Here is a 112,483-nt window from a genome sequence, read left to right on the forward strand (position 1 = left end):
TCGGCCAGACGCATGTTTTCGACAACACCGTCATAATCGGCTTCGGTCAGGAAGCCCTTCAGCGGGTTGAAACCGCCATTCAGCAGCAGCTCGAGGTCGCAAATCTGACGGGGCGTCAAGTCATGCGACGTCAGCGATGCTGCTTCCAGCTTCAGTTTCTGGGAAGACTCGTGCGAGACATAAAGCTCGGGGATAGGGGCCATATCCATGGACGTACTCTCAATTTGATTTCGGCAATGCCGGACTTGGACGCTGCCTAGACCCGCAAGGGGCAAGTATTCAAGCGTTTCGGCAGGATTGCGGCGAAAAAGGATGCATTCGGGGGAGTCTTGCGGTCGGGCAGACACAAACATGTCGGCTTGCGCGAGTTCTGGACGGTCATCCGCGCAAATGCCGGTTTAGCGGAACAAGCGTTTCGGCAACGCGCCACAGCTGCCTGTGGATAAGAAAAAAGCTCCTGCGTTTGCGGCGCCGGAGCTTCCTGATTGGTTCAGATCGATCAGACCTTGACGATGTCGCCCTCGGGCTGGAGTTCGCCGAGGTAACGCTCTGCATCGAGCGCGGCCATGCAGCCCATGCCGGCCGAGGTGACGGCCTGACGGTAGGTGTGATCGGTCAGGTCGCCAGCAGCGAAGACGCCCGGAATGGCGGTGCGGGTCGAGCCAGCTTCAACTTTGACATAGCCGCCGTTGTGCAGCTCCAGCTGGTCTTTCACCAGTTCGCTGGCAGGGGCGTGGCCGATCGCGATGAAGACGCCTGCGGCTTCGATATCGGTAATCTCGCCGGTCTGGACGTTCTTGGCTTTGACGCCGGTGACGCCCTTCGGTTCGTGATCGCCGACCACTTCGTGAATTTCGTGGTTCCAGAGAACCTCGACCTTCGGGTGGTTGAACAGGCGGTCCTGAAGGATCTTTTCGGCGCGCAGGCTGTCGCGGCGGTGGATCAGCGTGACCTTGGTCGCGAAGTTGGTGAGGTAGAGCGCCTCTTCGACAGCCGTGTTGCCGCCGCCGACAACGACGATTTCCTTGCCGCGATAGAAGAAGCCGTCACAGGTCGCACATGCCGAAACGCCGAAGCCCTTGAAGGCTTCCTCGGTTTCCATGCCGAGCCACTTTGCGCGGGCGCCGGTTGCGAGCACAACGGTATCAGCGGTGTAAACGGTGCCGCTATCGCCCTTGGCAACGAACGGGCGCTGCTGGAGGTCGAGATCGACGATCAGGTCGGTGATGATCTCGGTGCCCATGGCGCGCGCGTGCTCTTCCATGTTCATCATCAGCTGCGGGCCTTGGATTTCTTTCTCGCCCGGCCAGTTCTCGACTTCGGTCGTGGTGGTCAGCTGACCGCCCGGTTCCATACCCTGCACGAGGATCGGGTTGAGCATCGCGCGGCTGGCATAAACGGCGGCAGTGTAGCCGGCAGGGCCGGAGCCGATGATGAGCAGCTTGGTGTGGCGGGTGTCGGACATGTCAGCCTCTTTCCTTTGCGGTTCCTACCCGATATAGACCCGCGGCCTGCGTTCGAAAAGGGCGTGCGGCAAGCAATACATCCTGAAAAACAAATATATACTCTTGCGTAAGGATGTTGCGCAAGTTTGAAATATTGTTGCGCATTGATGCGGTACTGGGTAATCTCTGCGCAATAACCTAAGAGGAATAAAATGCCGGGCAGCAAACTCGACGAAATCGATCGTATGATTCTGGCAGAACTGCAGGCGGACGGTCGCATGACCAACGTCGAGCTGGCCAAACGTGTCGGCATTTCCGCCCCTCCGTGCCTGCGCCGCGTGCGTACGCTGGAAGAGCAGGGCTACATTCGCGGTTATCACGCAGACGTCGACAGCCGCGAGCTGGGCTTTGAAGTCCAGGTCTTCGCGATGGTCGGTCTTTATAAGCAGGCCGAAGCTGATCTGTCCGCGTTCGAAGCGCTCTGCCGTGGTTGGCCGCTGGTCCGTGAATGCCACATGCTGAACGGTGAAGTGGACTTCATCCTCAAGTGCGTCGCGCCCGATCTACGCACGTTCCAGAGCTTCCTGACCAACGATCTTCTGACTGCTGACAACGTCTCGCAGGTCAAAACCTCGCTGGTGATCCGCGGTGCCAAGGACGAGCCGGGTGTGCCGTTCGAAGTGCTCGAAGAACGCCTCGCGCGCGAAGCCTGATTTTTCGGAAGTTTTACAGAAAAGACGACCCCGACGTCGTTGCGCGAGAGGCTTGTGCGCTGCGGGGTCGTCTGTCTGTTGAGTGATCCGACCTCTGGCCGGGAAAGCGGGCGAGCGATACGCCCTGAACTTGAGCCAGCGTGTGCCAGAATGTGGCAGAGGTTGTCAAACTTTTTGCATCATTGTGCTTCAATCGGCGACACACCGTAAGGTCGCACCGATCATTGTTGCCGGAGAACTTTCAATCGCCCTCGCAGTCGCGCTTCCTGTCTCCCGAATCGAAAAATGGCGGCCCATCGGACCGCCAGTACTCTCGAGAACAACAGGGGAGGAGAGTAGTCTTAGGCCGCAGCCTTTGCCTTGACCGGAGCCGAGGCAGCCTTGCGGCGAACAATCAGGTCATCGCGACGGGCGCCGCGTTCCCACGGGAGCGATACTTCTTCAGTTTCAGCAGCAGCAATGATGGTCTTGAGCCAGCGCAGTTTGGTCATGTCCGTTATCCCTTCTGTTCCTTGCCCGTCGGGGCGTTGAAGTCAGTTATCAGGGTTAACAGGGGCAGCACTAAGGCAGGTCTGTGCCGCAATTTTGAAATTTTTAGCGGGCGTGAAATTGATTGGTCGCTTGCCGCTATGCCTTTGTTTTCTTGGAAAATCCGCAAGCGGCGGAAACAATCGCGCACAACCTATTGGGATTGTTTTGCCGTAATTGTGGCGGGTTTCTGGCGGAAGCGTTCTAATTCAGAGGCGGATCGCCGCGATGAGGCGTCCGTAGTCCGCTTCCTTGCGATGGGTCGTGCGGCGGAAGCTGTAGAAACGGTTCACGTCGGAATAGGTGCAATGGCCTGTCCACTCGGCATCGCCAATACCCGCTTCGCGTAGTTTATGGAGGCCGAACAGCGGCAGATTGAACAGGTAGCGATCCCCTTCGCCATTCGCAAAGAACTGCGCGTATTCATCGTCTTCGACAAGAAACGCATCAAGGAATTCGGGGCCGACTTCGTAGACGCGTTGGCTGATGGTCGGGCCGATAATCGCGACGGTGTTCTTGCGATCTGCGCCAATGGCCTCCATGGCCTCAAGCGTGTTTTCAAGCACGCCGGCAAGCGCACCTTTCCACCCAGCATGAGCCGCGCCGACAACGCCCGCGTTGTGGTCGGCGAAAAGCACGGGCTGGCAATCGGCGGTCAGGATCGAGAGCGCGAGGCCGGGAACGTTCGTGACCATCGCATCGGCATCGGGGCGAGGCTCCGACGCATCGGTGATCGTCAGGACATCGGCCGAGTGGATCTGATGCACGCCGACGAGCGCGTTTTCGTCCACGTCCATCGCCTCGGCGACGCGGTTGCGATTCATCGTCACCGCTTCGCGCATGTCGGACGAGCCGTAACCGCAGTTCAGCCCTTCGAAGATGCCAGAGGACGCCCCACCTTTGCGGCCGAAAAAGCCATGCTTCAGCGTGCCAAGCGAACGGTGAGTGATGATGTCCAGAGTCATGCTTCCAAGCCTGCAGGAGGTGTGCCGTTTGCGGGGTAGAGCCCGATTACTTTAAACAGGTCGCCCATTTCTGCGGGGTGGGTCAAGCGGCGATGGGCTGCGATGTGCGATTCCAGTGCGTTACCGCTTAGTCTGGAGGCAAGTGCCCGCGCGCGGTCCGTAATCCCGAGCCGTTCGAGGAAAACGCCCTGCGGCGTCACCCGCGTGAACTTGGCCGGTGCGGAATTCATCGCGATCGCTTCGAAATCGACGTGGCAGGTAAGGTCGGCGCTACCGGGCTCTAAGAGCGGATCGGTGCGTTCGTGGCCTTTTAGAGCCTGCAACGTATCGCCGAGCGACCGCCAATCACCATAGTCGATGAACAACGCCATGCCGCCGTGGGTGTCGATGCGCTCTCCGATCTGCGACGTGATCGCGGGCAGGGCAGAGCAGACCTCGACCAGATCGCCGTCTTGGGTGTCGTCCAGCCGATGCTCCAGCATTTCGAGCGGGGCTGCGGTCGAAAGGCCGAACGTCAGCGCGTCGTTTTCGACGCCGATCACACGCTCGCGCCACGCCTCGCCGTCTCGGACGAATTGACGGACGGGGAGGGCGTCGAAGAACTCGTTCGCAACAACGAACAGCGGCCCCTCAGGCAGGTCCGCAACTAGGTCGTGGAAAGCTTTCACGGGAACCCGCTCGGCCTGCGCCTTGCGCAGCACTGGCGACGCTTCGACCAGATGAACGTCCAGCGCATCGTGAAAGCCGGGCACACCTTTGGTCGCGCGCAAGATGTCCGCCATCAGCGTCCCGCGACCGGGGCCAAGCTCGGCAAGAATGCCTTTGGGCTGTCCCTGATGTATCCAAGCCTGCGCGATGCAAAGGCCAATGACCTCACCGAACATCTGCGAAATCTCGGGCGCAGTGATGAAGTCGCCCCGCTGCCCGAACGGATCGCGGGTCGCGTAATAGCCGTGCTCGGGGTGCAAAAGCGCCTCGCGCATGTAGTCGGCGAGGGTCAGCGGGCCCGTACGAGCGATACGGGCCGTCAGGATGTCCGTCAGCGCCGTCATGCGCGCTTCCGTGCCCAGATGACGAGGCCGACGCCGATGATAATCATGGGAAGCGACAGGAATTGCCCCATCGTCAGGCCGTAGCCGCCGATGTGATAGGCGAGGCCCAGCGGGTTGCCCGGTGTCTGGAACTGCGCGTCGGGTTGGCGGAAGAATTCGACGATGAAACGGGAGATGCCGTAGCCCGCAAAGAATACGCCCGTAATGAGCCACGGGGCCTTTAGCGCGCCGCGGCGAAACGCGAGGTAAAGCAGCACACCGCCGAGGATCAGCCCCTCCATCGCGGCTTCATAAAGCTGCGAGGGGTGGCGGGCGCAGACGGGCAGGAGGCACGATTGCGCCGCTTCTCCGGGGAAAACCACAGCCCACGGCACATCAGTGACGCGGCCCCAAAGCTCTGCATTCACAAAGTTCGCGATACGGCCCAGCAGCAGGCCGAACGGCGTACCGAGCGCCATGCTGTCCGCGACGGAGCCGAGCCGCAGACCCTTGACCCGCGAATAGATCAGCACTGCGAGGATCACGCCGAGGAAACCGCCGTGGAAAGACATGCCGCCCTGCCAGACCATCATGATCTCTGCGGGGTTCGCGAGGTAATAATCCAGCCGATAGAACAGGATATACCCGAAACGGCCGCCCAAGATGACGCCGACGATGATCCACGTCATCAGGTCTTCGAGCGTCCGCTTGTCCATCGGAGGTGTGTCATTGTGCCAGAGCGCGGGCTTCGACAGTGCGCGGCGAACGGTCAGCCAGCCAAGCCCGATACCGACGATATAGGCCAGAGCATACCAGCGCAGGGCAAACTCGTTGCCAAAGAGGTTGATCGAGAAAACCTCGGGCGAAAGATCGGGAAAGGGGATCGCTGCAATCATGACCGAGTGATGATGCGCCGCGCGCAAGGTGTCAACGGCTGACGGGGTTGTCACGCACGCCTTGGCAGCCCATATAAAGCCCGAGCAATGCCGGAGTGACACATGCAGACGCGTAACAAGATCCTTGATGATTTTTCCCAGCTGATGACCAATGCCATGGGCGTGGCCCAGGGTGCCAAGGACGAAGCGAACAACGCTATGAAGTCCATGCTGGACCGCTGGCTGGCCGAGCGTGATTTCGTGACCCGCGAAGAGTTCGACGCCGTTCGCCTGATGGCCCAGAAGGCCCGCGAAGAGAACGAAGCGCTCAAGGCGCGGCTCGACGCACTGGAAAACAAGTAAGACATCGGGGCGCCATCGGGCGCCCTTTTGTTGTCCGCAAAGGGATGGTGCGGATGACACAAGCAGGGATGCAGCGCGTGACGTCGGGATGCCATTGAGCGTGACCGCCCTATAGTCCATCCAAGTCCGGCATTTTACGGACGAATTGATTGGGGATGGCAATGCCAGCGACTACGGCGCACAAATCTGTGCTGCGCTATTTTTATCTTGCTTTTATCGTCACTGCTATCGGTCTGGTGCTGAGCACCTTTGTCGGCTGGAGCATGCACGGCACCGTCAAGGGCCTCTTGAACGTGCTGTTCATCACCGCCGTCCTCTCGGTGCTGGAAATTTCGCTTTCGTTCGACAACGCCATCGTCAACGCCAATAAACTACGGGAAATGACGCCTGTCTGGCAGCATCGCTTCCTGACTTGGGGCATTCTGATCGCCGTCTTCGGGATGCGGATCGTGTTCCCCGTTCTGGTCGTTGCGATTGCTGCCAAGGTGGGGCCGCTACAGGCGGTCAATCTGGCTTTGTCGCATCCGCACGAATACGCCGAGATCATGGAAGGCGCCCGCGTGCCGATCAGCGCGTTCGGCGGCACGTTCCTGTTGATGGTCGCGCTGTCCTACTTCTTTGACCCCGATAAAGAGGTCCACTGGCTCCCCGGTGTCGAGCGTCTGATGTCCAAGGTTGGCGGCGCGAAGTTCCTCGTTGTGACCATCGTTCTGGGCACGATCACCTTTGTCTCCAGTCTGTTCGACCCGCTGATGAGCTCGATGTTCCTGCGCTCCGCGATCTGGGGGCTGCTGACGTTCCTGCTCGTTGAGGTGCTGAGCGATTACCTCGATACCGGCACGAGCGGCGTAGCTGCCTCGGGTGGTCTTGGCGCGTTTCTGTACCTCGAAGTGCTGGACGCTTCGTTCAGCTTTGACGGTGTGATCGGCGCGTTTGCCCTGACACAGAACCTGTTCATCATCGCGATCGGCCTCGGCATTGGCGCGATGTACGTGCGTTCGATGACCGTGATGCTGGTCGAAAAGGGGACGCTGAACGAATACCGCTACCTCGAGAACGGAGCCTTCTGGTCGATCCTCGTGCTTGCGATTATCATGTTCGTGCAAGTCACCCACCATGTTCCCGAAGCTCTCACCGGCCTCATCGGGGGCGTTCTGATCGGAGCCTCGTTCTTTGCATCCGTCCGACACAACCGCATCCATGGAAGCTGATCGCGAAGTCGATGCGATCGGCCTGCTGTGTCCGCTGCCCGTGCTGAAAGCCCGCAAGGTGCTGGAAGCGATGGAAGCGGGGCAGGTACTGCGCCTGTTGGCGTCGGACAAAATGGCGGCAGTGGACCTGCCGCTGTTCTGCCGCGAAGCGGGGCATGAATTTCTGGGCACTACCGACATCGACGGCGGCATGACCTACCTGATCCGCAGGGGCTAGGTTTTCAGATCGTCTTGCGTGTTGAAGTTGCGGAAGACTTCTCCATCGAACCGGACTTCCTGCGCGCCGACCTGCTTTGCCCATCCCATCACACGCCGCTCGCCGCTTTCAAGATACGCACGCAAATGTGGCGCAAGGCTCGTCGGCCAGAGGCCCACCGTGGGATGCGCCCGCCATTCGCCGTCCACCAGCGAGGCTGCATAGGAGGGGGCATTCAGCCGCTCTACCAGATCGGGCGGCAGGCATACCGTATCACCGGCGACGACCAGCACTTCGTTGCCCTCGGCCCATTCCAGTGCCGTCAGAACCCCCGACAACGGCCCGCAATCCGGCAAGCTATCCGTAATCAGCGCTCCATACCGAGCATACCGCGCCGGATCGCCGCCCGCGTTGATCGCGATATCTCCGACCTGACCCGCAAACCCTTCCAGCACATGTTCGATCAGCGGACGCCCGCGCCAGTGCATCAATGGCTTGTCGCCGCCTCCCATACGCGTGGCCTTACCGCCTGCGAGGATGACTGCCGGTGGTTTGTGCATAGCTCGCCTTTCCTTTTCCTGCGCATCCTGCAATCCTGCGCGAACCGTCACAAGAGGAAGCCATGCTCGGCTATATCATCGCGACCAAAACGCAGACCGCCAACACCACTCTGACCGAGGTGTCCCGCCGCTTGCTAGCAGAGGGCGTCACGCTGGTCGGAGCCTGCCAGATCAACGACGATCCGCAGGACGGCTCGCCCTATCATATGGACCTGCACCTCATCCCCGACGGCGATATCATCCGCATTAGCCAGAACCTCGGCCCGCTCTCTTCAGGCTGCCGACTGGATGGCGCGGCGTTGGAACAGGCCGCAGGCAAGGTGCAGTCAAAGTTGGCGGGCGATCCGCAAATGCTGCTCGCAAACAAGTTCGGCAAACAGGAAGCCGAAGGGCGCGGTTTCCGTCCTGTGGTGGGTGAGGCGCTTGCCGCCGGCATCCCTTGTCTGCTGGCCGTGCGCGACGAAACTGTCCCCGCCTTCATCGAGTTCACCGAAGGCATGGGGGAGGAGCTTCCTAACAATGTCGATGCCGTGATGGCGTGGGCCAAACAGACGTTGCTGGAGACAGCATAAAGGGGCCCGAAGGCCCCTTTTTCAATTCGCTTGCTGCTCGTCTGCGATCCGCTTGAGCGTTCGGCGTTTCGACGAGAACGAGAAGATCAGCACACCTACCGTCACAATCGCGATCATGATGGTCGAGAGCGCGTTGATCTGCGGTTTCACACCGCGCCGCACTTCCGAGAAAATCTCGATCGGGAGGGTCGTCGCACCGGGACCGGTGGTGAAGGACGCAATTACGAGGTCATCGAGCGACAGCGTGAACGCAAGCAACCAGCCTGAGATCACGGCAGGCGCGATGTTCGGCAGCGTCACATTGATGAACGTGTCGAATGCCGACGCGCCAAGGTCCGACGCGGCCTCTTCCAGCGACTGATCGAAGGTCAGCAGGCGGGACGAGACAACCACCGATACGTAGCACATCGCGAAGGTCGTATGCGCCAGCACAATAGTCAGCATTCCCATCTGGTTGAACATCGCCTTGAACAGCAACAGCAGCGACAGGCCGAGGATCACGTCCGGCATCACCAGCGGCGCGTAGGTCATGCCCGAGAACAGCGTGCGTCCATAGAACTTGCCGCCGCGCACGAGCACATAGGCCGTGATCGTGCCGAGAACCGTGGATAGCGTTGCCGTGGCGAAGGCCACCCGCAACGTTACCCACGCGGCGTCGAGGAACTTTTCGTCGTGGAACAGCTCGCCGTACCATTTGGTCGAAAAGCCGCCCCAGATCGCCACGTTGCGGCCACCGTTGAACGAGAAGATCACGAGGATGATCATTGGGATGTAGAGGAACGCGAAACCCAGCGTCAGCGACGTGAGGTTGAACCAGCTCATCTTTTTCATTGGTCAGCCTCCGCCTGTTTTTGCTGGTTGCGCTGGAACAGCACAATCGGGACCACGAGGATCAGCAGCAGGATCACCGCCACCGCAGAGGCCACCGGCCAGTCGCGGTTGGAGAAGAACTCTTCATACAGGATCTTGCCGATCATCAGCGTGTCCGAACCGCCAAGCAGCGACGGGATCACGAATTCACCGAGCACAGGAATGAACACGAGGAAACAGCCCGCGATGATACCCGGCATCGAAAGGGGCAGGGTGACGAGCCAGAAGCCTTGTGTGCGGGTGCAGCCAAGGTCTTCGGCCGCTTCGAGCAGCGACACGTCCAGCTTTTCCAGCGTCGCATAGATCGGCAGGATCATGAACGGCAGGTAGGTGTAGACGATACCGACATAGACCGCGAAATTCGTGTTCAGCATGGTCAGCGGGTCGTCAATGATGCCGAGCCATAGCAGGAAGCTGTTCAGGAAGCCCTCGCGGCCTAGAATGCCCATCCACGCGTAGACGCGGATCAGGAACGATGTCCAGAACGGCAGGATGACCAGCATCATCAGGGTCGGGCGCCATTCCTCGGACGCTTTTGCCATGCCGTATGCAATCGGAAAGGCAACAAGCAGCGTGATCGCGGTCGAGATGATCGCGATTTTGGCCGAGGACAGATAGGCGGTGTAATAGAGTGGGTCACTGGCAAGGAATTCGAAATTCTCGAAGTCCAGATCGCCGAAGAACGACTTGAGGCCGGTCCATCCTTCGGACAGTTCGAGCGTCGGCGTGTAGGGCGGGATCGCAATGGCGGGGTCCGACAGCGAGATCTTCACCACGATGATGAAGGGCACGAGGAAGAACACCAGCAGCCACAGGTACGGCACGGCGATCACGGCGAGGCGGCGGTTGATGCGGTAGGCCGTAACGAACACGGCAAAGGCAATCAGCAGGCCGCCGGTAAAGTGGCTGCCATCCGCTTGGTTCAGCCAGATTAATGCGATGCCAGCTACTGCGAGCAGGGCGGCAAGGACCAGATCGGCCTTACTGGCGTATGCCGACTCCAGAGTTTGGGAAAAGCGCATACCGCCCCCTTACTCGGTCAGCACAACGCCGGCGGTGTCGGTCCACGACAGCCAGACATTGTCTTCCCAAGTGAAGTCGCGGCGCGACAGGCGGCGGCTGTTGGTCATCGAGGCTTCGACCTTCTGACCGTTGCCCAACGTGACGAAGTAGCTCGACAGGTGGCCGAGGTAGCCGATGTCGAGGATCGTGCCATGCGCATGGTTCGCGCGGTCGGCCATCGGTTCAGAAGTCACAGCGATTTTTTCGGGGCGGATGGCGTAGGACACGCGCTGGCCGTCAGTGATGTGTTTGTCCGTCTTGGCATGGATCGGCGCGGCACCTTCGGCGTAGTGGATTTCGATCCCGCCATCGACGACCTTCGCGTTGCCTTCGATGATATTCACGTCACCGATGAAGTCCGCAACGTAAACGCTGTTGGGCTCTTCATAGATGCCGGAGGGCGTGTCGACCTGAATGAGCTTGCCGTTGTCCATAACCGCGATGCGGCTGGCGACGGTCATCGCTTCTTCCTGGTCGTGGGTCACGATGACGAAGGTCGTGCCGGTCTTTTCCTGAATGTCCATCAGTTCGAACTGCGTGTCGTTGCGCAGCTTTTTATCAAGCGCGCCAAGCGGTTCGTCGAGCAGCAGGAGCTTGGGTGCCTTGGCGAGCGAGCGGGCGAGGGCGACGCGCTGGCGCTGGCCGCCAGAAATCTGGTGGGGTTTGCGCTTGGCAAACTTCTCAAGCCGCGTGAGACGGAGCATCTCTGCAACGCGGTCCTTGATCTGGTCTTTGGGCATGTCGGAGCGGCGCAGACCGAAAGCGATGTTGTCGAACACGCTCAGGTGCGGGAACAGCGCGTAGCTCTGGAACATCATGTTCACGGGGCGCTTGTTCGGGGGAACTTTCACAATATCCTGTCCGCCAAGAAGGATCTGGCCTTCGCTCGGCATCTCGAAACCTGCGAGCATCCGCATCAGCGTGGTCTTGCCGCAGCCCGACGGGCCGAGGAGGGCAAAGAATTCCTTGGCGTAGATGTCGAGGGTCAGGTTGTCGATCGCGGTGAAATCGCCAAACCGCTTGGTCACGTTCTTGAACTGGATCAGCGGCTTTTCGTTGGGGTCATTCCACGGGGCAAAGACTACCGGCGTTTTGGAAAGTTCGGCCATAATTCCGAAATGCTCCTTGTAAAATAGGACCCCGCGCCCGTGTTTCAGGGCGCGGGGCAACAGGCATCAAATTAGATGCCCGATTTGATCTTGGTCCACAGACGGGTCAGCGTACGCTGCGAGCGCGCATCCCACGGGGTCGTGGTGTAGAGGCTTTCGAGCGTGGCTTCGTCCGGATAGATCGCGGTGTCGCCGATGACGTCTTCGATCAGGTACTCTTGCGAAGCGAGGTTGCCGTTCGCGTAGTAAACGTAGTTCGAAGCCGCAGCCATGTTCTCTGCGTCCATGATGAAGTTCAAGAACGCGTGCGCACCTTCGGGGTTCGGCGCGTCAGCCGGAATGGCCATCATGTCGAACCACATCATCGCGCCTTCGGCCGGAGCGTTGTAGGCGATCTCGACGCCGTTGTCGGCTTCCCAAGCACGGTCACGCGCCTGAAGGATGTCGCCCGACCAACCCAGAGCAACGCAGATTTCGCCGTTGGCGAGCGCGTTGATGTATTCCGAGCTGTTGAACTTCTGGATGTAGGGACGAACAGCCATGATGACTTCTTCGGCCTTCGCCAGCGATTCCTCGTCGTGGCCATCGGGGTCCATGCCTGCGTAGGCGAGCGCTGCCGGAATGACTTCGACCGGAGCGTCGAGCAGCTGGATGCCACACTCGGACAGCTTTTCTGCGTTTGCCGGATCGAAGATCAGCGACAGGCTGTCGAGCGGAGCGTCCTCGCCGAGGATTTCCTGAACCTTGGCGACGTTCACGCCGATACCGGTGGTGCCCCACATGTAGTTGATGGCGTATTCGTTGCCGGGGTCATACTCGGCGGTGCGGTCCTTGATCAGGTCCCACAGGTTTTCAGCATTCGGCAGCTTCGAGTAGTCGAGCGGCTGGAACGCGCCCGCAGCGATCTGGCGCTGAAGGAAGGTGCCGGTCGGAACAACAACGTCATAGCCCGAACCGCCCGAAAGCATCTTGGTTTCCAGAACTTCGTTCGAGTCGAATACGTCGTAGACCAGTTCGTAGCCGGTGTCTGCTTCGAATTTGTCCAGCAGTTCTTCGTCGATGTAGTCGGACCAGTTGTAGACGTGGACTTCTTCGGCAGCGGCGACCGAGCCGAAGGCCATCAGTGCCGCGATCGGCAGCAGCGTCTTTTTCATATTTGATCTCCCATGTTGTACTGTCGGTCACGTTACCGAATTTTGAATTTGATCAAAGTACAGTGCGTCGTGACCGTAGTTATTGGCAGTGCCACTTTGCATCCCGCCACGGTAGCGACGAAAAAACAAGCATTGTTGTAGGTCAGTTTTGCATTATCGACAGCAGATGGCGCGAATTTAAGCGTATTGTTAAGCATGTTTCCGACAAGCGGGTGCCGCGAACGATCTAATTCGGTGCGATTGAAAATCCATCGCCGCGTCCGCTGAAAGGTGCGATCCGGCCCCGCGATTCCCGTGCGGATGCGCTGACCTCCGACAGCAATTTGATCAAAATGCTTGACAGTGGTAGCGCGTAAAATATCCTCGCCACAAAGGACACCGGCCCACTAGCCGCGGACAGTCCGCCCTATTCCGCCCTTTGCAGGAGCAGCTATGAACCTCATCAGCACGCAAACCCCGACCGCCGAACTTCAGGCGCTGGACGCCGCACACCACATGCACCCCTTCACCGACGCCGAAGGGCTGGAGGCCAAGGGCGCGCGGGTCATCACCCGCGCCGAAGGTGTCTGGCTTCAGGACAGCGAAGGGCACCGCATCCTCGACGGTATGGCTGGCCTCTGGTGCATGAACATCGGCTACGGTCGGGACTCGCTGGCCGAAGTCGCTGCGCGCCAGATGAAAGAACTGCCGTACTACAACACCTTCTTCCAGACGACCCACGTACCGGTCATCGCGCTGTCGGCCAAGCTGGCCGAGCTGGCTCCGGGTGATCTGAATAACGTGTTCTTTGCCTCGTCAGGTTCGGAAGCCAACGACACCAACCTGCGCCTCGTGCGCCGCTACTGGCAGTGCAAAGGCCAGCCCGAGCGCCGCATCGTGATCGGCCGCAAGAACGGCTACCACGGCTCGACCATGGCTGGTGCGAGCCTTGGCGGCATGGGCGGTATGCACGTCCACGGCGGCGGCATCATCGACGGTATCGAACACATCAACCAGCCGAACTGGTGGTCCGATGGCGGTGACATGTCGCCCGAAGACTTCGGCCTCGCGCGTGCCAAGGAACTGGAGGACAAGATCCTCGAAGTCGGTCCTGAAAACGTTGCAGCCTTTATCGGTGAGCCGGTGCAGGGCGCTGGCGGCGTGATCGTTGCGCCTGACACCTACTGGCCCGAAATCCAGCGCATTGTCGACAAGTACGGCATCCTGCTGATCGCCGACGAAGTTATCTGCGGCTTTGGCCGTACCGGTGAATGGTTCGGCTCGACTACCGTTGGCATCAAGCCCGACATCATGACCATCGCGAAGGGTCTTTCCTCGGGTTACATCCCGATCGGTGGCTCGATCGTGTCTGACGAGATCGCTCAGACCGTTGGCGCGCAGGGCGATTTCAACCACGGCTACACCTACTCGGGTCACCCCGTCGCGGCGGCTGTTGCGCTGGAAAACCTGCGTATCATGGAAGAGGAAAACCTCGTCAGCTACGTGAAGAACGATATCGGGCCGTACCTTGCCGAGAAGTGGCACAGCCTCGCGGATCACCCGATGGTCGGCGAGACCAAGATCGTCGGCCTGATGGCCAGCCTCGCGCTGACCCCGAACAAGGAAACCCGCGCTTCGTTTGCCAGCGACGAAGGCACCATCGGCTTCATGACCCGCGAGCGTTGCTTTGCCAACGACCTGATCATGCGCCACGTCGGTGACCGCATGATCATCGCTCCGCCGCTTGTCATCACTCGCGAAGAGGTCGACGAACTGATCGTTCGCGCCCGCAAGTCGCTGGATGAAGCCTACGAGCAGGTGAAAGAGCAGGGCCTCTTCGTGGCGAAGTGATGGATTTCCTGACAGCAAACGACAAGCTCGGCGAATATCCGTCGAGCTGGTACGCCGCCACGGCAAAGCCTCTGCCCCCTCAGCCCGCGCTGCGGGGGCATGTGCATTGCGAAGTCTGCGTAGTGGGCGGCGGCTTCACGGGTCTCTCGACCGCGCTGCATCTGGCTGAACGCGGCTACAAGGTGGCCTTGGTCGAAGCGCAGCGTGTGGGCTTCGGTGCTTCGGGCCGCAACGGCGGTCAGGTGGCACAGGACCAGCGGCTTGATCAGGAAGAGCTGGAAAAGATGATGGGCAAGGACATTGCCCGCCAGCTCTGGGCCTTGGGGCAGGAGAGCGCGCAGCTTGTCCGCGACCTCGATGCGAAATGGGACTGCGGTGCCGGCTGGGTACCGGGGATCATCCACGCGGACCACAAGGAGCGGTTCGTCGGGCATTCCCACGCCTATGCCGAGAAGCTGAACCGCGAATACGATTACGATCTGATCCGTCCGCTGGACCGAGAGGAAATCCGCGAACTGGTGGCGTCCGACGCCTACCACGGCGGCACGCTCGACATGGGCGGCGGTCACATCCATCCGCTCCGCTTTGCGCTGGGCCTTGCGCGCGCTTGCCAGCAGGGCGGCGTGACGATCTACGAACAGACGCGTGTGGTCGACATCGTGGACGACAGCCCTGCGCAGGTCATCTGTGAGCACGGCACCGTCGAAGCAGACTATGTCGTCATGGGGTGCAACGGCTATCTGGGCAAGATGAACGGCCACGTTGCGGCCCGCGTCATGCCGATCAACAACTTCATCGTCGCGACTGAGCCGCTGGACGATCCCGATGCGGTGCTCAGAAACAACCACGCTGTTGCAGACAGCAAGTTCGTCATCAACTATTTCCGCCTGTCCGAGGACAACCGGATGCTGTTCGGCGGGGCCGAGAGCTACGGCTACAAATTCCCGTCCGACATCGCGGCGCTCGTTCGCAAACCGATGGCCGAGATTTTCCCGCAGCTTGCCAATGCCCGCATCGACTACGCTTGGGGCGGCACGCTCGGTATCACGATGAACCGCATGCCGCATTTCGAACGGCTCTCGGGCAATGTGCTCAGCCTGTCGGGGTATTCGGGCCACGGTGTCGCGATGGCAACCTTGGCTGGCAAACTCGCTGCCGAAGCCATCGCGGGGCAGGCTGAACGGTTCGACCTCATGGCTTCTGTTCCGACGCCGCGTTTCCCGGGTGGCGCCGCGCTGCGCTGGCCGCTGCTCGTGCTTGCGATGGTGTGGTTCAGTATGCGGGACAAGCTTTGATCCGTCCCGCCGTATCGTCGGACGTCGCCGCGATCACCGCCATCGCGTCGGCATCTTTCGCGCACTACGTTTCCCGCATCGGGCAGCCGCCCGCGCCGATGATTGCTGACTATGCTGCGTTGGTGAACGCGTGCAGCGCCTATGTGTTCGAGGATGAAGCGATCCTCGGCTACCTCGTTCTGGAGCCGTTGCAAGACGCCATGCTGCTCGACATCGTAGCTGTCTTCCCCGATGCGCAGGGGCGCGGGGTGGGGAAGGCGTTGATGGTCTCTGCCGAAAAGCAAACGCGCGCGGCGGGATTGAGCACGATCCGCCTCTACACCAACGCGCTGATGCACGAGAATGTCGGCCTCTATGCCAAGATCGGATATGCCGAAACGGGCCGGAAGACCGAAAACGGTTTCGACCGCATCTACATGGAAAAGCGGCTTTAGCTCATCGACGAGCGAATCTGATCAAAGCCCTGCGCGATGTCCGCATAAATCGCAGCGCCGACACCCGTCGCGTCCTTGCGGCGGAGCGCTGCAATCGCGTCCGCGTGTTTATCGTCCAGCGTTGCCGTCCCGAACCGTCCGCCCATCACCCGCAGGCTCGGCCCCATGCGCAGCCAGAGCGTATCGGCCAGCGCGACCGTGGTGCGCGCTTCGGATGCGGCGTAGAGCGTCGCGTGGAAACGGTAGTTCTGGATCAGGTAACTGCGCACGTCACCGCGGTCGATGGCGCGGTTGACCTCTTGGTCGACGGCTTCGAGTTCCAGAATAGCCTCCGGCTTGATCTTTTCCGCAGCCCAGATAGCCAGTTGCGGCTCTAGCGCGAGGCGCGCGAACGCAAGTTCTTCGACATCGTCGGCGCGCAAGACAGGCACGCAAACGCGGCGGTTGCCGAGGAATTCAAGCGCGTTTTCAGCAGTCAACCGGCGGATCGCTTCACGCACCGGCGTCATGCCCGCGTCAAGTTCCTGCACCAGACCTTGGATCGTCACCGCTTGTCCCGGTTCCAGTTCGCCGCACAGGATCATCTCGCGCAGGCGGCGATAGACCAATTCGTGAGCGGGGACCTTCGGGCTTTGGGCGTCGTCCAAACTGCGATCCTTTCGGAGGTGTTTCACGCGATAGTGGCGCACCCGAACGAAATGATCAAATTCGTTTTGTCAGGCGAGGGAGCCTTCACCGAATTTCAGGATAACAGGGACGATCAGGTCCTCTTCGTCGTCGAGGTGCCGCTGGATCAAACGGTCGAGGCGGCCAAGATCGGAGTGGAACGTTCCGGCCGCATTGCGCAGCACAATCGGGTCATCCAGCTTTTGCAGCGTATTGTTGGCGGAGTCGACAAAACCCGCCAGCAGACCGTCGAGCGATTTGTGGTCGCCGTCCAGCAGCTCGAACCCGTGCTCCAACCGCTCGTCCATCTGCGACAGGCGGGGGAAGTAGTGCATGTCCTCGATCTGGTGGTGCCCATGCAGGTTGTTCACGAACATCGAGCCATAGCGCGAAATCCGGCCCGCGAATGTCTGCGCAGACCCGCCATCAAGCAGGCTCTCTGTCTCGCCATTCATAGCCGTGAGCAGACGGCGGAACTCCATATGCTTGGACAGCCAGAATTCGACGAGGCCGCGAAAGTTCGGGTCCTGCTCCCACGCTTCACGCGGAAAATCGGCTAGCAGAACGCGAAGCGCCTCCGGCAGGCCGTCTCTGTTTTCGAGCGAAAGGTCCATTAGTAGTCCCGTTCATAGTAAATACCGATCGAGGTCTCGCCGTCCGATCCGAAGGAGCCCTTGGCCGTGATGTCGTTGGTGACATCGAGGTTCAGGTTGATTTCGGAGGTGCCGTCGGCGCTGACCGTGACGTCGGTATAAACATTCTCGCTCAGGTATTTACCAGCCCGAACGGCAGCGTTGCCCGCGTCGTCGGTGGTGATATCGAGGTCATCGAGACCCGCGTTGATGCGGAAATCGTTGATGAAGCCGCCGTCGCCGCGACCGGCGAGCGTGCCGACAGCAGCGGCAAGCTGGACAGCTTGCAGCGGACTGATGGACGACAGGTCACGCCCGAAGATGAGCTGCGAGAGCACTTCGTCCTGCGGCAGTTCGGGCGAGCTTTCGAAGGTGACCGAAGGATCGCTGACAGGGCCAGCAATGATGATGCTCACATCGGTGCCCGTTTCCGCCTCGGTCTGTGCAACCAGTCGGATGTAGGGGTCGAAATCGCCTTGCAGCGTGATGATGCCCTCGGACAGATCGAACCGCTGCTGGAGGATATCGAGGCGACCACGGATCAGGCTGAACTGGCCCGACGGGATGACCTGATTGGTCGTGCCGCTGATCTGGACGCTCCCGCCAAGCTCGGCATCGAGGCCGCGACCACGGATAAATACGCGCGACGGCGCATTGATCGTCAGGTTCAGCGGATAGGCCACGCTGGTGCCGCCGCTCGTAGTGCCGCTGCTGGATGCATTGGCAGCGCCGGCGCGGCTGAGCGTGGCGCTCACATCGGCGGGGGTGTTCAGGTGGATCACCTCCGGCAGGGAGCCGAGGCTACCCACAGTGGAGGAGGGGACGCGCACTTCGGTCCGGCCAAGATTAACGACACCACCGATAACAGCGCCGCCCGTGAGGCCGCCGTTCAGGGTGACTTGGCCCGACGCGGTGGTCTCGTAAAGCAGCGGGTCACGCAGGACGATCTCTTGAAGACCGATGTTGAGGTTGGCGGGGTAGTTGCCCGACAGACCGACACGGCCGCCCACACTGATCTGCCCGCCCTGACCGGACTGGCCGGTCAGCGTGATATCAGCCGAGCCGCCGCCGAGCGTGACGCGGGCGTCGATGCTGTTGATCGACTGCCCCAGCGTCGGTGCAGAGATCGCAGCACCCGTCGTGGTGATCGTGCCGCTGACCGAATTCAGCGCGGCAGGGCCGTTGATGCGCAGGTTGAAGTTCGCAAGACCGCTCAGACGGCGCGGTTCAAGCAGGCCATTGATAAGGCCAAGCGGGGCGCTGCCGTCAACATTGAGGTTCAGGTTGCCGCTTGTCGAAGCCGTTCCCGCGATGTCGGCTTGCGTGCCGCCGGGGCCGGTCGCCGAAACGTCGATGGTCCAGTTGTCGCCTTGCTGGCGGGCGGAGCCGTTCGCCGTGAGCGGGCCACGGAATTCGGGCGTGAACATGCCGATGTCCGCCAGACGAAGCTGGAAGTCAGCCGCAGACTGGCCGTCGGTGTTGTCCAGATCGCCGGTCAGCGAGATGTTCGGGAAGCTCAGATCAAGGCCGCGCACGCCGAACTGGTTGCCTTCGCGGGTGATCTGGCCAGACATGCGGCCTGTGCCGACGAGCAGCTGGTCGACCTGCGCATTGCCGATGCCGAGGCCATTGGCGGTCGACGTCAGATCAATCACGAATTCGGACGCATCGCGGGTCGCCTGACCGTCGATGCGGGCGTCCAGCGCGCCACTCAGCGACTGGCCGGTGAGGCCCGCGAACTGGCTGAGGTCGGTGAGGTGCAGGTCGCCTTTGACCGTGCCGAGGCCCTCTTGGGGCAGGGACAGGGTGACGGTGATCAGATCCTCAGCACGCGCAATCGATGCGTCACCGCTCACACGCCCTTCGGCGTCGAGGCTACCGCGCGCGTTGATCGCAAGCCGGTCGCTCGCACCTGGGAAGACGTTTTCGGCGTCCGTCTCGACATCGACAGCCGCCGTCAGGATCGCGTCGGTGTAGCTCAGATCGCCCGTCAGCAGCGTTTCGGGCGTTTCGATGCGCAGGCCCTCGACGCGGGTGCCTTCTTCGTCGCGGATCAGGCGCACGTTGACCGTGCCGTCACCCGCGATCAGGTTGTCCACTTGTTCGATCCCGACGGTGAGGTCGGTGGTCGCGGCATCCACGGTGATGTCGGCAGCGCTCGACAGAATGTCGATGGTGCCTGCGACCTTCATATCCGCAGAACCGCCGAGGCCCGGCAGGTTGGCGAGCGTTGCGAAACGCCCCAGACCTTGGACCGAAAGGGTCAGATCGGGGGTCACGCGGACTTCGTTTTCGAGCGTTTCGATCGTCGCGGTCAGGTCGCCGTCGACGCCCGAACCGTTCAGAGTGAACTTGCGCACGTTGATAGGCTGGCCTTCGGCATAGTCGATGCCAAGCTCACCGCTCAGGCGGGTACCGAGCGCTTGCGCGGTACCGACATCGTCGAGTTCGATGCCATTGGCGGCGTAGTTCAGATCGACCGTCACGGAGCCGTCTTCACGGCTGATCGTACCGCCGCCGGAAAGCTCCAGTTCGGGCAGCGCCAATCCGGGGCGGCGGAAGCCGTTGGCGCGGATGTTGGCCGTCCACGCTTCGCCCGCGTTCTGGTCGAAGCTGATGTCAAGGATCGCGTTGTCGACCTCGGTCTGCGGACCGGAGATCGGCAGGATGACGGGGGTGCCGTCGGGGCTTTGCATCGTGCCGCTCAGACGGAAGCGTTCGGGCCAGCCGTCAGCACCGATTGCAAGGTCGCCGGTCAGGTCGAGCGATTGCGCATCAAGGTTCAGGTCGGACAGGATCACGCGGCCATCGGGGTCTTTGCGGCCCTCCGCGATCAGTTCGATGTTCTCGCCAAAGAAATCGCGATATTGCGGCATGAACAGCGCGGTCACGTCACCGCCGACATCCAGACGGAAGGTCTGCGTTGCGGCCTCGGTGCTGCCTTCGGCGGGTTGTTCGGTTGCCAGAACAACGTCACCAGACAGGCGTTCGACGCCGTCGGTGGCGATAGTCAGGTTCGCGGCGTAATCCGAAATCGGGCCGGAGCCTTGCAGTTCAAGCAGGACCGCTGGCTCACCGGGCAGGCCGATGGTCGTTGCGGCCAGACCTTCGGGGCCTTCTTCGAGGCGCATGGTCAGATCAAGTTCGCGGGTCGTGTTGGAATACGCGGCGTCGATCAGGAATTCGCCCTGTTTATCATCGGTCCGGCTTGCCGCGAAATTGGCGGAACCTTCACCGCCCGCAAGGCTGGCTTGACCCGAGATATTCATCTGCACGGCTTCGCCCAGCAGCGTCTCGCCGAGGTCCAGTTCGCCAATTTCGAACTGGTCGACTTTGATCGAAACGGGGAGTTCCGGTAGCGCAAAGGGCTGCGCGGTCGGCTCTGGCGGAGCGGCTTCGGTCTGAGGGGCGCGAATGACTTCGATCCGTCCTGCGGTCAGTTCGGAAATGTCGATCTCGCCGCCCAAGAGGGCGGAGCGGTCCCAGTCCAGAACCAGATCCTGCGCGTCGAGCCAGATGCCTTCGTCATCGCCGATGGTGAGGCGGTCGATGGTCGCGCGGGAGCTTAGCGCCCCTTCGAAGCCGTAAATCTGGACCGAACGGCCCGCGCTCGAAAGCTGATCCTGAATGAAACCTGCGATCAGGCCGCGGTCGGCGGTTTGTTGTTCTTCGTCCTGCGCCCATGCGGTGACGGGCAAGCAGGCGACTGCTGTGATAAGTATTTTACGCATTAGAATGCCTGCCCGATACCAATATAGACGTCCACGTTTTTGCCTGCGTTCTCGCCCGAGGCGGAGGTCGCAACGTCGAGCCTGATCGGGCCGATGCCGGTGTTGTAACGAAGGCCGAGCCCCGCACCCGCGTGGTCGTCGCCGTCCTGAAGCGGGATTTCACTGCCGCCGACGTAGCCGTAGTCGTAGAAGCCCACGACGCCGATGCTGTCGGTCACGTCGAAACGCGCTTCGAGCGAGGCAACCGCTAGGCTGAGACCGCCAGAGTAGACTCCAGGGGAGTATTCGTAGCCGAGCGACTGGTAGCTCTGGCCGCGCACGGTGCCGCCGCCGCCCGAGTAGAACAGGAAGTCGGCAGGGGCCTGATCGGCATCGACGCCAAGAACGCTGCCAACCTGTCCACGCGCGGCGAGAGTAAAGCGGTCACCTTCGCCGAAGCTGCGATAGACGCGGCCATCGAAATAGACGCGGCCGCCGGTGCCGGCGTTATCGATACCGATGAAGGGCGTCAGTTCGAGGTTGCCGTACCAGCCGTCCTTGGGGTTCAGCGCGTTGTCGCGGTAATCGACCTCTCCGGTGAGCGGGATCGTTGCTAGCACGTACTCACGGTAGCCGAAGTCATCGTCCGTTTTCGCGGCAATGAAACCGAGACCGCCTGTGATCGTGGTGTAGTCGCCGATCTGACGGTCCACGGTGATAGAGCCGGTCAGCTGATCGAGGAAATAGGTCGGCTCGTCCTTGCGTTCGAGGCCGAGTTTCACCGTCGCGGTGGTATCGATGGCGAACGGGCGGGGATATTTGAACAGCAGGTTCAGCGCATAATCGACGCCGCCGGTATCACCCGCGATGCCCGAAATCTCGCCGTCGAGGCGCAGGCTCTCCGCGCCGCCGAACACATTGCGGTTCAGCCAGTAGGCGGTCAACGACAGTCCATCGGTCGAGGATACCTCCGCACCCGCGCCCACGCGGTAGCGGGGCATCTCGGCGACTTCCATTGTGATCGGTAGGGTGTTGTTCGGGCCGATGGTGTCGCTTTCAACCATGGCCACAGACGAAAACGCACCGGTTTTGCGGAGACGCTCGGCAACTTGGTCCAGCTTTTCAGGCGAATAGATTGCGCCGGTCGGCATTCCGGCGATACGCAGGATTTTCTGCGTCTGGACCATTTCGTTGCCTTCGACCGCCAACGGGCCAAAGGTCAGTTGCGGGCCGGAGCCGATAACGACGACGGCGTCGAGTTCGTTGTCCTGATGGCGGGCGGTGATGCGCTGGCTGTCGACTTCGGCCTTGGCGTAGCCTTCTTCGCGCCACGCGTTGATTCCGGTGCTGACAGCAGAACGGATCGCATCGACGCGGGCGACCTCGCCGCTGCGGAATTCTTCGGGCAGCTCGGTGTCTTGGGGGACGGGCGCGACTTCTGCGCGGCCAAAGTCGAAACGCGGGCCTGCGGTAACGGTCATGATGACGTCGCTGATGTCGGAGGGGCCACCGAGCGGCGCAATCGTTGACGCCTCACGGCCATCGATCTGAATGGAAATCGTCGGGCCGTAGTAGCCTTCGGAATAAAGTCCGGTCAGCAGACGTTCGTAGTCCGCACGGGCCGCAGCGACGACGTCCTGCGTGGTCGCACCGCCTTCGTCCAGAATGCTTTTCACGAGCGAAGCGCTATCAAGTGTTTGTTGAAGATCGTCCTCGTCGACACGGATTTCGAGGTTTTGCGCAACACCCGCGGTGCCCACGCCGACTGCAAGCAGCCCGACTACCAGTTTCTTCACAATGCCCCCGTCACCAATTCATGCGTCGTAGAAATAAAATTCGAGTCACCATAGCGTATGGCCTATCCGGATGACATGGCCACTACATACCACGCGGGTTCCCGCCTATCCCATCACATGTAGCTGATCCGCGAGCGGGCAGCTTCAAGACAGAGCGCATTGATACGGACAGCGGGGATTGGTATCCAATGCGTCCGGAGGCCGATATGACCCAATCCCCCCGCCGAAAATCCATCGGCTCCCAGCGAAATCCTGAAACAATCGCGGCGGTGCGTGCAGCGGCCGAGGCGGTCCTCGAACAGAAGGGACTGGCGGGTTTCACCATCGAGGCCGTCGCCAAAGAGGCGCGGGCCGGCAAGCCGACGATCTATCGCGGATGGGGCGGACGGGCAGGGTTGCTGCTCGACATCTACCAGTCGCGGAAACCTGCGGACCTGCACCCAGATACGGGTTCGGTTCGGTCGGATATCGCGGCGTTCCTCGTCAATCTGATGGACAGCTGGGAAGGCACCAGCGCGGGGCCGATCTTCCGCTCTATCGTGGTCGAGGCACAGCAGACGGCAGCTTCCCGCAACGCGCTCGACGGCTATTTCGTCGAGGTGATCGCAGAGACCGAGGCGATGTTATCGCGTGGCGCGGCGAGCGGCGAAATTTGCAAGGACGCCAACCTCCCGCAAGCGGCAGAGATGCTGCTGTCGATCACCGTGCAGCGTTTGCTGTCAGGGCGGAGCCTCGGGGTCAAGGACGCGGGTCTGATGGCCGACATGATCCTCAGCGGCATCGCGCCTCAGACGAACGGATCGTCTTCGTAGCCCACGCCCGCAAGGTAGAGCCCCTCAGGCGGGCAAACGGGGCCGCAAGCCGAACGCTCTTTGGCTTCGAGCGCTTCGGTCACGTCGTCGGGCGTCCAGCTGCCTGCGCCGACGCGCTCCAATGTGCCAACGAAAGACCGCACCTGATTGTGCAGGAACGACCGCGCACGGACGTGGAAACGGAATTCCTGCGCGTCGGGGCGTTCGATCTCCTGGACCCGCAGTTCATCCAGCGTCCGCACAGGGCTGTCGGCCTGACATATCGACGAGCGGAACGTGGTGAAGTCGTGCCGACCGAGCAGCCTGTTCGCACCTTCCTGCATCGCACCGCCGTCGAGCGGGTTTTTCACCTGCCAGACAAGACCGCCCTCATGGACCAGCGGCGCGCGACGAACCACCAGACGGAACAGGTAGCGCCGTTCGTTGGCCGAGAACCGTGCGTGCCAGTCATCTGCCACTCGGGCGGCTCTGACGATGGCAACGGGCTGCGGTTTGAGGTGGTAGTTCAACGCTTCCGACAGGCGGAAGGGGTCCCATTCACGCTCCATATCGCAATGCGCAACCTGATGCGTGGCGTGAACGCCCGCGTCAGTACGGCCAGCGGCGGCGATGGTGTGGGCGCGAGGCTCCAGTTTCGCCAGCGCAGCCTCGATCGCGCCCTGAACGGAGGGCTGGTCGGCCTGCCTCTGCCATCCGGCAAAGGGCGCACCATGATATTCGACCTGAAGAGCATAACGGGGCATGTCAGCCCGATAAGCCGATGCGGCACGGATTTCAATGCCGCGCGCACCCTACAAATGGCAGGTGTTCCGACCTATCTATCAGGCAAGGCCGAAACGGAGAGACCATTGCCGCTCAATAGCATTGTGAACGGGATCACCCGCACGATTGAAACCGCGACCGATGTGGTGACCTCGCCGTTTTCCGAACCCGTGATCCGTCTGGGCGTCACCGGCCTCAGCCGTGCGGGTAAGACTGTGTTCATCACCTCGCTGGTCGCCAATCTGATGGACCGCGGACGGATGCCGCAGTTCGTGCCCGCCGCGAACGGCGCGATCCTGTCCGCCTATTTGCAGCCGCAGCCCGACGACACCGTTCCGCGCTTTCCGTTCGAGGACCACCTCTCCAAAGTCACGTCGAAAACGCCATCGTGGCCCGAGGGGACGCGCCGCACGTCCGAACTACGGCTCTCGCTGCGTGTCCGTTCGTCTGGACTGCTGGCAGGTGTCAGTGGTCCGCGCACCATCCACCTCGATATCGTTGATTATCCGGGGGAATGGCTGCTCGATCTGGCGCTTCTCGACAAAACCTATGCGCAGTGGAGCGCCGAAACGCTCGACCGCATGAACTATCGCAAATCGGCTGACGGCTTCCGCAATACGCTCGATCAGTTCGATGCCACGGCAGAGTTCCAAGAGACCGCGCTGGGCGCACTTTCGGCGTCGTTTGCCGATTATCTGGAGGCCGCGCGGCAGGAGGGCTATTCCGACCTTACCCCCGGTCGGTTCCTGCTGCCTGGTGACCTCGAAGGCTCGCCTGTGCTGACCTTTGCGCCTTTGCCCGATGACGCGCCGCAGGGACGGGGAACGTATTGGCGTGAATGCGAGCGCCGTTTCGAGGCGTACAAAAAGCAGGTCGTCAAACCGTTTTTCCAAGAGCATTTCGCCCGTATCGACAGGCAGATCGTTCTCGTTGACGTGCTGGGTGCGATCCACAACGGTCCGCGCGCTGTGGAGGATCTGCGAACTGCGATGGCGGATATCCTGTCGGCGTTCCGTCCGGGTCGAAACGCGTGGCTGTCGCGTATCCTCGGCGGGAAACGGGTCGAAAAGATCCTGTTCGCCGCGACCAAGGCCGATCACCTCCACCATTCCCAGCACGCCAAGCTGACTGCGATTACCGCCGCGCTTTTGCGTGATGCCAAAGACCGCGCCGATTTTGCAGGGGCCGAGACCCAAGCCATGTCCATCGCCGCCCTGCGCGCCACGACCGAGGACACGGTCGACCACAAAGGCACCGAGCTTGATGTCGTCCGAGGTACGCTTGAAAACGGGCGGCAGGCGGCGTTCTATCCGGGCGCTTTGCCGGATGATCCCGCGCACCTAATGGGGCCGGCCCGCGACCGCGCCGAGCAGTGGCTCGACGAGGACTACGGCATCATGAATTTCTCGCCCGCGCCGCTGACGCTTAAAGCCGGTGACGGCCCGCCGCACATCCGGCTCGACCGCGCTGCCCAATTTCTGTTCGGAGACCGCCTGTGACCCGCAAAGGCCCGATCCTCATCGACCTCGAACCCGACCAGACGCCGAACCCCGCAGAGGCGCCGCCGATCCTTGATGACGACGTGCCGCCGCAAGGCGCGGCGATGCAGCAGCTCGCAGCTCTCTCGGTGCGGCGGCGTTCGCCGCTGTTGAAGTGGTTCTTCGGTCTGCTGGCGTCGCTGATCGGCTTCATCATTTCGCTTGCTGCGTGGGACTACGTGACGGGTCTGCTGGACCGCTCTCCCGTGTTGGGTCTGATCGCAACGGTGCTGATCGGAGCGGTGTTGCTGCTGCTCGCGCTTCTTGCGCTCAAGGAAATCTGGGCGCTTTCGCGGATGAAGCGGCTTGATCGTGTACATCAGGCAGCGATGGACGCGGCGGCCTCTCACGACCTGAAGGCGGCAAAGGACGTGGTCGCGCAGGTCGAGGCGCTCTATGCGCACCGCGCTGACATGAAGTGGGGGCTGCAAACCCTGAAAGAGCGCAAGGACGAGGTGCTCGACGCCGATGGGTTGCTCGGTTTGGCGGAGACATCGCTGCTGTTGCCGCTCGACCAACGCGCGCGGGCCGAAGTCGAAGCGGCCTCGCGTCAGGTCGCGACAGTCACGGCCATCGTGCCGCTGGCATTGGCAGACGTGTTCACGGCGCTGAGCGCGAACCTGCGGATGATACGCCGGATTGCAGAGATATACGGCGGCCGTTCGGGCACGCTGGGATCATGGCGTCTGACACGCTCGGTCCTGTCGCACTTGGTCGCAACTGGCGCTGTGGCGGTGGGTGATGACCTGATCGGCACCGTGGCCGGAGGCGGCGCGCCGACCAAAGTCCCCCGCCGTTTTGGCGAGGGTGTGGTGAACGGCGCATTGACGGCGCGAGTTGGCCTTGCCGCTCTGGAGGTCTGCCGTCCGCTGCCCTACGTCATAGCGCAGAAGCCAACCGTTTCCGGATTGGTCGGGCGGTCGCTCACGGGCCTCTTCGGTAGGAATTCGGCATCATAGATACCGATGCCTCCGGCGGAGGTATTTTTATCAGAATGAAGTCAGTAGAAGCTCTGCGGATCAATGTCGATCGCAAGCCGGACGTTGTTCGGGAGCTTCAGGTGCGACGTCCACTGGGTAAGCGCCTGCTGGAGCGGCGCGGCTTTTTCGGCCTTTACCAATAGTCTGACCCTGTTGCGGCCACGGATGCGCGCGATGGGCGCGGGGGCGGGGCCGAAGACCTGCGCGCCGATGCGGCGAAGTGGTTCGGCGTTGCGGGCGAGGTGGTTTCCGAGGTCGAAAATCTCGGCCAGTTCGGGGCCGGAGATCACGATGCCCGCCATGCGGCCATAGGGCGGCACGCCAGCGGCGCGGCGCTCTGCTGCTTCGGCTTCCCAGAACTGTTCTTCGTCGCCCGAGAGGATCGCGCGGATGACGTGGTGTTCGGGCTGGTATGTCTGGAGGAGGGCCGTGCCCGCCTTGGCGGCGCGGCCCGCACGGCCTGCGACCTGACGCATTAGTTGGAACGTTCGTTCTGCCGCGCGCAGGTCGGAGCCCTGCAGGCCGAGGTCCGCGTCGATCACGCCAACGAGGGTCAGCAGCGGGAAGTTATGGCCTTTCGCGACGAGCTGCGTGCCGATGATGATGTCGGCCTCGCCGCTGGCGATCTCTTCGATCTTTTCTTTCAGCGCGCGGGCGGAGCCGAAGAGGTCGGACGAGAGGACGGCGACGCGGGCCTCGGGGAAGAGTTCGGTGACTTCCTCGGCCATACGCTCGACGCCAGGGCCGACGGGGTTCAGTTTTCCCTCGGCTTGGCAAGAGGGGCAGGTGTCCGGCATCGGTTTGGTTTCGCCGCATTGGTGGCACATCAGGCGCTTGAGGAAGCGGTGTTCGACCATCCGCGCGTCGCAGTGATCGCAGGCGATCTGGTGGCCGCAAGCGCGGCAGATCGTGAGCGGGGCGTAGCCTCGGCGGTTCAGGAAGACGAGCGATTGCTCCCCTTTTTCAATGCGTTCCGTGATCGCCGTTCGCAGCGAATTCGAGATCCAGCGGCCGGACGGCACCTGTTCGTTGCGCATGTCGATGGCGTTCATCTCTGGCATGACGGACTCGCCAAAGCGGGAGGTCAGGGTGATCCGCTTGTACTTCCCGAGGTCCGCATTGGCCCAGCTTTCGAGGCTCGGCGTCGCGGAGGCGAGGATGATCTGCGCGTCGTTCAGGCTGGCGCGGAGCACGGCCATATCGCGGGCGTTATAGAGGACGCCGTCGTCCTGTTTGTAGGAGGTGTCGTGTTCCTCATCCACGACGATCAGGCCGAGGTCGCGGTAGGGCAGGAACAGCGCGGACCGTGCGCCGACGACGAGTTGCGCATCGCCTTGGCCGACCATTTTCCAGCAGCGGCGACGCTCTGTCATCGTGACGCCCGAGTGCCACTCGGCGGGTTTCATGCCGAAGCGGGCCTCAACGCGGGTGATGAATTCGGAGGTCAGCGCGATTTCTGGCAGCAGGACCAGTGCTTGGCGGCCTTGGCGCAGACATTCGGCCACGGCTTCGAGGTAGACCTCGGTCTTGCCCGAGCCGGTCACCCCCTTCAGCAGCGTGCAGCCGTAGCGCTGGGATCTGACGCCTTCGCGCAGTTCGGCTGCGGCGGTCGCTTGGTCCTCGCTCAGGTCTTTGCCGCCGAAATCGGGGTCGAGCGGCGGGTAGGCGGTGTCGCGCGGGGCGTCCTCTTCGCTTACCGCGCCCAGCTTGACGAGGCCCTTGACCACAGAGGTTCCGCAGCCCGCCATCTCGGCCAGTTCCTTGAGCGTAAACGAGGCGCCGCCGTAGTCCCGCAGCACGTCAATCACGCGAGAGCGGGCGTCGGTCAGCTTGTTCGGGATCGCACCACCCATACGGTACACTTTGCGCATGGACGGCGCATCACCAAGGCCGGGTGCGCGTGTGCCCAAGCGCAGCATCGCGTTCATCGGGGTGAGGGTGTAGCTGCCCACGCGGATCAGGAATTCGCGCAGTTCGTCCCGCATCGGGGCGACGTCGAGGACGCGGTTGATGGGGCGGCATTTGTTGATGTCGAAGTCGCCGCGGCCACGTCCCCAGACAACGCCGAGGATCTTGCGCGGGCCGAGCGGCACGTCGACGAATGCACCGGTCCAGCAGCCTCCGGCGGGGGCTTTATAGTCCAGCATTCGGTCCAACTGCGTCGTCAGGACCGAAACCAATTCGCCTTCTTCGAAGTAATCCGCCACGCTTTCCACGTTCTCCGCTCGCCTGCGACATGAGTAATCACTGACGGCGAAAAGGAAAAGGCGGACTCGCGGGTTCGTGTCAGTTCACGCGCTTTTCGAGGTGACCGATCACGAATAGGACGACCACCACAATGAACGTCGCCATCGCGGCGAGTGGGATCTGACCCGTGCCGCAGGCAAGGCCGATCGCGCCGGAAAGCCATAGTGACGCGCCCGTGGTGATGTTCTGGACCTTGCCGCCGGAGGTGAAAATGATGCCCGCCGCAAGAAACGCAACGCCCGAGGTCACGGCTTCGATCAGACGGAGCGGGTCGAGTTGCACATCGGCATTGGAAAAGCTCATCGTCGCAAGCTCTTGCGACACGAGGATAAACAGACAGGCTGCCAGCGCCACCAACATGTTCGTGCGCAATCCCGCAGGTTTGCCTTTGCGTTCGCGCTCAAGGCCGATGATTGAACCTAAGGTAAGAGCGGCGATCAGCCTGATGGCGGCGATCTGGGCGGGGACTTCGGGGAAGGTGTTGCTGAGTTCGTCGATGATGGCCTGAAACATTACCGTCCCGCTGATTTGGTCGTGAATTCAACGTGAACGAGCGGCGCGGGGTTCCGTGTCATCTGCGTTGCACTATTGCAGAGTGTGAATTGCGCGCGGGACCTTCCCCTTGCGCCAATAGTTGGAATTAACCATACATAAAGCAGTGGTTGTGTAATATCGGGTTAGAATATGGAAGAGGCTCAGATGAGCGGCAGGCCGCAAATCGACTCTCGTACGCGCGAAATGATCCTCACGGATCCCGGCGTTGTGCTGGATGACAAGGATCTCATGCAGGCTCTGGTAGCCGGCAACGAGCGTGCGATGGGGAATAACATCGTGGATCTGCGCGGCATCGCTATGTCGCGTCTGGAAACACGTCTGGACCGCCTCGAAGAAACCCACCGCAACGTTATTGCCGCTGCGTACGACAATCTTGCGGGCACCAACCAGATCCATCGCGCCACGCTGCGCGTTCTGGAAGCAAACACGTTCGAAGAATTCATTGCCGAACTGAGCGGTGAAATCCCCGAAATCCTGCGCCTCTGCGCGATGCGCCTCGTGCTTGAAAGCGGGGCGGAGGAAAACGATCCGGCCGTTCAGCGCCTCGACAGCACTTTGCGTATCGTTGCTGCCGGTTTCGTCGACGACTATCTGACCCGCGGTCGCCAATCGCCGATCCGTTATGTCACGCTCCGTCAGGTCGTGCCGCAGGCGGAGGGCATCTACGGCGACAAAGCTGCCGACATCCGCTCGGAGGCTTGTCTGCGTCTTGATCTGGGGCAGGGGCGTTTGCCGGCGATGCTCGCGATGGGCGCCGAAGATCCGCACCAGTTCACCCCGCAGCAAGGCACCGATTTGCTTGCCTTCTTCGGCGGTGTTTTCGAACGCGCCATGCGGCGCTGGCTGGATTGATCTCGCCCGCGCTGACAGACGCTTTGGGCCGCTGGCTCGACCACACCAGAGCAATTGACGGCGCGGCGGACAACACCGTCAAAGCCTACCAGACAGATGTGCTGGCTTTTCTGGCTTTCATTTCCGAACATCATGGCGGGGCAGAGGGGCTGGGCCCCCTCTCGAAATTGACAATTTCCGACATGCGGGCGTGGATGGCGCACGAGCGGTCGCGCGGTGTCGCGGCCCGTTCGCTCGCGCGGATGCTTTCAGCGGTGAAATCGTTCTACAAATGGCTCGCCGCCCGTGAAGGGTTCGATGCGAGCGCCGTACTCATGGCCCGTGCGCCCAAATACCAGAAGAAGCTTCCGAGGCCGCTGGCCGAAGAGGCGGCGGCGAAGCTACTTGATACGATCGAACTCCAGCACGAAACGCCGTGGGTCGCGGCTCGCGATGTGGCGGTGATCACGCTGCTCTACGGATGCGGCTTGCGGATATCCGAGGCGCTGGGCTTGGCCGGAGAAGATGCGCCATTGCCCGAGGTCCTGCGGATTGTCGGGAAGGGCGGGAAAGAGCGGATCGTGCCTGTGATCCACAGGGCGCGGGACGCTGTTCGCCTCTATACCGAGCTTTGTCCGTATGAACTGGAAGCGGGCAAACCGCTATTCCGCGGTGTCCGCGGCGGCGCGTTGCAACCTGCCATCGTGCAAAAGGTCATGGCGCGCACCCGCATGCAGCTTGGCCTGCCTGCGACGGCGACGCCGCACGCGCTGCGCCACTCCTTCGCGACGCATCTCCTGAATGCCGGAGGCGATCTGCGCGCCATCCAGGAACTGCTCGGCCACGCCTCGCTCAACACAACGCAGGTTTACACGGCCGTCGATACAGCGCGGCTGATGGAAGTGTACCAACGCGCGCATCCTCGCGCTAACGAGAGCGAGAAGAATTGAAACCTTGTGTCAAAAGACCGTTTCGTCCATGAGGACCGGATGACACTGACACACAAAGCTCTTGGCGTTCACCTTCTGACTGCAACCGGATCGGTTTTCGCAATGCTGTCCATGCTGGCGGCGGTGGAAAACCAGTGGAGCCTCATGTTCCTCTGGCTCGTGGTTGCGTTCTTCGTGGACGGGATCGATGGTCCGCTTGCGCGCAAGTACGACGTGAAAAAGAACGCACCAGTTTATGACGGTGTGCTGCTCGATCTCATCATCGACTACCTGACTTATGTGTTTGTGCCGGCTTACGCCCTTTTCAAACATCCCGAGCTTCTGCCGGGTTGGGCTGGCTGGTTCGCAATCCTCGTCATCACCTTTACGTCGGCGCTCTATTTCGCTGATACGCGAATGAAAACAAAGGACTATTCATTCAGCGGCTTCCCCGGTTGCTGGAATATGTTCGTCCTCGTGGTGTTCGCGGTGAAGCCCGATTACTGGGTCATTCTCGCGCTCGTCGCACTGCTGTCGGTGTCGATGTTCTTGCCGATCAAGTTCGTCCACCCGACCCGCACGGCGCGCTGGCGCAAGGTCACGTTGCCGATGGCGATCCTCTGGACAGTCTTTGCGGGCTGGGCGGCTTGGGTCGATTTCCACCCGCAGAGCTGGGCGCACTACGGGCTGGTCATCACTTCGATCTACCTTGTCGCGGCTGGCGCGCTCCAGCAGATTATCTACGGAAAAGAAGGTTAAAGCTTCTTGCGCATGAGGCGATGCGGGATGCCCGCGTCGTCGAATTCCGGCCCTTCGGCCTTGAACCCCAGCTTTTCGTAGAACGGGATCGCGTAGACCTGCGCATCAAGGCGCGCTTCGCTCTTACCCAGTTCCATCGCGCGGTCGAGCATCGCTTGCACCAGCGCACGGCCAAGGCCGGTCCCGCGTGCATCCTTCGACACTGCGATGCGTTGCAGCTTGGCGTAGCCCTTGTCCATCAGCCGTGCGGTGCCCATCGGCTGCCCGTCGATCCGCGCGATAAAGTGGACGCATTCGTCCTCGTGCTCGTCGATCTCCAGATCGAGCGGGACGTTCTGTTCATCGACGAAAACCTGCGTGCGGATGTCATAGCAGAGCTGGCGTTCGTCGGCGGTGGCGATGCGGATATCGGTCATGGCGGAGGTCCTTCTTAACTTGCTCCGACCCTGATCCTGCGCGTCTGCGATGACAAGGTGCCCGAATGCAAAAAGGCCCCTGCGCTATAGCAGGGGCCTTTCTTTTGGTTGTGTCGCGGGCGATCAGCCGAGTGCGGCGTCACAGCGGGCGCAAACGCCCTCGTGCTTGTGGGTGCCGACGTCGGGCAGGATCTTCCAGCAGCGCTGGCACTTCTCGCCCTCGGCCTTTTCGAACACTACAGCCACGCCTTCCACTTCGCCCATGCGGTAAGCCTCAGCGGGGGCAGCGTCGTTGGTCAGCTCGATGCCCGAGGTGATGCAGAGATCCTCGAAGGTGACGGTCTTGAGCGCTGCGAGCGTACCCGCATCCTCGACGTGCACCACAGGAGCCGCTTCGAGCGAGGCGCCGATGACCTTGTCACGGCGCTGCACTTCGAGAGCAGCGGTCACAACGCGGCGCACCTTGCGGATGGCGGCCCACTTGGCGGCCAGTTCGGGATCGAGCCACTCCGACGGGGTGTCGAAGAAGTCGACGAGGTGAACCGAAGCGCCTTCGTCCTTGTGCCGCTCGAGCCAGACCTCTTCCATCGTAAAGGCGAGGATCGGAGCGAGCCACGTGGTCAAACGCTTGAACAGGATGTCCAGAACGGTGCGCGACGCACGGCGCTGGAGCGTGTCGCCATCGCAATACAGCGCATCCTTGCGGATATCGAAGTAGAACGCGGACAGATCGACCGTTGCAAAGTTGAATAGCGCCTGGAACACGCCCTGGAAGTCGTAGGCGGAATAACCTTCGCGCACGACCTTATCCAGCTCGGCCAGGCGGTGCAGAACCCAGCGTTCCAGTTCCGGCATATCCGCCGGCGCAACGCGGTCGGCTTCGGTGAAGTCGTTCAGCGAACCGAGCATGAAGCGCATGGTGTTGCGCAGACGGCGGTAGCTGTCGGCAACGCCCTTGATGATCTTGTCACCGATGCGCTGGTCGGCGGTGTAGTCGGTCTGGGCGACCCACAGACGCAGGATGTCGGCACCGTATTGGTCGATGACTTCCTGCGGAACGATGGTGTTGCCGAGCGACTTAGACATCTTCATGCCCTTTTCGTCGAGCGTGAAGCCGTGGGTCAGCACGCCCTTGTACGGCGCGCGGCCTTTGGTGCCACAGGCTTGGAGCATCGACGAGTGGAACCAACCGCGGTGCTGGTCGGTGCCTTCGAGGTACAGATCGGCGATGCCGTCAGCGGCGCCGTCGGGACGGTCGCGCAGAACGAAGGAGTGGGTCGAGCCGGAGTCGAACCACACGTCCAGAACGTCGAACACCTGATTGTAGTCCTCGGGGTTCGCGTCGCTGCCGAAGACCTTTTCCTTGAAGCCTTCGGTGTACCAGACGTCAGCGCCTTCGGCCTCGAACGCTTCGCAGATGCGGGCATTGATGGCCTCATTACGCAGCAGGAAGTCCGGATCGGTTGGCAGGGTGTCTTTCTTGACGAAGCAGGTGAGCGGTACGCCCCACGCACGCTGGCGCGAGAGAACCCAGTCAGGGCGCGCTTCGATCATCGAATAGATACGGTTGCGACCGGTTTGCGGGGTCCACTTGACCAGTTTGTCGATGGAAGTCAGCGCGCGTTCGCGGATCGTCTTGCCGTAGGTGTCCTGACCGTCGTTGACGTCCTTGTCGATCGCCGCGAACCACTGCGGGGTGTTGCGGTAGATGACCGGAGCTTTCGAACGCCACGAGTGCGGGTAGGAGTGCTTGAGCTTAGCTTTGCCGAACAGCGCTTTGGTGTAGGCCATCTGCTTGATGTTGGCGACGTTTGCCGGACCTTCTTTGCCGTCGGGCAGGATGATGTGCATCCCTGCGAAGATCGGCAGGTCTTTGCGGTAGCTCGAGTCCTCGGTGACGTTGTAGGTCATCGGCAGGCCGAACTTCAGGCCAAGCTGGTAGTCGTCGTCACCGTGCGACGGCGCGGTGTGGACAAAGCCCGTACCCGCTTCTTCGGTAACGTGATCACCCGGAAGCATCGGAACATCGTAGTCCCACTCGCCGTTGGCGTCTTCGGCACCGCGATAGGGGTGTGCGAGGACCATACCTTCGAGGGCATCGGCAGCCACATCGGCAACCTTTTCGAACGCAGTGACGCGAACGCCCTGCATCACGCTTTCGGCCAGCGAATTGGCGAGCAGAACGACCTCACCGACGGTCGCAGCCGAGTGCTCGTGCACTTCGGTCACTTTGTAGAGGCCGTATTCGATGGTCGGACCGAACGCGACGGCGCGGTTCTGCGGGATGGTCCACGGGGTGGTGGTCCAGATCACGACGCTGAAGTCCTCGCTCGAGATCTTCTCGCCGCCCGAAACCGGCTTGAAGCGCACCCAGACCTGATGGCTGGTGTGGTCGTGGTATTCGACCTCGGCTTCGGCCAGAGCTGTTTTCTCGACAGGCGACCACATGACCGGCTTCGAGCCCTGATAGAGCGTGCCGTTCATGAGGAACTTCATGAATTCTTCAGCGATCACGCGCTCGGCGTGGAAGTCCATCGTCAGGTACGGCTGCGGCCAGTTGCCGGTGATGCCGATGCGCTTGAACTCTTCGCGCTGGATGTCGACCCAGCCCTCGGCGAACTTGCGGCATTCCTGACGGAAGTCGACGACGTTCACTTCGTCCTTGTTCTTGCCCTCGGCGCGGTACTTTTCTTCAATCTTCCATTCGATCGGAAGACCGTGGCAGTCCCAACCCGGAACATAGCGCGCGTCTTTGCCGAGCATCTGCTGCGAGCGGACGATGAAGTCTTTCAGAACCTTGTTCAGCGCGTGGCCGATGTGCAGGTGGCCGTTGGCGTAGGGAGGGCCGTCGTGCAGGATGAACGGCGTGCGGCCTTCTTTTTCACGCAGGCGATCGTAGATGCCGATCTCGGCCCAGCGGGCCAGCCATTCGGGTTCGCGCTGCGGAAGGCCTGCGCGCATCGGGAAATCGGTTTCCGGCAGGTTCAGGGTGTCTTTGTAGTCGACTGCTGTGGTGTCAGCACACATGTCAGGGGGATCCTTGGATAGGCTGTGTCACTTCAAATACGGTGGGGCGGCGCGGTATGCATACGCCATTGGCCCGGCGGCTCAATCTCAGAGCGCCGGGTTAATAATTCGAATAATGAAGTGCGCCACGTAGAACATGCCCGCGTATATAGGCGGCAATAAACCAAGGGTAAACCCGCATCAGAGGGCAACTTTCAAAAAGCCATCGGGGTAGGTTGGCGCGCGCGAGGTTGGCTCGGATGACGCGTTGCGCAAATGAGCAGACATGAGGCGCACCGCACCGCCGCTCAAAATTCTAGGCAGACTGCGGGAAAAGGCGTATCGGCAAAGCATGGCACGCATTGTTCCGCTCTCCGAAGCACATCACCTTCCTCTTTGGCGCCAACCCCGTTCGCTCCTGTTTCTCATGGCTATGGCCATGCCTGTGGCGTTCAACGTGTGGTCCGCGCTTCTTAATAACTTTGTCATCGAAGCTGCCGATTTTCACGGCGAGGATATCGGCCTGCTGCACACGGTCCGAGAGATCCCCGGCTTCCTCGCAATCGGCGTGATCCTCGTTCTGTGGGTCGTGCGCGAACAGAAGCTGGCGTTGTTTTCGCTGATGCTGCTCGGCATCGCGACGGGCGTGACGGCTTGGTTCCCGACGCTCGGGGGCATCCTGATCATCACTCTGCTGTCCTCGATCGGGTTCCATTACTACGAAACCGTCAACCAGTCGCTCCAGCTTCAATGGATCGAAAAGGAGAGGGCGCCCCAGACCATCGGCTGGCTGCTCGCGGCGGGGTCGGGGGCAACGCTGGTCGCTTACGGCTTGCTTGTCCTGACGTGGAAGACTTTCGATCTGTCCTACAACTTCGTCTATATGATCGGGGGCGGCTTCACGTTCATCGTGGCGTTGATCGCGCTCTTTGCCTATCCGCAGTTCGAAGCGCCGCATCCGCAAAACAAATCGTTCGTCCTGCGCCGCCGCTACGGCCTCTATTATGCGCTGCAATTCATGGCGGGCGCGCGCCGTCAGATCTTTGTCGTTTTCGCGGGCTTCATGATGGTTGAGCGCTTCGGCTTCGAAGTGCACGAAGTGACGGGTCTGTTCCTCATCAACCTCGTCGCCAACATGATCATCGCGCCGCAGATCGGCCGCCTTGTCCACCGTTGGGGCGAGCGCCGTGCGCTGCTGATCGAATACGCGGGTCTCGTTATCGTCTTCTCGCTCTATGGCGGGGTCTACTGGTTCGGCTGGGGCGTCGTGCTGGCCTCGGCGCTCTATGTCGTCGACCACATGTTCTTTGCGATGTCGCTGGCGCTGAAGACCTACTTCCAGAAAATCGCCGATCCCAAGGACATTGCGCCCACCGCAGCGGTCGCTTTCACGATCAACCACATCGCGGCCGTGTTCCTGCCTGTATTGCTCGGCCTGTTGTGGATGTCGTCGCCGATGTGGGTATTCCTGCTTGCGGCGGGGATGGCTGGTACTTCCTTCTGTCTGGCGCTTCTGATACCTCGCCATCCAGAACCGGGGCATGAAACCGTGTTTACCCGACCGATTGCCGCCCCCGCTGAATAAAGAGCCTGCCATGTCCGACGAAATGACCTACTCCGCCATCGCAGTCTGCTCCTCGTTGGAGCAGGCCGAAGCCCTCGCAGCTTCCTGCGATAACCTGTTCCCCGAACCGACAGGTGTCGGCTCGTTCGAGATCGAGGATGGATCGGGTCTGTTCGAGGTCGCGTGCTACTTCACCGAAGAGCCCGACCGCGCCGGACTGTCGCTGCTGGCGACGATGTACGGCTCCAAGGACTTCGTCGTCTCCGAAGTTCCGCAGATCGACTGGGTTGCCCATGTGCGCCGCGAACTTGCGCCGGTCGAGGCTGGCCGCTTCTTTGTCTACGGTAGCCACGACGCCGACAAACTGCCCGAGGGCCGCATCGGTCTGCTGATCGAGGCCGCAATGGCATTCGGCACCGGCCACCACGGCACCACGCTTGGCTGTCTGCGCGCGCTGAACCGTCTGGTGGAGGAGGGCGTGAAGCCTGAACGCGTGATCGACGTCGGTTGCGGCACCGCCGTTCTGGCAATGGGTGCCGCCCGCGTCTGGCCCGAAGCCGCAACGCTCGCATCCGACATCGATCAGGTCGCTGTCGACGTGGCAGAGGCGAACCTTGCCGCAAACGGCATGTCGGGCGCGATTTTCTGCCTCGAAGCGGCAGGCTTCAACGCCAAGGAAATCGAACAGGCTGCGCCGTTCGATCTGATCTTTGCGAATATTCTGAAGGGGCCGCTGGTCGCTCTGTCCCCCGACATGGCCAAGCACATCGCCGCTGGCGGCCATGCAATCCTGTCGGGCATCCTGAACGAGCAGGCCGATGCTGTGCTTGCGACTTATCTGGACAACGGTTTTGCCCTGAAAGAACGCGAAGTGATCGGCGATTGGACCACGCTCACCCTGACGCACGGCTAAGTCGTCAGATCCGAGCTCTCGAAATCAAAAAGGCCGCCTCATCGAGGCGGCCTGTGTGTTTCCAGAGGTCCTCGGGGATCAGAAGCGGGCGCGCGCTTCGAGCTTAGCGATGTCTGCACGAACAAGGCCGATATCGTCCAGCTCGCGGTCTGTCAGCTTACGCAGCTGCTTGGCCGTAGTTTTCGCATTATAAGCGAACTCGATACGGTCGAGCAGGTCGTAGAAGAAGCCGGTGACCAGGTAGGTCAGGCGCGGGCTGACGGCGCGGGTGTTGTCGATAGTAACCATGAGGCACTCCAAGAAGTCTGCTGCATCGCAGCGCTATGTGTTGTTCATGTCGCCCAATTAGTCAGCAGTTTGAAAACGCGAAAGAGTGCGTTTTGCATGACTGATATGCGACTTGCGCATGGCGAAAAATCGACGATTTGCCTTGTAAAAACGGCCTATCGCGTCGCGATTGGTCAAATGGCGACAAATGTCGTTTTTGGATTTCGGAGGGTCGCCGCCAAATCCGAAATCGCGGATTCTGCGGCGCAGCATCACGGCGATTTCAAAACGAACTTGGTTTATGTTCGCGTTTTGTGCTAGTGAGGCTCAACAACAATAATTTTCAGAGGCAGACCATGCGCGTCATCGGTATCGACCCCGGTTTGCGAAATATGGGCTGGGGCATCATCGAATCGGTCGGTTCGCGACTCACCCATGTGGCGAACGGCACCTGCAAATCGGATGGCAAAGCGGACCTGTCGGAACGCCTTCTGTCGCTCTACGACCAGCTCAACGACGTTTTCCAGACCTACCAACCCGACGCCGCTGCCGTCGAACAGACCTTCGTCAACAAAGACGCCGTCGCGACCCTGAAACTGGGGCAGGCGAGGGGCATCGCGCTGCTCGTTCCAGCGCAGGCGGGTTTGCGGGTAGGGGAGTATCTGCCCAACGCAGTGAAGAAAGCTGTGGTGGGCGTAGGCCATGCCGACAAAAAACAGATCGGCCATATGGTCGGTGTCTACCTGCCTGGCGTCAAAGTCCACGGACCCGATGCTGCCGACGCGCTCGCCATCGCGATCTGCCACGCCCACCACTGTCAATCCGCGAACCATCTGTCGCGCGCAGTCATGAAGGCAGGCGCATGATCGGGAAAATCTCTGGCATCGTTGACTACAAAGGCCTCGACCACGTTCTCATCGACGTGCGCGGCGTGGGCTATGTCGTTTACTGCTCCGACCGCGTCATGGCGGCTCTTCCGCCGATCGGAGAGGCAACGGCTCTCTATACAGATATGCTCGTGCGCGAGGATCTGCTGCAACTCTTCGGCTTCACGACCCTCGTGGAAAAAGAATGGCATCGCCTGCTGACGGGTGTGCAGGGCATCGGCCCGAAGGCATCGCTCGCGATCCTCGGCACCCTCGGTCCCGAAGGCGTCAGCCGCGCCATTGCGCTCGGCGACTGGTCCGCGATTGCCAAAGCCAAAGGCGTCGGCCCCAAAACCGCGCAGCGCGTGACGATGGAGCTGAAGAACAAAGCGCCCACCGTCATGGCCATGACCGGCGCAGAGGCGACCGTGAATGACAATGTGATCGAGCCAGACACGCCCGCCAAGCCGCGCAAACGTGCCGCTCCGCCCAAACAGTCCGCCGCCCAGCCCGAAGCCCTCTCGGCTCTGGCCAACCTCGGCTATCAACCGTCCGAAGCTGCGGGCGCCGTCGCTCAGGCCTTGGCCGATGATCCGGACCTTGATACCGGTGCCCTGATCAAGACAGCGCTCAAGCTGCTCGCACCGAAAGGCTAACGGATGGAACGGCAGGAAGACCTCAATCCCGAGCGCAAGCCCGAGGACCGCGACCGCGCTTTGCGTCCGCAGGGTCTCGAAGAGTTCATCGGTCAGGCCGAAGCCCGCGCTAACCTCCGCGTTTTCATCGAATCCGCCAAACGCCGCGGCGAGGCGATGGACCACACCCTGTTCCACGGTCCTCCCGGTCTGGGGAAAACGACCCTCGCACAGATCATGGCCCGTGAACTCGGCGTCAATTTCCGCATGACATCCGGCCCCGTGCTGGCCAAAGCGGGCGACCTCGCGGCGATCCTGACGAACCTCGAAGCGCGCGATGTCCTCTTCATCGACGAAATCCACCGCATGAACCCTGCGGTCGAAGAAGTGCTCTATCCCGCGATGGAAGACTACGAACTCGACCTCGTGATAGGTGAGGGCCCCGCCGCGCGAACCGTTCGCATCGAACTCCAGCCCTTCACGCTGGTCGGCGCGACAACCCGCCTCGGCCTGCTGACCACGCCCCTGCGTGACCGTTTCGGCATCCCGACCCGCCTACAGTTCTATAACGTCGACGAGCTGCACCAGATCGTGCAGCGTGGTGCCCGCCTCATGGGCGCTCCTGCCGACGACGACGGTGCCCGCGAGATCGCGACCCGCGCACGCGGCACGCCCCGTATCGCAGGCCGCCTGCTGCGCCGCGTCGTGGACTTCGCCATCGTCGAAGGCGACGGCCGCGTGACCCAAGCGCTCGCCGACCGCGCCCTGACACGTCTCGACGTCGATCACCTCGGCCTCGATGGTGCCGATCGCCGCTACCTCAGGCTCATCGCCGAAAGTTATGGCGGCGGCCCCGTCGGGATCGAAACCCTCTCCGCCGCGCTCAGCGAAAGCCGCGACGCGCTCGAAGAAGTCATCGAACCCTACCTCCTCCAGCAGGGCCTCATCCAGCGAACCCCCCGCGGACGTATGCTTACTCGCGCCAGCTGGCGGCACCTCGGCCTCGAAGCGCCGAAATCGGAAAGTGATCTCTTCGGCTGACCTGCCTTTGTGCCTCAAATATCCCGGGGGTGAATTGGCGAAGCCAAGAGGGGGCAGCGCCCCCGCCGCGCCATTGAACTGAAACCAACCTCGGGTTAATTGCGATCCCATGACGCCAGAAGATATTACCGCACTGTTCACCCGCAAAGACGGCTCCTACCTCTGCGCCCGCTGGGGCAGGCCGATTGTGCCTGTCGTTTTCGGGGTCGAGGATGAAACGCTCCAGACCGTGAAAGGCGCGATCGAAGCTATCGTTGCGTTGGCCGGCCACAATATGGACGAGACCGATACGGAGCTCGGTGCCAACCTCATGGTATTCTTCTGCCGCGAGTGGAGCGAGCTTGAGGGCGTGCCGAACCTTGGCCAACTGATCGACGGGCTGCCGAACCTCGTGCAGCGCCTCGATGCTGCGGGTGCCAACCAGTACCGGACTTTCCGTTTCGACGAGCAGGGCGCGATCAAGCTATGCATCGTGTTCGTGCGCATGGACGCGGAACTGACCAAACAGCCCGCTGAAACGATCGCTCTCGCGCAGGCGGCCCAGTTGATGCTGACGTGGTCGGATCAGGCATTTGTGGATCGCTCCCCGCTGGCATTGGCCAACGGCAACGCCGTCCTCCGTCCCGAAATCGGCGCGGTCATTCAGGCCGCCTACGATCAGGTAATGCCGGTGAGCGCGCAGGACAGCAGTCACGCCCTGCGGCTATACGCCCGCACGCTGGCCTGAGTGCTGGACGCAGCGCGGAGGGCACCCTAACGTGCCGGCAATTCTGGAGGCCCGATGATCCACTCGTTCAACTGCCGCGTTTACTACGAAGACACCGACCTAGCCGGTATCGTCTATTATGCGAACTACCTGCGGTTCATCGAGCGGGCCCGCTCCGAATGGGTACGTGCGCGCGGTGTTGACCAGCGTGCGCTGAAAGAGACCGAGGGCGTGGTTTTCGCCGTCCGCCGCGTTGAAGCCGACTACCTTCAGCCCGCCAAATTCGACGACGAACTCACTGTGCTGACCGAGGTTGAAAACATCGGCGGCGCGAGCATGACGCTGAAGCAATCTGTAACACGGGATGGTGTGATCCTGTTTACTGCGGTGGTGACGCTTGTCGCAATCAACGCAAACGGGGCACCGGTCCGACTGCCCGCAATTCTGCGCAAGCCTTTGCACTGATTGAATAAACGGCGTGTCGAAGTGCCTTTCGTGCCCTCCGCAACATCACCCTGATTGGCCGCTTTTTGCTCACGCGGAACCGTGATGCAGGATATCTAGCCTTGGTTCTGCAATTCCTGTATTTGTTGGTAAAAATGCGGCCAAAGTGAGCCGCCCGAAACGAGCAGGCAGATGGAAGCAGCAACCGATTATACGATGTGGGCACTCTTTGCCCGCGCGACTCTTCTTGTAAAACTCGTGATGATCCTTTTGGTCATGGCATCCATTTGGTGCTGGGCCGTCATCGTCGACAAGATCCGCCAATACCGCAAAGCCCGCGCAGAAGCCGCCGAGTTCGATCGTGCGTTCTGGTCGGGTGAACCCCTCAACGAACTCTACGACCAGATCGGCAACAATCCCGAAGGTCCTGCACAGCGCATCTTCGTGGCAGGTATGCTCGAATGGCAGCGCAGCATCCGTGATGACGGACGTTTTATCGCCAACGCGCAGGCCCGTATCGACCGTTCCATGGACGTTGCGATCGCGAAAGAGGCCGCGAACCTTCAGAAAGGTCTGCCGGTTCTGGCGACCGTCGGTTCGACCGCGCCGTTCGTTGGTCTTTTCGGTACCGTCTGGGGTATCATGAACTCCTTCATCGAGATTGCCGAAGCGCAGAACACCAACCTCGCCGTCGTTGCGCCAGGTATTTCCGAAGCGCTGCTCGCGACCGGTCTGGGCCTTCTGGCTGCGATCCCTGCGGTTATCTTCTACAACAAACTCTCGAACGACAGCGATCATATCATCGCGGGTTACGAGGCGTTTGCCGACGAATTCTCGACCATCCTCGGTCGCCAGCTGGATAGCTGATCATGGGTGCCGGTGTCATGAACAAGGGCGGAGGAGGCGGAAGCCGCCGTCGCCGTCGCCGCACTTCGGGTGGCAGCAAGGCCATGGCCGAAATCAACATCACGCCGTTCGTGGACGTGATGCTGGTTCTGCTCATCATCTTCATGGTGGCTGCGCCGCTCATGACGGTGGGCGTGCCTGTCGAACTACCCAAAACCCAAGCCAGCGCGCTGCCGACCGATGAGGAAGAGCCGCTGACCGTCACCATCACCGCCGAAGGTGTGCTGCTGATCCAGAATACCGAAACGGAAGAGGGTGAACTGGTTGCCAAACTGCAAGCCATCGCCGCAGAGCGTTCTTCGGACCGCATCTATCTGCGTGCGGACGGCAGCAACGCTTGGAATAACGTGGCCGAGGTTATGGGCCTTCTGAACGCTGGTGGTTTCTCCAACATCGGTCTTGTGACCGATGTCGCATCCCCCGCGGGGACGGACGGGTAAGCCGTGGACTTCCGTCGTTACAGCGCCGGTACTTACGTTTCAGCAGCAGGGCACTCGGCTTTGCTGTTCTGGCTCCTATTCGGCTGGGGCCTGAACAACGAGCCGATGGATTTCGACATCACCGAAGTGTCTGTCGTGTCAGGGGCGGAGTATGACGCGATCGTCGCCGCTTCGACTCCGCAGGCGACCACGGAAGAGCCTGCGCCGATGGCTCCGCCGATTGTTGATGACACGCTGCCCGAGCCGACACCCGCCGAGGAAGCGCCACAACAGTCGCAGCCCGACGTGCCTGCCGCGCCGGTTGAGGAAACTCCGCCGCCAGAGCCGCCGAGCCGCCCCGAGCCGCCCGCCCAGATTGCCGAGGACGTGCCTGTTCTGCCCGCACCGCCAGCGCCGCCTGCGGCTGCGCCTGATTTGCCGCCGTCGGACCGTCCGGTTCCGCGTCCGGCTGAGCGTGTCGCGAGCGAGGCCACGCCGCCTCCGCCGCCCGAGGCCGAGATTGCGCCTGATGCCCAGCAGGAAGTCGCAGAGGATGCCGAGGTCGTTCTGCCCGAGCCGGTAGAGGAAGAGCAGAGCGCCGCTGCGCCCGAGGAGTCGACGACCGAGATCGTGACCGAAGCGGAAACGCCTGCGGGTGCAGTCCAGAGCTCGCCGCGTCCGCCGTCGCGCCCGAACCGTCCGACGCCTCAGCCGGTCCAGACCGCAGAGACGGAGCCGGAAGAAGAACCCGAACCTACGCCGCAGCAGACCGAAGACGAAGCTGCCGCCTTGGCCGCCGCGCTTGCCGCTGCCAGTACGCCGACCGAAACGACGGCTCCCGCTGGTCCGCCGCTCACGGGCGGCGAGCAGGAAGCGTTCCGTCTGTCGGTCCAGAGCTGCTGGAACGTGGACACGGGTGCCGAATGGGCGAACGTGGTTGTTACAGTCGGTTTCAGTCTGTCACGCGAAGGGCAGGTCATCGGCGAGATCGAGATGCTGAACTCGTCGGGCGGCACCTCCGCGCAAGCCAACACCGCGTTTCAGGCTGCACGCCGCGCTGTGCTGCGTTGCCAGTCGAGCGGTTACAACCTTCCGGCGGAAAAATACGATAGCTGGAAAGAGGTTGAGATCACCTTTGACCCCTCGCAGATGGTGTACCGATGATGCGCGGGGTCGTGGTCGCAGTGGTTGTGGTTCTGGCAGCGGCGGTCACCGCCGCTCCCCAAAGCCGCGCGCGACCGGTGCCGAACGAGAAAGTGCTTTGCCTGAATACGCATCATTCTGACGATAGCGTTATTCGCAAAGATAACGTCTTGCGCTGTCAGTCCGTGGATGCGGTTCTATCTACAGCGCAAAAGAAATTTCAGACGGAGGAGTGGATGAAGATCGACGCAGCCAAGGACGGGGCAAACTGATGCCAGCGTTTTGCTGCACGAGAACTACGCAAACGCAGCCTACAGATATGCTAGGCGCGTCAGCGAATTCCCGTTCGACATCCGTTCGTTTTGTCCATTTAAACGAGGAAGCCCATGTTTAAACGACTGTTGGCCCTGCTCTGCGCAATCGTGCTGGCCGGCCCTGTGATGGCCCAGACGCCGCTGCGCCTGACGATTACCGATGGTGTGATCGAGCCGCTGCCGTTCGCCGCCCCCACCTTCACCGCCGAAGTCGGCGGATCGGAGCAGATGGCCGCCGACATCACGCGCGTCATGTCCGAGGATCTGGTCAACACCGGTCTGTTCCGCCAGATCCCGTCGACCGCCTTCATCAGCCAGCACACCTTTGGCGTTGCGCCGTCCTTCTCTGACTGGCGCGCTGTGAATGCGCAGGCGCTGGTTTCGGGCGCCGTGTCGGTCCAAGGCGATCAGGTTGTCGTCAAGTTCCGCCTCTATGACGTGTTCTCGGGTAACGAGCTTGGCGAAGGTCAGCAGCTTGTCGCATCGACGAACGGCTGGCGCCGCCTCGCGCACAAGGTTGCCGATCAGGTCTACAGCCGCATCACGGGTGAGGCCGGCTACTTTGACAGCCGCATCATCTATGTCGCTGAGAGCGGTCCGAAGGATAAGCGCCGCAAAGTCATCTCGATCATGGACTACGACGGCAACCCGAGCAGCGTCACCCAGCTGACCACTGGCAGCTCGCTGGTGCTCGCGCCGCGTTTCTCGCCGACCGGCGACCGCGTTCTGTACACCGACTACGTATCGGGCAGCCCGCGCATCAACATGATCAACGTGGCTAACCCTGCACCGATCCAGATCCAGACCGCACCGGGCAACATGGCGTTCACCCCGCGTTTCTCGCGCGATGGCTCGAAGGTGATTTACTCGCTGGAAACCGGCGGTAACACCGACATCTGGATCACCGATATCGCCAGCGGCCAGCACACCCGCCTGACCAACGCCCCGTCGATCGAAACCGCACCGTCGCTGTCGCCGGATGGCTCGCGCATCGTGTTCGAAAGCGACCGTTCGGGCTCGCAGCAGCTTTACGTCATGCCGATCACCGGCGGTGAGCCGCAGCGTATTTCCTTCGGCGAAGGCCGCTACGGTACGCCGGTCTGGTCGCCGCGCGGTGACCTGATTGCCTTCACCAAGCAGAACGCGGGCGCTTTCCACATCGGCCGCATGCGCACCGATGGTAGCGACGAACGTCTGCTATCGTCTGCGTCGGGCAGCTTCCTTGATGAAGGTCCGACCTGGGCGCCGAACGGCCGCGTGATCATGTTCTTCCGCGAACGCCTTGGCACTGACGGTGGCCCGTCGCTCTACACGGTAGACGTGTCGGGCCGGAACCTGCGCCAGATCCCGACCAACGGCTTTGCATCGGACCCGTCGTGGGGGCCGCTCCGCAATTAACCCCCTTCGGTATGGGAGATTCCCAAGTGGCGTCTCCCATGCTACCTTGAAATAAAACGAGCATTCGAATTTACAGGAATCCCACCATGCGTAGCACCCTGACCAAAGCGGCTCTCGCCGTCCTCGTCCTTGGCACCGCCGCTTGTACCAACCCCAACCGTTTCGGCGCGAATAGCAACAGCGTCGACCTGAACGCGAACGGCGCCTACGGCGCTGGTGCGAACGGCATGGCTGCCGATCCGTCGAGCCCTGCCTACTTCCAGCAGACCATCGGCGACCGCGTTCTGTTCAACGTCGACCAGTCGACCCTGACGCCCGCTGCGATGCAGACCCTCGACGGTCAGGTCCAGTGGCTGATGACCAACCTCGACTACACCGCAGTGATCGAAGGCCACGCCGACGAACAGGGCACCCGCGAGTACAACCTTGCTCTGGGCGCACGCCGTGCGAACGCCGTCTACGAATACCTTGTCAGCAAAGGCATTCCGGCATCGCGCATCCGCACCGTTTCGTATGGCAAAGAGCGTCCGGCTGCGACCTGCGCGAACGAAAGCTGCTACACGCAGAACCGCCGCGCCGTCACCGTGATCAACATCGCGGCGCTGAGCTAAGCTAAAACGAAGGGGAGAGAGCCATGATCCGCAAGTCTATCGTTGCGCTCGCGCTATCTGTCGCTCTGCCGTGTGCCGCTTTGGCGCAGGACGGATCACTTGCTGACGTGCGTCAGCAGCTCACGACCCTTTACGTCGACGTGCAGTCGCTCAAAGCGGAGATGACAACGACCGGTGAACTGACCATGGGCACCGTCGGAAACACTCCGCTTGAGCGTCTGGACTCGATTTCGGCGCAGCTTCAGGTTCTGACGTCCAAGACCGAAGAGCTGGAGTTCCGCATCAATCGCATCGTGCAGGATGGCACCAACCGCATCGGCGACCTCGAATTCCGCCTGTGTGAGCTGGAAGAAAGCTGTGACATCTCGACCCTCGGTGACACCCCGTCGCTGGGCGGGAACATCGGAGCGGGCAGCCAGCCCGTCGCGCAGGAGCCGATCGACATCTCGCCGCAGCCCGAAATGGCGATGAGCGAGCAGTCCGATTTCGACAACGCGGTGGCCGCGATGGAAGAGGGTGACTTCGACGGTGCAGCCCAGATGTTCGAGAGCTTCACGAACACCTATCCCGGCAGCACCCTGTCGCAGCAGGCCCACTACTTCCGCGGCGAAAGCTACGAGTCGCTCGGTCGTCTGACCGATGCGGCGCGTGCCTACCTCGATGCCTATTCCACCGACCAGAACGGTGTGATGGCTGCTGACGCGATGTTCAAACTCGGCATGTCGCTGGGCGCGATCGGTCAGGTGCAGGACGCTTGCGTCACGCTCCAGCAGGTCGGACTGAAGTTCCCCGGTAGCGAGGCGGTCTTGGACGCCGAAGCCGCGATGCAGAACCTGTCGTGCCAGTAACGCCTCAGCGCGAATTGGACGACATCTTACATAAGTTGGAACAGCGGGCCGGAGACGGCCCGTTTGCTATTGCGGTCTCCGGCGGCGGGGACTCGATGGCATTGCTCGACATGGCTATCCGCTTAGCGCCGGATCGCGTGAAGGCAGTGACGGTCGATCACGGCCTGCGCGCCGAAGCTGCGGGGGAGGCGGAAGCGGTCGCGGCCTTTTGCGCCGAGCATGGCGTGCCGCATACGGTGCTTCACTGGAAAGGCGCCGCAGCCGAAGGCAACCTGATGGAGGCAGCGCGGCACGCCCGCTACCAGCTGATTGCCGACTGGGCCAAAGGGCAGGGGATCGACACCGTCCTCTTGGGACACACCAAGGATGACCAGTCCGAAACGTTCCTCATGCAGCTGACCCGAGGCGCGGGCGTCGACGGTCTATCAGCGATGTCCGACGCGTTCGATGTGGGCGGGGCAAAGTTCATCCGCCCGCTGCTTAGTGTCACCCGTCAGGAGCTACGCCACTATCTGACCGACCGAAACATCGCTTGGGCCGACGATCCGACCAACGACAATCCTAAATACGCGCGCGTCCGTTTCCGTCAGGCGATGCCCACCCTTGCGGACCTTGGGCTGACCCATGACGCGCTGGCCAAAACCGTGGCCGCCATGCAGTCGGGCAAAGACGCGCTGGACCACTATGCGGCAATCGAGGCCGCGCGGCTTGTCACCATCGTTGATGGCGACGTGGTCATTCCGCAGCACATCCAGCCCGCCATCCCTGCGGACATCGAACGGCGTATCTGGCTCGCGATACTGATGTGGATCGGTGGCGGCACTCATACGCCGCGCCAAAGCGCTCTTGATGAACTTGCCGCAGCTATTGCCGATGGGCGCGGGCACACGGTCAACGGTTGCCAGATCACCATCAAATACGGCGCCGTCAGGGTCACGCGCGAACTGAGCGCGATCAGCGGAAAAAGAATCGCTTCTACCGAAACCTGGGATCGTAGGTGGCGCCTGAATGGTCCCCACGAAGCCGGATTGGAGATTGCGCCGCTCGGTGAACAGGGTCTGCGCGATTGCCCCGATTGGCGCGAAACCCGTCAACCAAGGCACACTCTGATCGCTTCGCCTGCGGTTTGGCGGCAAGAACGGCTTGTTTCCGCGCCTTTGGCAGGATTTTCGAACGATTGGGAAGCGCAGATTGTCACGCCTTTCACTGTGGGGAAGAAGGTCCATTGAACCTCCCCGCACGATCCCTATTTTAAGACGGAAGCATGCCGTGCGTATAAGCGGCACGAAGTCAAAGGAGTTCCCCCTTGGGTAACGCAAGAAACATCGTCTTCTGGCTCGTCCTCTTTGTGTTGGTCGTGTCACTGTTCAACGTCATCTCTTCGCCGCCGTCGTCGCTTCAGTCGACCTCGCGCAGCTACTCGGAATTCATCGAGGCTGTTGAGAATGACCAAGTGGCCAGCGTCGAGCTGGACGGTGAGCGCGTCACCTATGTCGGAACCGACGACCGCACCTATTCGACGGTCAAACCCGAAGACGCATCGGTCACCGATATCCTGATCGCGAACGACGTTCCGGTTTCGGCTGATCCGCAAGAGCAGTCGATCTTCCAAGCGATTCTCGTGAGCCTGCTGCCGTTCCTGCTGCTGATCGGTGTCTGGATCTACTTCATGAACCGTATGCAAGGCGGCGGTCGTGGCGGCGCGATGGGCTTTGGCAAATCGAAGGCCAAGATGCTGACCGAAAAGCATGGCCGCGTGACCTTTGACGACGTTGCCGGTATCGACGAAGCCAAGGAAGAGCTCGAAGAGATCGTAGAATTCCTGCGCAACCCGCAGAAGTTCTCGCGCCTCGGCGGCAAGATCCCCAAAGGTGCGCTGCTCGTAGGCCCTCCGGGTACCGGTAAGACCCTGCTTGCCCGCGCAATCGCTGGCGAGGCTGGCGTGCCGTTCTTCACCATTTCCGGTTCGGACTTCGTCGAAATGTTTGTCGGTGTGGGTGCGTCCCGCGTCCGCGATATGTTCGAACAGGCCAAAAAGAACGCGCCGTGTATCGTCTTCATCGACGAAATCGACGCAGTGGGTCGTCACCGTGGTGCAGGTTATGGCGGCGGTAATGACGAACGCGAACAAACCCTCAACCAGCTTCTGGTCGAGATGGACGGTTTCGAAGCGAATGAAGGCGTTATCATCGTTGCTGCGACCAACCGCCGTGACGTGCTCGACCCCGCACTGCTGCGTCCGGGCCGTTTCGACCGTCAGGTCACCGTTCCGAACCCCGACATCAAAGGCCGCGAGAAAATCCTTGCTGTTCACGCTCGCAAGACCCCGCTGGGCAAAGACGTCGACCTGCGCATCATCGCGCGCGGCACGCCGGGTTTCTCGGGTGCTGACCTGATGAACCTCGTGAACGAAGCTGCCCTGATGGCTGCCCGCGTTGGCCGCAGCTTTGTCACCATGGTCGATTTCGAGAACGCCAAAGACAAGGTCATGATGGGTGCGGAGCGTCGCTCGATGGTTCTGACGCAGGACCAGAAAGAAAAGACCGCATACCACGAAGCAGGCCACGCCGTTGTCGGTCTGACCCTGCCGAAGTGCGACCCTGTCTATAAAGCCACCATCATTCCGCGCGGTGGTGCACTGGGTATGGTTGTCTCGCTGCCGGAAATGGATCGCCTGAACTGGCACAAATCGGAATGTCACCAGAAGCTGGCGATGACGATGGCTGGTAAGGCGGCCGAAATCATCAAATACGGTGAGGATGAAGTGTCCAACGGTCCGGCTGGCGACATCCAGCAGGCATCGCAACTGGCGCGCGCCATGGTACTGCGTTGGGGTATGTCAGACAAGGTCGGCAACCTCGACTACTCGGAAGCCCACGAAGGTTACTCGGGTAACACGGCCGGCTTCTCGGTTTCGGCTCGTACCAAAGAGCTGATCGAGGAAGAGGTCCGCGACTTCATCCAGCACGGCTATGAAGAAGCCTACCGCATCCTGACCGAAAAGAAGGATGAGTGGGAGCGTCTGGCTCAAGGTCTGCTCGAGTACGAGACCCTGACCGGTGAAGAGATCAAGCGCGTCATGAAAGGTGAGCCGCCGCAAGGAAACGGCGACGATCAGGACAAGGACGACAGCGGTTCGGTCCACGCGATGCCGAAGACACGCAAGGCCAAGAAGCCAAGCGATGACAACGGCCTCGAACCGGAGCCGACGGCTTGACCCCGACGATGAAAAACGACTGGCGCCCCGAAACCTACACAAGGTTTCGGGGCGTTCGTTTAAGGCCAGCTCTCGATCTGCTGGCGCAGATTGGCGAGTTGCCCGATGGGGACGTGATCGACCTTGGGTGCGGAGATGGCGCGGTGGCAGAGGCGCTCGCCCTGCGGTTTGCCGACAAGGCAATCAAGGGCGTCGATAGCAGCCCTGTGATGCTGGCCAAGGCGTCCGAAACGCGCTCCTACGATGACCTTATTCACGCGGACATCGTACACTGGGAGCCTGCGGACACGCCCGCAGTCATCTTTTCGAACGCTGCACTCAATTGGGTTGCCGACCACAAGCAGATGATGCCGCGCATCGCTGCGTTCCTGCCGCAGGGCGGAGTGCTCGCCGTACAGATGCCGGGACAACACGATGTGCCGTCCCACGCGCTGGCCCGCAAGATCGCCAAGCGCATGTTCCCCGACCGCTATCCGTGGCCCGATCCCGCTGCGCACGTTCTGGACCCCGCGGACTACCTCGACCTTTTGGAGCCGCTCGGCACTGTCGAGGCGTGGGAGACGACGTATATCCAGACGCTCTCCGCTGACGATGGTAGCCATCCGGTTCGACGTTTTACCGAAGCGACCTACCTCCGTCCTATCCTCGACGTGCTCACCGATGAGGAGACCGACAGCTATATTTCCGAGTACGAAGCCGAACTTGGCAAGGCATATCCCGTCAGCTACCAAGGCGTGTGCCGCCTGCCATTCCGGCGCGTATTCTTTGTATTGACGAAAGACTGATGCCCGCACTCGTTCCGACCGACTATTACGGCAAAATCACCTGGCTGGGTTTCATGCCCGTCATGTCCGACCGCACCATCACCTCTGAAGGGGTGACCGAGATGCCGCTGGACCTCAACGGTTTTGAAAAAGACGCCCACTATGGCCGCACACGCCCGTCGTGCAGTCGCGTGACGCTCCAGCACCCCAAGAACACCGAGATCGCGAATGTGCGCCAGCTGTCGATCCTGTCGGCCGAAGAGATGGCCGCCATCGCGCTGAAGCTGGATCTGGAAGAGCTCAATCCGCTCTGGTTGGGTGCGACCGTTGTCGTGTCTGGTATCCCCGATTTCACCCATATCCCCCCGTCGAGCCGCCTTCAGGCGCCGAACGGCACAACGCTAATTGTCGATATGGTGAACCAGCCGTGCAACATCGTTTCCATGACGATCGAGCAGGACAAACCCGGTCACGGCAAGAAATTCCGGCAGGCTGCCCAAGGCCGCCGCGGAGTGACTGCGTGGGTCGAACGCGAAGGCGGGTTGAAGATCGGTGACCTCCTGCGGCTCCATGTTCCGCAGCAGCGTGCGTGGTCGCCCGACTAAAACGCGAGTTTCCTATACGAAAATAACGGACCTGCCTTGGCCGATTCCACGCCTGAAAACGTCGGAAATCGCGCTCGTTCCTTATTTCGTTGAAGCTAGGAGTGTGGCAACTCAACGCCGCAGCAGCAGAGTGTGCGCCTGCCGCTGCCACCAACTGACCAGAACGAAGAGGACCCGATGAGCGCGAAAGTAATCGACGGCAAAGCGTTTGCGGCAAACGTCCGCGAAAAGGTTGCGGGCCATGTGACCCGCCTCAAGGAAGAGAACGGCATCACGCCCGGTCTCGCGGTTGTTCTGGTCGGTGAAGACCCCGCGTCGCAGGTCTACGTCCGCATGAAGGGCAAGCAGACGGTCGAAGTCGGAATGAACTCCTACGAACACAAGCTCGACGCCGACACCTCGGAAGAGGCGCTGCTCGCGCTGATCGACCAGTTGAACAACGATCCGGCTGTTCACGGCATCCTCGTCCAGCTTCCGCTGCCGTCGCATCTGAACTCCGACCTCGTGATCAACTCGATCTCGCCTGCGAAGGACGTGGACGGCTTCCACACCTCGAACGTGGGTCTGCTTGGCACCGGTCAGAAGTCGATGGTGCCCTGCACGCCGCTCGGCTGCCTGATGATGCTCCGCGACCACCACGGCTCGCTTTCGGGCATGAACGCCGTTGTCATTGGCCGCTCGAACATCGTGGGCAAACCCATGGCGCAACTGCTGCTGAACGACAGCTGCACCGTCACCATCGCGCATAGCCGCACCAAGAACATTCAGGACGTGGTCAAGCAGGCGGACATCGTTGTCGCCGCTGTCGGCCGCCCCGAAATGGTCACCGGCGCGTGGATCAAGGACGGCGCGACCGTCATCGACGTGGGCATCAACCGCATTGAGCGCGACGGCAAGACCAAGCTGGTCGGTGACTGCGAGTATGATTCCTGCGCCGAAGTGGCTGGCGCGATTACACCTGTTCCAGGCGGTGTCGGTCCGATGACCATCGCCTGTCTGCTCGCGAACACCGTGACGGCCTGCTGCCGCGCAAACAATCTGGCAGAGCCTGAAGGGCTTACGGCCTGATCTGGTAGGACATTCTGGCCAAAACCGGGCCTTCGGGCCCGTTTTTCATTTTGTCGCTACGTATCCCTTGCCGCGACCCAATGTCATGTGTGCAAAGTGAATCACATTTAGCGTAAAAAATTTGCATCGTTCCAAAGTGCGCCTGGTAACCTGTCTTTTGTGCAATATTGCCGACTTTACCCAGTGAATCGCAGTTTTCGTGCATTTGAGCAAAGCATCGGGGGATACCTTGCCAAGTTATCGCGAGGCGCCATTGCCATCTTTTCTTCCGCGCGTGCGGATCGCAGCAATTATGAGTGTAATTGTCGGCTGGACCGCGCCGTTCAACACTATTTGGATCCAGCCTGTTGCGCTGCGGCTGTTGTTCTGGGCGTGCATCTGTTTCGGCGCGATCTTTGTTGTTCAGGGCATCCGCATGGTCGTTGTCCGCGTCGTGCCAGACTGGATGCGGTACAAGGTCGACATCCTGTCGATGTTCCTGATGACCTTCATCGCCGCACCCGCCATCTATTTCGGATTGAAAATTGTGGGCGCACCGGAGGCTTTGCGCCCAGATCTACTGGTCCTGTGGCTCGACATCTTTGTGGTTTGCGTAGCAATTGCGCTGATCCGCACCGTTGTTCTTCGCCAGCGTTGGCAGCCTGTGCCCGTGGTTACCATCGCGGCGAATGTGGCTCAGGAATTCGCAGCGCCGGTGAAAGTGCAGATGCTGGAGCGTCTTGAGGGTGTCGAGGATGCCAGCAAGATCATTCGCCTCAATAGCGACAACCACTACGTCGTTGTGACCATCGTGGGGGAGGAGCAGCAGCGCGTTCTTATGCGCCTCGGCGATGCGGTGAAGGAAATGACGGGCGTCGACGGAATTCAGGTCCACCGTTCGCACTGGGTCGCCCGCGCCGCGATCGAGCGCACTGGCCGCGAGGATGCTCGCGATTACGTCTGGCTGACCGATGGCTCGCAGGTGCCTGTCTCCAAGAGCGGCAAGGAAAGCCTGCGCGAGGCGGGGATTACCTTCGACGCGCAGCCTTCAACGGCACAGCAAGGCATCGCGGCCCAGTAAGCACGGCAATCGCGGCCGCGCTGAACATCTGCACAAGCGGCGCGCGGTTGGCGAACATGCCGCCTGTGTATGTACCGAAAGCGGGCATGATCAGGCGGTTTTCGTCATAGACAAACGCAGGGCGTGACTGTCCGGAGATGCTGTGTTTCGGGTGGTAGTGGCCCGAAACCTCGGCCACCGCGCCGTCCTCGGCGATGTGGCGGAAAACCAGCGGTCCGACCTTGTATTCAGCGAGGTAGTCACCGCCAAGCTCGACCGGCCCCGCATCATGGTTGCCCGCGATCCAGATCCACTCGCGACCGGCCTGCATCCGCGTGAGCCAAAGGCGTTCGTTGTCGGGCATCGCCTCGATCGCTTCGACGTCATCGAAGCTGTCACCAAGGCAGACGACACACGCCGGATCGTAAAGCTGGATATCATCGTCGAGCCGCGCGAGCGTATCGCGGGTCTCGTAGGGCGGTAGCATCCCGCAGCCCTTGCGTGCAAACCGTTCGGCTTTGCACAGGTGCAGGTCCGACACGACGAGGGTCCGCGTCTCCGCAAGCCACAGCGCACCCGATGGCAGGGCGGTCAGATGGATACCGGCGAGAGTGAAGGCGTGAGTGGTCATGCCGGTTTTCTTGAGCCTTTCCCGCAAATGGTCAAGTGCACGGAAGCGTCAGAACGGGCGAAGGTGGCAGGGGATGCGGATCGGATCGGCCTGCTTGGGCTTTTTGCCGATGAGGCCGAAAAGAGCCTCCAGCATCGCCGGCACGTCCTGTTCGACCATCCCGACATTGCCGGGAAGGTAGGAGCCGAAGGGGTCCCAGTCGAAACAGCCGTAGCGAACTTGGGCAGCCGCATCGCCAAGGCCACTGTGCCACCGCACCACACCTTCGAGCGAAATGGTGGAGTTCACGAAAATCCCCATCGGCCCGTCGGGGTGCAGATCGGCGAGCCGTCCGGCGGCGCTGTTGGCCGAATAGCCTGCGGCCATGACGTGATTGTCGGGGACTTCGATGCCGCGTTCGTTGTGAGCGCGGAAAAACCCGTCGAGACGCGCGGCGGTGTTGTTATCCGAAAGGCGACCACCGACGAAACGCAGCGGGCCTTCCCAACTCAGTTCGGCCTTGCAGCGATCCAGAATGAGGTTCGTAAGCGCATGGGCGGCGTTGCCGTTGTCCGAAATAACCGAGGGCGCATCGTGGCCGGGCAGGTCTAGGTTCAGCGACTGCACTCCGTTGGCCGCACATAGCGCGGTAATACGGTCGGGGTCGGTCGCACCGGTCGAGATCAGGCAATCCACTTGATAGGACAGCAGCTCGCGCGCGGCCTCGACTTCGAGGTCGGGGTCACGCTGCGTGCAGGTGATGACGGGAAACATGTTGTTGGCGCGGGCGAGGGCTTCGAACTGTTCGGCAATCGCTCCGAAAAAGCGGTTGTCGTACTTGGGCATGATCATCCCGACGATGTTCGAGCGGTCCTTGCGCAGGGCGCTCGCCTGCATGTTCACCGCGTAGCCCTGTTCCTCGGCCACCTTGAGGATTCGTTGCGCAAGTTTCTCGCTGATTCGACGCTTCTTCCACGATCCGTTGATCACCGAACTGACCGCCGTGGGCGAAGTTTCGGCGATTTTCGCAAGATCGTAGATCGTTGGCCTCTTTGAAGAATTCGTCTCGTTCAACGCCTTACACGCCCTGTCCAATGTAAGTTTTTACAACCCCATGTTGACAGGATGCGCAAGCGGTGGCAATCATGCTCCATCGGTTGAGCAAATGTTGGAGCAAATGCACAATCGGTGTAGCAGCCCGAGGAGGGGCGAGGGAGGACATCGCTGATACCGGAAGTCGTGTGCGCGGCTTTCCTGTTGCGCGGCCCACAGTTGTGGCGCCGGTCCCCCTTCGTTTGGCCGCAAAAACGGGCATCAAAAAACCGGAGGAGATTGGAATGAAATTCCGTAAGACATCGCTGGCCGCAGCTTCGACCGTCGTCGCTGCACTTTTCACCACCGCCGCCGCGGCTGAGACCGTTGCGTTCCTGATGCCCGACCAGGCATCGACCCGCTATGAGCAGCACGACTATCCCGGCTTTCAGGCCGCTATGGACGAGCTGTGCGCCGACTGCACCGTGATCTACCAGAACGCTAACGGCGACGTTGCTCTCCAGCAGCAGCAGTTCAACTCGGTCATCGCGCAGGGCGCGAGCGTCATCGTCCTCGACCCCGTCGACTCGTCGGCTGCTGCGGCTTTGGTTCAGATCGCACACTCGCAGGACGTCAAAGTCGTGGCCTATGACCGCCCGATCCCGGACGTTCCGGCTGACTTCTACGTCTCGTTCGACAACGAAGGCATCGGCCGTGCTATCGCCCAGTCGCTCGTTGACCACCTCGAAGACATGGGTGTCGAAGAAGGCGCCGGCGTTCTCCAGATCAACGGCTCGCCGACCGACGCAGCTGCCGGCCTGATCCGCGACGGTATCGACTCGGCTCTGGACAACTCGATCTACGTGACCCTGTCCGAGTTCGACACTCCGGATTGGGCTCCGCCGAAGGCACAGGAATGGGCTGCTGGTCAGATCACCCGTTTCGGTGCTGACATCAAAGGCATCGTTGCTGCAAACGACGGCACCGGTGGCGGCGCGATCGCTGCTCTGAAAGCTGCCGGTGTTGACCCGCTTCCGCCGGTCACCGGTAACGACGCAACCATCGCTGCTCTTCAGCTGATCATCGCTGGCGACCAGTACAACACCATCTCGAAGCCGTCGGAAATCGTTGCCGAAGCTGCCGCACACGTTGCCATGCAGCTGATCAACGGTGAGACCCCTGAAGCGACCTCGACCCTGTACGACACGCCTTCGCAGCTGTTCGTTCCGGCCGTTGTCACTCAGGAAAACATCAAGGCCGAAATCTTCGACAAGGGCATCCAGACTGCTGAAGAAGTCTGCACCGGCGAATACGCTGACGCCTGCGCCGAACTGGGTATCGAGTAATCCAACGGCGGGGGCGGCGTTCAGTCGCCCCCAATGCCATTTTTAAGGGGAGGGGAGCCAATGACGGCTGATAAAGGCGAGCTTATTCTCAAGCTTCGTGGAGTTTCGAAACAGTTCGGAGCGGTGACTGCGCTCAAGGACATCGAACTGGACGTACACGCCGGAGAGGTTGTTGCTCTGGTCGGTGACAACGGCGCGGGCAAATCCACGCTGATCAAGGTTCTGGCGGGTGTTCACCAGCCGACCGAAGGCACGATCGAATGGTGCGGCAAGCCCGTGTCGCTCGACAGTCCGGGTACGGCGCTGGAGCTTGGCATCGCGACCGTATTCCAGGATCTCGCGCTCTGCGAAAACCTCGACGTTGTGTCGAACCTCTTCCTCGGTCATGAAATCAACCCGTGGCAGCTGGACGAAGTGCAAATGGAGGTCCGTGCATGGACGCTTCTGCGCGAGCTGGCCGCCCGTATCCCGTCGGTCCGCGAACCCATCGCTTCGCTCTCGGGCGGTCAGCGCCAGACGGTCGCGATTGCGCGTTCTCTGCTGCTCGACCCCAAAATCATCATGCTCGACGAGCCGACCGCTGCGCTGGGTGTTGCCCAGACCGCCGAGGTTCTCAACCTCATCGAGCGCGTCCGTGACCGTGGTCACGGCGTCATCCTGATTTCGCACAACATGGAGGATGTTCGTGCGGTGGCCGACCGTATCGTCGTGCTGCGTCTGGGACAGAACAACGGTGTCTTCACCAACGAGACCTCCCATCAGGAACTGGTCGCCGCGATCACCGGCGCGTCCGAAAATTCCGTGTCACGCCGTATGGCCCGCAAACAGGAGGAAGCGGTATGACCAATATTTCCGATCAACTCGACCGCGAAGACAGCCGCGTCCGCCACGACCAAGGCATCGGCGGTGCCGTGCGTGCATTCCTTGACCGCGTGAAATCCGGCGACCTCGGTATGCTGCCGGTCTTCATCGGCCTTCTGCTGATTTCGGTCGTGTTCAGCTCCCTGAACCCCGTATTCTTGGCACCCAATAACCTTGTGAACCTGCTGTTCGATGCGGCCGCTATCGGTCTGATTTCGCTGGGTGTTGTCTGCGTTCTGCTGCTGGGCGAGATTGACCTGTCCATCGGTTCGATGAGCGGTCTGGCCTCTGCGCTGATCGGCGTGCTTTGGGTGAATGCAGGTCTTCCGTGGCCGTTCGCTGTTGTGCTTGCAGTGCTCGCCGGTGCCGCAGTCGGTCTGCTCTATGGCTTCCTGCGCAACAAGTTCGAGATGCCCTCGTTCGTTGCGACCCTCGCCGGTCTGCTCGCGCTGCTCGGCCTCCAGCTTTACCTCTTGGGTTCGACGGGTTCGATCAACCTGCCGTACACCTCGACCCTCGTGAAGTTCGGCCAGATCATGATCATGCCCGCTTGGCTGAGCTACATCTGCGCGCTGCTGCCGGGTGCGGTCATCGTCTACACCGGCATGAACACCAACAACCGTCGCCGCGCTGCCAACCTGTCGAGCCCGGGTATGTCGGTGGTCTTTGCGAAGGCGATCATCATCACCGTCGCGCTGGTCTTCTGCGTCTACTACCTCGAACTTGGCCGCGGTGTGCCGTGGATGTTCGCTGTCTTTACCGTCTTCGTGATCGCTCTCGAATACGCACTGCGCCGTACCAAATGGGGCCGCTCGATGTTCGCCGTCGGTGGTAACGCCGAAGCTGCCCGCCGCTCGGGTATCAACGTTCGCGGCATCCGTATGTCGGCCTTCATGATCTGTTCGGCCTTCGCCTCGCTCGGCGGTGTGTTTGCGGCCTCGCGTCTTGCCTCCGCCAGCCAGCAGGCCGGTACGGGTGACGTGAACCTCAACGCGATTGCTGCGGCTGTGATCGGTGGCACCTCGCTCTTCGGTGGTCGCGGTTCGGCTTGGTCCGCGCTACTCGGTGTGATCGTGATCCAGGCAATTTCGAACGGTCTGACCCTTCTGAACCTCAGCTCTTCGCTGCGCTACATGATCACAGGTGCCGTTCTGGCCATCGCCGTGATCGTTGACTCTCTTGCTCGTCGCTCTCGCGCCAGCCACGGTCGTGCGTGATCGAAAGGACCAATCATGCTCATGAAAGATAAAACCGCCGCCATTACCGGAGCCGCCTCTGGCATCGGTCTGGCCTGTGCCAAGAAGCTGCTCGAAGAAGGTGCCAAGGTCGTTCTGATCGACCGCGATGCCGAAAAGCTCGAAAAGCTCTGCGGCGAGCTCGGCGAGAATGCCAAGCCGATGGTCCTCGATCTGTTCGACGGTGCTGCGGTGTCCGGCATGATGCCGAAGATCGAAGAACTGGTCGGCCCGCTCGATATCTTCCACGCCAACGCCGGTGCATACATCGGCGGGGCGGCGGCCGAGGGCGATCCCGACGCTTGGGACCGTATGCTGAACCTCAACATCAACGCGGCCTTCCGCTGTGTGAATGCGGTTCTGCCCAAGATGATCGAACGCAAAACTGGCGACGTGATTTTCACGTCGTCGGTGGCGGGCGTCGTCCCCGTCGTGTGGGAGCCGATCTACACCGCATCGAAATTCGCGGTTCAGGCGTTCATGCACGCGACGCGCCGTCAGGTTTCCGAACACGGCATCCGTATGGGTGCCGTCCTCCCAGGGCCAGTCGTCACAGCACTGCTGGATGACTGGCCCAAAGCGAAAATGGACGAAGCTCTGGCCAACGGCTCGCTGATGCAGCCTGTCGAAGTGGCCGAAGCCGTTCTGTTCATGCTCAGCCGTCCGCGCAATGTGGTGATCCGTGACCTCGTGATCCTGCCCAACAGCGTCGACCTCTAAGGCCCGCGAAGGAGAAAACCATGACTGGAGGAGAGGGCGGCTACGTCGTCGGTGTCGATGTCGGCACCGGTAGCGCACGGGCCGGTATCTTTACGCTCGCGGGGGAAATGGTCGGCACCGACAAGTGCGCGATCACGCTCTACCGCGATCCGGGTTCGATCGTCGAACAGTCGAGCGACGAAATCTGGCAGGCCGTCGTCAAATCGGTGCGCGGCGCAGTCGCAGCCGCCAAGGTCGATCCGGCGGACATCAAGGGCATCGGTTTCGACGCTACCTGTTCGCTGGTGGTGCTGGGCGAGAACGGTCAGTCCATGCCCGTCGGTGATCCGGCCAAACCCGAGCGCAACATCATCGTCTGGATGGACCACCGCGCGCTCGAACAGGCCGAACGGATCAACGCCAAGGGACACCGCGTTCTCGACTACGTCGGGGGACGCATCTCGCCCGAGATGGAAACGCCCAAACTGCTGTGGCTCAAGGAAAATCGTCCCGAGATCTTCGCCACCGCCTGGCAGTTCATGGACCTCACGGACTTCCTGACATGGCGGGCCACGGGGGACGTGTCGCGGTCTGTCTGCACGGTGACGTGCAAGTGGACCTACATGGCGCACGAGGATGCGTGGGATGCGAGCTACTTCAACTCTGTCGGTTTGGAAGAACTGACCGAGGACGGGTTCAAGCGTATCGGCGACACCGTTGTGCCTGCCGGTCAGGCACTGGGGCAGGGGCTTGATGCGCGCGCTGCCGAAGAGCTGGGGTTAGTCGTTGGTACGCCCGTTGGCGCAGGACTGATCGACGCCCATGCGGGCGGGATCGGCACCGTTGGCGCGGCCGGTGGTGGCGGGGCAGAGGCGAACCTCGCCTATGTGTTCGGCACCTCGTCCTGCACCATGACCTCGACCGCAGAGCCTGTCTTCGTGCCGGGTGTCTGGGGGCCGTACTATTCGGCGATGGTGCCGGGTCTGTGGCTGAACGAAGGTGGCCAGTCCGCTGCGGGCGCTGCCATTGATCATCTGCTGGAGCATCATCCCGCGACCGCCGAAGCGCGGGAACTGGCGGCTGCTGACGGCAAGTCCTTGCCCGAGTGGTTGGCGGACCGCGCGGCCGCATCGCTTAAATCGGGTGGTCATGCCGCCGACCTCGCAAGCGGTCTGCATGTGGTGCCCGAGTTCCTCGGTAACCGTGCGCCCTATGCCGATCCGCATACCCGTGCGGTGATCGCAGGCCTCGGAATGGAGCGGGACGTGGATAGCCTCGTTTCCCTCTATATCGCGGGTCTTTGCGGTATCGGTTACGGCCTTCGCCAGATCGTCGAAGCGCAGGATCGCGCTGGTGCAAGCATCGACAGCATCGTCATCAGTGGCGGCGCAGGTCGGAGCGAGATGATCCGCCAACTCCTCGCCGATGCAACGGGTAAGGAAATTGCGGTGCCTGCTGTGGACGAACCTGTTCTCCTCGGTTCGGCTATCCTCGGCGCTGTGGCGGCAGGCATTCATGCGGACATTCCCTCGGCGATGACCGCGATGTCGCATTTCGCCAATCGCTATGCCGCCGAGGCAGAGGCGCGCGAAGTGCACGAGAGCCGTTTCCGCACGTTCGAGCAGTTGCAAGCTGTTGCCCGCGCGGCGGCTATTCGTTGAAACCTTGGCTGGAGGGGCGCTGCCCCTCTGGCCTGCGGCCATTCACCCCGAGGTATTTGGGTCAGAATGAAGAGCCGCTTGCGCGAGCGTAAATGCTATCGCACAAGGGCTTATGGTCTTTCGCAGTTATATGTCGGATGCGCTAGAAGAAGCGCGGCTTGCCGGAGCGCGCGGCGAGGTGCCCGTGGGCGCCGTTGTCGTAGCGCCTGACGGCAGCGTCGTTGCGCGTGCGGGGAACCGGACGCGCGAGTTGTCGGACCCGACGGCCCATGCGGAGACGTTGGCCATCAGGGCGGCCTGCGCTGCCGCGGGTTCCGAGCGGCTTACTGGCTATGATCTTTACGTGACGCTTGAGCCGTGTCCGATGTGCGCCGCGGTCATATCATTTGCACGGATCGGGCGGCTGTATTACGGGGCATCCGATCCGAAGTCGGGCGGCGTGGCGCAAGGTCCGCGTGTTTTTTCCCACTCGCAGTGCCACCACGTTCCCGAGGTTTATGACGGGATCGCAGCACCCGAGGCGGAACGGATGCTGCGGGAATTCTTTGCCAGCCGCCGTTAGAGCGTGATGGTTTCCATCACGTCGGGCGAGAGGACATCGACGTTCGGAAGTGCTTCGATCAGTTCGGTCGGCTCCTGAGCCAGCAGCGGGAAGGTGCGGTAGTGGCAGGGGATCACGGTTTTGAAATCGAAGAACCGTTTCGCCGCATAGGCCGCGCCTTCCATGTCCATCGTGAAGTGACCGCCGCAGCACAGAATGCCGATATCGGGTTTGTAGCGGTCGGCGATCAGTTCCATGTCCATCATGACGTCGGTATCGCCGGTGAAGTAGATCGAGCGCCCTTCGGCGCGGACGACGAAGCCTGCCTCGCCGCCGGCGTAGACAGGCATTCCGCCTTTGTAGTCGATGCTCGACGAATGGACTGCATTCACCATCGTCACGCGCACGTCGCCGAGCGTGATCGTGCCGCCTTTGCCGAAGCCGTTCGTTTTTGCGCCGTCCTCGGTCAGGATGTCCGAGAGTTCGTGCATGCACAGGATCGGGATATCGAGTTCTTTGGAGATGCCGACGCAATTGCTCGCGTGGTCGCCGTGTCCGTGGGACAGCAGGATGGCCGTCGCGCCATTGATCGCATCGTCGCGGCGGTCTTCGGGGAAGGCGGGGTTGCCCGAGAGCCAAGGGTCGATCAGCAGGATCTGGTCTGCGATTTCGAGTCGGAAGCTGGAGTGTCCAAGCCAGGTGAGTTTCATCGAAAGCTCCATTTGTTTGCCCCAATGGTAACGCAACGAGAACATTCGGCAATTATTGGTCGGGTTTCTAACCTCAGGGTTGCAATCACGTCCAAGTTCTCGCAAGGGAATGTAATGGTAGGCCGATTTGCGGCTGCCGACTCCTGACATAACCGCAAGTAACCACCGAAAGGGTGTGTGACTCTTATTCCAAGGGACGCATATGGCCGTACTCCGTCGTAATGCCTTTGAAGAAACGCTGAAGAACCTCGCGCTGGGGTTGGGCATCCTCTCTACCGTCGCCATCGTTCAGGACTGGTATCCGCTGAACATGTTTCTATCGCTGCCGTTCTGCGTGATCTGGTGGTATCTGGCATGGCTGCGAACGGAACCGCAGCTCAAGTGGGTCAATATCCTCTTCACTGGCTTCTATCTCTACGGAATCGGCAGATATGTGGTTCTAGGCGTCTGATTTTCAGCGCTGGCCTTGCGAGGTGCGCGTCAGAGCGGTAAACGCCATTCGACCCATAATACGGAGAGGCCCATGTCGATCGACACGGAAACCGCCCGCCGCGTGGCCAAGCTGGCCCGTATCAAGGTGGAAGACGACGCGCTGCCTGAGCTGGCGCAGGAATTTAACGCTATTCTCGGCTTCATCGAGCAACTCGAAGAAGTCGACGTTGATGGTGTGGAGCCGATGACTTCGGTGACGCCGCAGCGCCTCAAGCGCCGCGAAGACGTCGTGACCGATGGCGACCAGCAGGAAGCAGTCCTGAAGAACGCGCCCGACGCGCGCGAGGGTTTCTTTGCCGTGCCGAAGGTGGTGGAATAATGACCGATCTGAACAAGCTCACGATCGCCGAAGCCCGCGACGCGCTGAAAAAGGGCGAGACCACTTCGGTTGCGATCACCGAGGCATGTCTGTCCGAAATCGAAGCGCAGGGCGTCCTGAACGCCTTCGTGCACAAGACACCGGAAATCGCGCTCGATATGGCCAAGGCCGCTGACGCCCGCGGTTATGCGGACGGCGCTGCGCTGAACGGTATCCCGCTCGGCATCAAGGATCTGTTCTGCACCAAGGGCGTCGACTCGCAGGCTGCTTCGGGCATCCTCAACGGCTTCAAGCCGGAGTACGAGTCGACCGTGACCACCAAGCTCTTCGCGAGCGGTGCGGTTATGCTCGGCAAGCTGAACATGGACGAATTCGCGATGGGTTCGTCGAACGAGAGCTCGGTTTACGGCCCGTCCGTGAACCCGTGGAAGGTCGATGACCGCAACCTGATCCCCGGCGGTTCGTCGGGTGGTTCGGCGTCCGCTGTTGCTGCCGACCTCTGCATCGGCGCGACCGGCACGGACACCGGCGGCTCGATCCGCCAGCCTGCCGCGCTGACCGGTACCGTCGGTATCAAGCCGACCTATGGCCGCGTGTCGCGTTGGGGCATCATCGCCTACGCGTCCTCGCTCGATCAGGCTGGTCCGATGACCAAAACGGTGCGCGATAGCGCCATCATGCTGTCGGCGATGGCCGGTCACGACATGAAGGATTCGACTAGCGCCGACCTCGCCGTTCCGGATTTCGAAGCGGCACTGACCGGCGACATCAAGGGCAAGACCATCGGTATTCCGCGCGAATACCGCCTCGACGGTCTGAACGCCGATGTGGCCAAGCTATGGGATCAGGGCGCGGAAATGCTGCGCGATGCAGGTGCCAAGGTTGTCGATATCAGCCTGCCGCACACCAAGTACGCGCTGCCGACCTACTACGTCATCGCGTCTGCCGAAGCGTCTTCGAACCTCGCCCGCTATGACGGCGTTCGCTTCGGCGAGCGTGCCAAGCTGGGTGCTGGCGACGGCATCACCGAAATGTACGAAAAGACCCGCGCCGCAGGCTTCGGTCCCGAAGTGCAGCGCCGCATCATGGTCGGCACCTACGTGCTTTCGGCTGGCTTCTACGACGCTTACTACAACCGCGCCCGCAAGGTCCGCACGCTCATCAAGCGCGACTTCGAAAACGCGTTTGCGGAAGGCGTCGATGCGATCCTCGCTCCGGCAACGCCGTCGCCCGCGTTTGGCATCGGCGAAGTGTCGGACCACGATCCGGTGCAGATGTACCTGAACGACGTGTTCACCGTGACGCTGAACCTCGCCGGTCTTCCGGGTGTTTCGGTGCCTGCGGGCCTCGCGTCGAATGGTCTGCCGCTCGGTCTCCAGCTGATCGGCCGCGCTTGGGAAGAGGCCGACCTGCTGAATATCGCCTACACGCTGGAGCAAAAGACCGGCTTTGTGGCGAAGCCCGAAAAGTGGTGGTAACGTCGTTTTAACGACATCAGAGGCAGCTTCGACGTGCAGAAGTTTTGGATTATCGGGACAGCGCTTGCTGCGCTGTCCGCTTGTAGTGCTAACCCGCCGGTGAGCAATTCCGGTCCGGGGTTCACCAACTATTCTTCGGTGCAGATGACCGAAGCGGAACGCCAGCAAGCGCTGAGCGGACCGTCGGTGCAGGCGACCTCGCTCTCGGGCGGTGGCAACATCAGCAGCGAAGAGTTGCAGGCGGCAGGCATTACGACGCCGACCAACTGGACGCCTTCGGGCAACGCGACGCAGCAGACCTCCTATGGCCGCGCGTCGGGTATCGAAGCCTCTCCGACCAACGCAGCACCGACCGTTGTGGCCAGCCACTCGGGCATTTCGGACGAGCAGTCGTTCGAAGCCGTGTCCGAGCGCGAAACCATCGCGTCTGACGCCGCGCGCCGCGCAGAGCAGGCCGCGCAGTACACCGTGGTCCAGCCGACCGCATTGCCGGGCCGACAGGAAACCGGCCCAAACATTGTGGCCTACGCACTGAGCGCGCCGAACGTCAAAGGGCAGGAGTGGTACAGCCGCTTCATGCTGTCCGGCCAGTCGCGCTACCGCCGCAACTGCGCCAAGTACAACAACCCAGATGAAGCGCAGCGCGATTTCCTGTCCCGTGGCGGCCCCGAGAGCGACCGCCTTGGTATCGACCCTGACGGCGACGGCTTCGCCTGCGGTTGGGATCCAGCGCCGTTCATCGTTGCCGCACGTTCGGCAGGTAACTGATCCTGCGACAGGTGACTTCACCGAATTTCGGGCCGCGACGTGAAAACGCGCGGCCCGATCTCGTTGTGATCCACTACACCGCGATGGCGGATTGCGCTGCGGCCGAGCGGACGCTTTGCAATCCCGAGCTAGAGGTCTCGGCGCACTACCTGATTTCCGAAGGTGGCGAGGTTATCCAACTGGTGCCCGAGGATCAGCGCGCGTGGCACGCGGGAGCAGGGCAGTGGGGCAGCGTCACCGACGTGAACTCCAGATCCATCGGGATCGAGCTATCGAACATCGGAACCGCGCCGTTTGCGGCCAAGCAGATGGATGCGCTTGAAGACCTCTTGCGCGGGATCGTTGATCGCTGGGACGTCCGCCCCGAGCGCGTCATCGGGCACTCTGACCTCGCACCGCACCGCAAGATCGACCCCGGCGCGCGGTTCGACTGGAACCGTCTGGCGCGGCAGGGGCTGGCCATCCGCGCCGCTGAAACCGAAGTCGCGACCGACGATCTGGAGGGCGATCTGCTCAATGCGCTGCGAAACGTCGGCTACGCGGACCATCCGCTCGGCGTTTTGTTGCCTGCGTTCCGCCTCCGCCATCGCCAGCGCTACGATGGCCCTGCGGATCTAACCGACCTACGGCTCGCGTCCTATCTGGCGGAAACCTATCCCGCGCTCTGACCGCAACCGCGCTTGACGCTCCATAGGCAAATGAATACGAGGCAGTGCGCGGATGGCTGGATGACCGCAGGTTTACCTGAGGAAAGTCCGGACACCAAAAGGCACGGTGCCGGGTAACGCCCGGCGGGGGTAACCCCAGGGATAGCGCCACAGAGAACAGACTACCCTGCATGCAGGGAAAAGGTGAAACGGTGGAGTAAGAGACCACCGCGGGACTGGCAACAGGACCGGCATGGCAAGCCCCACCGGGTGCAATGCCAAATAGGGACCACGCGCGGGATTGATAGGTTCGCCTATATCGCCGCAGGGACGCCTGACCCCGAGTGGTCCGGGTTGGCAGCTAGAGGCTCGTTGGTAACAGCGGGCCAAGATGAATGGTCATCCAGAGGGCTTGTCCCTCGGACAAAATCCGGCTTATAGGCCATCCGCGCATATTTAGGTTGCAAGAAATCCGCATCTGACGACGTATTGAGTTGCAAGTTGCGGAAAAAAACGCCTTTGATCTGTTAATCAAACCATTCTGCTCATGGTGGTCCAAGATGACACTGCCGCATGTCGGTACTCCGGAAGCCCGCGCAACAGATGCGGGTATTTTCGCGCTTTTCGATGGCTCGCAAGAGATCGTTATGGCGATGCTTGCCGCGTCGCAGGACTGCATCAAAGTCCTGTCAGTCGAAGGCGTGCTCGAATTTATGAGCTATGGCGGCATGTGCGCCATGGAAATCCCCGACTACGGTATGGTCGCCGGTAAATACTGGTGGGATCTGTGGCCGGAAGAAACGCGCGACGAACTGAAAGCCGCCGTTGCGAGCGCCGCCAAAGGCACCCCTGTGCGCCTGACCGCCTTCTGCCCGACCGCAGCCGGCAAGGACCGCTGGTGGGAAGTTACCGTAGCGCCGGTCCCCGACAAGAACGGCGATGTGACGCGCGTGCTTTCTGTCTCTCGCGATGTGACCGAGATCGTGAAGCACACGAAGGAACTCGAAGAGCAGAAGTCCGTACTGGAAGACGCGCTAGAGACCTCCAAGCTGCTGCGCCGCGAGGTTGATCACCGCGTAAAGAACAGCCTCGGCCTCGTGTCGTCGCTGCTGCGCCTGCAATCACGCCGCGCGCCTGCCGATGCGAAGGCTGCGCTTGAAGTCGCTGCAGGCCGTGTGAACACCATTGGCCGTGTGCATGACATGCTGCACCGTCTCGAGAACGTCCGCGTGGTGGATGTGGGCCAGTACCTCAACGTCCTTTGCGTCGAGGTGTGCCGTTCGCTGCGCGCGGCAGGGCAGGCGGAGACCGAGATCAATACGATCCCGCTCAACGTCGATCCGAGCACCGCGATCTCGATCGGTCTGGCTGTGACCGAGATCGTTACGAACTCCATCCGCCACGGTCAGATGCCGACCGACGGGCGTATCTCGCTGAACCTCCAAGACGATGGCGACACGATTCACCTGACGGTCGCCGACAACGGCAAGGGCCTTCCAGAGGGATTCGATCTCGAGGCAGGAGGCGGCGTTGGCATGCAGGTTGTCCGTTCGATGGTGAGTCAAATGGAAGGAAAAATCACTGCAATGCGCTCTGACAACGGCGGCGCACGCTTTGATATCAGTTTTCCGCGTCCAAGCGCGGCTTAACACCGAAAAAACAGCCCAGAGCGGTTGACTCGGATGGGAAGCCGAGTAAAAGGCAGCTTCCAGAACGAATTCAGATGCCGCACCCCTTGGGGACCAGCGGGCAGGAGAATAGAACAATGGCGAAGCCGACCACTATCAAAATCCGCCTGAACTCCACCGCGGGTACCGGGCACTTCTACGTGACTAAGAAAAACGCACGCACCATGACCGAAAAGATGGTTGTACGTAAGTACGACCCGGTTGTGCGCAAGCACGTCGAATACAAAGAAGGCAAGATCAAATAATCTTGCTGCTCTTTGCAGAGTTAGAAGCCGCGTGATGAACTCACGCGGCTTTTGCTTTTTCTGGGGTCACTTCAGGCGCGACTGAATGAGAGCGAGCGCCTCGGTGTGCACTTCCTTGCTCGCCGCTGCGATCACGCGGCCGCCGTTGGGGCAGGGGTTGCCGTCCCAGTCGGTGACGATGCCGCCAGCGGCTTGGATGACCGCCAGCGGGCCTTGGATGTCGTAGGACTGAAGGCCGGCCTCCACCACCAGATCGATCTGACCCGCAGCGAGCAACGCGTAAGCGTAGCAATCGGTGCCGTATCGCACCAGTCGCGCAGCGTCGCGTACAGCCTCGAAACAGTGGCGCTCTTCCTCCGTGCCCACCTCGGGGAAGGTGGTGAACAGGATCGCCTCTGACAGCGGACGTGCGGCGCGTGTGACAAGCGGGCGCGTGCCGAGTGGGCCTGTGGTCTCTGCGATGCCAGGCGCGCCGACGAAGCGCTCGCCGATATAGGGCTGGTCGATAATACCGACGATGGGGCCCTCAGCGGGCCCGACGGCGATCAGAACGCCCCAAGTGGGGGTGCCGGACAGGAACCCGCGCGTGCCGTCAATCGGGTCGAGCACCCAAGTGAAACCGCTGGTGCCTTCGGATGCGCCGTATTCCTCGCCAAAGATCGCATCGTCAGGACGCTCGGCAGCCAGCACGTCGCGCATGGCGCGTTCCGCAGCGCGGTCGCCTTCGGTGACGGGATCGAAATCGGCGGGACGTTTGTTGTCGGCAGTAAGGCCAGCGGAACGGAAATGCTCCAGCGTGGCAGGACGGGCCGCATCGGCAAGCAAATGGGCGACCCTTACGAGATCGCCCGCTGTTTCTTGATCAATTTCATTCAGCATCGTCGGTTCCGCTTACAAATACTTGTATTCGCGGTAACGCGGGTTTTGCCGAATGGTCAAGCTCTTAGGCAGCGTCGCTCAGCGCACGAGCGAGGTCGAACAGGCGACGACGCTGGGCTTCGGGGATCGCATAGTAGCTGCGCAGCAGCTCCAGAGCTTCCTTGTCCGAGAGAATATCACCCGGCATATCGGTCTGAGATTGTGCTTCGCCGCTGCCTTCGAGACCCTCGAAGAAGAAGGAAACGTCCACACCCAGAGCGTGGGCGATATCCCAAAGACGAGAAGCCGAAACACGGTTCATGCCGGTTTCGTATTTCTGGATCTGTTGGAATTTGATGCCTACTTTTTCAGCGAGCTGCTGTTGGGTGGTACCGTTCATCCAGCGGCGGTGGCGGATGCGCTTACCGACGTGTACATCGACCGGATGGCTCATATTTGAATTCCTTTTTAAACCCATCACCCCGACAGTGACCGCTGCCCCATCCAGCAGGCATACATCGTATGGGCGAATTTACTCTCTGCAATTAAGCACGTCATGGTTGCGTCCGCTACCTGACCTTTAGGACAGGTTGAGTGCTTTTTTGGTCCGCACTGATGGCATTTGCGATGTTTGGACACGTATTCGCAGTGTTACTCCTGCGATATAGGATAGGTTGCAAGAGTGAAGGAAAGGATCAGCCATGCGTGCGTTTCGGGTCACCTCGTTCGATCAACCTCCGCAGGTAGAGGAGATTCCTGTGCCGCAACCGCAAGCGGGCCAGATTCGACTCAAAATCGAGTCGTGCGGCGTTAATTTCGCCGACACGCTGATGACGACCGGAAAATATCAGGACACGCCAGAACTCCCGTTTACCATGGGCATGGAAGTGTGCGGGATTGTCGACGAATTGGGCGCAGGCGTGACGTCTCCCGCCGTGGGGTCTCGCGTCGTGGTTTACTGCGGTAGCGGCGGGATGGCCGACTACGGCGTGTTCGCCGCTGATCGCTGTCTGCCTGTACCGGACGGCATGCCGCCTGAAACCGCCGCCGGCTTCATGATTGCCTACGGCACCTCTCACCTCGCACTAAAGCGCCGCGCCCGTTTGCAGGCGGGTGAGACGCTCGTCGTCACTGGCGCAGGGGGCGGCGTTGGCCAAACCGCCATCGAGATCGGCAAACTGATGGGCGCCCGTGTCATCGCGATTGCCCGCGGTGAGCGCAAACTGGCAGCCGCGAAAGCGGCAGGCGCTGACGTTCTGATCGACGCAAGCGAAGACCTGACCGCCCGTCTGCGGGCCGAGGGCGGTGTCGATGTGGTCTATGACGCTGTTGGCGGTGATGCCTTCGGCCAAATCCTCCGCGCGATGAACCGTGAAGGGCGGATGCTGGTCATCGGCTTTGCCAGCGGCACGGTGCCACCGATCCCCGCGAACCATTTGCTGGTGAAGAATGTCGACGTGATGGGTTTCTATTGGGGCGGCTACGTCAAATTCAATCCCGAGGCGATGGACGAGAGCCTCAAGGAGCTAATGCAGTACTTTGCCGAAGGCCGTCTGCATCCGCACATCAACCACGTCGTGCCACTCTCCGATGCGCCCGAGGCGCTGGATCTGCTCACCAGCCGCCGCTCGACCGGAAAGGTTGTCGTCAATCCATGACCCCGTAGCCGCCCGTCAGCATCTCTGCCAATGCGGCGATGACGGCGGGCATACGGCTTTCGGACCAGTAGAGGTTCACGTTCGACACGCCAAGGTCGGGAAGGGTGCCGCCGTGGTCGATCGGTTCGAGTTGCTGCGGCCACGTCCCGTCCAGCATCGAATGCACGGCAAGGTCGGCGGAGACCGTGGCCTCGGATGACCGCGCCGAATCCGTTTCCAGCGCCATTTCCCACGGGATGTCCTCACGGTCGAGGATGCGCTGCGTCACCGACCTGAAGATACACGACCCTTCGTGAGCCAGCCGCAGCGGACGCTGTTTCCATGCCTGCCCATCGGGCGCACCGACCCACACGAGCGGGATGGAGCAAAGGCACCGCGCATCGGAGGGCGTATCGTACTCGGTGGTCAGCAGGACGTCGATCTCTCCACGAGAGAACTGCGCTTTCATTCGGCTGGTGAAGGACGAGATCAGCTTCACCTGCACACGCGGAAAATCGGTCGCGAACTGCCGTAGAATCGGCGGCAGGACGGGGTAGACAATGTCGTGCGGCACACCGAGGACGATTTCGCCCTCGTATTCGTTGGCCGTTAGACGTCCCAAAGCCTCGTCATTCAGCTCCAACATACGCCGCGCATAGCCCAACAATTGCTCCCCCGAAGGGGTCAGTGCGATACCGCGCCCGCTACGATCCAGAAGGCTGAGGTTCAGCGCTTCTTCTAGTCTTTTCAACTGCATGGAGACCGCCGACTGCGTCAGGTTGAGCAGGCCGGCTGCCCGTGTGACGCCGCCTGTTTCGGCAACGGTCAGAAAGGCGCGCAGGGCGGTGAGGTCCATGTTTCGCGGCACATCACAATCCTTGATGATTGGGTTGATGAACATTCATTTTCGTTAATCATGGAGCTGCTCTAGATAGATGTCAAACACCGAGTCCACATCTGTTGCGAGAGTGCCGCCATGACCTTCATCTCCATCCCTCTGTCGCGCCGCCAGCCTGTCATGCAGCGCCTTGTTTCCTTTGTTTCTCGTGCCCGCGCCGTCGCCCGTTCGCGCCGCCAGCTTGCCGGTCTGACCGACGACCAGCTCTGCGATATCGGCCTGAGCCGTGCCGAAGCGGTGCAGGAAGCGAACCGTTCCGTTTGGGACGCAGAGGACGCATGGTATCGCGCGCGCGGATAATGCGCGCGCAAGTACTTGAAAGCTAAGTCCGGATTGCCAATATTGGTGGGGATACCCATTAACGGGTAAACCTATTAACCTTTGGAGGGAACAATGGCTGATTTCCGCACGATGCGCGGCACTGCAGGTGTCCGCACCGCGGCAATTGACGAAGGGCTGCGCGCTCACATGAACAAGGTATACGCGACGATGTCTGTTGGCACGTTGCTGACCTTCCTCGTTGCATGGGCAGTGGGCACTAACCCGCAATTGCTCTCCGTGCTGCGCGACCCGATGACTCTGCAGCCGAACATCCTTGGTTGGATCGTCATGTTCGCGCCGCTCGGCATGATCTTCATGTTTGGCGCTGCGGTTAACCGCCTCTCCGCCGCCGGTGCGCAGCTGTTCTTCTACGTCTTCGCGTCCGTAATGGGCCTGTCGATGGCTTGGATCTTCGTCGCTTTCACCGGCACGTCGATCGCGCAGGTCTTCCTCGTTACGTCGATCGCATTCGCGGGTCTGTCGCTCTATGGCTACGTTACCAAGCGTGACCTGTCGGCAATGGGTTCGTTCCTCGTCATGGGCCTGATCGGTATTCTGGTCGCCATGATCGTGAACATCTTCCTCGCGTCGTCGGCTCTGCAGTTCGCGATCACCATCCTCGGTGTTCTGATCTTCGCCGGTCTGACCGCGTATGACACCCAGAAGATCAAGACCGACTACATCCAGCACGCACATGCGATGGACGAGGAATGGCTCGGCAAAGCTGCCATCATGGGCGCTCTGAACCTCTACCTCGACTTCATCAACATGTTCATGTTCCTGCTGCAACTTTTCGGCAACCGCGAATAATTTTCGCAACATGACCAAGTTCAAGGCCGCCTTTGGGCGGCCTTTTCTTTTGCGCGGGGTGCTGTAAAAAAACCCTATACCGCGTCCTTGCCCTTTCTGGCGGTATTCTTGCAAAGGCCGAAGGGGTTCAAAGGAGGCGACATGACACCCAGCATAGTCATCAAGAATGCAACGATCCTGACCATGGACGACAACGGGCGTGAACTTGTCGGCGATATCCTGATCGAAGGGGGCGTCATCACCCGCATCGAAAAGGGCATCTTTGCCCCGAACGCTCGGATCGTGCAGGCGGATGGTTGTCTGGTGACGCCGGGGCTCGTGAATACCCATCACCACCTCTATCAGACGCTGACCCGCGCTGTGCCGGGGGGGCAGGATGCGCTGCTGTTCGGCTGGCTCAAGACGCTCTATCCGATCTGGTCGCGTTTCGGGCCTGAGGAGATGTATGTCTCCGCATCCATCGGCTTGGCGGAGCTGGCGCTTTCTGGCTGCACCCTGACCTCCGACCATTTGTACCTCTACCCCAACGGCTCGCGGCTTGATGACACCATCGCGGCGGCGCAGGACATCGGGATGCGTTTCCACCCGACGCGCGGCGCGATGAGCATCGGGGAGAGCAAAGGGGGTCTCCCGCCCGACAGTCTGGTCGAGGACGAAGTTGCCATCCTCGAAGACTGCATCCGCGTTGTTGACGAATTCCATGACCCGAGCGAGGGCTCCATGGTGCGCGTCGGCATCGCACCCTGTTCGCCGTTTTCGGTGAGCCGCGATCTGATGCGGGACGCAGCCCTGCTTGCCCGCGATAAGGGCGTGATGCTGCACACTCACCTTGCCGAAAATGACGAGGACATCGCCTATTCGCTGGAAACCTTCGGTTGCAGACCGGGGCAGTACGCGGAAGACCTCGGTTGGACGGGGCCGGATGTGTGGCACGCGCACTGCGTGAAGCTCGATGGTTCGGAAATTGAAATGTTTGCCCACTCGCGGACGGGAGTTGCCCACTGTCCATGTTCGAATTGTCGCCTTGGCTCCGGCATCGCGCCGCTGCGAGAGATGCGGGATGCGGGCGTTCCGGTGGGCCTCGGGGTTGATGGATCGGCCAGCAATGACGCGGGCAACCTGATCGCCGAGGCGCGTCAGGCGATGCTGCTACAGCGGGTGGCCAAGGGCGCCGATGCGATGAGCGCCCGCGAAGCCATGTGGATCGCCACGCGCGGCGGGGCAGAGGCGCTGGGACGTCACGATTGCGGTTGGCTGGGCGCGGGCCAACGTGCCGACATCGCGATCTGGGACATGAACGGGGTCGAGGCCGCGGGCAGCTGGGACAAGGCCGCCATCCTGCTGGCTGGTCCGATGCAGGCCAAACACGTTTTCGTCGAAGGACGTCAGGTTGTGGCGGACGGAATTGTGACAACCATAGACCTGCCCGATATGATATCACGCCAGAACCAACTGGCGCTGGCACTGATGGACTAGCGCCCAAGCTATTAGGGGCACTATGAAAAAGCTACTCGCCGCGGCGGGCCTGAGCCTGCTTGCGGCCTGCCAGATCGTCACGATCGGACCGGACGGCAATGTCGTCGCCGAAGCGCAGGAACCCGTCACCATCACGCCTGCAACGACGGGCATCGGTGCGTTGCTGGTCGCCGAACGCAGGGTTCAGGGGCTCGGCCCGATGGAGGAAAGCCCGCTGCTGTCCCGCGTTGCCGAAGCGCACGCGAAGGATATGCTCGCGCGCGGCTATTTCGGTCACGAAAACCCCGAAGGGCAGAGCGCATGGCAACGCGGCACGGCCGCAGGCTATTGTTCGTTCGTGATTTCCGAAAACCTCGGGGCAGGGGACATCAGCCAAGCAGGTATGGTGGCCGAGTGGATGGCCTCGAGCGGTCACCGCAAAAACATCCTCGACCCGCGCTTCGCCCGTTATGGCTTTGCCCGCGTCGAGGATTACTGGGTTCTGATGCTGGCAGCCGCCTGCTAGACCTTTTTACCCGCGATCCAGACGTCGCGAATGGCGCGGTCGTCGCCCATCATTACGGTGGGGAAGATCGCGTCCCAGATATGCTCGGCGCGGTTGGTGCGCTGGGCAATCGCGGGGGTGGAGGCAAGGTCGAGCACGGTGATATCCGCCGCCGCACCCACGTTGAGCGAGCCGATCTGGCCGCTCATGTGAAGCGCGTTCGCCGAGCCTTCGGTCGCGAGCCACATCAGTTGCGCGGGGTGGATCGCTTCGCCGCGTAGCTGGCCGACCTCGTAGGCCGCGCCCATCGTCCGCAGCATGGAGAAATTCGAGCCGCCGCCCGTATCCGTGGCAAGGCCGGTGCGGATATTCGTCTGTGACAGACCGATCATGTCGAACAGGCCGGAGCCGATGAACGTATTGGACGTCGGGCAGTGAACGACCGATGCGCCGACCTCGGACAGGCGGGCTTTCTCGCGGTCGGTCAGGTGGATCGCGTGACCATAGAGGCCGCGCTCGCCCAGCAGGCCGAAGCGTTCGTACGTATCCAGATAATCACGGCAATCGGGGAACAGCGAGGCGACCCATTCCAGCTCCGGCAATTGCTCGGACAGGTGGGTTTGCATCGGGACTTCGGGATGTTCGGCCCAGAGCGCGCCGAGAGCCGCAAGTTGTTCAGGCGTCGAGGTCGGAGAGAAACGCGGCGTGATGCAGTAGGTCGCGCGGCCTTTGCCGTGCCATTTCTCCAGCAGGGCCTTGCTGTCTTCGTATGCCGATTGCGCGGTGTCTCGCAGGGTGTCGGGCGCATTGCGGTCCATGCAGGTCTTGCCCGCGATCACCGCCATATTGCGGTCGGCCGCCGCCCCAAAGAACGCGTCCACGGACTCGGGGTGGATCGTGCAGAAACTGGTCAGCGTCGTCGTGCCGTGCGCCAGCGCCAGATCGAGCGTCCGTCCGGCAACATCCGCCGCATAAGCGGCATCCGCAAAGCGGCTTTCTTCGGGGAACGTGTAGGTGTTCAGCCAGTCGATCAGCTGCTTGCCCCACGACGCGATAATACCGGTCTGGGGATAGTGCATATGCGCATCGACAAAGCCCGCCGAAATCAGGCCGTCACCATAGTCGGTCACGGGCGCATCGGGATGGTCGCGGCGCAGGTCATCGCCTTCGCCGACGGCGGTGATCTTGCCGTCTTCGACCAGCACACCACCCCTCCGGGAATGGTGGGTCACGGTGTCCCAATCGGCGGTAAATGGATTGCCTGAAAAGCGGAGCGTTTGCCCCAGAAGGAGTTGTTTTGTCATGCCCGCAGATTAGGTCCTCGGCTCGGGAAGGTAAATCTGGCAAAAACCGTAAGTCGCTGTTGTGACGGGACGATGTTTCGCTATGTTGAGCCCAAATTGAAGGGGGTGCGCATGACCGAACACCTTGATGAAAACGAAGACGAGGCATTCGGTGTGACCGAAACGCTCGTGGACGAGGTCCTTGAAGCTGTCGAAGCCGGCGACGCGGCGCAGATCGACCAGCTTCTTGATCCGTTGCACCCTGCCGACATCGCGCACCTGATCGAACAGGTCGATGCCAGCGAGCGCCGCGACCTTCTGAATGTCTGGAACGGTATCGACGGTGATATCCTCTCGGAACTGGATGACGGTATCCGTGAAGAGATCATCGAGAACCTTGCGCCCAGCCAGCTGGCCGAGGCGGTCCGCGATCTGGAATCGGACGACGTCGTCGACCTTGTCGAATACCTCGACGAAGAACAGCAGGAAGCGGTTCTGGGGGCCCTCGAAGGTGCCGACCGTGTGGTCGTCGAAAAGGCGCTTGCCTATCCTGAAGAATCCGCCGGTCGTCACATGCAGGTTGAGGTCGTGCAGGCCCCCGAGCATTGGACCGTCGGCCAGATGATCGACTATCTGCGATCCGAGGACGTGGAGCTGCCCGACCAGTTCTACCATGTCATCCTTGTCGACGCGCGGATCAAACCCGTGGCATATGTGACGCTCGGACGTGTGCTGTCGGCCCGCCGCGACACGCCGCTGCGCGATATCGCCGAAGAAAGTTTCCGCACGTTCAACATCGAAGACCCCGTCGGTGATGTGGCCCATGCGTTCAACCACTACCACCTGATCTCTGCGCCCGTTGTGGACAATGATGACCGTCTGGTCGGTGTGATCACTATCGACGACGCGATGATCCTGCTCGACGAGGAACACGAGGAAGACATCCTCCGCCTCGCTGGTGTGGGTGAGGGTAGTCTGACCGACACCGTCATCGAGACGACCAAGCAGCGTATGCCGTGGCTGGCTGTGAACCTGGTTACGGCTGTGCTGGCGTCGGGCGTCATCGGTTTGTTCGAGGATGCGATTTCCGCCATCGTGGCGCTCGCGGTACTGATGCCTATCGTTGCGTCGATGGGCGGCAACGCAGGAACGCAGTCGCTGACCGTTGCGGTGCGTGCGATTGCCACCCGCGCCCTGACGGGCTCGAACGTCTGGCGTGTTATCCGCCGCGAATTGCTGGTGGGGGCGGTCAACGGCGTCCTGTTCGCGGTTGTGCTCGGCATCTTTGGCTTCGCGTGGTTCGGCAGTCCGATGCTCGGCGTCGTGCTGGCTGCCGCAATGATCATCAACTTGGTCGTTGCGGGCCTCGCAGGGACGGGCATCCCTGTCATTCTGGAGAAGCTGGGGATCGACCCCGCGCTGGCTTCGGGAGCATTCGTGACCACCATGACCGACGTCGTAGGCTTCTTCGCCTTCTTGGGCCTCGCGAGCGTGGTTCTGCTTTGACGTCGCTGGACGACCAGAAAGCCGCCGCGCGTAAGGCGGCTTTTGCCCGCCGCAAGGTCGCGCATCAGGCTGGGTTGGGTACGTCGGCGCATCTGTCGGAGATCCTCGCGGGCTATCGCGGTGTGCCGCTCGCGGGCTACATGCCGATCCGCACCGAGATCGACCCGCTTCCCGCGATGGAAGAAGCCGCCGCCCACGGGCCGGTCGGCGTTCCGGTCATCATGGGCGAAGCGCAGCCGCTGAAGTTCCGCCAGTGGGAGCCGGGGTGCAAGCTCGTCTCCGGCCCATTCGGCGCGATGATCCCCGAAGAGGGTGACTGGATCGAGCCTGAAATCCTCATCGTGCCGCTGGTCGCGTTTTCGCGCAGCGGTGGGCGCCTTGGGTACGGAGGTGGGTTCTATGACCGCACGCTGGAATTGTTGCGGTCCAAGCGCGCTACGATGGCGATCGGGTTTGCCTACACGGCGCAGGAAGACGCGGATATCCCGCTGGAGCCTGTGGATCAGCCGCTCGACATGATCGTGACCGAGGCCGGAATTATCGACATCCCGTAGGGTAGGGGCGCTGCCCCTCTGGCCCTGCGGGCCATTCACCCCGGGATATTTGTGGCACAAAGGCAGAGCAGCCGCTTGCGCATTCTGTGCGCCGGGCCTAGGGAGAGCGCATGAAAATCCTGTTTCTTGGCGATGTCGTGGGCCGTGCCGGCCGAACTGCGGTTGTGGAAAGACTTCCGAAGCTGCGTGAGGCGTGGAAGCTCGACTTTGTTGTCGTGAATGGCGAGAATTCGACGCGCGGCATGGGGCTTTCCGGCGAGCACGCCAAGGAAATTCTGGATGCGGGCGCGGATGTCATCACGCTGGGCGATCATGCGTTCGACCAGAAGGACATGATGACGTTCTGCGAGAATGAACCGCGCATTATCCGTCCGCTGAACATCTCCAAGGTCGCTCCAGGACGTGGTGCGCGGGTGTTCCAAGCAAAGCGCGGACAGAAGGTTCTGATCACGCAGGTTCTGGGCCGTGTGTTCATGAAGCAGCCCTATGATGATCCGTTCTCGGCGCTGGACCAGACATTGAAGCAGTTTCCGCTGGGTGGTCTCGTGCAGGCGTCGCTGGTGGATATTCACTGCGAGGCGACAAGCGAGAAGATGGGCGTTGGTCATTACTGTGATGGCCGCGCGTCGGTTGTTGTGGGCACCCACACGCACGTTCCGACCGGTGATGCGCAGATTTTGCCGTCTGGCACAGCGTTCCAATCCGACGCGGGCATGTGCGGCGACTATGACAGCGTGATCGGTATGAACAAGGCCGAGCCCATGCGCCGTTTCATCACCGGCATGAACAAAGGCCGCTTCGAGCCTGCGATGGGGGACGTCACGCTTTGCGGCCTGTATGTCGAAACCGATGACAGAACAGGCAAAGCGACCCGTGTCGAGATGGTTCGCAACGGTGGACGCCTTGCAGCGTCGGGTCCGTCGCCGGTCTGAGAGCGGAAACACTTGTCAGGTGAGTGCCGCACCCCTTAGAAGGGCGTTTGACTAGTCCGGTGTTCCAATGATCTCACTGTTTGATTTGCCCGAAGTGGCAAATGCTTACATCGCCCTCGCCGTGGTTGTGGGCATGTTTATCATGTTCCTGCGCGAAGCCTATCCGACCGAGGTTGTGGCCATCGGCGGTGTCGCCGTTCTGCTGCTGACTGGCGTTCTGCCCTATCAGATGGCCGTGGACTCGCTGGCCAACCCTGCGCCTTGGACGATTGCTGCGATGTTTATCGTCATGGGTGCCTTGGTGCGGACCGGTGCGCTCAATGTGATGACCGGCTTTGCCCAAGGCTATGCGGAGAGCCATCCGAGGCTCGCGATTGTCGGGTTGATGCTGTTCGTGGTCGTGTCCTCGGCCTTTGTGAACAACACCCCTGTGGTCGTTGTGATGCTGCCGGTATTTGTTCACATCGCGAGGACGTTGAACGTTTCGGCGTCGAAGCTGCTGATCCCGTTGTCTTATGGCGCGATTATCGGCGGTACGACGACGCTGATCGGTACGTCGACGAACCTTCTTGTTGACGGTGTCGCGCGTAAGCAAGGTCTGGAGCCGTTCGGTATTTTCGAGATCGCGCCGCTGGGTCTGATCCTGACCGCGTTTGTGATGGTTTACCTCGTGACTATCGGGCGCAAGCTGCTGCCGGATCGAACCAGTATGGCAACGCTGCTGTCCGACCGTTCCAAAATGCGCTTCTTTACCGAAGCCGTGATCCCGCCGGATTCGAACCTGATCGGGCGCGAAGTCACCGGCGTTCAGCTTTTCAAACGTGACGGCGTGCGTCTGATAGACGTGGTGCGCGGTGATGCCTCGCTGCGCCGTGACCTTGAGGGCGTCGAGCTTCAGGTCGGTGACCGCGTGGTTCTGCGGACCCAGATGACAGAGTTGCTGAGCCTTCAGCGCAATCGGGAACTGCGCCGCGTGGATCAGGTCTCTGCTGTTGAAACGACCACGGTCGAGGTGCTGATCGCGCCGGATTCGCGCATGGTCGGCCGCCGTCTGGGAGATCTGCGTTTGCGCCGCCGTTTCGGTGTGTATGTGCTCGCCGTTCACCGCCGGGATAAAAACATCGGTCGCCAGATGGACGACCTGATCGTGCGGGTGGGGGACACGCTGCTGCTCGAAGGCTCGCCGGAAGATATCCAGCGCCTCGCCTCCGAAATGCGACTGGGCGACGTGTCCAAGCCGTCTGCCCGCGAATTCCGCCGGAGCCATGCGCCGATCGCGATTGCTGCAATGGTGGGCATCGTGGCCCTGGCCGCGCTTGAGATCGCGCCGATCCTGCTGCTCGCGATGATCGCGGTGGCCATTGTGTTGCTAACCAGGTGTATCGATGCGGACGAGGCGTTCGAGCATGTGGACGGCGCGCTCCTCGCGCTGATCTTCGCGATGCTTGCCGTGGGGGCCGCGCTCGATGCGTCCGGTGCGGTGGAGCTGATCGGCAATGCGTTGGCGCCCTATATGATGGACCTGCCGCCGTACCTCGTGATCTTCGCGCTTTATTCGCTGTCGATGGTTCTTACCGAGCTTGTGTCCAACAACGCGGTGGGCGTGGTGATGACCCCGATTGCCATCGGGCTCGCCAATGCGCTGGGCTACGATCCGCGCCCCTTCGTGGTGGCGGTGATGTTCGCGGCCTCTGCCAGCTTCTCGACCCCCATCGGCTATCAGACCAACACGCTGGTCTACGGTCCGGGCGGGTACAAGTTCAGCGACTTCCTCAAGGTCGGTGTGCCGCTCAACATCTCGCTCGCGGTCATATCTTCGCTACTGATCCCGCTGATCTGGCCGCTTTCATAGGGCCAAGGCTTGCAGCACCCCATGGCGCTGACATATAGAGGCGCGAACCCGAGAATAAGCACAGAAGAGGTCCCCGATGGCCGGCCATAGTAAATGGGCTAACATTCAGCACCGCAAAGGGCGTCAGGACGCCGCGCGCTCCAAGCTGTTTTCCAAGCTGTCCAAAGAAATCACCGTCGCCGCCAAGATGGGCGACCCCGATCCCGAAAAGAACCCGCGTCTCCGTCTGGCGGTGAAGGCTGCGAAATCGCAGTCGATGCCGAAGGACGTGATCGACCGCGCCATCAAGAAATCGATGGCTGGCGATGCGGCGGACTACACCGAGATCCGTTACGAAGGTTACGGCGCAGGCGGTATCGCGATCATCGTCGAAGCGATGACCGACAACATCAACCGCACCGCGTCGAACGTCCGCTCGACCTTCACCAAGCACGGCGGCAACCTCGGCACCACCGGTTCGGTGTCGTTCAGCTTCGACCGTGTTGGCGAGATCATCTACGATAAGTCGGTCGGCGATGAAGACACCGTCATGATGGCCGCTCTCGAAGCGGGCGCAGACGACGTCGAGACCGATGACGATGCGCACTACGTCTACTGCGCCATGGAAAGCTTCTCGGACGTCTCGGACGCGCTGGAGGCCGAGCTGGGCGAAGCCAAGGACACCAAACTGATCTGGAAGCCGCAGTCGCGCACCATGGTCGATCTGGAAACCGCGCAGAAGCTGATGAAGCTGATCGATACACTCGAAGACGATGATGACGTGCAGAACGTCACCGCGAACTTCGACGTTCCGGACGATGTGGCAGCCGAGCTTGGCTGATCGACCCGTTCAGGTTTGAATAATGCGACGCCTTCGGGCGTCGTTTTTATTTGCGGGGTGGGGCGCTGCCCCCTTGGCCTGTGGCCAATTCCCCCGAGGTATTTCAGTCAGAATGAAGAGGCAGCAGCGCTGACTTGGCCTGTTTGCGGATGGCTGCGGTGAGGTTCGCGAGCGGGCGGGCGACGAGGCGGCTGATCTGCCAGTGGAGCGGGGTTAGGAGCGGATCGCCTAGGTCGATGAGTTTGCCCGTTTTGATGAGATCGTCGACAAGGTGGGACGGGTTCATACCCCAGCCGAGGCCGAGCAGGCAGGCGTCGACGAAGGCGTGGGATGACGCGATGTGGTGGGCGTTGAGCGAGACGGGTTTTCCGGTGCGGCGGGAAAGCCAACGAGATTGCAGGGCGTCTTTTTTGTTGAAGACGAGGGCTGGTGCGGAGGCAATGGCCTCGGGCGTGATGCCGTTCGGGAAATGGCGTTGTACGAATGCGGGCGATGCTGTGGCGCGGTATTCGAGAGCACCCAGGGGGAAGCTGTCGCAGCCTTGGACGGGGCCTGCATCTGATGTGATGGCGGCGGACACCTCGCCGTTTCGCAGCCAGTCGGCGGAGTGGTCTTGATCGTCGATCAACAGGTCGTAGAGCAAGTCGTGGCCCGTCAGCGCGGGCAGGAACCATGTGGCGAGGCTGTCGGCGTTGACCGCGATGCGCAGGTGGGTGGGGGCGGTGGCTTCGCCCAGTTCCTCTGCCAACGCTTTGTCGAGGAGTGAGATGTCTTGGAAATGGCGGGCGAGGCGGGCACCGGTATCGGTGGCGGTGCAGGGCGTTCCGCGTCGGATAAGGGTGGTGCCGGTGCGTTCCTCAAGCGCCTTGATCCGTTGAGAGATCGCAGAGGGCGTGACGGACAAAGCCGCAGCGGCTGCGTCGAACGAGCCGAGGCGGATGACGGCGGAAAGGGCGGCGAGTTGGGCTTTGTCAAACATTAGCAGCACTAATCCAAGGTCAGTTTAATTCATTTGGCTAATGAATACGGGGGCGGTAGGTCAAGCGCTATGGAACTCTGGATCGGATTTCGGACAGGCTTTGCCCTGATCCTCGCTATCGGTGCGCAGAATGCCTTTGTCTTGCGGCAGGGTATCCGGCGCGAACATGTTTGGGCTGTCGTGCTGGTGTGTGCGGTGTCGGACGCGCTGCTGATCTCGCTCGGGGTCAGCGGGCTGGGAAAGCTGGTCGAGGCGATGCCTTGGTTGTTCCCCGTGATGCGCTGGGGCGGGGCGGCGTTTCTGATCGTGTATGGCGCGAGGGCGATGATCGCTGCGTGGAAGGGTGGAGAGGCGATGGAGGCAGATGCGCAGGGCGCCGTGCCGCTGGGCAAGGTCATCGCGACCTGCCTGATGTTCACGTGGCTGAACCCGCATGTCTATCTGGACACGGTGCTACTGGTCGGCTCGATTTCCACCCAGTTTCCGGGGCACGAGTGGGAGTTCGGCGCGGGCGCCATGCTGGCCTCCTTCGTGTTCTTCGGAATGCTGGGTTTCGGCGCAAGGCTGGTTGCGCCGCTGTTTGCTAATCCGACCGCGTGGCGGGTGCTCGATGTGATCGTGGGGCTGATGATGTGGTCCGTCGCTGCAAACCTGATTGTGCGGGGATAGTCATTGTCAGTGCCCGCGATCAGGCGCAAAGGTGGCGCATGAATACGCCATCTCAGGACCGCCCGCTTCAGGGTATTTTGTGGATGCTGGTGACGGTCGGCTGTTTCGTCGTCGTCAACGGCATCGTTCGTTATCTCGGCACATCGCTGCCAGCACCACAGTCGGCGTTCATTCGCTTTGCGTGGGGCGTGCTGTTCCTGCTGCCGTTCGTAAAGAAGGTCTTCGCGCTGGAGATCGGCGCAAAGGGCTGGAGCATGTTCGGCCTGCGCACCGTTCTGCATATCGCTGCGGTCTGCTTGTGGTTCTACGCGATGGCCCGCCTGACGATGGCCGAGGTGACGGCCATCGGCTACCTCAACCCGATTGTGGTGACCCTCGGCGCGGCGCTACTTCTTGGTGAAGGCTTCGCGTGGCGGAGGATGGCGGCGATTGTCGTGGCTGTGATCGGCGCGCTGATCGTCCTGCGACCGGGTGTGCGAGAGATCACCAGTGGTCACTTTGCTCAGCTCGGCGCGGCGCTGTGTTTCGGATCGTCCTATCTGGTTGCCAAGCAGCTGACCAAGCTTGCGCCGCCGTCGGTGGTGGTGGCGATCCTGACAGGTAGCGTGACGCTGGGCCTTGCGCCCTTGGCTTATGCCGTGTGGGAGCCGGTGACGCTGGAGCAGGTGCTGTGGCTCGGCGGTGTCGCGGTGTTTGCGACCTGCGGGCACTACACCATGACAAGGGCATTTGCGGCAGCGCCGATGACCGTGACGCAGCCTGTGACGTTCCTCCAGCTTGTGTGGGCGACGCTGCTCGGCGCGTTGATTTTCCACGAGCCGGTTGATCCTTACGTGCTGCTCGGCGGTGCGCTGATTGTGGGCGGTATCAGCTACATGACGTGGCGCGAGGCTGTGCTGCGGCGGCGGATCACGCCAGTGCAGCCGCTGACCAAAGTCTAGGCTACCAAAAGGAACGCCGGACCCGATGGGCCCGGCGTATTTCTTTTCGCTGGTGCCGCTTGCGCGGCAGGCGCTTATTTCGCGAGGCGGGCCAGAAGCGACGTCTCGGTCACGACGCCGATGGGAGCGCCGTTGTCGACGACCATCAGTTCTTTGGACTTCTGAAGCTCCAGCATCACCTTTTTAACCGGCATCTCTGCGTCGACGGGCATGCCGCCGCCGGTGCCTTCGCCCATGACATCACGGGCGGTCAGAACGCCGAGCGGGTTCATGTGGGCGACGAACTCCTGCACGTAGTCATCGACCGGATTGGCGATAATTTCGCGAGCGGTGCCGACCTGAACGATGCGGCCGCCTTCCATCAGAGCGATGCGGTTGCCGATCTTGAACGCTTCATCAAGGTCGTGGGACACAAAGATGATGGTGCGCTTCAGCTTGTCCTGAAGGTCGAGCAGTTCGTCCTGAAGCTTGGCGCGGATGAGCGGGTCGAGCGCGGAGAAGGGCTCGTCCATCAGCAGGATCGGTGCGTCGGTCGCGAACGCACGGGCAAGACCCACACGCTGCTGCATACCGCCGGACAGTTCGCCCACGCGGCGCTCTGCCCAGTCGGACAGACCGACGAGTTCGAGCTGGCGGTCAACGGCGTCCTTGCGCTCGGCCACCGACTGACCGGCAAGTTCGAGGCCGAGGCCCACGTTCTCGCGCACGGTGCGCCACGGCAGAAGGCCGAACTGCTGGAACACCATTGCAACGTGGTTCTGGCGGATCTTGCGCAGCTCTGCGGGCTTTGCGTGGGTGACGTCCACGAGGCCCTTGCCGTCGCTGACGCGAACGGAGCCACGGACGACAGGGTTCAGCGCGTTGACGGCGCGGAGGAGGGTGGACTTGCCCGAGCCGGACAGACCCATGAGAACGAGGATCTCGCCCTCGGCCACGCTGAGGTTACAGTTGTGAACGCCCAGAACCTGACCGGTTGCGGCCTGAATATCTGCGCGCGATTGGCCATCGTCCATCAGCGGCAACGCCTTTTGGGGCGTTTCACCGAAGACGATGGAAACGTTATCGAATTCTACTGCATTCTTGGTCATTACTTGCGCTCCACCCGCAGCATACGGTCGAGAATGATTGCCACAACGACGATCACGAGGCCCGATTCAAAGCCGAGGTCGGTACGGACCTGACCAAGTGCACGGAGCACCGGAACGCCAAGGCCGTTCGCGCCCACGAGCGAGGCGACAACAACCATCGACAGCGACAGCATGATGGTCTGGTTCAGACCGGCCATGATTTGCGGGAATGCGGACGGCAGTTCGACTTTCCACAGAACCTGACGGTTGGTCGCGCCGAAAGCGCGAGCAGCTTCCAGAAGCGGGGTAGGGGTGGTCGAAATGCCGAGGTGGGTCATGCGGATCGAAGCCGGCAGAACAAAGATAACCGTAGCCAGAAGGCCGGGGACCATACCGATGCCGAAGAAAACGATCGCGGGAATGAGGTAAACGAAAGCCGGCAGCGTCTGCATCAGATCGAGTACCGGAGTCATGTACTTGTAAAACTTGGGTTTATGGGCGGCGAAAATACCGAGCGGTACGCCGACGGCCATACAGACTACGCAAGCCGACAGCACGAGTGTGAGGCTTTCGAGCGTGGGTTCCCAGTAGTCTTGGTTGAGGATGAACAGAAATCCGACCAGCACCAGAAGGGCGGTCTTGATGCTCTTTTGAAGGTAGTAGGTCAGGCCGACGAACAGCAGGATAATCACCATCGGGTGCGCCCATTCGAGCACCGACAGAATGCCGTCGATCAGGAATTCCATAACGACTGAAATCCAGTCGAACACGAATTCGAAATTGTCTTGTAGCCAGTCAAAACCTTGTTTCGCGGTCTTACCAACCGGAATCTTGCTGCCAAATTCACCGTCCGACAGCGCACTAAAAAAATCAGTCGCCACGCGTCTCTCCTTGTTGTTCCCGGATCCGGCCTTCTAACACCGGCTTTGGAGAATGAAAAATGGCCCCGCCGAAGCGGGGCCATTTCAGTGGGTCGGATTAGTAGCCGAAGGCTTCCGAAACCGCAGCAGCACCGTCGCCGCCGTCAACGGTCGATACGCCGTCAACCCAAGCCATAACGGTGTCCTGGTTTTCCTGCAGCCAAGCCATGGTTGCTTCGTCCGGATCAGCGCCGTCGTCGAGGATCTGGCCCATGATCAGGTTTTCCATTTCGAGCGAGAACTTGACGTTCGACAGCAGGGTGCCGACGTTCGGGCACTCTTCTGCGTAGCCCTTACGGGTCAGGGTCTTCACGACACCTTCGCCGCCAAAGAACTCTTCACCACCCGGCAGGTAGGACAGTTCGAAGTTGGCGTTCATCGGGTGCGGAGCCCAGCCGAGGAAGACAACGTCTTCGCCCTTGTCGTAAGCGCGCTCGACCTGAGCCAGCATGCCCTGCTCGGAGGACTCGATGACTTCCATGTCGGTGAGGCCGGTGCCGTCTTTTTCGGTCAGCGAAACGAGGTACTGGTTGCCTTCGTTGCCCGGCTCGATGCCGTAGATCTTGCCGTCGAGGCTGTCAGCGAACGAGTTGATGTCGCCGAAGGTCTGGAGACCTTTTTCGTAGGTGTAGGTCGGAACTGCGAGGGTGTAGATGGTGCCCTCGAGGTTGGTAGCCAGTTCGTCGATCTCACCGTTGTCGAGGTACGGCTGGAGAACGCCCTGCTGTGCCGGAATCCATGCGCCGAGGAAGGCGTCGATGTCGTCCGACTCGAGCGATGCGTAGGTCACCGGAACCGAGAGGATTTTCACGTCGACGTCATAGCCCAGAGCTTCGACAACGTGCTTGGTGGTCGAGGTGGTGGTGGTGATGTCGGTCCAGCCAACATCCGAGAAAGTGACGGTGTCGCAGTCAGCAAATGCCGGAGCGGCGGCGACGAGTGCGAGCACGGAAAGTGCACTTTTCATTTTCATTTTGTTTTCCCTGTGTGTAGTTGGTTTTGTTGATTGACGAGTCAATTAACGACCAACATGTTACGAATGGCAAGTAAATTTAGGCGGAAAATGCCCAAACTCGGAATGGAACCTATACGTCGTGCTGCTCTTGTCAAAGCGACTATCGATGAGATCGGTGCCGCAGGCAGCTTGGACGTGACCGTCAGTCAGATCGCGAAGCGGGCTGGCATGTCATCCGCGCTTGCTCATCACTACTTCGGGGGCAAAGAGCAGATTTTTCTTGCTGCTATGCGACATACTCTAGCCGTTTACGCCGCGGAAGTTCGTGGTGCATTGGCTATGGCGTCTGATCCGTTCGAACGGATCGAAGCCATCGTGAGGGCAGGATTCGGTTCTTCGAATTTCCGTCGTGAAGTCATCGCCGCGTGGCTCAACTTTTACGTTCTGGCCCAGCAGTCGACCGAGGCTCGCCGCCTGCTCAACACGTATCAGAAACGCCTACATAGTAATCTCGCGTATAATCTTCGCCCTCTGGTTGGGGGCAGAGCCGACTCGGTCGCCGAACGAATCGGGGGGCTCATCGACGGTCTCTACCTGCGCGAAGTGCTCGGAGATCGCACCGCAAACGGAAACGCCGCTGCTGCACATGTCTTGGCGGTAATTGAATTGGAAATCGGACAGGGACAATGACGAAGCCAAATATTCTCATCATCATGGTGGACCAGCTGACGGGTACTCTGTTTCAGGACGGTCCGGCCGACTGGCTGCACACACCGAACCTGAAAAAGCTGGCGGAGCGTTCCACGCGCTTCCAGAACGCGTACTGCGCGTCGCCGCTCTGTGCTCCGGCCCGAGCCGCCTACATGGCCGGCCAACTGCCGTCGAGCACAAAGGTCTATGACAACGCCGCCGAATTCGCCTCGTCGATCCCGACCTACGCGCACCACCTGCGCCGCGCGGGCTATCAGACCTGTCTTTCGGGCAAGATGCACTTTGTCGGGGCCGACCAGCTTCACGGTTTCGAAGAGCGCCTGACCACCGACATCTATCCTGCCGACTTCGGCTGGACCCCTGATTACCGCAAGCCGGGTGAGCGTATCGACTGGTGGTATCACAACATGGGGTCGGTCACCGGGGCTGGCGTCGCTGAAATCACCAACCAGATGGAGTACGACGACGAGGTTGCCTACAACGCTTGTCGCAAGCTCTATGACCTTGCGCGTGGCCATGATGAACGTCCGTGGTGCCTCACCGTGTCGTTCACCCACCCGCACGACCCCTATGTCGCCCGCAAGAAGTACTGGGACCTCTACGAGGACTGCGAGCATCTGGAACCCGAGGTCGGCCCGATCCCCTACGAGGAGCAGGACCAGCACTCGCAGCGCCTGATGGACAGCACCGACTACAACAACTTCGATCTGTCCGAAGAGAACACCCGCCGCTCGCGCCGCGCGTATTTCGCCAACATCAGCTACATCGACGACAAGGTGGGCGAGTTGCTCGACGTGCTCGAACGCACCCGTCAGGACGCCAGCATCGTGTTCCTCTCGGACCACGGCGATATGCTTGGGGAGCACGGTCTGTGGTTCAAGATGTCCTTCTACGAAGGCTCCTCGCGCATTCCGCTGATGATCTGCGACAAGACCATGGAGCCGGGCCTTGTGACCGATCCGGTTTCGGCCATCGACGTGACCCCGACGCTTTGCGATCTCGCGGGCATCGACATGGGCGAAGTCTCCCCGTGGGTCGACGGCGAAAGCATCGCGCCGCTGGGCCGCGGCGTGGAGCGTACCTCGCCGGTCATGATGGAATACGCGGCAGAGGGGTCCTACGCTCCGCTGATCTCGCTGGTTTCGGGACAGTACAAGTTCAACCAGTGCCAGCTTGACCCCGATCAGCTGTTCGATCTGGAAAAAGACCCGCACGAGCTGAACAACGTCGCCGGTGATCCCGCCTACGCTCAGGTTCTGGCCGATATGAAAGCCAAAGCCGCAGAACGTTGGGATATGGCCCGCTTCGACAACGAAGTGCGTCAGAGCCAGGCGCGTCGCTGGATCGCCTACGAGGCGCTGACCAACGGTAAGTTCACCGCGTGGGACCACCAGCCGATGATGGATGCGTCCAACCGCTACATGCGTAACCACATGGACCTCAACGTCGTTGAAGAGAACCAGCGTTTCCCTCGCGGGGAATGAGCCTAGTTCCTTCGCCTAAAATTCCTCTCGACGGAGATACCAATGCCTTATGATACCCAACCCGTAGCCAGCCATTTCATCGACGGCGAATACGTCGAAGATACCGCTGGTGAAATTAGCGAAGTGATTTACCCCGCCACCGGTGAGGTGATTGCCAAGGTTCACGCCGCAACCCCCGCCATCGTCGACAAGGCACTGGCGGCGGCAGAGCGCGCCCAGAAAGAATGGGCCGCGATGTCGGGCACCGAGCGTGGCCGCGTGCTGCGCCGCGCTGCCGACATTATGCGTGAACGCAACCACGACCTGTCGGTCCTCGAAACCTACGACACCGGCAAGCCGATGTCCGAAACCACCATCGCCGATGCGACTTCGGGCGCCGATGCACTGGAATACTTCGGCGGTCTGGCCGCATCGCTGACGGGCGAGCACATCCCGCTCGCAGGCGGCGATTTCGTCTACACCCGCCGTCAGGCGTTGGGCGTTTGCGTTGGTATCGGCGCATGGAACTACCCGACCCAGATCGCATGCTGGAAGGGCGCACCCGCGCTGGCTTGCGGCAACACGATGGTGTTCAAGCCGTCCGAAGTGACCCCGCTCTGCGCGCTCAAGGTCGCCGAGATCCTCATTGAGGCAGGTGCACCCAATGGCGTTTACAACGTCGTTCAGGGCATGGGCGCTGTCGGCGCCTCGCTCGTCACTGATCCGCGCGTGACCAAGGTCTCGCTCACCGGCTCGGTCCCGACCGGCAAGAAGGTGTACGCCGCCGCTGCTGCCGAAATGAAGCACGTCACGATGGAGCTCGGCGGCAAGTCCCCGATGATCGTCTTCGACGACGCGGACATCGAAAGCGCGATCTCGGGCGCGATCAACGGCAACTTCTACTCGACCGGTCAGGTCTGCTCGAACGGCACCCGCGTGTTCGTGCAGAAGGGCATCAAGGAGAAGTTCCTCGCCCGTCTCGCTGAACGGATGGGTGACGCTGTGATCGGCGATCCGATGGAGATGGAAACCACCATTGGCCCGATGTCCTCCGAACGTCAGCTGAACATTGTCGAAGGCTACATCGCCAAGGGCAAGGAAGAGGGCGCGCGTCTGGTCAAGGGCGGCAACCGCATCGAAAAGGACGGCTACTGGATCGAACCGACCCTGTTCGCCGACGTCACCGATGACATGACCATCGCCCGCGAAGAAATCTTCGGCCCTGTTCTGGCAGTCCTCGATTTTGACACCGAGGAAGAGGTCATGGAACGCGCGAACGCCACCGAATTCGGTCTGGCAGCGGGTGTCTTCACTCAGGACCTTACCCGTGCGCACCGCGTTGTTGCGGGTTTCGAAGCGGGCACTTGCTACATCAACACCTACAACCTCGCTCCGGTCGAAGCTCCCTTCGGCGGCGTAAAGGCTTCGGGTGTCGGCCGCGAGAACTCCAAAGAGGCGATCAATCACTATTCCGAAGTGAAGACCGTCTACGTCTCGATGAACCCCTGCGAAGCGCCGTTCTAAGGCGCTCCGTTCACCGCTGAAGTTGCTTGCGGCTCGGGGAAATCCTGCGCCGCTCAATCCACTCATTTCCGGAGGTCTGCATGCAGGCTGAATATGTCATCGTCGGTGCCGGTAGCGCGGGTTGCGCCATGGCTTACCGCCTGTCCGAAGCAGGCAAGTCGGTCATCCTGATCGAATACGGCGGCACGGATGCAGGTCCCTTCATCCAGATGCCTGCCGCGCTTTCGTACCCCATGAACATGAAAATGTACGACTGGGGTTTCAATTCCGAACCCGAACCGCACCTTGGTGGCCGTGTCATGGCGACTCCGCGCGGCAAGGTCATCGGCGGCTCCTCGTCGATCAATGGCATGATCTACGTGCGCGGCCACGCCAAGGACTTCGACCACTGGGCCGAAAGCGGCGCGCATGGTTGGCGCTACGCCGACGTGCTGCCCTATTACAAGCGCATGGAGCATTGGCATTCGGGCGGTCACGGCGGTGATCCCGAATGGCGCGGCAAGGATGGCCCGCTGCACATCACCCGCGGCCCCCGCAACAACCCGCTGACCCGCGCGTTCGTCGAAGCGGGCCGCGAGGCTGGCTACCCCGTCACGGGCGACTACAACGGTGAGCAGCAGGAAGGTTTCGGCCCGTTCGATGCCACGATCTACCGTGGTCGACGCTGGTCGGCTGCCAATGCCTACCTCAAGCCCGCGATGCAGACGGGCCGCGTGAACCTCGTGCGTGCCATGGCCGAGAAGATCGTGATCAAGGACGGCCGCGCCACCGGTGTTCAGGTCGAACGCGACGGCAAAACCGAAGTGATCGACGCGACCAAAGAGGTCATCATCGCGGCCTCGTCGATCAACTCGCCTAAGCTGCTCATGCTGTCGGGCATCGGTCCGGCCAAGCATCTGGCCGAACACGGCATCGACGTCGTTGCCGACCGTCCGGGCGTGGGTCAGAACCTGCAAGACCACCTTGAAATGTACATCCAGATGGCGGCCACCCAGCCGGTGAGCCTCTATAAATACTGGAACATCTTCATGAAGGGTCTGATCGGTGCGCAGTGGCTATTCACCAAGACCGGCATCGGCGCGTCGAACCAGTTCGAAAGCGCGGCCTTCATCCGTTCGAAGGCCGGTGTCGAATATCCCGACATCCAGTACCACTTCCTGCCGATCGCCGTGCGCTACGACGGCGCGACCGCTGCCGAAGGTCACGGCTTCCAAGCCCACGTCGGCCCGATGCGTTCGCCCTCGCGCGGCGAGATCACTTTGCGTTCGGGCGATCCGAAGGACGCGCCGAAGATCCTCTTCAACTATATGTCCCACGAACAGGACTGGGAGGACTTCCGCACCTGCATCCGCCTTACGCGCGAGATCTTCAAGCAGCCTGCCTTCGCGCCTTACGCGGGCAAGGAAATCCAGCCGGGTGCCGATTGCCAGACCGACGACGAACTGGATGATTTCACCCGCCAGCACGTCGAGTCCGCGTATCACCCCTGCGGTACCTGCAAGATGGGCGACAGGAACGACCCGATGGCCGTTGTCGATCCGGAATGCCGCGTAATCGGTGTAGACGGTCTGCGTGTGGCCGACAGTTCGATCTTCCCGCGCATCACCAACGGCAACCTCAACGCGCCGTCGATCATGACGGGCGAGAAGGCATCGGACCACATTCTTGGCCGCAGCCCTCTGGCTGCCGAAAACGTGGAGCCGTGGATGAACCCGAACTGGGAAACTTCGCAGCGATAAATCAAACGGAACGGCGCCTTCGGGCGCCGTTTCTGACTCAGGTCAATGTGGGCAGGGCGCAGCGGTCCTAATGTTTCCTTGAAACCCATTCAGGAAAGGTCGCGACGATGTCCAACACACCTCACGAACTGCACGAAGAATTTCCGGGTCAGGCTGAACTCATCTCGGCCCGCCGGCTCAAGGACGCCCATTTCGCGAAGCTGACCGACCGCTATCACGAGATTAACCGCGCCATTCACCGTGCCGAAACCAACATCGAGCCGCTGGACGATATGGACTCCATCGAGCTGCGCAAAGAGCGGATGCGGTTGAAGGACGAGATCGCCAAGGCGCTCGGCACCTCCGAGCCAGCATGAGGAAGCGGCCTTCGGGCCGCTTTTTTATTCCACTCGGTAGGGAAGGATGCCCCGTTGGTTCGGGTCCACCGTCAGACGACGTTCAAGCGGCGGGACGGAGCGTTGGTGACAGTCCTTCCGCTCGCAAATCCGGCAGGAAATCCCGATCGGCTCGAAGGCGGCAGCGGTGTCGATGTCCATGTGGTCCGCGTAAACCAGCGCGCGGGCGTGTTTGACTTCGCAGCCAAGGCAGATCGCGAAACGGCGGGTCGGGGCGTGGAACGCGCCACCCGATTTCGTCACGTCCCGCGCAAGGCAGAAGTAGCGCACCCCGTCCGGCGTTTCGGCCAGCTGGCGGTGCCAGCGGTTGGGGCTCTCGAACGCGCGGTGGACGTTCCACAGCGGACACGCGCCGCCATAGCGGGCGAATTGCAGCGTCGTGGCGGAGTGGCGTTTGGTGATCGTACCCGCCGGATCGACGCGCACAAAGAAGAACGGAATCCCCTTCGCACCGGGGCGTTGGAGCGTCGATAGACGGTGCGCGACCTGCTCGACCGAAGTGCCGAAACGGTCGGCCAGGCGTTCCAGATCGTGGCGGGTATCCTGCGCGGCCTCGAGGAACCTCGCGTAGGGCATCAGCGCGGCGCCGGCGAAGTAGTTGGCGAGGCCGAGCTTCGCGATCGCGCGGGCCTCGGCGGACTGGAAACGGCCCAGATCGAGCGTGGCCTCAAGCAGCTGATCCCGAGTCAAAAGAGCCACTTGCAGCATTAACTGAAAGCTTTGCGTCGCCTCGGTCGCGCGGCGGGAGATCACCAGCGACTTGCTGGCGGCATCATAGAAACGTATCGTTTCGGTGTCTTCGAATTTGACGGTGATTTGCCGCCCTTCGAGCGTCTTGATCGCGGACTCCCGCATGGTCAAACCGCCTGACTGCACCGCGAAATGCTCTGCCGCGCGGTCCACGGCGTCGATGTAGTTGTCGCAATAATGGAAGAAGTCGCGGACCTCTTCCCACGGTGACGGTTGCAGGCGCGCATCTTCGCGGCCAAGCGCCTCGTCGAGCGAAGCGAGGCGTTCGTGCGTCTGGCGGTATGCCGCGTGCAGGTCCAGCAGCGCACGGGCCAACGTCGGCGCATTCGAGGCCGCCAGCCGCAGGTCGGCAAGGGCAGGGGCAGCGCCTGTAAATACGGGATCGGCCAGCGCCTCGCGCATGTCAGAGATCAGCCGCGCCTCGTCGCCCGATTGCAGTTCGGTCACGTCGAAGCCGAACTCTTGCGCCAATGAAAGAACGACCGCCGTGGAAATCGGGCGGTTGTTGTTCTCCATCTGGTTCAGATAGGGCAGCGACACGCTGAGCTTTTCGGCGAACGCCTTCTGGGTCAGCCCCAGCCGCCCGCGCAGTTCGCGTAGTTTGACACCGGCATAGAGCTTTTGCGTCGCCATGTTGTCCCTCATCCCTTTTGCAAAGCGACTTTACGTCTTTGCAAAAGGGCGGTGCAAGGGGTCAGATCGCGGCAGAAAGTCCCTGTTGGCGCTCACGCCAGATCACCAGCAGGATCGACACCAGCGATGCCGCCGCGCTGGCCGCCATGATGGAGGCGAGGGTAAAGGCCGCGTTGTCGCCGCTCAGCATGGAACTGGCGAGCGCGGACATCATCGCGCCGCTGCCCATCATGATCGCCGTGGCGAGGCCCGAAGCGGTGCCCGCGATCTCCGGTTTGATCGACAAAGATCCCGTCGTGGCGTTCGGCATGGTGAGCCCGTTACCGAGGCCCATGATCGAGATCATCCCGAAGAACACGAGCGGTGTGTCGTGGCCATGCGACACCAGCGCAGCGGAGATCAGAAGCGAGATCAGCGACAGAATGCAGCCCGCCAGAGACAGCGCGTTGATCCCGTATTTCACCGCGTAGCGTCCCGACAGATAGTTGCCAAAGAAGTAGCCGAGCGCAGGCATCCCGAGCGCGAGTCCAGCATCTCTGGGTGACAGGCTGTAGACGTTCTCGGCCACGTAGGACGCGCCGCCGAGGAGGGCGTAGAACGCGCCCGCGCAGAACGACGTGCAGGCAACATAGCCCCAGAACCGGACTGACTTCAGCAACAGCGGGTACTGCGCAAACTGCTGGCCCATGCTCATGCCTTGCGAGCGGCTGGTCTCGCCCAAGTCCCGATAAGTCAGCGCAAGGATCGCGCCCGCCGAGATGGCGAGGAACACGAAGCTTGCGCGCCAGTCGAACAGCTCATCAAGGCCGCCGCCGATCACGGGGCCGATCATGGGCACGATCGACATGCCCATAGTGACATAGCCGATGCGCGATGCCGCTTGGTCGGTGGGGTAGACGTCACGCACCACCGCGCGGGACAGCGCCATGCAGGACGCAACGCTGGCCTGAATGATGCGGCAAAGCAGGAAGACCCAGATGTTCGGCGCAAAGATCGCGCCGACGGTGCCCAGCACGAACAACGCGAGCGAGCCCAGAATGACAGGGCGGCGTCCTATGCGGTCCGAAAGCGGTCCGATGATCAGCTGAAGGATTGCCGTGCAGAGGAAATATCCCGACACTGCGATCTGCATCACACTGTAAGTGGTGTCGAAATAGGCAGTCATCCCGCTCAGCGAAGGCAGGAAGATCGACATGTTCAGCGCGGACACGCCTGCAAGCAGAACGAGCGTGATTGTTGTGGGCGGTGTGGTACGGTCCAGAAAGCGGACCTCGGGAATCTTGGTCATGTCGTTCGCGTATCGGATTTCGCTCTGTTCCGTCTATCTGCATTCCGGCGGGATAATGTGTGCGCACCGCATTTATTTGCAGTGTTGCAGTTGCAAATTCTCGCTAAGGCAACAGTTTGCAAATTTGCCCTATTTTGCTAGCCGCGCAACTTTATTGCGCTTATGGTCCCGTCAATGTCCTGCGGAGGAAGCCCCATGAAAGATATCCTGCAAGAACTCGAACAGCGCCGCGAAGTTGCGCGTCTGGGTGGCGGTGAAAAGCGGATCGAAGCCCAGCACGCCAAGGGCAAGCTGACGGCCCGCGAGCGGATCGACCTTCTGCTGGACGAAGGCAGCTTCGAAGAATTCGACATGTTCGTCGCCCACCGCTGCACCGATTTCGGGATGGAGAAATCGCGTCCCGCAGGCGACGGCGTTGTGACCGGCTGGGGCACGATCAATGGCCGTCAGGTCTATGTGTTTTCGCAGGACTTTACCGTCTTTGGCGGCTCGCTGTCCGAAACCCACGCCCAGAAGATCTGCAAGATCATGGACATGGCGATGCAGAACGGCGCGCCTGTCATCGGTCTGAACGACTCGGGCGGTGCACGTATTCAGGAAGGCGTCGCGTCGCTCGCCGGTTATGCCGAAGTGTTCCAGCGCAACATCATGGCGTCGGGCGTTGTACCGCAGATCTCTGTCATCATGGGCCCGTGCGCCGGTGGCGCGGTTTATTCGCCCGCGATGACCGACTTCATCTTCATGGTCAAAGACAGCTCCTACATGTTCGTCACCGGCCCTGATGTTGTGAAGACCGTGACCAACGAACAGGTGACGGCAGAGGAACTCGGCGGTGCGTCGACCCACACCAAGAAATCGTCGGTCGCCGACGGCGCGTTCGAGAACGATGTTGAAGCGCTGGCCGAAGTACGCCGCCTTGTCGACTTCCTGCCGCTGAACAACCGCCAGAAGCCGCCGGTCCGTCCGTTCTTCGACGATCCGGCTCGCGTGGACGCCAGCCTCGATACGCTGATCCCCGACAACGCGAACACGCCTTATGACATGAAGGAACTCATTCATAAGATCGGGGACGAGGGCGATTTTTACGAAATTCAGGAAGACTACGCCAAGAACATCATTACCGGCTTCATCCGCATGGAAGGCTCGACCGTTGGTGTTGTCGCGAACCAGCCGATGGTTCTGGCAGGCTGCCTCGACATCGATTCTTCGCGCAAAGCGGCCCGCTTCGTGCGCTTCTGTGATGCGTTTGAAATTCCGATCCTGACGCTGGTCGACGTGCCGGGCTTCCTGCCGGGCACCAGTCAGGAATACGGTGGCGTCATCAAGCACGGCGCAAAACTGCTCTACGCATACGGCGAAGCGACCGTTCCCAAAGTCACTGTCATCACCCGCAAAGCCTACGGCGGCGCATATGACGTGATGGCCTCCAAGCACCTGCGCGGCGATTTCAACTACGCTTGGCCGACCGCTGAAATCGCGGTGATGGGTGCCAAGGGTGCGACCGAGATCCTCTACCGTTCGGAACTGGGCGACAAAGACAAGATCGCCGCCCGCACGAAGGACTACGAGGACCGCTTCGCCAATCCGTTCGTCGCGGCAGAGAAGGGCTTCATCGACGAGGTGATCATGCCCCACTCGACCCGCCGCCGCGTCTGCCGTGCGTTTGCCAGCCTGCGCAACAAGCAGCTGACCAACCCGTGGAAAAAGCACGACAACATTCCGCTCTGACGCGCTGGAGGAGCCAGTCAGAGCAACAAGCGGGGAGCGCTTCGAGCCTCCCCGCACAAATTCAGGGAGAAGACAGTGAAACGGTTCGGAGTTTTCATGGCAGTGGTTTGCGCCACCGCGGCAGGAGCGCAGGACATCGCGCTTCCGTCGGGTGCGTCCGCAACGCTGTTTGAAACGCTCCCCGAAGACACGCTCGTGCGGTTCCGTTTCATGTCGGACGGTCTGGCAGCGGACACGGATTACGATTTGATTGCCGCCGATATGACCGCCCTTTGCGAAACCACAGCGGGGGAGGTGCCAAGCGGCCTGAACCGCGCTGTCGTATCGCTTTCGTCGCAGGCTTTGCCCCTCGGAGCGGTCGCTCCGGAGGTCGTTCAGTTTTTTGAGGCCTACACAATTGAAGACGGTCGGTGCATGTGGGAGCCATTCTGATGACTCTCTTCAATCATGCGAGGCCAATCATGACCTATTCGACGCTGAACGCGCTCACCTTCCGCAAGGAGGCCTTCTGATGCATAAGCACCGTGGCTTCCCTTCGCGCCTTCCGTCCTCGGACTTCCAGTTCACCATCCGCCGCGCCAACCCGCGCGGTGTGACCCCGCTCGTCGCGCGCGAACGTTTCCGCGACCGCCGTCATGCCGACAAAAAGGCGGACGAAGGTTTCATGGCGGCGCTCTGGCACCACTTCGGCGAAGAGCCGTTCGAGCGTGGCAACCTCGATGCGGGCCGTCTGGGCTGGCTGCTGGGCCGTGAGGTCGTGGCTGTCGACAAGGACGCGTTCGACCCCAACGATTATGAAGCGATGCTGCGCATCGACGTCGCCAAAGCGAAGATCAGCTTTCCGGCCGTGTTCGATGAAGGCAGCGACTTCTTCGAAGAGGATGACGAGGAATGGGACTGATCGGCGCGCTTTGGCCGACGTCCTCTGACGCTCGGCAAAATACGGCCCACCCGCAGGGGGGTGAGCAAAATGCCATTGGGACACTGTCCAAGGCGTGCCAACATGTTTCTGCATCCTCGGATGCACACGTTTCCGAACGTTTCCCTTCCACGATCCGGCCTGTTTCTCCAGTTTGCAGGTCGGATCTGTGGATGCGCGCTGGCGGAATGCCGCGCAAAAAAAGTTCCATCACTGCGGAACCCAATGGTTCCCGATACTGTTATCCTTCCAACCATCAGAAGGGTATTTACAGATGTTCAAAGCTACTTGGATTGTCGCCGCAGTCGCAACTCTCGGCCTCTCGGCATGTCTCGACACCGACCTCGAGCGCGGCCTTGCCGGCGCAACCGCTGGCGCTGTCGTCGCTGGCCAGACCAACGTTGATCCGGCAGTCGGCGCAGTCGCTGGCGGCGCAATCGGCGTTACCTGCTCGAACTACTCGTCGGTTTGTAACTGATAAGATTTCGCGTCCTTCGGGACGTCTGACTTCACTTGACCGCCGTAGGGACCATTCCGTCCCTGCGGCGGTTTTGCATTCAAAGGACCCCTGCGCATGTTCAAGAAGATCCTGATCGCCAACCGCGGCGAGATCGCCTGTCGTGTCATCAAGACGGCCCGCAAAATGGGCATCAAGACTGTCGCCGTCTACTCGGACGCCGACAAGAACGCGTTGCATGTGCAGATGGCTGACGAAGCTGTCCACATCGGCCCGCCGCCCGCGAACCAGTCGTACATCGTGATCGACAAGATCATGCAGGCGATCAAGGACACCGGCGCAGAGGCCGTCCATCCGGGGTATGGCTTCCTGTCGGAGAACCCGAAGTTCGCCGAGGCTCTGGAAGCCGCTGGCGTTGCCTTCATCGGCCCGCCGGTCGGCGCGATCGAGGCGATGGGTGACAAAATCACCTCCAAGAAAATCGCGCAGGACGCTCAGGTGAACACCGTTCCGGGTTACATGGGTCTGATCGAGGATGCCGACGAGGCGGTGAAGATCTCGAACCAGATCGGCTATCCGGTGATGATCAAAGCCTCCGCCGGTGGCGGCGGTAAGGGGATGCGCATCGCGTGGAACGACGAAGAGGCCCGCGAAGGTTTCCAGTCCTCCAAGAACGAAGCCGCCAACAGCTTCGGTGATGACCGCATCTTCATCGAAAAGTTCGTCACGCAGCCGCGCCACATCGAAATTCAGGTCCTCGCCGACCAGCACGGCAACGCGGTGTATCTGCACGAGCGCGAATGCTCGATCCAGCGCCGTAACCAGAAGGTTGTGGAAGAGGCTCCGTCGCCATTCCTCGATGAAGCCACCCGCAAAGCCATGGGCGAGCAATCCGTCGCGCTGGCCAAGGCCGTGGGTTACGCCTCTGCCGGTACCGTCGAATTCATCGTCGATGGCGACCGCAACTTCTACTTCCTCGAAATGAACACCCGCCTTCAGGTGGAACACCCCGTCACCGAACTGATCACCGGCATCGACCTTGTCGAGCAGATGATCCGCGTCGCCAACGGTGAGACCCTGCCGTTCAAGCAGGAAGACCTGAAGATCAACGGCTGGGCCATCGAGAACCGCCTCTATGCCGAAGACCCGTACCGCAACTTCCTGCCGTCCATCGGCCGCCTGACCCGCTACCGTCCCCCCGTCGAGGGCCAGACCCAGACCGGCGGCATCGTGCGCAACGATACCGGCGTCTACGAAGGGGGCGAGATCAGCATGTACTACGACCCGATGATCGCAAAGCTCTGCACGTGGGGTGAAACCCGCGCCGATGCGATCGAGGAAATGCGCGTGGCGCTCGACACGTTCGAAGTCGAAGGCATCGGTCACAACCTGCCGTTCGTCGCGGCCGTGATGGATCACGAGCGTTTCACCTCGGGCAATATGACAACCGCGTTCATCGCTGAGGAATACCCCGAGGGCTTCGATGGCGTGACGTTGCCTGATGCTGATCTGGTGAAGGTCGCAGCCGCCGCTGCCGCCATGAACCGCGTTGCCGAAATCCGCCGCACCCGCGTGTCGGGCCGCATGAGCAACCACGAGCGCCGCGTTGGCACCGAATGGCACGTCGCTGTTCAGGGGCAGGAGTTCGTGCTCGACATCGACGCTGACAAGGACGGCTCGAACGTCACGATCAACGGCAAAACCATGCGTGTCGAAAGCGACTGGACGCCGGGCGATAGCCTTGCCCGTCTGTCGGTCGGCGGTGAAAGCCTCGTTCTGAAGGTCGAAAAGATCACGCAGGGCTTCCGCATCCGTCTGCGCGGCGCCGACCTCAAGGTCCACGTTCGCACCCCGCGTCAGGCCGAACTGGCCAAGCTGATGCCGGAGAAACTGCCGCCAGATACCTCGAAGCTGCTGCTCTGCCCGATGCCGGGTCTGATCGTGAAGATCAACGTCGAGGTCGGCGACGAGGTTCAGGAAGGGCAGGCGCTCTGCACCGTCGAGGCGATGAAGATGGAAAACATCCTTCGCGCCGAACGTCGCGGTGTGGTCAAGCAGGTCAACGCCGCAGCGGGCGACAGCCTCGCCGTGGACGACGTGATCATCGAATTCGAGTGATCGGGCAGGGCGGACATATCACGGGCCCGCTCCGGCGGGCTTACCGCCCGATGCGGACCGAGCCTGCTTCCTGCATACGCAGCGGGGAGCGGTCGATGGTCCGTGTGATCTCGTGCACTTCCCACGGTGCGGGCTTGCGCAAGGCAACGCGCCCGTCCTTGTCGATCAGCACCATCGCAAACCCATGCGGGCGGAGTTTCGACCGCAAGGCGCTGCGTTCGTCCGGTTCGGCATCGGTCACAACGATCACATCGCGCTCCGCCAGCTCGCCCATGTCTTCGAGCAGCAGCGCCACCTGTTCCTGGTACTGCGGGTCGAACGTGGTTTCGGCAAAGACGACCACGATCCGCGCGCGCCACATCAGCGCATCGGGATCGACGTCTGCTGCGTCGAAGATCTGCAACGGATTTTCCTGCCACTGTTCCAGCAGCGGCGGGTCCTGCACGTCCTGTGCCGAGGCAAAGGCGGGCAAAGCGCAACAAAGTGCAAGCGCGAGTAAGTGCTTCATACCTCTCAATATAGGCATCTTAGTGCCGGACGCTAAGAGGGCAAATTCCCTTTTGGTGCGACAAATTTCGCAAACCGCCCCAACCGGCGGTCTGACTTTGCATTTGCGGCGCAACCTGCGCCCCTGTTCACGGAGGACGGAGAATGGGTAACAAGGATACTTGGGCCGCAATGGCCGAAAAGGAACTCAAGGGCCGTTCGCCGGACGATCTGGTGTGGAACACGCTTGAGGGCATCGCGGTCAAACCGCTCTACACGTCCGAAGACACCGAGGGCCTTGAGCACCTCGGCTCTATGCCAGGCGAAGCGCCGTTCACCCGCGGCCCCCGCGCGACCATGTACGCTGGCCGTCCGTGGACGATCCGCCAGTACGCGGGCTTCTCGACCGCCGAGGAATCGAACGCCTTCTACCGCAAGGCGCTGGCCGCAGGTCAGCAGGGTGTGTCGGTCGCCTTCGACCTCGCGACCCACCGCGGCTACGACAGCGACCACCCGCGCGTCGAAGGTGACGTGGGTAAGGCGGGCGTTGCCATCGACAGCGTCGAGGACATGAAGATCCTCTTCGACGGCATCCCGCTCGACCAGATTTCGGTCTCCATGACCATGAACGGCGCGGTCATTCCGATCCTCGCGAACTTCATCGTCACCGGCGAAGAGCAGGGCGTTGATCGCAGCCTGCTGTCCGGCACGATCCAGAACGACATCCTCAAGGAGTTCATGGTCCGCAACACCTACGTCTATCCGCCCGAAGCCTCGATGCGGATCATTGCGGACATCATCGAATACACCTCGAACGAGATGCCGAAGTTCAACTCGATCTCGATTTCCGGCTATCACATGCAGGAAGCGGGCGCGAACCTCGTGCAGGAGCTTGCCTACACGCTGGCCGATGGCCGTGAATACGTCCGCACCGCGATTGCAGCAGGTATGGACGTGGACAAGTTCGCACCGCGCCTGTCGTTCTTCTTTGCCATCGGCATGAACTTCTTCATGGAAGCGGCCAAACTGCGCGCAGCCCGTTTGCTGTGGCACCGCATCATGTCGGAGTTCAATCCGCAGAAGCCGGGTTCGTCGATGCTCCGCACGCACTGCCAGACCTCGGGCGTGTCGCTTCAGGAACAGGACCCTTACAACAACGTGGTCCGTACCGCTTACGAGGCGATGGCCGCCGCGCTGGGCGGCACCCAGTCGCTGCACACCAACGCGCTGGACGAGGCGATTGCGCTGCCGACCGAATTTTCGGCCCGCATCGCCCGCAACACCCAGCTGATCCTGCAAGAAGAGACCGGCGTCACCAACGTCGTCGATCCGCTGGCGGGTTCCTACTACGTCGAAAGCCTCACCGCGCAGCTGGCCGAAGAGGCTTGGAAGCTGATCGAAGAGGTCGAGGAAATGGGCGGCATGACCAAGGCCGTTGCCTCGGGTATGCCCAAGCTCCGCATCGAGGAAAGCGCCGCCAAGCGTCAGGCCATGATCGACCGTGGTGACGAAGTGATCGTCGGCGTGAACAAGTATCGCCTCGCCAAGGAAGAGCCGATCGACATCCTAGACATCGACAACCGCGCCGTTCGCGAAGCGCAGGTCGCCCGTATCGAGCGCACCCGTGCGAACCGCGACGAGGCCGCATGTCAGGCCACTCTCGAAGAACTGACCCGCCGCGCCAAGGAAGGCGGCAATCTGCTCGAGGCTGCCGTCGACGCCGCCCTTGCCCGTGCCACCGTGGGAGAAATCAGCATGGCAATGGAGAAGGAATTCGGTCGTCACCGCGCCGAGGTCAAAACCCTCGCTGGTGTTTACGGTGCAGCTTACGAAGGCGACGAAGGTTTCGCCGCGATCCAGAAATCGGTCGAAGCCTTTGCCGAAGAAGAAGGCCGCCGCCCGCGTATGCTCGTGGTCAAGATGGGGCAGGACGGTCACGACCGCGGCGCCAAGGTTATCGCCACCGCCTTTGCCGACATCGGCTTCGACGTTGACGTCGGCCCGCTATTCCAGACCCCCGCAGAGGCCGCGCAGGACGCCATCGACAACGACGTCCACGTCGTCGGCATTTCTTCGCAGGCCGCAGGTCACAAGACGCTGGCACCGCAGCTTGTGCAGGCGCTCAAGGACGCTGGCGCTGACGATATCATCGTTATCTGCGGCGGCGTGATCCCGCAGCAGGACTACCAGTTCCTCTATGACAGCGGCGTCAAAGCGATCTTCGGCCCGGGGACCAACATTCCCAAAGCGGCGGAGGATATCCTCCAGATCATCCGCGACACCCGCGCCTAACAAAAAAGCCCCGCCAGATCGGCGGGGCTTTTCGTTTCAGGGCAGGTCGTTATTGGCTGCCGCCTTGGATAACGGGGCTTTCTTTGACGTCAGCTGCCGCATGAGGATCAGCGCGGTCGGCCTTTTCGGCCTTGGCCACCGGAACACTGCGCAGAACGATGTAGCCGGTGATGGCCGACAGGATCGAACCTGCAAGCACGCCGATACGAACCTCGTTCATGTAGACGCTGCCGTCACCGAAGCTCAGGCCACCGATGAATAGGGACATCGTGAAACCGATACCCGCAAGACAGCTCACACCGTAGATGTGGCGCCACGTGACACCGTAGGGCAGCTTCGCGATACCCGTTTTCACCAAAATCCACGTTATGCCGAAGACACCGATCTTCTTACCGAAGTAGAGGCCCAGCACGATACCGATCACGACGGGCGAGAAGACCTGATCCCAAGTGATACCCGTCAGCACGACGCCAGCATTGGCGAAGGCAAAGATCGGAACGATCAGGAAGAAGACGTAATCGGACAGCGAGTCCTCGACCGCGTGAAGCGGCGACTTGCCGTATTTGTCCTTCAGCGGAATGAAGAACGCGGTAATGACACCGGCCAGCGTTGCGTGAACGCCCGACTTCAGCACGAAAATCCACAGGATAATGCCGAGCAGAATGGACGGCGCGACGCGGTGGTAGCCCTTCCAGTTGCGGTACCACAGACCAGCCAGCGGCAGCAGCGCGAGGAACAGGTAATCGACCTTCAGGTCGGCCGTGTAGAACATCGCGATGATGAGGATTGCACCGAGGTCATCGAGGATCGCGAGCGTCAGCAGGAACACCTTCAGCGCCGCAGGAATGCGGTTACCGAGGAGCGCCATCACACCGACAGCAAATGCGATGTCGGTCGCGGCGGGGATCGCCCAGCCGTGGACCGTTTCGGGGTTGGACCAGTTGATGATCGCGTAAATCAGCGAAGGCACCGCCATACCGCCGACAGCCGCGGCACCCGGAAGGATGACATCACGCGGGTTCTTCAGCTTTCCTTCCAGCATCTCGCGTTTGAGTTCGAGGCCGATAAGGAAGAAGAAAATTGCCATCAAGCCGTCGTTGATCCATAATATCAACGCCTTTTCAATGCCTTCACCGCCGAATGTTACGGCGAAATATGTGTTGAGAATTCCGTGGTAGGTGTCCGTCAGCGCAGAGTTGGCGACGATCAGCGCAAGCACGGCCGAAACCATTAAGACGATACCGCCTGCCGCGTCGTGGCGGAAAAAACGGTCGAGTGCAGAAGCAAGTGACATAAGTATCCGGTCGTTTGTGTGATCTATCGTAGTGACTTATGCGTGAGCCTCTCGTCATCAATAGGTGATCTTGGGAACTTCGTCGCATCTACGCACAAAAACCGTGGAAATCTGGGTGATTTAGCTCTTTCATGTGACGAGAGGTCGCGTCAAAAAGACGTCTCTGGTAATTAGCTGAACTGAATGGTGTAGATATCGTCATGTCGATCTGGTCCCGCATTGCTGACGCCATTTCCGCGCTTCGCCACGGCGAAGGGCTGGCTGCGGTGTTCGACAAGCTACGCAACCCGCCGGAAAAGTCCGTCGGCTTTGCGATTGCGGTCATCGCGCTGGGGGCCAAGATGGCCAAGGCCGACGGTCTCGTGACCCGCGACGAGGTCACGGCCTTCCGCGAGGTATTTGCGATCAATCAGGCGGATGAGGCGAACGCGGCCAAGGTCTTCAACCTCGCCCGTCAGGACGTTGCCGGATTCGAGGACTCCGCCCGCCGCATCGCCCGCATGTTTCAGGACGACGCCCAGCCGCTCCGCGATTTGATGGAGGGTCTCTTCCACATCGCGATGGCCGACGGCGAATACCACGACGCCGAGGACCAGTTCCTGCGCAGCGTGGCCGAGATTTTCGGCTTCGACGAACGCTGTTTCCGCGTGATCCGCGCCCGTTTCGTCGATGATGCCGAGCGTGATCCCTACGACGTGCTCGGCGTGACCCCGCAGACCCCGATTGCCGACATCCGCAAGGCGTGGCGCAACGCTGTCCGCGACAACCACCCTGACCGGATGCTCGCCCGCGGCGTTCCGCAGGAAGCGATCAAACTGGCCGAACGCCGTCTCATCGACGTCAACCGCGCGTGGGAAGAGATCAACGACAAAGCCGCCGCATGAGGTTTGCCACCTATAACGTCGAGTGGTTCAACAACCTCTTCGACAATGCTGGCAACATGCTGGACGACGACCGCTGGTCGGGTCGCTACAACGTCAAACGGAACCGCCAGCTTGCCGCTATTGCCAGTGTTTTCAAGGCAATGGACGCCGATGCAATCATGCTGATCGAAGCGCCGGACGAGAACCGCCGCCGCTCCACCGTTCGTGCGCTCGAGGGCTTCGCCGCGCACTACGGACTGCGCACGAGCAAGGCTCTCCTCGGGTTCGAGAACGACACGCAGCAGGAAATCGCGCTGCTCTACGATCCCGCCGCGATCACGGTTACCCACGATCCGCAGGGCGAACTGGATGATCCCAAAGCACCGCGTTTTGACGGGGCGTTCAGCTTCGACCTCGATACCGACGCGCATCCCGAACTGGTCACTTGGTCCAAACCGCCCTTGGAAATCGCGGCGACGGTGCCTTCGGGCCGGAAGCTCCGGTTGATCGGCGTTCACGCCAAATCGAAAGCCCCGCACGGTGCGCGGAACGAGGCCGAGGCCATACGCATCGCGATCGAGAACCGCCGAAAGCAGCTTGCCCAGTGCGTCTGGCTCCGCCGCCGCGTCGATCAAGTACTGGCGGCAGGCGACGACCTCATTGTCATGGGCGATTTCAACGACGGTCCGGGGCTGGACGAGTACGAAAAACTCTTCGGCCATTCAGGGATCGAGGTCGTTCTGGGCGAGGGCGATAGCATTCCGCTCTACGATCCTCACGCCAAAATGGCGCTGAGCAGGCGGGTAGGGGCGCTGCCCTCCACCTCGCGGTTCAAGATCGGGCCGGACGGCACCTACCTACAGGCGCTGCTCGACTATATCATGATTTCGCCCGAACTGACCAAAGCAATCCCGCGCTGGCGCATCTGGCACCCGTTCGACAACCCTGCCTGTTTCGACGATCCCGAACTGCGCGAGGCGCTGATTGACGCCTCCGACCATTTCCCCGTGACCATCGATCTCGATTTGTGATTTGGCGCCGCGGATCGGTACCCTATATCGCAGGTTATGAAACGCTTTATCGCCATACTCGCCACGACCGCCGTCCTTGCCGTTCCGGCCCACGCCGCCGATGACGAGGAGATGTCCGACGGCCTCAGTCTCATCGACCAGGGTGCGCGTCTGTTCTTTCGCGGACTGATGAACGAAATGGAGCCCGCGATCAGCGATCTACAGGCGCTGGGCGACGAATTCGGACCCAAAATGGCCGAACTGGTCAACGAAATGGGGCCGGCGCTTTCGGAAATGCTCGACCGGATCGACGACATCCGTAACTACGAAGCGCCCGAAGTGCTGCCGAACGGCGACATCATCATCCGCCGCCGCCCCGACGCGACCCCGTGGGAGCCGCGTGAGGACGATATCGAGCTTTAAGCCTTCTGGAATTTGACGCTGACGTTGGCCGCGTCCATCGCTTTGCCGAGGCTCTTGAGCCGCGATTGCGGGACCTCGCCCCACATGCTTTCGGCTTCTTTCGACAGCACCAGTTCAAGGTCGCGCTTTTTCGGGCGCCACTTCAGCTCGCCAACCTGCTCGTCGCCGTGCAGCCAAAGCATCGCGCCCAGACGCAGCGCACGGCCAAGGATCTTGGCCTCGCGGATCTGGTCTTCGTCCAGCAGCTTCATCATCGGTTCGAGCCGCGATCCCTGGATTTTGCCCGCGTAACGGTGGAACAGCGCGAGGCCGAGGTACACGCGGTCCTCGTGCTTGAGCCCGCCGAGGTTCGCGCGGGTCGCGTTATCGAACGCCACCTCATCGCGGTAATCGGGGTGGGCGCGCCATGACACGTCATGCAGCAGCGTCGCAGCCTTGATGATCCGCTGTTTCTGCCAGTTGGCATTCGGGAACAGGGGCGTGACGAAATCATAAAGGATCTTGCCGAAACCGGGCAGGCGAGCGTCTTTGGCCTCCACAAAACGGCTTGCTTCGATGAGCGGGTCACGTTCGCGCAGTTCCGCGGGCATCTGTTCGTAGAGCATCCCTTCGCGAATACCGTAGGCCGAAATGGTGATGTCCTTGGGTTTGAACACGCGCACCAGTTCCTTAAGAACCACGGTAGCGAAAGGCACCAACGTCATACGGTCGTTCGAAATCCCGCAGCGGTCACGCAGATCGTCGAGATTGGCCGAGTTGATGTAATCCGTCGTCGTGGAAATGCTGCGCGAGGTCATGCGGTATTCGTGCATGACCAGTAGGGGATAGCCCCGCCGTTCCATATCCACGCGGCCGATCGCACGCCACGAACCGCCCACAAGGAACAGGCGCATCCCCGTCTGGTTGTCCATCTTGTCGTGCAGGTCAGCGATGACCTCTTTGACGTAGGCTTTGAGGTCTTTCTTATTCGTGAAGTTGTTCAGCTTCAGCGGACCGAGCGGCGAGGTCACGCGCTTGCCCACCTCACCGTCGCGCAGGTTCGCAAGCTCCATCGAGGAGCCGCCGATATCACACACGAGGCCGTAAGACCCCGGCCAGCCGAGCAAAACGCCCTGCGCCGACAGGCGGGCTTCTTCTTCGCCGTCGATGACGTGCAGCTTCACGCCGGTTTTCTCCAGCACCTCGCGGCAGAACTCGGGGCCATCTTCGGCTTCGCGGACGGCAGCGGTCGCCACGGTGGCGAGCGGCGATACGCCCATATTCTTGGCCAGTGCCGCGAAACGGGCGATTGCCTCGACCGCGCGCTTGCGGCCTTCGGGGTTCAAGCGACCCGATTCCTTGAGGCCCGAGCCGAGGCCGGCCATGACTTTTTCGTTGTGAAAATACGCAGGGCTCCGCGCCGCGCCGTCAAAGACGACCATACGCACAGAGTTCGAACCAACGTCCAGAACGCCAACTTTTGCGAGGCTGTCGCGAACTTCGGGGTCATCGAACAGCGGTCTGCCAAACGGTCCCCACTCCTCGTCGGCATTGGCGGTATCTGTCATACAGGCCCTCTAAAGTCGGTCATTCCAGAAGGAAGAACGGCAGTAAACCGTTCTCCCCTGACAATCCTTACACTATCGGAATTGTGTCGGACTACCCTTTAGGTCAAGGGGTTAGTCCTGAGTGTGGGCTAATTGCGGCACGTCCTTCGCGCCAGCAGAGCCGCGACCGGACAGCGACGGGTTCTCCATGAAGAACCTGTGGCAGTTGAACGCGAATTCGCCTTCGGGCACTTCGGCGCGGGTGAATTTCCCGTCCGGCCCCATGACCCAGCTTTGCGCGGTGTCGGCCATGTTGGCGGCCATGATCTGGCTGACGATCTGCGCTTTGACGGTCGGGTTCTTGATCTCCACCAGTGTTTCCACGCGGCGGTTGAGGTTCCGGCCCATCCAGTCGGCTGAGGAAATAAACACAGCGCAGTTCTTCGACGGCAGGCCGCTGCCGTTGCCGAAGCAGACGATGCGGCTGTGTTCGAGGAACCGTCCCACGATGGATTTGACGCGGATGTTCTCCGACAGTCCCTTGATCCCCGGACGCACACCGCAAATACCGCGCACGACGAGGCTGATCTTCACGCCCGCTTGCGAGGCTTCGTACAGTGCGTTGATGACGTCCTCTTCGATGAGGCTGTTCATCTTCGCCCAGATCGCCGCAGGCTTGCCCGCCTTCGCGAATTCGATCTCTCGCGCGATGTTGTCGAGCAGGCTCTGCTTCAAACCGATCGGCGAAATCGCGAGGTTTTCAAGGCCGACAGGCTGCACGTAACCCGACAGGTAGTTGAATACCTTCGTCGCGTCGCGGCCTAGTTGGGCATCGCAGGTAAAGAACGAAAGGTCGGTGTAAATCTTCGCGGTGATCGGGTGGTAGTTGCCCGTGCCGTAGTGCGTGTAGGTGACGAGCTGGTCACCCTCGCGGCGCACCACGGTGCTGATCTTGCAGTGGGTTTTGTACTGGGTGAAGCCGTAAACCACATGCGCGCCCGCGCGTTCCAGACGGCGCGACTGGCGGATGTTGGCGGCCTCGTCAAAGCGGGCTTTGAGTTCTACCAGCGCGGTCACCGACTTGCCGTCTTCCGCCGCCTCACACAGCGCCTCCACAATGGGGGAGCGCTTGGATGTCCGGTAGAGCGTCTGTTTGATCGCGACCACATCGGGGTCCGCCGCTGCCTGCTTGAGGAAGCGGACCACCATATCAAAAGTCTCGTAGGGGTGGTGCAGCAGCATGTCCTTCTGGCGGATCGCTGCGAACATATCGTCGTTGTGGTCCTTCACGCGCTCGGGGATGCGGGGCGTGTACGGCGGCCATAGCAGATCGGGGCGGCTGTCGAGCACCAGCTCTTTGAGGTCGGCCTTACCGATGAGGCCATCGACCTCGACGACCTCGTTATGGCTGACCATGAGTTCTTCCATGATCATGTCGCGCAGACCCTTCGGCGCACCCGCCGAAAGCTGGAGGCGCACAACCTCACCGCGGCGGCGACGCTTCAGCGCCACCTCGAATTCGCGCACGAGGTCTTCGGCTTCTTCCTCGACTTCAAGGTCGCTGTCACGCAGGACGCGCAGCGCACAGTCGCCTTGGATTTTGTAGCCGGGGAAGAGCTGCGTGATCTGGAGGAGCAGCAACTCCTCCAGCGGAAGGAACCGTTCGGAGTCGTTGCCGGGCAGGCGGATGAAACGCGGGATCTGGTTCGGAACGGGGAGCAGCGCACGCAAGCGGCGTTTGTCGGCAGTGCGTTCAAGCTCCAGCGCCAGCGCGAAACCGGTGTTCGGAATGAACGGGAAGGGGTGCGCGGGGTCGACGGCCATGGGCGACAGGATCGGAAACACCTGATTGAGGAACACGTCCTCAAGGAACTTCTGGTCCTCTTTCTTGGTCTCATCGCGGGTGAGGATGTGTATGCCTTCCTCGGCCAGTTCATCCTTGATCTGGTTGAGGCTCAGCTGCTGGCGGCCCATCAGGCTACGCGCATCGAGGTCGATCAGCGAAAGCTGCTCTGCGGGCGTGAGGCCATCCATCGACGGGGTCGTGTTGCCGACCATCGCCAGCTCGCGCAGACCCGCCACGCGGACGGTGTAGAATTCATCGAGGTTGGTTGCCGAAATCGATAGGAACCGCAGGCGCTCCAGCAGCGGCACCTTGGGGTTCTCGGCTTCTTCCAGAACGCGCCAGTTGAAGGCCAGCCACGAAAGCTCGCGGTTGAAATAACGCGAAGGCCCTTCGAGATCGACGGAGGACTCGATGGCTTCGGGGAAAGGAGAATTCAGGAAATCGGCAAGGGTCATGTGCTGCTTCTGCTGTATGAATGCAACGTAATCATGACATTATCACTCGCTATCGTCCTTGATGTCCAGCAAGCGGCGGGCCAGCGGGATGTTCAGCCGCGCCCCGTTATAAAGCGCCTCCGAATCCATCCTGTTGACGATGTCCGAGGCCGCCGCAAACGACCGTTCGATATGTGACGCGATATAGGTGATCACGTGGGGTTTGGGCATGAGCTGGCGGTCGGCGAACTGCTTCATCAGGACCGCCGCGAGAAGACGATCATCGGGATCGTCGATCTGCACGGTCGAAGTCGCCTGCATACGGCTCGCCAGATCGGGCAGGTCGATCGGCCAGCGACCGGGGGCCAGCGATGATGTCAGCAGAAGCGGCAGACGGCGCTGTTTCATGTGGTTGTGGATGTGGAACAGCGCCTCTTCGCCATCGGGCGTGATGCGTTCGGCGTCTTCGATCACTACAGGAAAATTCGGCAGCGGCATGTCGCTGTCCAGCGCATCGGCCGAGAAAACGAGCGCATCGCGCTGGTGCTGGAACACGCGGGCGAGGTGGCTTTTCCCGCTCCCCGGAGGGCCGATGATCGCAAGTTTGCTCTCGATCCAGCTTTCGGGGGCCATGATCATCACGTACGCCTTCGCATTGGCCACGGAGACG

General features: G+C 61.3%; 111 protein-coding genes, 1 other RNA gene and 1 pseudogene (1 of these 113 cut by a window edge). 74 read left to right on the forward strand and 39 right to left on the reverse strand.

All coding sequences use genetic code 11. The annotated features are described in order from the left end of the window. Together HCZ30_RS06880 and trxB are read right to left on the reverse strand one after the other, a co-directional pair. A pseudogene (locus tag HCZ30_RS06880) lies at positions 1-209 on the reverse strand (adenylyltransferase); the annotation flags it as partial. A gap of 290 nt (positions 210-499) precedes the next feature. Next, the gene (gene trxB, locus HCZ30_RS06885; RefSeq protein ID WP_167637551.1) at positions 500-1,465 is read right to left on the reverse strand and encodes a thioredoxin-disulfide reductase; all 966 of its coding nucleotides are present in this window, start codon (positions 1,463-1,465) and stop codon (positions 500-502) included. 192 nt (positions 1,466-1,657) lie between these two features. Between trxB and HCZ30_RS06890 the strand changes: the two genes are divergently transcribed. Next, on the forward strand, positions 1,658-2,158 hold the full coding sequence (locus HCZ30_RS06890) for an Lrp/AsnC family transcriptional regulator (protein WP_167637552.1): 501 nt from the start codon (positions 1,658-1,660) through the stop codon (positions 2,156-2,158). A gap of 341 nt (positions 2,159-2,499) precedes the next feature. On the opposite strand, the gene HCZ30_RS06895 is transcribed toward HCZ30_RS06890, so the two are convergent. The 4 genes from HCZ30_RS06895 to lgt all read right to left on the reverse strand — a co-directional run bounded on the left by HCZ30_RS06895 (position 2,500) and on the right by lgt (position 5,578). Next, positions 2,500-2,649 (reverse strand): hypothetical protein, encoded by a 150-nt coding sequence (locus HCZ30_RS06895; RefSeq protein WP_167637553.1) that lies wholly within the window; start codon positions 2,647-2,649, stop codon positions 2,500-2,502. Positions 2,650-2,895: 246 nt separating this feature from the next. After that, positions 2,896-3,651: a peptidoglycan editing factor PgeF gene (pgeF, locus tag HCZ30_RS06900; protein ID WP_167637554.1), complete on the reverse strand. Its 756-nt coding sequence runs from the start codon at positions 3,649-3,651 to the stop codon at positions 2,896-2,898. Further along, complete coding sequence (locus HCZ30_RS06905) at positions 3,648-4,703, reverse strand: class I SAM-dependent methyltransferase (RefSeq protein WP_167637555.1); 1,056 nt, start codon at positions 4,701-4,703, stop codon at positions 3,648-3,650. Before HCZ30_RS06905 ends, pgeF begins: the two co-directional genes overlap by 4 nt. Then, positions 4,700-5,578 (reverse strand): prolipoprotein diacylglyceryl transferase, encoded by an 879-nt coding sequence (gene lgt / locus HCZ30_RS06910; RefSeq protein WP_167637845.1) that lies wholly within the window; start codon positions 5,576-5,578, stop codon positions 4,700-4,702. The genes HCZ30_RS06905 and lgt overlap by 4 nt, the downstream gene beginning before the upstream one ends. 102 nt (positions 5,579-5,680) lie before the next feature. Between lgt and HCZ30_RS06915 the strand changes: the two genes are divergently transcribed. From HCZ30_RS06915 to HCZ30_RS06925, 3 genes are all read left to right on the forward strand, one after another. Continuing rightward, on the forward strand, positions 5,681-5,920 hold the full coding sequence (locus HCZ30_RS06915; protein ID WP_167637556.1) for an accessory factor UbiK family protein: 240 nt from the start codon (positions 5,681-5,683) through the stop codon (positions 5,918-5,920). Between the two features lie 161 nt (positions 5,921-6,081). Continuing rightward, entirely contained in the window at positions 6,082-7,131 is a 1,050-nt protein-coding gene (locus HCZ30_RS06920) for a DUF475 domain-containing protein (RefSeq protein WP_217703035.1), read from the forward strand. Next, a complete protein-coding gene (locus HCZ30_RS06925) occupies positions 7,121-7,348 on the forward strand; it encodes a sulfurtransferase TusA family protein (protein WP_167637558.1) in 228 nt (75 codons plus the stop codon). The genes HCZ30_RS06920 and HCZ30_RS06925 overlap by 11 nt, the downstream gene beginning before the upstream one ends. Here the strand turns inward: HCZ30_RS06925 and mobA are convergent. After that, on the reverse strand, positions 7,345-7,887 hold the full coding sequence (gene mobA, locus HCZ30_RS06930) for a molybdenum cofactor guanylyltransferase MobA (RefSeq protein ID WP_167637559.1): 543 nt from the start codon (positions 7,885-7,887) through the stop codon (positions 7,345-7,347). The two genes, HCZ30_RS06925 and mobA, sit on opposite strands and share 4 nt — an antisense overlap. 62 nt (positions 7,888-7,949) lie before the next feature. On the opposite strand from mobA, the gene HCZ30_RS06935 reads away from it, so the two are divergent. Then, positions 7,950-8,459, forward strand: a complete 510-nt coding sequence (locus tag HCZ30_RS06935) for a DUF2478 domain-containing protein (protein ID WP_167637560.1) — start codon at positions 7,950-7,952, stop codon at positions 8,457-8,459. Between the two features lie 21 nt (positions 8,460-8,480). On the opposite strand, the gene HCZ30_RS06940 is transcribed toward HCZ30_RS06935, so the two are convergent. The 4 genes from HCZ30_RS06940 to HCZ30_RS06955 form a co-directional block, all read right to left on the reverse strand. Next, complete coding sequence (locus HCZ30_RS06940) at positions 8,481-9,290, reverse strand: ABC transporter permease (RefSeq protein WP_167637561.1); 810 nt, start codon at positions 9,288-9,290, stop codon at positions 8,481-8,483. Then, positions 9,287-10,351: an ABC transporter permease subunit gene (locus HCZ30_RS06945; protein ID WP_167637562.1), complete on the reverse strand. Its 1,065-nt coding sequence runs from the start codon at positions 10,349-10,351 to the stop codon at positions 9,287-9,289. The genes HCZ30_RS06940 and HCZ30_RS06945 overlap by 4 nt, the downstream gene beginning before the upstream one ends. 9 nt (positions 10,352-10,360) lie before the next feature. Further along, a complete protein-coding gene (locus HCZ30_RS06950) occupies positions 10,361-11,500 on the reverse strand; it encodes an ABC transporter ATP-binding protein (RefSeq protein ID WP_167637563.1) in 1,140 nt (379 codons plus the stop codon). Positions 11,501-11,571: 71 nt separating this feature from the next. Continuing rightward, complete coding sequence (locus tag HCZ30_RS06955) at positions 11,572-12,654, reverse strand: polyamine ABC transporter substrate-binding protein (protein WP_167637564.1); 1,083 nt, start codon at positions 12,652-12,654, stop codon at positions 11,572-11,574. A 432-nt stretch (positions 12,655-13,086) separates the two neighbouring features. Here HCZ30_RS06955 and HCZ30_RS06960 point away from each other — a divergent pair, with 432 nt between their 5' ends. Genes HCZ30_RS06960 through HCZ30_RS06970 form a run of 3 tightly spaced genes read left to right on the forward strand, consistent with a single transcriptional unit; the run spans position 13,087 to position 16,213 of the window. Next, entirely contained in the window at positions 13,087-14,484 is a 1,398-nt protein-coding gene (locus HCZ30_RS06960) for an aspartate aminotransferase family protein (RefSeq protein WP_167637565.1), read from the forward strand. Further along, positions 14,484-15,779, forward strand: a complete 1,296-nt coding sequence (locus HCZ30_RS06965) for an NAD(P)/FAD-dependent oxidoreductase (RefSeq protein ID WP_167637566.1) — start codon at positions 14,484-14,486, stop codon at positions 15,777-15,779. The genes HCZ30_RS06960 and HCZ30_RS06965 overlap by 1 nt, the downstream gene beginning before the upstream one ends. Beyond that, positions 15,776-16,213, forward strand: a complete 438-nt coding sequence (locus HCZ30_RS06970) for a GNAT family N-acetyltransferase (RefSeq protein ID WP_175580991.1) — start codon at positions 15,776-15,778, stop codon at positions 16,211-16,213. Before HCZ30_RS06965 ends, HCZ30_RS06970 begins: the two co-directional genes overlap by 4 nt. On the opposite strand, the gene HCZ30_RS06975 is transcribed toward HCZ30_RS06970, so the two are convergent. From HCZ30_RS06975 to HCZ30_RS06990, 4 genes are all read right to left on the reverse strand, one after another. Next, entirely contained in the window at positions 16,210-16,860 is a 651-nt protein-coding gene (locus HCZ30_RS06975) for a GntR family transcriptional regulator (protein ID WP_246212661.1), read from the reverse strand. The genes HCZ30_RS06970 and HCZ30_RS06975 overlap by 4 nt on opposite strands. Before the next feature lie 69 nt (positions 16,861-16,929). Then, on the reverse strand, positions 16,930-17,493 hold the full coding sequence (locus HCZ30_RS06980; protein ID WP_167637568.1) for a hemerythrin domain-containing protein: 564 nt from the start codon (positions 17,491-17,493) through the stop codon (positions 16,930-16,932). Continuing rightward, complete coding sequence (locus HCZ30_RS06985; RefSeq protein ID WP_167637569.1) at positions 17,493-21,242, reverse strand: translocation/assembly module TamB domain-containing protein; 3,750 nt, start codon at positions 21,240-21,242, stop codon at positions 17,493-17,495. Before HCZ30_RS06985 ends, HCZ30_RS06980 begins: the two co-directional genes overlap by 1 nt. Next, complete coding sequence (locus HCZ30_RS06990; RefSeq protein ID WP_167637570.1) at positions 21,242-23,017, reverse strand: BamA/TamA family outer membrane protein; 1,776 nt, start codon at positions 23,015-23,017, stop codon at positions 21,242-21,244. Before HCZ30_RS06990 ends, HCZ30_RS06985 begins: the two co-directional genes overlap by 1 nt. A 206-nt stretch (positions 23,018-23,223) precedes the next feature. On the opposite strand from HCZ30_RS06990, the gene HCZ30_RS06995 reads away from it, so the two are divergent. Next, positions 23,224-23,829, forward strand: coding sequence for a TetR/AcrR family transcriptional regulator (locus tag HCZ30_RS06995; protein ID WP_167637571.1), 606 nt, complete (start codon positions 23,224-23,226; stop codon positions 23,827-23,829). Here the strand turns inward: HCZ30_RS06995 and truA are convergent. Continuing rightward, entirely contained in the window at positions 23,805-24,572 is a 768-nt protein-coding gene (gene truA, locus HCZ30_RS07000) for a tRNA pseudouridine(38-40) synthase TruA (RefSeq protein WP_167637572.1), read from the reverse strand. The genes HCZ30_RS06995 and truA overlap by 25 nt on opposite strands. A gap of 105 nt (positions 24,573-24,677) precedes the next feature. Between truA and HCZ30_RS07005 the strand changes: the two genes are divergently transcribed. Both HCZ30_RS07005 and HCZ30_RS07010 read left to right on the forward strand, forming a co-directional pair. Then, positions 24,678-26,090: a YcjX family protein gene (locus tag HCZ30_RS07005; RefSeq protein ID WP_167637573.1), complete on the forward strand. Its 1,413-nt coding sequence runs from the start codon at positions 24,678-24,680 to the stop codon at positions 26,088-26,090. After that, entirely contained in the window at positions 26,087-27,088 is a 1,002-nt protein-coding gene (locus tag HCZ30_RS07010) for a TIGR01620 family protein (RefSeq protein WP_167637574.1), read from the forward strand. Before HCZ30_RS07005 ends, HCZ30_RS07010 begins: the two co-directional genes overlap by 4 nt. A 41-nt stretch (positions 27,089-27,129) precedes the next feature. Here the strand turns inward: HCZ30_RS07010 and HCZ30_RS07015 are convergent, their stop codons facing one another. Together HCZ30_RS07015 and HCZ30_RS07020 are read right to left on the reverse strand one after the other, a co-directional pair. Continuing rightward, complete coding sequence (locus HCZ30_RS07015) at positions 27,130-29,325, reverse strand: primosomal protein N' (RefSeq protein ID WP_432442758.1); 2,196 nt, start codon at positions 29,323-29,325, stop codon at positions 27,130-27,132. Positions 29,326-29,395: 70 nt separating this feature from the next. After that, positions 29,396-29,869, reverse strand: coding sequence for an MgtC/SapB family protein (locus HCZ30_RS07020; RefSeq protein WP_167637575.1), 474 nt, complete (start codon positions 29,867-29,869; stop codon positions 29,396-29,398). Positions 29,870-30,055: 186 nt separating this feature from the next. On the opposite strand from HCZ30_RS07020, the gene HCZ30_RS07025 reads away from it, so the two are divergent. The 3 genes from HCZ30_RS07025 to HCZ30_RS07035 are packed head-to-tail and all read left to right on the forward strand — an operon-like array spanning position 30,056 to position 32,430. Beyond that, on the forward strand, positions 30,056-30,763 hold the full coding sequence (locus HCZ30_RS07025) for a DUF484 family protein (RefSeq protein ID WP_167637576.1): 708 nt from the start codon (positions 30,056-30,058) through the stop codon (positions 30,761-30,763). Next, a complete protein-coding gene (locus tag HCZ30_RS07030) occupies positions 30,760-31,692 on the forward strand; it encodes a tyrosine recombinase XerC (RefSeq protein ID WP_167637577.1) in 933 nt (310 codons plus the stop codon). Before HCZ30_RS07025 ends, HCZ30_RS07030 begins: the two co-directional genes overlap by 4 nt. A 39-nt stretch (positions 31,693-31,731) precedes the next feature. Then, entirely contained in the window at positions 31,732-32,430 is a 699-nt protein-coding gene (locus tag HCZ30_RS07035; protein ID WP_167637578.1) for a CDP-alcohol phosphatidyltransferase family protein, read from the forward strand. Here HCZ30_RS07035 and HCZ30_RS07040 read toward each other — a convergent pair. Both HCZ30_RS07040 and ileS read right to left on the reverse strand, forming a co-directional pair. After that, positions 32,427-32,846, reverse strand: coding sequence for a GNAT family N-acetyltransferase (locus HCZ30_RS07040; protein WP_167637579.1), 420 nt, complete (start codon positions 32,844-32,846; stop codon positions 32,427-32,429). The two genes, HCZ30_RS07035 and HCZ30_RS07040, sit on opposite strands and share 4 nt — an antisense overlap. Positions 32,847-32,969: 123 nt before the next feature. Then, positions 32,970-35,873, reverse strand: a complete 2,904-nt coding sequence (ileS, locus tag HCZ30_RS07045; protein WP_167637580.1) for an isoleucine--tRNA ligase — start codon at positions 35,871-35,873, stop codon at positions 32,970-32,972. Between the two features lie 331 nt (positions 35,874-36,204). Between ileS and HCZ30_RS07050 the strand changes: the two genes are divergently transcribed. Both HCZ30_RS07050 and HCZ30_RS07055 read left to right on the forward strand, forming a co-directional pair. Next, positions 36,205-37,437, forward strand: a complete 1,233-nt coding sequence (locus HCZ30_RS07050; RefSeq protein ID WP_167637581.1) for an MFS transporter — start codon at positions 36,205-36,207, stop codon at positions 37,435-37,437. Between the two features lie 10 nt (positions 37,438-37,447). Further along, on the forward strand, positions 37,448-38,329 hold the full coding sequence (locus HCZ30_RS07055) for a 50S ribosomal protein L11 methyltransferase (protein ID WP_246212663.1): 882 nt from the start codon (positions 37,448-37,450) through the stop codon (positions 38,327-38,329). Positions 38,330-38,407: 78 nt separating this feature from the next. On the opposite strand, the gene HCZ30_RS07060 is transcribed toward HCZ30_RS07055, so the two are convergent. Then, positions 38,408-38,617, reverse strand: coding sequence for a DUF1127 domain-containing protein (locus HCZ30_RS07060; RefSeq protein ID WP_167637582.1), 210 nt, complete (start codon positions 38,615-38,617; stop codon positions 38,408-38,410). A gap of 335 nt (positions 38,618-38,952) precedes the next feature. On the opposite strand from HCZ30_RS07060, the gene ruvC reads away from it, so the two are divergent. From ruvC to HCZ30_RS07150, 18 genes are all read left to right on the forward strand, one after another. Beyond that, positions 38,953-39,462 carry a crossover junction endodeoxyribonuclease RuvC gene (gene ruvC, locus HCZ30_RS07065; protein ID WP_167637583.1) on the forward strand — a complete coding sequence of 170 codons (510 nt, stop codon included), beginning with the start codon at positions 38,953-38,955 and terminating at the stop codon, positions 39,460-39,462. After that, positions 39,459-40,118, forward strand: a complete 660-nt coding sequence (ruvA, locus tag HCZ30_RS07070) for a Holliday junction branch migration protein RuvA (RefSeq protein WP_167637584.1) — start codon at positions 39,459-39,461, stop codon at positions 40,116-40,118. The genes ruvC and ruvA overlap by 4 nt, the downstream gene beginning before the upstream one ends. A 3-nt stretch (positions 40,119-40,121) precedes the next feature. Next, positions 40,122-41,138, forward strand: coding sequence for a Holliday junction branch migration DNA helicase RuvB (gene ruvB / locus HCZ30_RS07075; RefSeq protein ID WP_167637585.1), 1,017 nt, complete (start codon positions 40,122-40,124; stop codon positions 41,136-41,138). Positions 41,139-41,247: 109 nt separating this feature from the next. Then, positions 41,248-41,865, forward strand: a complete 618-nt coding sequence (locus HCZ30_RS07080) for a hypothetical protein (protein WP_167637586.1) — start codon at positions 41,248-41,250, stop codon at positions 41,863-41,865. 54 nt (positions 41,866-41,919) lie between these two features. Beyond that, a complete protein-coding gene (gene ybgC, locus HCZ30_RS07085) occupies positions 41,920-42,309 on the forward strand; it encodes a tol-pal system-associated acyl-CoA thioesterase (RefSeq protein ID WP_167637587.1) in 390 nt (129 codons plus the stop codon). A gap of 171 nt (positions 42,310-42,480) precedes the next feature. Next, on the forward strand, positions 42,481-43,155 hold the full coding sequence (gene tolQ, locus HCZ30_RS07090; RefSeq protein WP_175580992.1) for a protein TolQ: 675 nt from the start codon (positions 42,481-42,483) through the stop codon (positions 43,153-43,155). A gap of 2 nt (positions 43,156-43,157) precedes the next feature. Next, the gene (locus tag HCZ30_RS07095; RefSeq protein ID WP_167637588.1) at positions 43,158-43,634 is read left to right on the forward strand and encodes an ExbD/TolR family protein; all 477 of its coding nucleotides are present in this window, start codon (positions 43,158-43,160) and stop codon (positions 43,632-43,634) included. A 3-nt stretch (positions 43,635-43,637) separates the two neighbouring features. Then, positions 43,638-44,777, forward strand: a complete 1,140-nt coding sequence (locus HCZ30_RS07100) for a hypothetical protein (protein WP_167637589.1) — start codon at positions 43,638-43,640, stop codon at positions 44,775-44,777. After that, a complete protein-coding gene (locus tag HCZ30_RS07105) occupies positions 44,774-45,028 on the forward strand; it encodes a hypothetical protein (RefSeq protein ID WP_167637590.1) in 255 nt (84 codons plus the stop codon). The genes HCZ30_RS07100 and HCZ30_RS07105 overlap by 4 nt, the downstream gene beginning before the upstream one ends. A gap of 114 nt (positions 45,029-45,142) precedes the next feature. Continuing rightward, a complete protein-coding gene (gene tolB, locus HCZ30_RS07110; protein WP_167637591.1) occupies positions 45,143-46,468 on the forward strand; it encodes a Tol-Pal system beta propeller repeat protein TolB in 1,326 nt (441 codons plus the stop codon). Positions 46,469-46,554: 86 nt separating this feature from the next. Further along, positions 46,555-47,079 (forward strand): peptidoglycan-associated lipoprotein Pal, encoded by a 525-nt coding sequence (pal, locus tag HCZ30_RS07115; RefSeq protein WP_167637592.1) that lies wholly within the window; start codon positions 46,555-46,557, stop codon positions 47,077-47,079. A gap of 23 nt (positions 47,080-47,102) precedes the next feature. Further along, a complete protein-coding gene (gene ybgF / locus HCZ30_RS07120) occupies positions 47,103-47,927 on the forward strand; it encodes a tol-pal system protein YbgF (protein WP_167637593.1) in 825 nt (274 codons plus the stop codon). Beyond that, the gene (gene tilS / locus HCZ30_RS07125; RefSeq protein WP_348640356.1) at positions 47,918-49,156 is read left to right on the forward strand and encodes a tRNA lysidine(34) synthetase TilS; all 1,239 of its coding nucleotides are present in this window, start codon (positions 47,918-47,920) and stop codon (positions 49,154-49,156) included. Before ybgF ends, tilS begins: the two co-directional genes overlap by 10 nt. Positions 49,157-49,233: 77 nt before the next feature. Further along, entirely contained in the window at positions 49,234-51,144 is a 1,911-nt protein-coding gene (ftsH, locus tag HCZ30_RS07130) for an ATP-dependent zinc metalloprotease FtsH (protein WP_167637595.1), read from the forward strand. After that, positions 51,141-51,929, forward strand: a complete 789-nt coding sequence (locus tag HCZ30_RS07135) for a methyltransferase domain-containing protein (protein ID WP_246212665.1) — start codon at positions 51,141-51,143, stop codon at positions 51,927-51,929. The genes ftsH and HCZ30_RS07135 overlap by 4 nt, the downstream gene beginning before the upstream one ends. Next, positions 51,929-52,513, forward strand: coding sequence for an MOSC domain-containing protein (locus HCZ30_RS07140; RefSeq protein WP_167637596.1), 585 nt, complete (start codon positions 51,929-51,931; stop codon positions 52,511-52,513). Before HCZ30_RS07135 ends, HCZ30_RS07140 begins: the two co-directional genes overlap by 1 nt. 177 nt (positions 52,514-52,690) lie before the next feature. After that, a complete protein-coding gene (folD, locus tag HCZ30_RS07145; RefSeq protein WP_167637597.1) occupies positions 52,691-53,581 on the forward strand; it encodes a bifunctional methylenetetrahydrofolate dehydrogenase/methenyltetrahydrofolate cyclohydrolase FolD in 891 nt (296 codons plus the stop codon). A 292-nt stretch (positions 53,582-53,873) separates the two neighbouring features. After that, on the forward strand, positions 53,874-54,641 hold the full coding sequence (locus HCZ30_RS07150; RefSeq protein ID WP_167637598.1) for a LytTR family DNA-binding domain-containing protein: 768 nt from the start codon (positions 53,874-53,876) through the stop codon (positions 54,639-54,641). Here the strand turns inward: HCZ30_RS07150 and pdeM are convergent. After that, entirely contained in the window at positions 54,589-55,251 is a 663-nt protein-coding gene (gene pdeM, locus HCZ30_RS07155; RefSeq protein ID WP_167637599.1) for a ligase-associated DNA damage response endonuclease PdeM, read from the reverse strand. The two genes, HCZ30_RS07150 and pdeM, sit on opposite strands and share 53 nt — an antisense overlap. A 48-nt stretch (positions 55,252-55,299) precedes the next feature. Beyond that, positions 55,300-56,304: a LacI family DNA-binding transcriptional regulator gene (locus HCZ30_RS07160; RefSeq protein WP_167637600.1), complete on the reverse strand. Its 1,005-nt coding sequence runs from the start codon at positions 56,302-56,304 to the stop codon at positions 55,300-55,302. A 263-nt stretch (positions 56,305-56,567) separates the two neighbouring features. Here HCZ30_RS07160 and HCZ30_RS07165 point away from each other — a divergent pair, with 263 nt between their 5' ends. The 6 genes from HCZ30_RS07165 to HCZ30_RS07190 all read left to right on the forward strand — a co-directional run bounded on the left by HCZ30_RS07165 (position 56,568) and on the right by HCZ30_RS07190 (position 62,626). Beyond that, a complete protein-coding gene (locus HCZ30_RS07165; RefSeq protein WP_167637601.1) occupies positions 56,568-57,608 on the forward strand; it encodes an ABC transporter substrate-binding protein in 1,041 nt (346 codons plus the stop codon). Positions 57,609-57,668: 60 nt separating this feature from the next. Continuing rightward, entirely contained in the window at positions 57,669-58,451 is a 783-nt protein-coding gene (locus HCZ30_RS07170; RefSeq protein ID WP_167637602.1) for an ATP-binding cassette domain-containing protein, read from the forward strand. Further along, entirely contained in the window at positions 58,448-59,686 is a 1,239-nt protein-coding gene (locus tag HCZ30_RS07175) for a sugar ABC transporter permease (protein WP_167637603.1), read from the forward strand. The genes HCZ30_RS07170 and HCZ30_RS07175 overlap by 4 nt, the downstream gene beginning before the upstream one ends. Positions 59,687-59,701: 15 nt before the next feature. After that, positions 59,702-60,424 carry an SDR family oxidoreductase gene (locus HCZ30_RS07180; protein WP_167637604.1) on the forward strand — a complete coding sequence of 241 codons (723 nt, stop codon included), beginning with the start codon at positions 59,702-59,704 and terminating at the stop codon, positions 60,422-60,424. A gap of 20 nt (positions 60,425-60,444) precedes the next feature. Continuing rightward, positions 60,445-62,064: an FGGY-family carbohydrate kinase gene (locus tag HCZ30_RS07185; protein ID WP_167637605.1), complete on the forward strand. Its 1,620-nt coding sequence runs from the start codon at positions 60,445-60,447 to the stop codon at positions 62,062-62,064. Positions 62,065-62,176: 112 nt separating this feature from the next. After that, complete coding sequence (locus HCZ30_RS07190) at positions 62,177-62,626, forward strand: nucleoside deaminase (protein WP_167637606.1); 450 nt, start codon at positions 62,177-62,179, stop codon at positions 62,624-62,626. Here HCZ30_RS07190 and HCZ30_RS07195 read toward each other — a convergent pair. Next, the gene (locus HCZ30_RS07195; RefSeq protein ID WP_167637607.1) at positions 62,623-63,315 is read right to left on the reverse strand and encodes a metal-dependent hydrolase; all 693 of its coding nucleotides are present in this window, start codon (positions 63,313-63,315) and stop codon (positions 62,623-62,625) included. The genes HCZ30_RS07190 and HCZ30_RS07195 overlap by 4 nt on opposite strands. Positions 63,316-63,517: 202 nt before the next feature. Between HCZ30_RS07195 and HCZ30_RS07200 the strand changes: the two genes are divergently transcribed. From HCZ30_RS07200 to rpmG, 8 genes are all read left to right on the forward strand, one after another. After that, entirely contained in the window at positions 63,518-63,766 is a 249-nt protein-coding gene (locus HCZ30_RS07200) for a peptidase (RefSeq protein WP_167637608.1), read from the forward strand. 72 nt (positions 63,767-63,838) lie between these two features. Beyond that, a complete protein-coding gene (gene gatC / locus HCZ30_RS07205; RefSeq protein ID WP_167637609.1) occupies positions 63,839-64,126 on the forward strand; it encodes an Asp-tRNA(Asn)/Glu-tRNA(Gln) amidotransferase subunit GatC in 288 nt (95 codons plus the stop codon). Further along, positions 64,126-65,604 (forward strand): Asp-tRNA(Asn)/Glu-tRNA(Gln) amidotransferase subunit GatA, encoded by a 1,479-nt coding sequence (gene gatA, locus HCZ30_RS07210; protein ID WP_167637610.1) that lies wholly within the window; start codon positions 64,126-64,128, stop codon positions 65,602-65,604. The genes gatC and gatA overlap by 1 nt, the downstream gene beginning before the upstream one ends. A gap of 33 nt (positions 65,605-65,637) precedes the next feature. Further along, positions 65,638-66,372, forward strand: a complete 735-nt coding sequence (locus HCZ30_RS07215) for a hypothetical protein (protein ID WP_167637611.1) — start codon at positions 65,638-65,640, stop codon at positions 66,370-66,372. Positions 66,373-66,383: 11 nt separating this feature from the next. Beyond that, positions 66,384-67,040 (forward strand): N-acetylmuramoyl-L-alanine amidase, encoded by a 657-nt coding sequence (locus tag HCZ30_RS07220; protein WP_348640357.1) that lies wholly within the window; start codon positions 66,384-66,386, stop codon positions 67,038-67,040. Positions 67,041-67,088: 48 nt separating this feature from the next. Next, an RNA gene (gene rnpB, locus HCZ30_RS07225) (RNase P RNA component class A) lies at positions 67,089-67,473 on the forward strand. 106 nt (positions 67,474-67,579) lie between these two features. Next, positions 67,580-68,668 carry a sensor histidine kinase gene (locus HCZ30_RS07230; protein ID WP_167637612.1) on the forward strand — a complete coding sequence of 363 codons (1,089 nt, stop codon included), beginning with the start codon at positions 67,580-67,582 and terminating at the stop codon, positions 68,666-68,668. A gap of 116 nt (positions 68,669-68,784) precedes the next feature. Further along, positions 68,785-68,952, forward strand: coding sequence for a 50S ribosomal protein L33 (rpmG, locus tag HCZ30_RS07235; protein WP_007814563.1), 168 nt, complete (start codon positions 68,785-68,787; stop codon positions 68,950-68,952). 66 nt (positions 68,953-69,018) lie between these two features. On the opposite strand, the gene HCZ30_RS07240 is transcribed toward rpmG, so the two are convergent. Both HCZ30_RS07240 and HCZ30_RS07245 read right to left on the reverse strand, forming a co-directional pair. Beyond that, positions 69,019-69,831, reverse strand: coding sequence for an inositol monophosphatase family protein (locus HCZ30_RS07240; RefSeq protein WP_167637613.1), 813 nt, complete (start codon positions 69,829-69,831; stop codon positions 69,019-69,021). A 64-nt stretch (positions 69,832-69,895) separates the two neighbouring features. Further along, a complete protein-coding gene (locus tag HCZ30_RS07245) occupies positions 69,896-70,264 on the reverse strand; it encodes a helix-turn-helix domain-containing protein (RefSeq protein ID WP_167637614.1) in 369 nt (122 codons plus the stop codon). Between the two features lie 247 nt (positions 70,265-70,511). Here HCZ30_RS07245 and HCZ30_RS07250 point away from each other — a divergent pair, with 247 nt between their 5' ends. Then, a complete protein-coding gene (locus tag HCZ30_RS07250) occupies positions 70,512-71,468 on the forward strand; it encodes an NADPH:quinone oxidoreductase family protein (protein ID WP_167637615.1) in 957 nt (318 codons plus the stop codon). On the opposite strand, the gene HCZ30_RS07255 is transcribed toward HCZ30_RS07250, so the two are convergent. Beyond that, positions 71,458-72,315, reverse strand: a complete 858-nt coding sequence (locus tag HCZ30_RS07255; protein ID WP_348640361.1) for a LysR family transcriptional regulator — start codon at positions 72,313-72,315, stop codon at positions 71,458-71,460. The genes HCZ30_RS07250 and HCZ30_RS07255 overlap by 11 nt on opposite strands. A gap of 108 nt (positions 72,316-72,423) precedes the next feature. Here HCZ30_RS07255 and HCZ30_RS07260 point away from each other — a divergent pair, with 108 nt between their 5' ends. The 4 genes from HCZ30_RS07260 to HCZ30_RS07275 all read left to right on the forward strand — a co-directional run bounded on the left by HCZ30_RS07260 (position 72,424) and on the right by HCZ30_RS07275 (position 75,457). Continuing rightward, a complete protein-coding gene (locus HCZ30_RS07260; protein ID WP_167637617.1) occupies positions 72,424-72,645 on the forward strand; it encodes a DUF1127 domain-containing protein in 222 nt (73 codons plus the stop codon). A gap of 93 nt (positions 72,646-72,738) precedes the next feature. Next, complete coding sequence (locus tag HCZ30_RS07265) at positions 72,739-73,476, forward strand: Bax inhibitor-1/YccA family protein (RefSeq protein WP_167637618.1); 738 nt, start codon at positions 72,739-72,741, stop codon at positions 73,474-73,476. Positions 73,477-73,617: 141 nt separating this feature from the next. Further along, a complete protein-coding gene (locus tag HCZ30_RS07270; protein WP_167637619.1) occupies positions 73,618-74,952 on the forward strand; it encodes an 8-oxoguanine deaminase in 1,335 nt (444 codons plus the stop codon). Between the two features lie 22 nt (positions 74,953-74,974). Beyond that, on the forward strand, positions 74,975-75,457 hold the full coding sequence (locus HCZ30_RS07275) for a CAP domain-containing protein (RefSeq protein ID WP_167637620.1): 483 nt from the start codon (positions 74,975-74,977) through the stop codon (positions 75,455-75,457). Here HCZ30_RS07275 and guaD read toward each other — a convergent pair. Continuing rightward, positions 75,454-76,740, reverse strand: a complete 1,287-nt coding sequence (guaD, locus tag HCZ30_RS07280) for a guanine deaminase (protein ID WP_167637621.1) — start codon at positions 76,738-76,740, stop codon at positions 75,454-75,456. The genes HCZ30_RS07275 and guaD overlap by 4 nt on opposite strands. A gap of 111 nt (positions 76,741-76,851) precedes the next feature. On the opposite strand from guaD, the gene mgtE reads away from it, so the two are divergent. The 5 genes from mgtE (at position 76,852) to HCZ30_RS07305 (ending at position 82,383) form a co-directional block, all read left to right on the forward strand. Beyond that, positions 76,852-78,225 (forward strand): magnesium transporter, encoded by a 1,374-nt coding sequence (mgtE, locus tag HCZ30_RS07285; RefSeq protein WP_167637622.1) that lies wholly within the window; start codon positions 76,852-76,854, stop codon positions 78,223-78,225. Beyond that, positions 78,222-78,779 (forward strand): 5-formyltetrahydrofolate cyclo-ligase, encoded by a 558-nt coding sequence (locus tag HCZ30_RS07290; RefSeq protein ID WP_167637623.1) that lies wholly within the window; start codon positions 78,222-78,224, stop codon positions 78,777-78,779. The genes mgtE and HCZ30_RS07290 overlap by 4 nt, the downstream gene beginning before the upstream one ends. A 110-nt stretch (positions 78,780-78,889) precedes the next feature. Next, a complete protein-coding gene (locus HCZ30_RS07295; RefSeq protein WP_167637624.1) occupies positions 78,890-79,711 on the forward strand; it encodes a TIGR00282 family metallophosphoesterase in 822 nt (273 codons plus the stop codon). 67 nt (positions 79,712-79,778) lie between these two features. Next, the gene (locus tag HCZ30_RS07300; protein ID WP_167637625.1) at positions 79,779-81,563 is read left to right on the forward strand and encodes an SLC13 family permease; all 1,785 of its coding nucleotides are present in this window, start codon (positions 79,779-79,781) and stop codon (positions 81,561-81,563) included. 76 nt (positions 81,564-81,639) lie between these two features. Next, positions 81,640-82,383, forward strand: coding sequence for a YebC/PmpR family DNA-binding transcriptional regulator (locus HCZ30_RS07305; RefSeq protein ID WP_167637626.1), 744 nt, complete (start codon positions 81,640-81,642; stop codon positions 82,381-82,383). 103 nt (positions 82,384-82,486) lie between these two features. Here the strand turns inward: HCZ30_RS07305 and HCZ30_RS07310 are convergent, their stop codons facing one another. After that, positions 82,487-83,362, reverse strand: coding sequence for a LysR family transcriptional regulator ArgP (locus HCZ30_RS07310; RefSeq protein WP_167637627.1), 876 nt, complete (start codon positions 83,360-83,362; stop codon positions 82,487-82,489). 69 nt (positions 83,363-83,431) lie between these two features. On the opposite strand from HCZ30_RS07310, the gene HCZ30_RS07315 reads away from it, so the two are divergent. Further along, positions 83,432-84,031 carry a LysE/ArgO family amino acid transporter gene (locus HCZ30_RS07315; RefSeq protein WP_167637628.1) on the forward strand — a complete coding sequence of 200 codons (600 nt, stop codon included), beginning with the start codon at positions 83,432-83,434 and terminating at the stop codon, positions 84,029-84,031. 38 nt (positions 84,032-84,069) lie between these two features. Next, entirely contained in the window at positions 84,070-84,972 is a 903-nt protein-coding gene (locus HCZ30_RS07320) for a DMT family transporter (protein WP_246212667.1), read from the forward strand. A 74-nt stretch (positions 84,973-85,046) separates the two neighbouring features. Here HCZ30_RS07320 and choV read toward each other — a convergent pair whose 3' ends face one another. The 3 genes from choV to choX form a co-directional block, all read right to left on the reverse strand. Beyond that, positions 85,047-86,060 carry a choline ABC transporter ATP-binding protein gene (gene choV, locus HCZ30_RS07325; protein WP_167637629.1) on the reverse strand — a complete coding sequence of 338 codons (1,014 nt, stop codon included), beginning with the start codon at positions 86,058-86,060 and terminating at the stop codon, positions 85,047-85,049. Next, positions 86,060-86,920: a choline ABC transporter permease subunit gene (choW, locus tag HCZ30_RS07330; protein ID WP_322743248.1), complete on the reverse strand. Its 861-nt coding sequence runs from the start codon at positions 86,918-86,920 to the stop codon at positions 86,060-86,062. Before choW ends, choV begins: the two co-directional genes overlap by 1 nt. 97 nt (positions 86,921-87,017) lie before the next feature. Next, on the reverse strand, positions 87,018-87,932 hold the full coding sequence (gene choX / locus HCZ30_RS07335; protein WP_167637630.1) for a choline ABC transporter substrate-binding protein: 915 nt from the start codon (positions 87,930-87,932) through the stop codon (positions 87,018-87,020). A 90-nt stretch (positions 87,933-88,022) separates the two neighbouring features. On the opposite strand from choX, the gene betI reads away from it, so the two are divergent. The 5 genes from betI to HCZ30_RS07360 all read left to right on the forward strand — a co-directional run bounded on the left by betI (position 88,023) and on the right by HCZ30_RS07360 (position 93,707). Further along, positions 88,023-88,604, forward strand: a complete 582-nt coding sequence (gene betI, locus HCZ30_RS07340) for a choline-binding transcriptional repressor BetI (protein ID WP_246212669.1) — start codon at positions 88,023-88,025, stop codon at positions 88,602-88,604. Then, the gene (gene betC, locus HCZ30_RS07345) at positions 88,601-90,109 is read left to right on the forward strand and encodes a choline-sulfatase (protein ID WP_167637631.1); all 1,509 of its coding nucleotides are present in this window, start codon (positions 88,601-88,603) and stop codon (positions 90,107-90,109) included. Before betI ends, betC begins: the two co-directional genes overlap by 4 nt. A gap of 42 nt (positions 90,110-90,151) precedes the next feature. Further along, positions 90,152-91,612 (forward strand): betaine-aldehyde dehydrogenase, encoded by a 1,461-nt coding sequence (gene betB / locus HCZ30_RS07350; protein WP_167637632.1) that lies wholly within the window; start codon positions 90,152-90,154, stop codon positions 91,610-91,612. A gap of 80 nt (positions 91,613-91,692) precedes the next feature. After that, on the forward strand, positions 91,693-93,351 hold the full coding sequence (gene betA / locus HCZ30_RS07355) for a choline dehydrogenase (RefSeq protein WP_167637633.1): 1,659 nt from the start codon (positions 91,693-91,695) through the stop codon (positions 93,349-93,351). A gap of 107 nt (positions 93,352-93,458) precedes the next feature. Next, positions 93,459-93,707, forward strand: coding sequence for a YdcH family protein (locus tag HCZ30_RS07360; RefSeq protein WP_167637634.1), 249 nt, complete (start codon positions 93,459-93,461; stop codon positions 93,705-93,707). A gap of 24 nt (positions 93,708-93,731) precedes the next feature. On the opposite strand, the gene HCZ30_RS07365 is transcribed toward HCZ30_RS07360, so the two are convergent. Beyond that, positions 93,732-95,129 carry a helix-turn-helix domain-containing protein gene (locus HCZ30_RS07365; protein WP_167637635.1) on the reverse strand — a complete coding sequence of 466 codons (1,398 nt, stop codon included), beginning with the start codon at positions 95,127-95,129 and terminating at the stop codon, positions 93,732-93,734. A 61-nt stretch (positions 95,130-95,190) separates the two neighbouring features. After that, positions 95,191-96,417: a multidrug effflux MFS transporter gene (locus HCZ30_RS07370; protein WP_167637636.1), complete on the reverse strand. Its 1,227-nt coding sequence runs from the start codon at positions 96,415-96,417 to the stop codon at positions 95,191-95,193. Positions 96,418-96,612: 195 nt separating this feature from the next. On the opposite strand from HCZ30_RS07370, the gene HCZ30_RS07375 reads away from it, so the two are divergent. The 5 genes from HCZ30_RS07375 (at position 96,613) to HCZ30_RS07395 (ending at position 101,639) form a co-directional block, all read left to right on the forward strand. After that, positions 96,613-98,145 carry an acyl-CoA carboxylase subunit beta gene (locus HCZ30_RS07375; RefSeq protein WP_167637637.1) on the forward strand — a complete coding sequence of 511 codons (1,533 nt, stop codon included), beginning with the start codon at positions 96,613-96,615 and terminating at the stop codon, positions 98,143-98,145. A 96-nt stretch (positions 98,146-98,241) separates the two neighbouring features. Next, entirely contained in the window at positions 98,242-98,577 is a 336-nt protein-coding gene (locus HCZ30_RS07380; RefSeq protein WP_167637638.1) for a DUF6497 family protein, read from the forward strand. Positions 98,578-98,656: 79 nt separating this feature from the next. Next, the gene (locus tag HCZ30_RS07385; protein ID WP_167637639.1) at positions 98,657-99,046 is read left to right on the forward strand and encodes a hypothetical protein; all 390 of its coding nucleotides are present in this window, start codon (positions 98,657-98,659) and stop codon (positions 99,044-99,046) included. A 292-nt stretch (positions 99,047-99,338) separates the two neighbouring features. After that, positions 99,339-99,542 (forward strand): hypothetical protein, encoded by a 204-nt coding sequence (locus tag HCZ30_RS07390; RefSeq protein WP_167637640.1) that lies wholly within the window; start codon positions 99,339-99,341, stop codon positions 99,540-99,542. Positions 99,543-99,638: 96 nt separating this feature from the next. Beyond that, a complete protein-coding gene (locus HCZ30_RS07395; protein ID WP_167637641.1) occupies positions 99,639-101,639 on the forward strand; it encodes an acetyl-CoA carboxylase biotin carboxylase subunit in 2,001 nt (666 codons plus the stop codon). A gap of 40 nt (positions 101,640-101,679) precedes the next feature. Here HCZ30_RS07395 and HCZ30_RS07400 read toward each other — a convergent pair whose 3' ends face one another. After that, positions 101,680-102,147: a DUF4174 domain-containing protein gene (locus HCZ30_RS07400; RefSeq protein ID WP_167637642.1), complete on the reverse strand. Its 468-nt coding sequence runs from the start codon at positions 102,145-102,147 to the stop codon at positions 101,680-101,682. 143 nt (positions 102,148-102,290) lie between these two features. On the opposite strand from HCZ30_RS07400, the gene scpA reads away from it, so the two are divergent. Further along, a complete protein-coding gene (scpA, locus tag HCZ30_RS07405; RefSeq protein ID WP_167637643.1) occupies positions 102,291-104,417 on the forward strand; it encodes a methylmalonyl-CoA mutase in 2,127 nt (708 codons plus the stop codon). A gap of 49 nt (positions 104,418-104,466) precedes the next feature. Here scpA and nhaA read toward each other — a convergent pair whose 3' ends face one another. Then, the gene (nhaA, locus tag HCZ30_RS07410) at positions 104,467-105,711 is read right to left on the reverse strand and encodes a Na+/H+ antiporter NhaA (protein WP_167637644.1); all 1,245 of its coding nucleotides are present in this window, start codon (positions 105,709-105,711) and stop codon (positions 104,467-104,469) included. 200 nt (positions 105,712-105,911) lie between these two features. Between nhaA and HCZ30_RS07415 the strand changes: the two genes are divergently transcribed. Genes HCZ30_RS07415 through HCZ30_RS07425 form a run of 3 tightly spaced genes read left to right on the forward strand, consistent with a single transcriptional unit; the run spans position 105,912 to position 108,007 of the window. Further along, positions 105,912-106,595 (forward strand): molecular chaperone DjiA, encoded by a 684-nt coding sequence (locus HCZ30_RS07415; RefSeq protein ID WP_167637645.1) that lies wholly within the window; start codon positions 105,912-105,914, stop codon positions 106,593-106,595. After that, positions 106,592-107,605 (forward strand): endonuclease/exonuclease/phosphatase family protein, encoded by a 1,014-nt coding sequence (locus HCZ30_RS07420; protein ID WP_167637646.1) that lies wholly within the window; start codon positions 106,592-106,594, stop codon positions 107,603-107,605. The genes HCZ30_RS07415 and HCZ30_RS07420 overlap by 4 nt, the downstream gene beginning before the upstream one ends. A gap of 36 nt (positions 107,606-107,641) precedes the next feature. Then, positions 107,642-108,007 carry a hypothetical protein gene (locus tag HCZ30_RS07425; protein WP_167637647.1) on the forward strand — a complete coding sequence of 122 codons (366 nt, stop codon included), beginning with the start codon at positions 107,642-107,644 and terminating at the stop codon, positions 108,005-108,007. Here HCZ30_RS07425 and HCZ30_RS07430 read toward each other — a convergent pair. The 3 genes from HCZ30_RS07430 to HCZ30_RS07440 form a co-directional block, all read right to left on the reverse strand. Next, the gene (locus tag HCZ30_RS07430; RefSeq protein ID WP_167637648.1) at positions 108,004-109,554 is read right to left on the reverse strand and encodes a Ppx/GppA family phosphatase; all 1,551 of its coding nucleotides are present in this window, start codon (positions 109,552-109,554) and stop codon (positions 108,004-108,006) included. The genes HCZ30_RS07425 and HCZ30_RS07430 overlap by 4 nt on opposite strands. Before the next feature lie 111 nt (positions 109,555-109,665). Continuing rightward, positions 109,666-111,834 carry an RNA degradosome polyphosphate kinase gene (locus HCZ30_RS07435; protein ID WP_167637649.1) on the reverse strand — a complete coding sequence of 723 codons (2,169 nt, stop codon included), beginning with the start codon at positions 111,832-111,834 and terminating at the stop codon, positions 109,666-109,668. A gap of 42 nt (positions 111,835-111,876) precedes the next feature. Beyond that, a protein-coding gene (locus HCZ30_RS07440; protein WP_167637650.1) for a DnaA ATPase domain-containing protein crosses the window boundary here: on the reverse strand, positions 111,877-112,483 show its 3' portion. 62 nt of this gene lie beyond the right edge of the window; the window shows 607 of its 669 coding nt (coding positions 63-669); the start codon falls outside the window, past its right edge; it ends in the stop codon at positions 111,877-111,879.

Origin of the sequence: Marivivens donghaensis (genome assembly GCF_011806565.1) — a bacterium.
Taxonomy (GTDB): Bacteria; Pseudomonadota; Alphaproteobacteria; order Rhodobacterales; family Rhodobacteraceae; genus Marivivens; species Marivivens donghaensis_A.

Coding starts and splice junctions, on each gene's coding strand:
- trxB (WP_167637551.1), bottom strand. CDS start 1,465: ATGTCCGACACCCGCCACACCAAGCTGCTCATCATCGGCTCCGGCCCT.
- HCZ30_RS06890 (WP_167637552.1), top strand. CDS start 1,658: ATGCCGGGCAGCAAACTCGACGAAATCGATCGTATGATTCTGGCAGAA.
- HCZ30_RS06895 (WP_167637553.1), bottom strand. CDS start 2,649: ATGACCAAACTGCGCTGGCTCAAGACCATCATTGCTGCTGCTGAAACT.
- pgeF (WP_167637554.1), bottom strand. CDS start 3,651: ATGACTCTGGACATCATCACTCACCGTTCGCTTGGCACGCTGAAGCAT.
- HCZ30_RS06905 (WP_167637555.1), bottom strand. CDS start 4,703: ATGACGGCGCTGACGGACATCCTGACGGCCCGTATCGCTCGTACGGGC.
- lgt (WP_167637845.1), bottom strand. CDS start 5,578: ATGATTGCAGCGATCCCCTTTCCCGATCTTTCGCCCGAGGTTTTCTCG.
- HCZ30_RS06915 (WP_167637556.1), top strand. CDS start 5,681: ATGCAGACGCGTAACAAGATCCTTGATGATTTTTCCCAGCTGATGACC.
- HCZ30_RS06920 (WP_217703035.1), top strand. CDS start 6,082: ATGCCAGCGACTACGGCGCACAAATCTGTGCTGCGCTATTTTTATCTT.
- HCZ30_RS06925 (WP_167637558.1), top strand. CDS start 7,121: ATGGAAGCTGATCGCGAAGTCGATGCGATCGGCCTGCTGTGTCCGCTG.
- mobA (WP_167637559.1), bottom strand. CDS start 7,887: ATGCACAAACCACCGGCAGTCATCCTCGCAGGCGGTAAGGCCACGCGT.
- HCZ30_RS06935 (WP_167637560.1), top strand. CDS start 7,950: ATGCTCGGCTATATCATCGCGACCAAAACGCAGACCGCCAACACCACT.
- HCZ30_RS06940 (WP_167637561.1), bottom strand. CDS start 9,290: ATGAAAAAGATGAGCTGGTTCAACCTCACGTCGCTGACGCTGGGTTTC.
- HCZ30_RS06945 (WP_167637562.1), bottom strand. CDS start 10,351: ATGCGCTTTTCCCAAACTCTGGAGTCGGCATACGCCAGTAAGGCCGAT.
- HCZ30_RS06950 (WP_167637563.1), bottom strand. CDS start 11,500: ATGGCCGAACTTTCCAAAACGCCGGTAGTCTTTGCCCCGTGGAATGAC.
- HCZ30_RS06955 (WP_167637564.1), bottom strand. CDS start 12,654: ATGAAAAAGACGCTGCTGCCGATCGCGGCACTGATGGCCTTCGGCTCG.
- HCZ30_RS06960 (WP_167637565.1), top strand. CDS start 13,087: ATGAACCTCATCAGCACGCAAACCCCGACCGCCGAACTTCAGGCGCTG.
- HCZ30_RS06965 (WP_167637566.1), top strand. CDS start 14,484: ATGGATTTCCTGACAGCAAACGACAAGCTCGGCGAATATCCGTCGAGC.
- HCZ30_RS06980 (WP_167637568.1), bottom strand. CDS start 17,493: ATGGACCTTTCGCTCGAAAACAGAGACGGCCTGCCGGAGGCGCTTCGC.
- HCZ30_RS06985 (WP_167637569.1), bottom strand. CDS start 21,242: ATGCGTAAAATACTTATCACAGCAGTCGCCTGCTTGCCCGTCACCGCA.
- HCZ30_RS06995 (WP_167637571.1), top strand. CDS start 23,224: ATGACCCAATCCCCCCGCCGAAAATCCATCGGCTCCCAGCGAAATCCT.
- truA (WP_167637572.1), bottom strand. CDS start 24,572: ATGCCCCGTTATGCTCTTCAGGTCGAATATCATGGTGCGCCCTTTGCC.
- HCZ30_RS07020 (WP_167637575.1), bottom strand. CDS start 29,869: ATGTTTCAGGCCATCATCGACGAACTCAGCAACACCTTCCCCGAAGTC.
- HCZ30_RS07025 (WP_167637576.1), top strand. CDS start 30,056: ATGAGCGGCAGGCCGCAAATCGACTCTCGTACGCGCGAAATGATCCTC.
- HCZ30_RS07035 (WP_167637578.1), top strand. CDS start 31,732: ATGACACTGACACACAAAGCTCTTGGCGTTCACCTTCTGACTGCAACC.
- HCZ30_RS07040 (WP_167637579.1), bottom strand. CDS start 32,846: ATGACCGATATCCGCATCGCCACCGCCGACGAACGCCAGCTCTGCTAT.
- ileS (WP_167637580.1), bottom strand. CDS start 35,873: ATGTGTGCTGACACCACAGCAGTCGACTACAAAGACACCCTGAACCTG.
- HCZ30_RS07050 (WP_167637581.1), top strand. CDS start 36,205: ATGGCACGCATTGTTCCGCTCTCCGAAGCACATCACCTTCCTCTTTGG.
- HCZ30_RS07055 (WP_246212663.1), top strand. CDS start 37,448: ATGTCCGACGAAATGACCTACTCCGCCATCGCAGTCTGCTCCTCGTTG.
- HCZ30_RS07060 (WP_167637582.1), bottom strand. CDS start 38,617: ATGGTTACTATCGACAACACCCGCGCCGTCAGCCCGCGCCTGACCTAC.
- ruvC (WP_167637583.1), top strand. CDS start 38,953: ATGCGCGTCATCGGTATCGACCCCGGTTTGCGAAATATGGGCTGGGGC.
- ruvA (WP_167637584.1), top strand. CDS start 39,459: ATGATCGGGAAAATCTCTGGCATCGTTGACTACAAAGGCCTCGACCAC.
- ruvB (WP_167637585.1), top strand. CDS start 40,122: ATGGAACGGCAGGAAGACCTCAATCCCGAGCGCAAGCCCGAGGACCGC.
- HCZ30_RS07080 (WP_167637586.1), top strand. CDS start 41,248: ATGACGCCAGAAGATATTACCGCACTGTTCACCCGCAAAGACGGCTCC.
- ybgC (WP_167637587.1), top strand. CDS start 41,920: ATGATCCACTCGTTCAACTGCCGCGTTTACTACGAAGACACCGACCTA.
- tolQ (WP_175580992.1), top strand. CDS start 42,481: ATGGAAGCAGCAACCGATTATACGATGTGGGCACTCTTTGCCCGCGCG.
- HCZ30_RS07095 (WP_167637588.1), top strand. CDS start 43,158: ATGGGTGCCGGTGTCATGAACAAGGGCGGAGGAGGCGGAAGCCGCCGT.
- HCZ30_RS07105 (WP_167637590.1), top strand. CDS start 44,774: ATGATGCGCGGGGTCGTGGTCGCAGTGGTTGTGGTTCTGGCAGCGGCG.
- tolB (WP_167637591.1), top strand. CDS start 45,143: ATGTTTAAACGACTGTTGGCCCTGCTCTGCGCAATCGTGCTGGCCGGC.
- pal (WP_167637592.1), top strand. CDS start 46,555: ATGCGTAGCACCCTGACCAAAGCGGCTCTCGCCGTCCTCGTCCTTGGC.
- ybgF (WP_167637593.1), top strand. CDS start 47,103: ATGATCCGCAAGTCTATCGTTGCGCTCGCGCTATCTGTCGCTCTGCCG.
- HCZ30_RS07140 (WP_167637596.1), top strand. CDS start 51,929: ATGCCCGCACTCGTTCCGACCGACTATTACGGCAAAATCACCTGGCTG.
- folD (WP_167637597.1), top strand. CDS start 52,691: ATGAGCGCGAAAGTAATCGACGGCAAAGCGTTTGCGGCAAACGTCCGC.
- HCZ30_RS07150 (WP_167637598.1), top strand. CDS start 53,874: ATGAGTGTAATTGTCGGCTGGACCGCGCCGTTCAACACTATTTGGATC.
- pdeM (WP_167637599.1), bottom strand. CDS start 55,251: ATGACCACTCACGCCTTCACTCTCGCCGGTATCCATCTGACCGCCCTG.
- HCZ30_RS07165 (WP_167637601.1), top strand. CDS start 56,568: ATGAAATTCCGTAAGACATCGCTGGCCGCAGCTTCGACCGTCGTCGCT.
- HCZ30_RS07170 (WP_167637602.1), top strand. CDS start 57,669: ATGACGGCTGATAAAGGCGAGCTTATTCTCAAGCTTCGTGGAGTTTCG.
- HCZ30_RS07175 (WP_167637603.1), top strand. CDS start 58,448: ATGACCAATATTTCCGATCAACTCGACCGCGAAGACAGCCGCGTCCGC.
- HCZ30_RS07180 (WP_167637604.1), top strand. CDS start 59,702: ATGCTCATGAAAGATAAAACCGCCGCCATTACCGGAGCCGCCTCTGGC.
- HCZ30_RS07185 (WP_167637605.1), top strand. CDS start 60,445: ATGACTGGAGGAGAGGGCGGCTACGTCGTCGGTGTCGATGTCGGCACC.
- HCZ30_RS07190 (WP_167637606.1), top strand. CDS start 62,177: ATGGTCTTTCGCAGTTATATGTCGGATGCGCTAGAAGAAGCGCGGCTT.
- HCZ30_RS07195 (WP_167637607.1), bottom strand. CDS start 63,315: ATGAAACTCACCTGGCTTGGACACTCCAGCTTCCGACTCGAAATCGCA.
- HCZ30_RS07200 (WP_167637608.1), top strand. CDS start 63,518: ATGGCCGTACTCCGTCGTAATGCCTTTGAAGAAACGCTGAAGAACCTC.
- gatC (WP_167637609.1), top strand. CDS start 63,839: ATGTCGATCGACACGGAAACCGCCCGCCGCGTGGCCAAGCTGGCCCGT.
- gatA (WP_167637610.1), top strand. CDS start 64,126: ATGACCGATCTGAACAAGCTCACGATCGCCGAAGCCCGCGACGCGCTG.
- HCZ30_RS07230 (WP_167637612.1), top strand. CDS start 67,580: ATGACACTGCCGCATGTCGGTACTCCGGAAGCCCGCGCAACAGATGCG.
- rpmG (WP_007814563.1), top strand. CDS start 68,785: ATGGCGAAGCCGACCACTATCAAAATCCGCCTGAACTCCACCGCGGGT.
- HCZ30_RS07240 (WP_167637613.1), bottom strand. CDS start 69,831: ATGCTGAATGAAATTGATCAAGAAACAGCGGGCGATCTCGTAAGGGTC.
- HCZ30_RS07245 (WP_167637614.1), bottom strand. CDS start 70,264: ATGAGCCATCCGGTCGATGTACACGTCGGTAAGCGCATCCGCCACCGC.
- HCZ30_RS07250 (WP_167637615.1), top strand. CDS start 70,512: ATGCGTGCGTTTCGGGTCACCTCGTTCGATCAACCTCCGCAGGTAGAG.
- HCZ30_RS07260 (WP_167637617.1), top strand. CDS start 72,424: ATGACCTTCATCTCCATCCCTCTGTCGCGCCGCCAGCCTGTCATGCAG.
- HCZ30_RS07265 (WP_167637618.1), top strand. CDS start 72,739: ATGGCTGATTTCCGCACGATGCGCGGCACTGCAGGTGTCCGCACCGCG.
- HCZ30_RS07270 (WP_167637619.1), top strand. CDS start 73,618: ATGACACCCAGCATAGTCATCAAGAATGCAACGATCCTGACCATGGAC.
- HCZ30_RS07275 (WP_167637620.1), top strand. CDS start 74,975: ATGAAAAAGCTACTCGCCGCGGCGGGCCTGAGCCTGCTTGCGGCCTGC.
- guaD (WP_167637621.1), bottom strand. CDS start 76,740: ATGACAAAACAACTCCTTCTGGGGCAAACGCTCCGCTTTTCAGGCAAT.
- mgtE (WP_167637622.1), top strand. CDS start 76,852: ATGACCGAACACCTTGATGAAAACGAAGACGAGGCATTCGGTGTGACC.
- HCZ30_RS07295 (WP_167637624.1), top strand. CDS start 78,890: ATGAAAATCCTGTTTCTTGGCGATGTCGTGGGCCGTGCCGGCCGAACT.
- HCZ30_RS07300 (WP_167637625.1), top strand. CDS start 79,779: ATGATCTCACTGTTTGATTTGCCCGAAGTGGCAAATGCTTACATCGCC.
- HCZ30_RS07305 (WP_167637626.1), top strand. CDS start 81,640: ATGGCCGGCCATAGTAAATGGGCTAACATTCAGCACCGCAAAGGGCGT.
- HCZ30_RS07310 (WP_167637627.1), bottom strand. CDS start 83,362: ATGTTTGACAAAGCCCAACTCGCCGCCCTTTCCGCCGTCATCCGCCTC.
- HCZ30_RS07315 (WP_167637628.1), top strand. CDS start 83,432: ATGGAACTCTGGATCGGATTTCGGACAGGCTTTGCCCTGATCCTCGCT.
- HCZ30_RS07320 (WP_246212667.1), top strand. CDS start 84,070: ATGAATACGCCATCTCAGGACCGCCCGCTTCAGGGTATTTTGTGGATG.
- choV (WP_167637629.1), bottom strand. CDS start 86,060: ATGACCAAGAATGCAGTAGAATTCGATAACGTTTCCATCGTCTTCGGT.
- choX (WP_167637630.1), bottom strand. CDS start 87,932: ATGAAAATGAAAAGTGCACTTTCCGTGCTCGCACTCGTCGCCGCCGCT.
- betI (WP_246212669.1), top strand. CDS start 88,023: ATGCCCAAACTCGGAATGGAACCTATACGTCGTGCTGCTCTTGTCAAA.
- betC (WP_167637631.1), top strand. CDS start 88,601: ATGACGAAGCCAAATATTCTCATCATCATGGTGGACCAGCTGACGGGT.
- betB (WP_167637632.1), top strand. CDS start 90,152: ATGCCTTATGATACCCAACCCGTAGCCAGCCATTTCATCGACGGCGAA.
- betA (WP_167637633.1), top strand. CDS start 91,693: ATGCAGGCTGAATATGTCATCGTCGGTGCCGGTAGCGCGGGTTGCGCC.
- HCZ30_RS07360 (WP_167637634.1), top strand. CDS start 93,459: ATGTCCAACACACCTCACGAACTGCACGAAGAATTTCCGGGTCAGGCT.
- HCZ30_RS07365 (WP_167637635.1), bottom strand. CDS start 95,129: ATGGCGACGCAAAAGCTCTATGCCGGTGTCAAACTACGCGAACTGCGC.
- HCZ30_RS07370 (WP_167637636.1), bottom strand. CDS start 96,417: ATGACCAAGATTCCCGAGGTCCGCTTTCTGGACCGTACCACACCGCCC.
- HCZ30_RS07375 (WP_167637637.1), top strand. CDS start 96,613: ATGAAAGATATCCTGCAAGAACTCGAACAGCGCCGCGAAGTTGCGCGT.
- HCZ30_RS07380 (WP_167637638.1), top strand. CDS start 98,242: ATGGCAGTGGTTTGCGCCACCGCGGCAGGAGCGCAGGACATCGCGCTT.
- HCZ30_RS07385 (WP_167637639.1), top strand. CDS start 98,657: ATGCATAAGCACCGTGGCTTCCCTTCGCGCCTTCCGTCCTCGGACTTC.
- HCZ30_RS07390 (WP_167637640.1), top strand. CDS start 99,339: ATGTTCAAAGCTACTTGGATTGTCGCCGCAGTCGCAACTCTCGGCCTC.
- HCZ30_RS07395 (WP_167637641.1), top strand. CDS start 99,639: ATGTTCAAGAAGATCCTGATCGCCAACCGCGGCGAGATCGCCTGTCGT.
- HCZ30_RS07400 (WP_167637642.1), bottom strand. CDS start 102,147: ATGAAGCACTTACTCGCGCTTGCACTTTGTTGCGCTTTGCCCGCCTTT.
- scpA (WP_167637643.1), top strand. CDS start 102,291: ATGGGTAACAAGGATACTTGGGCCGCAATGGCCGAAAAGGAACTCAAG.
- nhaA (WP_167637644.1), bottom strand. CDS start 105,711: ATGTCACTTGCTTCTGCACTCGACCGTTTTTTCCGCCACGACGCGGCA.
- HCZ30_RS07415 (WP_167637645.1), top strand. CDS start 105,912: ATGTCGATCTGGTCCCGCATTGCTGACGCCATTTCCGCGCTTCGCCAC.
- HCZ30_RS07420 (WP_167637646.1), top strand. CDS start 106,592: ATGAGGTTTGCCACCTATAACGTCGAGTGGTTCAACAACCTCTTCGAC.
- HCZ30_RS07425 (WP_167637647.1), top strand. CDS start 107,642: ATGAAACGCTTTATCGCCATACTCGCCACGACCGCCGTCCTTGCCGTT.
- HCZ30_RS07430 (WP_167637648.1), bottom strand. CDS start 109,554: ATGACAGATACCGCCAATGCCGACGAGGAGTGGGGACCGTTTGGCAGA.
- HCZ30_RS07435 (WP_167637649.1), bottom strand. CDS start 111,834: ATGACCCTTGCCGATTTCCTGAATTCTCCTTTCCCCGAAGCCATCGAG.